This is a genomic window from Geodermatophilus sp. URMC 61, from assembly GCF_052931555.1.
The window spans coordinates 743,547-856,565 of the sequence record NZ_JBRFHZ010000002.1 but is presented as its reverse complement, the minus strand read 5'-3'; the positions used below and the strand labels follow the sequence as shown (position 1 = coordinate 856,565).

The window sequence follows — 113,019 nt, the reverse complement described above, 5'->3', positions numbered from 1 at the left end:
GATCAGCTCGAACGTCGTCGGGTCGTCGCGCGGGATCGCGTCGATGTCGACGGTCTCGCCGTCGACCCGGGCCACCTCGTCGAGGGCGTGCGCGATCGCCGACTGCATCCGGATGCCGAGCAGGTCGAGCTTGAGCAGCCCGAGCTCCTCGACGTCGTCCTTGTCGAACTGGCTCATCGGGTAGCCCAGGTAGCTGTTCTCCACCGGGGTGCGATCGAGCAGCGTGGCGTCGGAGAGCAGCACGCCGCACGGGTGCAGCGCGATGTGCCGGGGCAGCCCGTCGAGCCGGGCGACCAGGTCGAAGAGCAGGTCGAGGTCGCCGGTGCCGCCGCCGCGCCGCGCGCCCAGCCGACTGGCCCGCAGCTCCGGGAGGTCCTTGAGCGCGGCGTGCACCTGGTTGGCCCGGATATGCGGGAAGGCCTTGGCGACCGCGTCCACCTCGGCCGGCGGCAGCCCGAGCGCGGCGCCGACGTCACGGATGGCGTGCCGCACCCGGTAGGTGTCCATCATCGAGATGCAGCTGACCCGGTGGGCGCCGAAGCGGCCGAGGACCGCGTCGTACACCTCCATCCGGCGCGCGGACTCCACGTCGATGTCGACGTCGGGCAGCTGGTGGCGCAGCGGGGAGAGGAAGCGCTCCATCAGCAGGCCGTACCGGATCGGGTCGACGTCGGAGATGCCCAGCAGGTAGGTGACCAGGCTGCCGGCACCCGATCCGCGCGCTGCCGCCCGGACCCTCAGGCTCCTGATGAGGTCGACCACGTCGGCGACGGTGAGGAAGTAGGACGGGTAGCCGAGCGTGTCGATGACCGCCAGCTCGTCGTCCAGCCGCCGGGCCACCTCCGCCGTCCGGGCCATCCCCCGCCGGCCCAGCCCGGCCTCGCAGCGGGCACGCAGCACCGCCGAGGGGCCCATCCCCTGCTCGGCCGGGGTGGTGACCACGTCGAGCTCGGGGTAGCGCACGGTGCCGACGCCGAGGTCGGCCCGGACGTCGACCGTGCACTGCTCGGCCAGCCGGGCGGTGCGCTCCAGCAGCCGGAGCGCCGCATCGCGGTCGGGGCCGACGAGGTCCTCGGCGACCTCGGCCATCTCCTTGCCCGACTTGAGGTAACCCTCGGCGGTGCGCCGGTCGACGTGCCGGGTGTCGAGCGGGACCAGCCGGCGCGCGGCGTCCAGGACGTCGGCGGTGGGCGCGTCGAGCGCCTCGACGTAGCGGACCGCGTTGGTCAGCACCGCCGGGACTCCCTCCGCGGCGGCGAAGCGCAGCAGCGCCTGCGCCCGGGAGCGGTCGCCCCGGCCGCGGTGGTGCACGACCTCGAGCACCAGCGAGCCGGGGCCGAACACCGCGCGCCAGGCGGCCAGCCGGGCGGAGGCCACGTCGGCCCGTCCGGCGGCCAGCGCCCGGCCCACCGGGGAGTCCGGGCCCAGCAGGGCCACCAGCCCGGTCGCGTGCTCGGCGGCGAGCGCCAGCGAGCTCACCGGCTCTCCGCGGGTGCCACGCAGGTGGGTGGCGCTGGTCAGCCGGCACAACGACCGCCAGCCTGCACCGTCCCGCGCGAGGAAGGTGACGCGGGGCAGCCGCGGGTCGACGCTCGACCCACCGCGCGCCGGCGAGCGGCGGCCGGTGCGGCCGGGTGCGTCGTCCGGCGCGCCCGGCCGGCGGCCCCGTGCACGCTGCGCCGAGTGCGCACCACCGACCACGGGGGCCAGGGCCGGTGGGACGGTCGAGTCCACCGAGGACGTCACTGCCAGGTCCACCCCGAACAGTGGCCGCACGTCGGCTGCCCGGCAGGCCAGCGCGAACTTCACCGCGCCGTAGAGCCCGTCGCGGTCGGTGAGCGCCAGGGCCCGCATGCCGTGCTCGGCCGCCCGCTCGACCAGGTCGGCCGGGTGGTTGGCCCCGTACTGCATGGAGTAGCCCGAGGCGACGTGGAGGTGGACGAAGGGGTCGGGTCTCACCTCCCGTGCCGGTGCTCGGACCCGCCGACCACCCGGGGACGCGCGCGCCGGGGCGACTCCGGCGGCGGCGTGCTGCCCAGGGCGTTCTCCACGACGGCGAGGAAGGCGCGCACGTCGCGGACCAGGTCGTCGGCCTCGCGGTCGGTGACGGCGTGGGACAACCCGGCCTCGGCGGCGGCCCGCTTGGCCGCGCCGGCGGCGAAGAAGGTGGCCCACTCCCCCAGCTCGGGCGCCACCTGGCCGAGCAGCACCCAGGCGCTGCGCGGGCGGCGCCGCCCGGACTCCGGCCGGGTGCGGGCGGCCAGCACCGCGGCCGCGGCGCGCAGCGCGCTCAGGTGGGCGGTGGCGTAGCGCTGCCGGGCGTCGGCGCTCGCGGCCGCCTCGGCCAGTGCGCGGGAGGCCTGGTCGAGCAGCTGGCGTGCGGCCGAGGGCAGCGGTGGGGGCAGCGGCAGCTGGTCGGCCATGACGCGGACGGCTCCCATCAGTCGTGCACCCGCACGAGCGACCAGCGGTTGTCCGCCGACTCCCAGCTGAGGTCGAAGACGCCGGCGAAGCTCATCCGCGACCGCCAGGCCCGGACCGCCTCGACCCGCCACACCTCGCGGCTGGCGACCAGCTCGGCGGAGGCGCCACCGGCTCCCGCGGCACCGCGCTGCCACCACGGGGCGGTCTCCACCCACGAGTCGAGCAGCTCGCCCACGACGTAGCGCGACTGCCCGCGCCAGAACTGCGCCGGCCCGAGCGGCCCGCGCTCGACCCGCACCTCCTCGCCGACCCCGCTCAGCACCCGGCTCATGACAGACTCCCCACCCGCTCCGCCGCCCCACCGGCCCCGGCCCGCCGCACCGGGTGGGGAAGGACCCAGGTGCGGCGGGAGGCCGACGCAATTCGAACGCGTGTTCGAACTGCGTCGAGTAGACCCGACGGCACCGACGACGTCAAGCGGAACGCGCGGCCGGGTGCGCCGGGCCCGGCCGGACGGGGGACCGGGCCCGGAGCGGACCGCCCTGGCCGATGGCAGGATCGACGCATGAGCCGACCCGAGCACCCCCGGGTGGCCGCCATCTCCGCCCTCCTGGCCGAGGCCGGCGCGACCGGGCAGGTGCTCGAGCTGAGCGGCAGCGCCCGCACCGCCGCCGAGGCGGCCGGAGAGCTCGGCGTCCCGCTCGGGGCCATCGCCAACAGCCTGCTGTTCGACGCCGACGGCGCGCCGCTGCTGGTCCTCACCAGTGGCGCCCACCGGGTCGACGTCACCAAGGTGGCCGCGCTGCTCGGCGTCCGCGACGTGCGCCCGGCGTCGGCCGACTTCGTGCGCCGGCACACCGGCCAGCCCATCGGCGGCGTCGCCCCGATCGGCCACCCGGAGCCGATCGGCACGCTCGTCGACGTCGAGCTCGCCCGCTACGACCAGGTGTGGGCGGCGGCCGGGCACCCGCACGCGGTCTTCCCCACCAGCTACGAGGAGCTGCTGCGGCTGACCGGCGGTACCCCCGCCGAGGTCGGGAACGGCCCGACCGAGCTGCCGGAGGCGACCGCGTCATGACCGGCACCACCCCCGCGGCGCGGGTCACCGAGCTGCCCACCGACTGGTTGCGCGACCACATGCACGAGGCGCTGGCCATCTACGGCGAGGCGATGGGCTACAGCCCCTCGGTGGTCGCCGGTCGGTACGGCTACGCGATCCAGCACACCGAGCGCCCCGGGTTCCGCGCGGTCGGCGCCTTCGTGGAGACCCCCGACGGGGAGGTCCTCGTCGGGTTCGGCTACGGCTACCTGGTCGCGCCCGGCCAGTGGTGGCACGACCAGGTGCGCGCCGCGCTCGACCGGCGGACGGCGAAGCGCTGGCTGCCCGGCGCCTTCGAGGTCTGCGAGCTGCACGTGCACCCCGACCACCAGAGCCGCGGGCTGGGCCGCCAGCTGCTGCACGCCCTGGTGGCCGGCCTGCCCTACCCGGCGGCGCTGCTGTCGACCCCGGACAACGACACCAAGGCCTTCCGGCTGTACCACGCCGACGGCTTCGTCGACCTGGCCCGCAACCACCGCTTCCCCGGCGACTCGCGCCCCTTCGCCATCCTCGGCGCCCGCCTGCCGCTGCCGCCCCCGGCGCCGCGGCCCGACCGCACGTGAGCGAGCTCGCGAGCCCACGCAGGGGTGCAGCAGGGCTGCCGCGGCCGACGAGCGCCAGCGAGGAGGCCGCGGACGGCGACGCCGCCGTCGACGCCGTCGTCGTCGGCGGCGGGCACAACGGGCTGGTCGCCGCCTGCTACCTGGCCCGCGCCGGGCTGCGGGTGGAGGTCCTCGAGCGCGACGAGGTGCTCGGCGGCGCGGTCTCGACCGTGGAGCGCTGGCCGGGCGTGCGGGTCGACCGCGGCTCCAGCGCGCACGTGATCGTCCGGCAGAGCGGCATCGTCGAGGAGCTCGACCTCGCGGCGCACGGCCTGCGTTACGTCGACTGCGACCCGTGGGGCTTCGCGCCCGCCCCCTCCCCGGGCGGCCCCGGCCCCGACGGCCGGCCACTGGTGTTCTCCGTCGACCTCGACGCCACCTGCGCCTCGATCGCCGACGCCTGCGGGCCCGAGGACGCGGGTGCCTACCGCCGCTTCGTCGAGGTGTGGGCCCCGCGCAGCCGCGCCGTCGTCGGCTCCTTCGCCCGGCGGCCGACGGTGGGCGGGCTGGCCCGCTCCTTCTGGCCGCTGGGCGCCCCCGCCGACGGTCGGCCGCGGACCCCCGGCGGCGACCTCGCCGTCGACTTCCTCGGCTCCGGCGACGCGCTGCTCGACCGCTGGTTCACCAGCGAGCGGCTCAAGGCGGCCCTGGCCTGGTTCGGCGCGCAGTCCGGCCCGCCGATGTCCGAGCCCGGCACCGCGGCGATGGTGGCCTGGGCGACGCTGCTGCACGACGTCCCCCCTGGCCACCCGGTGGGCGGCTCGGGCGGGCTGACCCAGGCGCTGCGCCGCCGGCTGGAGGCCGACGGCGGGCGCGTCGCCCTGGGGGACGCCGCGACCCGGCTGCTGGTCGACGACGGCCGGGTGACCGGCGTCGAGACGGCGTCGGGACGGCGGGTCGCGGCCCCGGTCGTCGTCGCGGCCTGCCACGTGCTGGCCACCCGCGACCTGGCCGGGGAGCACGCCCCGCCGGCGCTGGCCGACGCCGCCCCGCCGGTGGGCAACGGCTTCGGGCTGGTGGTGCGGGCACTGACCGACGCCCCGCCGTCCTACCCGGGGGTCGACCCCGCGGCCGCGCTGGGCGGGCTGCAGCTGCTGTGCACCGACCGCGCGCAACTGGCCGCTGCCCACGGCGACTGGCTGGCCGGCCGGCTGCCGCGGGAGCCGGTGCCGCTGACGATGTGCTTCTCGGCCACCGACGACTCCCTCGCCCCGCCGGGGCAGCACGTGGTCACCGTGTGGGGCCAGTGGTACCCCTACGCGCTGGCCGACGGCGGGGACTGGGACGCGCTCGCCGAGGCCGAGGCGGGCCGGCTGATCGCCGCCGTGGACCGCTTCGCCCCCGGCTTCGCCGCCTCGGTGCGGCGGACGTACGTGCAGACCCCGCTGCTGCTGGAACGGGAACTGTCGCTGCTGCGTGGCAACGTCATGCACGTGGAGATGGGGCTGGCCAGCATGTTCGCCTTCCGTCCGACGCCGGCGCTGTCGGGCTACCGGGTGCCCGGGCTGACCGGCCTCTACCTCGCCGGTGCCTCCACCCACCCCGGCGGCGGGGTGTCGGGCAACTCCGGGCGGACGGCGGCCCGCGTCGTCCTCGGCGACCGGAGCGTGCCCGCCCGCGCACGGGAGGCCCTCCGGCGCGGACTGGCCCGGGTGCGCCGGTGAGCGGTCTGCTCGCCGTGCGGCCGGGCAACCGGCCGGCCGCACTCCCGTGGGCGCCGGCGGTGCTGCTGGTGCTCACCGCGATCGCCTATCCGCTGACCGACGACGGCGGCGCGGTCCGCGACGCGGTCAGCTGGACGATCGTGCTGCTCGGCTCGACGGTGTCCGTGGTGCACGCGACGGTCAGCCGGGGCGCCCGCACCGGGGCCGGTGTCCTGCTGGTCACCGCGGCCACCGCCGTGGCGTTCGAGGCGGTCGGCCTGGCCACCGGGTTCCCGTACGGCGAGTACGCCTACAGCGACGACCTCGGGCCCACGCTGCTCGGTGTCCCGTTCCTCGTGCCGCTGGCCTGGCTGATGATGGCCTGGCCGAGCTGGCTGCTGGCCCGGCGGCTCACCCGCGACGTGCGGGCGGGCCGCCGGCGCCCGGCCCGCGTGGCGGTGGCCGCGGCGGTGTTCGCCGGGTGGGACGTCGTCCTCGACCCGCAGATGGTGCAGGCGGGCTACTGGACCTGGGCGCACCCGCAGCCGGGGCTGCCGGGCATCGACACCGTGCCGCTGACCAACCTGGCCGGCTGGCTGCTGGCCGGTCTCGTGCTCATGGCGCTGCTCGACCTGGTCGTCGCCCGCACCGCGATCGAGCCGCTGCGCACCGGCGACGGCGCGCCGCTGCTGGTGCTGGGCTGGATGACCCTCGGTGGTGCCCTCGCGCACGCCGGCTGGCTCGGGCTGCCGGGGTCGGCGGTGTGGGGTGTGGTGCTCGCCGTCCCCGTGCTGGCCGCCCTGACGGCGCAGGCCCGCCGGACGTCGTGACCGGCCGGCTGCTGCGGGTCCTCTCCGGCGCGGCGGTCGCCGGGGCGCTGCACGCGGCGGTCAACGTGGTGCTGCTGCGCCGTCCCCCGGCGGGGCCGCCGCCGGTGCGCCGGCCGGTCACCGTCGTCCTGCCGGTGCGCGACGAGGAGGAGCAGGTCGGCGACTGCCTGGCCGGGGTGCTCGCCCAGCGGGGCGTGCCGGACCTGCGGGTGGTCGTGGTGGACGACGGCTCGACCGACGGCACCGTCGACGTCGTCCGCGCGGTCCCCGACCCGCGGGTGCGCCTGGTGGCCGCGGCCGACCCGCCGCCGGGCTGGCTGGGCAAGCCGCACGCCTGCGCCACCGGGGCCGCGGCGACCGATGACTCGGACGACGGCGTGCTGGTCTTCCTCGACGCCGACGTCCGGCTCTTCCCCGACGCGGTGACCGGCGCGGTCGCCGTCCTCGACGCGCACGACCTGGACCTGGTCTCCCCCTGGCCGCGGCCGGTGACCGCGACCGTGGCCGAGCGCCTCGTGCAGCCGCTGGGCCCGTGGCTGTGGATCACCACGCTGCCGGTGCGGCTGGCCGAGCGCTCGCGACGGCCGTCGCTGACCGCGGCGAACGGGCAGTTCCTCGTCGTCCGGCGGCCGGCGTACACGCGGGCCGGCGGGCACGGCGCGGTGCGCGGCGAGGTGATCGAGGACGTCGCCCTGGCCCGGGCGGTGAAGCGGGCCGGCGGCCGGGCGGTGCCGGTCGAGGGGTCACGGCTGGCCGCCTGCCGGATGTACGACGGCTGGCCGGCGCTGCGGGCCGGCTACGCCAAGTCGCTGTGGGCCTCGGTCGGCGGGTCGCCGGGAGCCGGCGTCGCCGTGGCGGCCGGGCTGACCGCCGTGTGGGTGCTGCCCGCGCTGGCCGCGTTGCGCGGGTCGCGGGCCGGGCTGGTGGGCTACGCGGCGGGCGTGGCCGGGCGGGCGGTGTCGGCCGCGGCGACCGGCAGTCGGGTCTGGCCGGACTCACTGGCGCACCCGCTGTCCATGCTGCTGTTCGACGTCCTGCTGGCCGGGTCGGTGGCCGGGCGGCGGCGGGGCACGCTGTCGTGGCGCGGTCGCCCGGTCGGCGGGGTCCCGGCGGCCCGGGAGACGATGGCCGGGTGACCAGCCCGAACGCACGCGTGCACTTCGACCCGGCGGCCATGGACGGCGGCGCCTTCTACCGGGTGCTCAACTCGATCGTGGTGCCCCGCCCGATCGCCTGGGTGGCCAGCCGCTCGGCCGAGGGGGTGGTGAACCTGGCGCCGCACTCCTTCTACACGGTGGCGTGCGTGTCCCCGCCGGTCGTGCAGTTCACCTCCGTGGGCCGCAAGGACACGCTGGACAACGTCGAGGCGACCGGAGAGTTCACCGTCAGCATGACCCCGGAGTGGCTGTTCGAGCAGGTCAACGCCACGGGCACCGACTTCCCGCACGGTGTCAGCGAGGCCGAGCAGGTCGGCGTCGCGCTGGAGCCGAGCGAGCGGGTCGGCGTCCCCCGGGTCGCGGAGTCGCCGGTCGCGGTGGAGTGCCGGCTGCACTCGACGGTGCGGCTGGGCGACAGCACGGTGGTGTTCGGCCGGGTCGAGCTGATCACCGTGTGGGAGAGCGCGGTCGAGGACGGGCGGCCGCGCATCGAGCGCCTCCGGCCGCTGGCCCGCCTGGGCGGCAACGAGTGGACGGCGCTCGGCGAGGTGCGCGAGATCAAGCGGATCTCCTACCGCCGCTGGGCCGAGGACCCGACCATCGGCGAGAACCTGCGCGGCCAGTAGCACCCGAGGACGGCACCTGGCCGCGGTGTCGGCCGGTAGGCCGGCCGGGTCACGGCAGGTGCGCGGCGATGTCGTCGGCGGCGTCGCCGCCGAAGGCGTCGGCGAAGCGCTCGAGGAACGGCTCGCGCCGCAGCTCGTACTCCTGGGTGCCGATGACCTCGACGGCCTCCGTCGCGACCGCCGACCCCAGCTGGGTGGCCCGCTCGAGGCCCAGCCCCCACATCCGGCCGGCGATGAACCCGGCGCGCAGCGCGTCGCCGCCGCCCGTGGGCTCGACCGGCTTGGTCTCCGGGACGGCGATGACCTCGATCGGCTCGGCGCCGGCCTGCCGAACGAGCACGCCGTCGGCCGCCCGGGTGGTGATCCAGGTGCCCACCCGGTCGAGCACCTCGGCGTCGCTCCACCCGGTCTTCTGCAGCAGCAGCGCGGCCTCGTACTCGTTGGTGAACAGCAGGTCCGCTCCGTCGACGAGGTCGCGGATCATCTCGCCGTCGGCCCACGCCAGCTGCTGGCTGGGGTCGGCGGCGAAGGCGTAGCCGCGGTCCCGGCACTCCTGGGTGTGCCGCACCATCGCCGTCGGGTCGTTGGGGCCGACGACGACCAGGTCCAGCGGGCCCACTCGGTCGGCGACCGGGGCCAGCTCGATGGACGACGCCTCCGACATCGCACCGGAGTAGAACGACGCGATCTGGTTGTTGGCCACGTCGGTGGTGCAGACGAAGCGGGCCGTGTGCTTGAGCTCCGACCAGTGCACGCTCGCGGTGTCCACGCCGTGCCGGCTGAGCCAGGCCTCGTAGTCGGCGAAGTCGCTGCCCACGGCGCCGACCAGCACCGGCGCGAGGCCGAGGAGCCCCAGGCCGTAGGCCATGTTGGCGCCGGCACCACCGCGGTGCTGCACCAGGTCGTCGACCAGGAACGACAGCGACACATTCTCCATCTGGCCCTCGACGAACTGCTCGGTGAACTTCCCCGGGAAGGTCATCAGGTGGTCGGTGGCGATGGAGCCGGTGACGGCGACGGGCACGGGGCGCTCCCTCGGTGGCGGCGTTCGACGGGACGCCCGGTGGACCGGACGACGACTCCAACACCCTAGGAGCCGCCCGGGTGCCGCGCCGGACGGCGTCGGCTGGCCGGAACCGGTGCCCGCGGGGTCCCTCACGCCGGCACGGTCGCTCCCAGCTGGCGGCCGCTCGGTCGGGGGATGCCGGCGGCGGCGTAGATCTCCGGCTCCTCGAGCGTCTCGTGTTCGAGGAGCTGCTCGACGATGGCCTCGAGCCGGTCCCGGTTCTCCCGCAACAACCTGCGGGCCTCGGCATAGCACTCCTCGCTGATGCGGCGCACCTCCTCGTCGACGGCGTCGAGCAGGGCCTCGGAGACGCCCGCCAGCCGAGGGTCGGCGTCCTTGGGCAGGACGGAGACCGGACCGACGCGCTGTGACATCCCCCACCGGCCGGCCATCGCCCGCGCGATCCGGGTGCTGTTCTCCAGGTCGTTCTCCGCGCCGGTGGTGACCACGCCGAAGACCTCCTCCTCGGCCGCCATGCCACCCAGCGCGCCGATGATGCGCCCGCGCAGGTAGCGCTCGTCGTAGCCGTAGCGGTCGGCCTCCGGGGTGGAGAGGGTGACCCCGAGAGCCCGGCCGCGGGGGATGATCGTGACCTTGCGGACCGGGTCGGCACCGGGCTGCAGCATGCCCAGCAGGGCGTGGCCGGCCTCGTGGTACGCGGTGCGCCGGCGCTCCTCGGGTGGGATCACGACGTCGCGTTCCGCACCGAGCTGGATCCGCTCGAGGGCGTCGGCGAAGTCGCGGGCCGACACGCTGTCCGCACCGCGGCGAGCGGCGCCGATGGCCGCCTGGTTGACCAGGTTGGCCAGGTCGGCACCGGTCATGCCGGGGGTGACGGCGGCGACCTGGTGCAGGTCGACGTCGTCGGCGAGCGGGACGCCGCGGACGTGCACCTGCAGGATCGCGAAGCGACCGTCCAGGTCCGGGGGGTTGACCGTGATGGTGCGGTCGAAGCGGCCGGGACGCAGCAGCGCGGGGTCGAGGACGTCGGGCCGGTTGGTGGCCGCCATGACGACCACCCCCTCGGCGCCGGAGAAACCGTCCATCTCGGTGAGGATCTGGTTGAGCGTCTGCTCGCGCTCGTCGTGCCCGCCGGTGGCGACCGCGCCGCCGCGGGCCCGGCCGATGGTGTCGATCTCGTCGATGAAGACGATCGCCGGGGCCACCTTGCGCGCCTCGGCGAACAGCTCGCGGACCCGCTGGGCCCCGACGCCGACGATCAGCTCGATGAACTCCGACGCGCTGGCCGAGAAGAACGGCACGCCGGCCTCCCCGGCCGTGGCACGGGCCAGCAGCGTCTTGCCGGTCCCGGGTGGGCCGGCGAGCAGGACGCCCTTGGGTGCGCGGGCCCCCAACCGGCGGTACTTCTCCGGGTTGCGCAGGAAGTCCACGACCTCGCTGATCTCGGCCTCGACCTCGTCGATGCCCGCCACGTCGTCGAACGTGACCCGGACGCTCTCCGGGTCGACGGGCTTCCGTCTGCTGCCCCCGCCGAACGGACCGGCGCCCAGCTGGCGCTGCCGCCGGAACAGCCACCAGTAGAAGGCGACCAGCACCAGGATCGGGGCGAAGGAGATCAGCAGGTTCCACAACGCCCCGCGCTGCTCCACCACCGGCTCGGCGCTGACCGTGGCCCCCGCGTCATCGAGGCGGGTGAGCAGGTCGTCCTCGGCGAAGGTCGGGCGCTCGGTGGTGAACTGCCGGTACTCCTCGCCCGAACGACCCGGGACCGGGCGGGCGGCGCGCAGCTCACCCTGGATCGTCGACCCCCGAGCGAAGACCTCCTCCACGTTGCGCGCGTCCACCTGGGCGGAGAACTCGGTGTAGGAGACGGTGACCGGCGCGTCGCCCTGGTCCTGCCAGGTCACCACGGCGAAGAGCAGGACGTAGGCGAGCAGCGCCACGGCGAACGGGCGCAGCCGCCGGAGACGGGAGGGCCGGTCCCCGTCGTCCCGGCCCGGTGGCATGCCCTCGGTGCGCCAGGGGCGTTCGGGCGCCCGGTTCTCCGGCTGGGGGCTGGGCTGGCCGCGACGGGTGGCGCCCGAGGGCCGGCTCGGTCGGTCGTCCATGTGCGGTCTCCCGTGCACTCGACGGCGTTGCCCCCGTCCTACCCCGCCCGGCGCGGGTCGGGCAGTGCCCCCCGACCTGGGGACGTCCTGGAACGGCCACCCTCCCGGGGCCCGCGCCGAGCCTGCGGGGCGTGGGGAGGAGGGTGGTCCTCCCTTCAGTCGGCCAGCGCCCGCCGCAGCGCCGTCCCCAGCTGGGCGACGCCGACGACGCCCAGCAGGCAACCGGCCGCCGTCCCGCAGGTGACCACCACAGCGGACCAGCCGAGGCCCGCCACCACCCCGGCTCCGCCGAGGGTGAAGCCGGTCATCGCGACCCGGGTGGGGCGCTCCCAGACCGACAGCTCCCCTGTCTCGGCGACGCCGGCCTGCCCGGCCCGGGCGCGCAGGTAGTCCGGCAGCCAGCACAGCCCCCCGAACGCCGCGGCCAGCCAGCCGGGGGCGCCGGCCACCCAGAGCGCGGCGGCGAACGCCCCCTCGCTGAGCCGGTCGACGGCCGAGTCGAGGACGAAGCCGCGGCGCGAGGCCCGCCCGGTCCCGATGGCCAGCGCCCCGTCGAGCCCGTCGAGGACGGCGGAGAGCCCGACCAGCACCCCCGCGAGCACCAGCCACGGGCCACCGACCGCGGCGGGGACGACAGCGGCCGCCGCGACGAGCAGCCCCGCGACGGTCACCGCGACCGGTGGCAGCCCGGCGACCCGCCGGGCCAGCGCGTACACCCCGGACAGCCAGCCGTGCACCAGCCGGCTGGCCGCCGGGTCGGCTCCGCCGTGCCACCTCGACCAGGCGGCGAGGTACTCCTCGCGGCTCAGCACGGCGCCCGCTCCACCAGCGCAGTCCACCAGGCGCGGCGGGCCAGGGACAGTGGAGGGGTGCTCGCCGGTCTCTCCCCCGCCCGACGCCGCCTGGTCGTCACGCTCCTGGCCCTCGTGGTCGTCGCCGTGCTGGTCACCGGGGCGGCGCTGCTCCTGGGCCGGACGTCGGGCGCCGCGGGCCGCGAGCCGGTGTCCCAGGGGACGCCCGGCCCGGTGCTGCTCGTGCCCGGCTACGGCGGCTCGACCGCGTCGCTGCAGTCGCTGGCCGACCGGCTGACCGCGGAGGGGCGCGACGCCACGGTGGTCGACGTGCCCGGCGACGGCACCGGTGACCTCGGCGCCGCGGCCGACGCGCTCGCCGAGGCCGCCGACGCGGTCCTGGTGCGCACCGGCGCGGACAGCGTGGACGTCGTCGGCTACTCCGCCGGCGGCGTGATCGCCCGGTTGTGGGCGGCGGACGGCGGCGCGGCCGTCGCCCGGCGGGTGGTCACCCTCGGCGCTCCGCACCACGGCACGACGCTGGCCGACCTGGCCGGGCAGCTGGGACCGGAGCAGTGCCCCGAGGCCTGTCGTCAGCTCGCCACGGCGAGTCCGCTGCTCGCCGGGCTCAACGCCGGCGACGAGACGCCGGAGGGGCCGGCCTGGATCTCGATCTGGACCACGCAGGACCAGACGGTGACCCCGCCGGAGTCCGCCCGGCTGGAGGGCGCGATGGAGCTGCCGGTGCAGTCGGTGTGCCCCGGCGCCCGCGTCGGCCACGGCGACCTGCCGCGCGACCCGCTGGTGCAGGCGATGGTGCTCGAGGAGCTGGGCGCCGCCCCGCCGGCCGCGCTGGGACCGGCGGACTGCGCCCGCCTCGGCGGCTGACGAGGCGGTCCTGCTCCTAGCTGGTGACGTCCTTGGTGGTGAAGTTCGCCCAGGCCGCGGCCAGCAGCACGCCGACGTAGACGCCCTGCAGCGCCAGCCCGCGGACGACGTCCCGCCACAGGATCGGGTCGCGGAACAGGTCGACGAAGGCCAGCCAGTACCGGGTCGGCAGGTAGGGCGCGATCGGGGAGGCGGCGTCCAGCGTGAACAGCAGCGAGGAGGTGACCAGCACCGCCAGCGCGCCGAGCGCGGCGGCCAGCGGCGAGTCGGTGAGCGTGGAGAAGAACAGCCCGAAGGCGGCGACGCCGAGCATGGAGACCGTCACGTAGCCGATGGCCATGAGGCTGCGGCCGGCCAGCTCCTGCTGGGTCAGCGAGGTCCCCGACACCGACGTCGTCGCGCCGGCGGCGACGGGCTGGGCCTCGAACAGCGTCGTCCCGACGACGTAGCCCACCGCGGCGACGACGACCACGGTGACCAGCACGAACGCCATGAGCGCGACCAGCTTGGCCAGGAGCAGCCGGGTGCGGCCGGCCGGCCGGACCAGCAGGTAGCGCAGCGTGCCCGCCTGTGCCTCGCCGGCGACGGCGTCGCCCGCCACGACGGCCACCGCTATGGGCAGGAACAGCGGCAGCACGATGGCCAGCGCCGCCAGCGGGAACAGCGCGCCGTTGGTGAGGACGGCGGAGAGGAACGGCGGGCCCTCCCCGGGCCGCGGCGCCAGGTCGGTCAGCTGCACCAGGACGGCGACCAGCACCGGCAGCGCGTTGAGGACGGCGATCGTCACCCAGGTGCGGGGACGGCGGAACATCTTGCGCAGCTCGACGCCGATCACCGGGCCGCCTCCACCCGGTCGGCGCTCGTGCCGGCCGCGGCGAGCACGACCTCCTCGAGGGTGGGCCGCTGCAGGGCCAGACCGGTGACCGGCACGCCGGCGCCGACGAGCAGCGCGTTGACCTCGGCCGGGTCGGCGCCGCGCACCAGCACGCGCGAGCCCTCGACGGCGAGCACCCGGCCGTCGAGCACCGCCCGCACCCGGTCGGCGGCCGGGGTGTCCACCACCGTCGCGCCGGTGGGCGCGGTCAGCCGGGCCAGCTCGTCCTGCAGCACCAGCCGGCCGCGGTCGAGCACGCCGACGCGGGTGCACAGCTGCTCGACCTCGGCCAGCAGGTGGCTGGAGAGGAACACCGTCGTCCCGCCGCGGTGCAGCTCGAGCAGCAGCTCGCGGATCTCGGTGATGCCCTGCGGGTCCAGCCCGTTGGTCGGCTCGTCCAGCACCAGCAGTTCCGGACGGCGCAGCAGCGCGGCGGCCAGGCCGAGCCGCTGCCGCATGCCGAGGGAGTAGGCGCGCACCGGCCGGCGGTCGATGCCGCCGAGGCCCACCTGCTCGAGCACCTCCCCGATGCGGGCGCGGCGGGTGCGCCGGGAGCCGCCGGGCCCGGCCGCGTCGATCAGCGCGAGGTTGGCCCGGCCGGACAGGTGCCCGTGGTGCGCCGGCCCCTCGACCAGCGCGCCCACCCGGGGCAGCACCCGGCGGCCGGCGCGGGGCATCCGCTCCCCCAGCAGCTCGACCTCGCCGGCGGTCGGCAGCACCAGGCCCAGGAGCATCCGCACCGTCGTCGTCTTGCCCGAGCCGTTGGCGCCGAGGAAGCCGTAGACGTCACCGGCGCGGACGTCGAGGTCGATGCCGTCCACCGCACGCAGCCGGCCGTAGCGCTTGACCAGCCCCCGGGTGCGGATCACCGCGTCCACGAGACGGCTCCCAGCAGGCGGCGGGCGGCGTCGGCGAGCGCGTCGGGAGTGACCGTGCCGGTGAGGACGTAGGACGGCCCGTCCACCGGGTCGACGAGCATGAGGCCGAGCGGGCCGGCGGCGACCCGGGTGCCGAGCTCGTCGGTGACGGCGTCGGGGCTGGCGGTCAGCGTCTCGCGCAGCCCCCCGGCCAGCCGTCCCGGCACCGGCGCGGCCGCCAGCAGCGTGATCCCGCGGCCGTACACCCCGACCGCGTCGGGCACGCCCGCGAAACCCCGCCGCGACAGGCCGGCCAGCTCCCGCGGTAGTGGCACGTCCGGCGCCCGCTCCTCGGCCTGGGCGATCAGCTCCTCGGTGTCCGGCGCGGTGAGCACGGTGGCATCCGGCGGCGGGGCGAACGCCACGACGTCCGCCGGGGGGACGGCGAGGTCGAGGTCGAGGAAGCGGGTGTCCAGTGCCGGGAGGGCGGCCCCCTCGGCGAACACCTCCACCTGCAGCGGCAGCCCGCTGGCGGGGTCGACCCACACGTCGACCCGGCCCACCGACGAGGCGGCGTCGGCCGGCACCACGCGCAGCCCGAGCGCGTCGCGGCCGGCCACCCGGCGGGCGCCGACGCGGGAGAGCTCGTCGTCGGCTGCCTCGGACAGCAGCCGCCGGCCGAGCGCGGCGGGCAGCAGGTCCGGCGGGGTGGGCAGCGCCAGCGACGCCGGGGCGCCGCGGGTGGCGGTCGCGGCCTCGAAGTCCCAGGTCCAGGTGACGCCGGGGGTGCGGTGCACGCCGGTCTCCCCCGCTCCGCTCACCACGTCGACCCGGTGCTCCTCCGGTCCGCGCCACCACACCCGCATGAGCGTGCGGTCGCTGAACAGGTCGGCGACGTCGGTGAGCCGCTCGGACACCGGGAGCGCCAGCCCGCCCGCGGAGACCGCGTAGCCGGAGAAGCCGACGTCCGCACTGGCCAGCACGGCAGCCCGGAGCTCGGTGGCGGGGACCTCGGTGTCGTCGGCGGGCAGGGCCGCGACGACCGACGGCAGGGCGACCAGGGCCGCGACGAGCAGCCCGACGGCAGCCCACCGCCCGAGCGCGCCCCTCCCCCGTGCGGCCATGCGTCCCACGGTACGTGCGCGGGGCCCCGGGCCGGCCTCCTGCCGGCGGAAGGACCCCGTCCTCCTCACGCCTCGTGGAAGGACCCCCTGCCCCCCACCACTCGCGAGCTCGCGGCGGGACCCTGCAGGGGGCCAGCGAGCCCCGGGACGGGGCCGGGGACGGGGTGCTCTCAGTGCGAGCCGGTGTGCGCCTTGCGCCGGTGCACCGTGAGGTTCATGACGAGCACGATCACCGCCCCGACGACGAGCCCGACGACCGCACTGGCGAGGGTGTTGACGAGCCACCCGACGACCCCGCCGAGGGCCCCGGTGGCCTCGTGCGCCAGCTCCTCCAGGTGGTGCACGGCGCCGTACACGGCGTGCAGGCCCAGCTCGTCGGAGCCGACCAGCAGGATGTGACCACCGACCCACAGCATCGCGGCGGTCCCGATCACGGTGATGACGGCCAGCACCCGGGGCATCGCCCTGACCAGCCCGTGGCCGAACCGGGCCACGCCCTTCCCGGGCCGCTGGGACAGGCTCAGGCCGACGTCGTCCATCTTCACGATGAGCCCGACGACGCCGTAGACGAGGACCGTGATGCCGACCGCGACAAGGGCGAGGATCGCCGCCCGGGAGAGGAACGGCTGGTCGACCACCTCGTTCAGCGAGATGACCATGATCTCCGCCGAGAGGATGAAGTCGGTGCGCACCGCCCCGGACACGATGCTGTCCTCGTCCCGCGGCGTCTCCTCGCCCGCGGTGTGGTCGTCGTGGCCGCCGCGGAGCTTGTGCCACACCTTCTCCGCGCCCTCGTAGGAGAGGTAGGCGCCGCCGAGCATGAGGATCGGGGTCAGGAGCCACGGCAGGAACTGGCTGAGCAGCAGCACCGCGGGCAGCAGGATGAGCAGCTTGTTGCGCAGCGAGCCCTTGGCGATGCGCTTGATGATCGGGATCTCGCGCTCCGCGGCCAGGCCGTGCACGTACTGCGGCGTGACGGCGGTGTCGTCGACGACGACACCGGCGGCCTTCGCGCTGGCCTTCCCAGCGGCGAGCCCGATGTCGTCGACGGACGCGGCGGCGGCGCGCGCCAGCGTCGCCACGTCGTCGAACAGGGCTACGAGTCCACCCGCCACGCCGAACTCCTTCCGATGTCCCAGCACCCGTGCGCTGTCCCAGTGATCCTGGTGTGTCCGGCGGTCCTGCGCGCGGCCACCTGCTCAGTGTTCCCTGACGGGCGTACCCGGCCGGGACACGCTGAACGCCCCGTCCGGGGTTCGCGTCCTCCGGCGGCCAGGACGGGCACCCTGGGGCGACGGGCTGGTCACGGAGCGCAGCAGGAGGGCAGGAGAGTGCGGACGGCGGACGGCCAGGGCGCGGCGCTGTGGCGCGACCGGTACCTCACCGAGGGCCGGCTGGTCGTCGTCCGATCACCCCGGCGCGAGCCGTCGTCCCGGCGCGCGCGCCTGCACGAGGCCGCCGCCCGGCTGGACCGGGCCGCCCGCACCCGGCTGGGACTGCCGTCCCCTCCTCCCGAGGCGGCCTCCCCGGCACCCGAGGCGGCCTTCGCGGCCTGGGACACCACGGAGGCGCGCGTCGCCGCGGCCGCCGGGCGGGCGTGGGCGGAGACGGTGCGCGAGCCGTCGTGGTCCTCGCCGCTGCTGGCGGCCAGCCGCTTCGACGGCCAGGCCGAGGTCGACCGCATCGTCGACCTCGCACTGCGCATCCGGTCGGCCCGCGTCTCCCTCGGGGTGCGCCCGGTCGGGACGGCGGCGGAGTACTGGGACCGCCAGTCCGCCGCCCTGGAGGCCGCCGCGCTCCGGCTCGGGTACCGCGCCGACGCGCTGATCCGCTACCGCGACCAGGCCGCGCTGCTCTCGGCGGAGCTGCGTCAGCTGGCCGACCTGGAGCGGCTGGAGCGCAGCGCCGCGGAGGTCGACGGGATCACGGCCGCGACGTCGGCACTGCCCGGCCGGGGGGAGGGCGACCTGCGCGCGGTGACCGACGAGGTCGCCGCGGTGCGCGGCGCGGTGACCGAGCTGGTGGCACTCATGACCCGCACCCGCGCGCCGCTGGCCGAGCCGCCGGACCCGGCCTGACGCCGCGGTGCCGTGCGCTCGAGGCGCATCCCAGGACGGACGGCGCCCCCGACGGACATCGCGCGGGCAAGCCGACGCATGGCTCGGCGGCGACCGCGGGTAGAGCGATCCCATGGCGCCTCCCATCAGTGACGCGGTCGTCGTCGACGTCCTCCGCCGGGTCGACCGGCTGACCGCCCCACTGGTCCGCCGGCTGGGCCGGCCTCCGGAGCTGCCGGCGGCCGAGCGGGAGCAGTGGTGGGCCGACCGGGTCTCCCGGATCGGGGCCGGTGTCAGCGCCGCCCCCCGCCTCGCCGGCAAGCTCGCCGACCTGCTGCCGCTGCAGAACACGGTCGGCTCCGCGGTGCAGGCCGTGGTGGTCGGCGGCGTGGCCACCGAGCACGGGATCGAGGCCCCGGCCGAGCGGGTGTCGCTGCTGGCCCACGTGCTCCTCGACCGTCACCTCCCCGCGCCGCGGGTGGAGCCGCTGCTGCAGCGGGCGCCCGGCACCTATGCCGAGGAGGCGTTCGGCGCGCGGCAGGACCGCGCAGGTCTGTGGGGGAACCTCCGCACGATCTGGCGGGTGGCCCGGCTGCTCAGCCGCATCGACGACACCCTCGACGCCCGCCCCAAGGGCAAGCTGCGTCACCGGTTCCTGGCCAACCTGCCGGTGGTCGGCGTCGTCGGTGGCTACGCCGCCGAGCGGGAGGCGCTGCGCCGGGCCGCGGCGGCGGCCGCGGCGCTCGCGAGCGCGCCGGCACGCGTCAGTGCGTAGGCCCGGGTCACCCCGGAGCGGGCCCCGCGGGTCGACTCCACAGCCAGCTCCGGTGGGGCCGTGCCGGTACCGGCGCCGGATCCGGGAGGTTGGTCAGCGCCGCGTGGAGGGCGGCGGTGAACGGCACGGCCAGCAGGGCACCGGCGAGGCCCGCCACGAGCGCCCCAGCGGTGATCACCACGGCCACCACGAACGGGTGCAGCCGGACGTAGCGCCCGACGAGGAACGGCTGCAGGACGTGCGCCTCGACCTGGTTGTCGACCAGCAGGACGGCGATCAGCACGACCGCCGACACCAGGCCGTGCGTGGCGAAGGCGACCAGTACCGCCAGGCCGCCGGCGAGGACCGCCCCGACGAGCGGGACGAAGCTGCCCAGGAAGACCACGATGGCCAGCGGCGCCACGAGGGGGACCCGGAGCACGAGCAGGGTGACCGTGACCACCAACGCGTGGAAGACCGCGATCACCACGGTGCCCCGCACCCACCCCGAGAGCCGGGACCAGGCCGGCACCCCCGCACGCACGGCCCGGGGCCGCGCAGGCACCGGCAGCCGCGTGACCAGCCAGGTCCACATCCGGTCGCCGTCGGTGAGCAGGATGATCGTCAGCAGCAGCGTGAGGACCACGCCCGTGAGCACCTCGGCTGCGGTCTGCAGGCCGGTGAGCACGCCGGTGGCGAACGACCCGCTGCCGGACTGCAGGTACACCACCAGCTGGTCGCGCAGCCGCAGCAGCGTGTCGTTGCTCAGCGGCAGCTGCCGGACCGCCCGCTCCAGCGCGGCCGACAGCGTGGGCACCTCGGCGACGGCCCGCTGCACCACCCAGGTGAGCACGGCGGCGACGACCAGCACCATCCCCACCACCGCGACCGCGGTGGACGACCCACGGGACAGCCCCCGCCGCCGCAGGGCCGAGACGAGGGGGGAGAGCAGGGCGGTGAGCAGCAGAGCCGCGGCCATCGGCAGGGAGACCAGGTAGAGCGTCTCCGCGGCGCGCAGCAACAGGACCGCCATCAACGCCAGGAGCAGCAGCCGCCACCCCCATCCGGCGAGGTCGACCAGCAGGGGCGGAACGGGCATCCGGGCCGGCCCCCCGACGGCGGGCTCGCCGGCGACCGGTTCTGCCGGCGGCTCGTCCCCCGGGCCAGCGGCGGGAGCCGCCACGGTCGCGTCGACGCCGCGGGGCCCGTCGTCGCCCACGACCGGGCCACCGTCTCGCCCGCCCGCCCGCCGGGATGCGGTCACCTCGCCATGGTCACCCGTGCGGACGGTCCCGACGAGGCCTGCGGTCGCGCCGCGACGGGCCCGGACTCAGTGAGACGTGCCGACCGCCACCAGGTTGGCGTGCACCTCGCGGGTCGCCGTCGACCGGTTCATGGTGATGAAGTGGATGCCCGGGACCCCCTCGTCGAGCAGCGTCCGGCACAGCTCGGTGGCCACCTCGACGCCGTAGGCCCGCACCGCGGCCCTCGCCTCGGGGGTGTCGCCGTCCAGCTCGGCGAAGCGGTCGGCCAGGTGCTCGGGGAAGGCCTGCCCGGACAGCTGCACGATCCGGGTGATCTGCCGGGCGTTGGTCACCGGCATGACCCCGGCGATGATCGGCACCTCGCAGCCGGTGGCGGCCACCCGGTCGCGCATCCGCAGGTAGTCCTCCGGCCGGAAGAACATCTGCGTGATCGCGAAGTCGGCGCCGGCCCGGCACTTGCGCACGAACATCTCGACGTCCGTCTCGAAGTCCGGCGACCGCGGGTGCCGCTCGGGGAAGGCGGCCACGCCGACCGAGAAGTCCCCCATGGAGCGGATCAGCTCGACCAGCTCGGCGGCGTACGTCAGCCCCTCCGGGTGGGCCACCCACTCCGCCTGCGGGTCCGCCCCCGGGGGGTCGCCGCGCAGCGCCAGCAGGTTGCGCACCCCCACCGCGGCGAGCCGGCTGACCACGTTCCGGAGCTCCGCGACGCTGTGGTCGACCGCGGTCAGGTGGGCCAGCGGGGTCATCGTCGTCTCGGTGGCGATGCGCTCCGTCACCGACACGGTGCCCTCGCGGGTCGACCCGCCGGCGCCGTAGGTGACGGACACGAACGACGGGTGCAGCCGCTCGAGCTCGCGCAGCGCCGTCCACAGCTGGGTGGCGCCCTCGGGGTTCTTGGGCGGGAAGAACTCGAAGGACCACGTCGGCCGGCTCTCGGCGAGCAGCTCGCGCACGGTCCGGGTCATGGACAGCGAGGATACGGACCCGCCGCCGACCGGCCCGCGCTGCATCCGCCCGGCACGCCGCCGGAGAAGGTCCTCCGGCACCGCCGCACACCCGGCTCCAGGAGGCAGACCCCGTGGCCCTGACCCACTCCGCCCGGATCCCGGCCGCGCCTGATCGAGTCGCGCGCGATACTCGGTCCGTGACCGCCGGGGCGCAGCAGCGCGAGACACCCGCCCTCCCCCCGGCTCCTCCGCCGACCACCGCCGAGATCGACCGCGTGCGCGCGGCCGTCTGGACGGCGCTCTCGGACTTCCTCGAGGAGCAGCGCGAGACCCTGGCGGCGATGGACCAGTCGCTGCTCCCGGTGATCGACGAGGTCTGCGCCCTGGCCGATGGCGGCAAGCGGCTGCGCCCCCTGTTCGCCTACTGGGGCTGGCGCGGCGTCCGCGGCGAGGGCCCCGGGGAGTCCGACGCGGCGGTGCTGCGGGCGGTCGCCGCGCTGGAGTTCGTGCACGCCAGCGCGCTGGTGCACGACGACGTGATGGACGGCGCGCTGACCCGCCGCGGTCGCCCGGCCACCCACGTCGGCTTCGCCTCCCGCCACGGGGACGGCGCGCTGGCCGGGGACGGCGACGCCTTCGGGGTGGGCGCGGCGATCCTCGTCGGCGACCTCGCGCTGGTGTGGTCCGACGAGCTGCTGCGCTGCTCGGGCATCTCCCCCGCCGCGCTCTCCCGGGCCCGCGAGGTCTGGGACACCATGCGCACCGAGGTGACCGCCGGGCAGTACCTGGACCTGCTGCGCGCCGCGGGCGGCCTGCCCGGCGTGCAGGGCGCGCTCACCGTGGCCCGCTACAAGAGCGCCGGATACACCGTGCAGCGGCCGCTGCAGCTGGGCGCCGCCATCGCCGGCGCCGGCGAGCGCGCCGCCGAGGTCTACACCGCGATCGGCCTCCCCCTCGGCGAGGCGTTCCAGCTGCGCGACGACGTCCTCGGGGTGTTCGGCGACCCGTCGGTCACCGGCAAGTCCGCCGACGACGACCTGCGCGAGGGCAAGCAGACGCTGCTGGTGGCGCTGGCCGAGGAGGCCGCGGACGACGACGGGCGGCGGCTGCTCACCGAGTTCCTCGGCAACCCCGAGGCCGGGCCCGAGGAGTTCGACGCGCTGCGGGCGCTCATCGAGGCCACCAGCGCCCGCGCCCAGGTCGAGCAGCGGATCGCCGAGCGCACGACGCTCGCCCGCACCGCCATCGCCGAGGCCCCGCTGGCCGACGACGCGCGCGCCGCCCTCGACGCGCTCGCCGTCGCCGCGACCACCCGCACCGCCTGATGGTCCGCACCGTCCCCGGGCGCACCGACCGGGTCGTCGTCGTGGGCGCCGGCCTCGCCGGGCTCTCGGCGGCCCTGCGGCTGCGCGGCGCCGGCCGGGAGGTCACCGTCGTCGAGCGCGCCGCGGGCCCCGGCGGGCGCGCCGGGCGGGTCGAGGAGCGCGGCTACGCCCTCGACACCGGCCCGTCGGTGTTCACCGCCCCCCAGCTGGTCGATGACGCCCTCGCCGCGGTCGGCGAGAAGCTCGAGGACCGGCTGCAGATGGTCCCGCTGGAGACCACCTACCGCGCACAGTTCGCCGACGGCTCGCACCTCGACGTGCACGCCGACGTCGACGCGTTCGCCGCCGAGGTGGAGGCGCTGTGCGGGCCGGGCGAGGCGGCGGCGCTGCGCCGCTACCTGGCCGACCTGGCCGCGCTCTACCGGCTGCAGCTGACCACCTTCATCGACCGCAACCTCGACACCCCGCTGGACCTGCTGGGCCCCGAGCTCGTGCAGCTGGCCCGGCGCGGCGGCTTCGGCCGGCTGTCCCGGCACGTCGAGCGGCACTTCACCGACGAGCGGTTGCGCCGGCTGTTCAGCTTCCAGGCCCTCTACGCCGGGGTCTCGCCGTACCGCGCGATCGCCGCCTACGCCGTCATCGCCCAGCTCGACATCGGCGCCGGCGTCTGGCACCCGGTGGGCGGGATCGCCGCCGTCCCCCGCGCGATGGCCGCCGCGGCCGCCGACGCGGGGGTCGGGTTCCACTACGCCACCGGCGTGCGCGAGCTGGAGGTCGGCGGGTCGCGCGTCACCGGCGTGCTGCTGGACGACGGCGAGCGGCTGCCCGCCGACGCCGTCGTCGTCACCGTCGACCGGCCGGAGACGCTGGTGCCCGGGTTCCGGCAGGTGCGACGGCCGGTGTACTCGCCGTCCTGCGTCGCGGTGCACCTGGGCGTGCGCGCCGAGCTGCCCGGCCAGGCGCACCACACGATCAGCTTCGGCGCCGCCTGGCGGGAGGTCTTCCGCGAGCTCACCGTCGAGGGCCGCCCGATGACCGACCCGAGCCTGCTGGTCAGCATGCCGTCGCGCACCGACCGCAGCCTCGCCCCGGAGGGCGGCCAGGTGCTGAGCATCGTCGCGCCGACCCCGAACCTCGACCCGCACAGCGGCGGCAACCCCGACCTGGACTGGACGACGCTGGGCCCCCGCTACCGCGACGAGGTGCTCGGCGTGCTGGAGGTGCGCGGCTGGACGGGGCTGATCGGCGCGATCGAGGTCGAGCACGTCGACACCCCGCTGACCTGGGCGGCGCAGGGCATGGCCGCCGGGACGCCGTTCGCGCTCGCGCACACCTTCGGCCAGACCGGCCCGTTCCGGACCCCGACGCTGCCCCGGCGCGGCCCGGAGAACGTCGTCCTCGCCGGCTCCTCGGTGCAACCCGGCGTCGGCGTGCCCATGGTCGTCATCAGCGGCCGGCTGGCCGCGGAGAGGATCACCGGGTGACCGAGCTGGCGAGGTCACCCGGTGACACACCATCGGCGGGCACGCCAGCGACGAGCGCCAGCGAGGAGCAGACGTGACCCTCACCGACCCGCCGCGCACGCAGGCCGAGCGGCAGGCGCTGCTCGACGCCGCCTACCGGCACTGCGCGGCCATCAACGCCGAGCACGGCAAGAGCTACCACCTGGCCACCCGGCTGCTCACCGCCGACCGTCGGCCGGCGGTCCACGCCCTCTACGCCGCCGCCCGCACCGCCGACGACCTCGTCGACCACCCCGGCCCCGACCCGGCCGGCGACCTCGCCGAGTGGTCCCGCGCGGTGCTCGCCGAGCTGGAGGCCGGCTGGTCCGACGACCCGGTGCGGCTGGCCCTGGTGCACACCTACCGCCGGTACGACATCCCCGTCGAGCACCTGGTCGACTTCCTCGCCGCGATGACCAGCGACCTCGAGGTCACCGGGTACGCCGACATGGACGCCCTCGACCGCTACATGTGGGGCTCGGCGTCGGTCATCGGCCTGCAGGTGCTCCCCGTGCTCGGCACCGCGCCGGGCGTGGCCCGCGAGGAGGCCGCCCCGCACGCCATCGCTCTGGGCGAGGCGTTCCAGCTGACCAACTTCCTGCGCGACGTCGCCGAGGACGTCGACCGCGGCCGGGTCTACCTCCCGGCCGACCTCATGGCCGCGCACGGCGTCACCCGCGAGCAGCTCGCCGACAAGCGGTACGACGGGAACTTCCGCGCGCTGATGCGGGAGATGGTCGCCATCGTGCGCCGCCGCTACGACGACGCCGCCCCGGGGACGCCGATGCTCGCGCCGGAGTCCCGCGACTGCGTGCGCGCGGCCACCGACCTCTACGGCGGCATCCTCACCGAGATCGAGCGGGCCGACTACCGGGTGCTCGACCGCCGGGTGCGGGTCTCCAGGCCGCGGCGCCTGGCGGTGTTCGCCCGCCGGTTGACCGCGGCCCAGCTGGCCAGGGTCAGGGTGACCATGGCGAAGCCGAACAGCAGGTCCTCGACCGGCGCGTAGGCGATCCGCGGGCCCCAGATCGTGTCCGGGTCGTAGGTGACGACCTCGAGCCCGGTCAGCACGCCGTTCATCAGCAGCTGGAACGTGATGATGATCGCGTAGGCCACCCAGAACACCGGCCGGGTGACCATCCGGGTGCGGTAGACGGCCAGGTCCAGCACGAGGACGGCGACCACCGCCAGCACGGCCAGCGTCGAGTAGCTCACCGGCCGGTCCCGGCTTCCTCCGCGGGGTAGCCGGCGTCCCAGCCGGTCACCTTGCGCACGGCCTCCAGCGCCAGCACCGAGCACAGCGGGACGACGAGGAAGAACAGCACCTCCTCGACGGGGATGCCACCGGGCAGCCGGACGCCGAGGGTGAGCTCGTCGGAGTAGTCCCAGTGCCCCTGCGCGATGGCGTAGAGCACCCACACCACGAAGACGACGAACTCCGGGGCCACCGCCACCAGCAGCCGCCGCCAGCGGGCGTACACCCGCACCCGCAGGAACAGCTCGAGCGGTGCGGTGACGACCAGGCAGCCGGCGAGCAGCGCCAGGTACGTCAGGTGCCCCACGCGCGCGCCGTCAGAAGGCCAGGGCCTGCGCCCGGCGGGTGACCTCGGTGTGCCGGTCGCTGCGCAGCGCCTCCACGGGGGTGCCCGGCAGCGTCTCGTCGGCGCGGAACAGCCACTCGAAGGCCTCCTCGTCGCTGAACCCGCCGTCCCTGAGCACGGTGATCAGGCCGGGCAGGTGCTTGAGGACGGCGCCGTCCTGGAGGAAGTCGGCCGGGATCCGGCTGTTGCCGCTGCCGGGGACGGCCATGAGCTTGTGCTCGCGCAGCAGCTGCCGGACCCGGTTCGGCGAGACCCCCAGTACGCCGGCGACCTCAGCGGGGGTGAGCGTCTCCATGACGACCGAGCCTATGACCCCACCGCGGTCCGCCGTGCCCGGGACGCCGACCCGCCGTCCAGCTGCCCCGATACGATGGGCTGGGGCCGTGACTGGCGCTGCTGAGGTGGACCACCACCGGGGAGCGGCCCGCACCACCCCGCCGGGCGCCTGGGCACCCACCCGTCGTCCCCTCGCGCTGGAGCCCCCCATGACCGCCACCACCACCACCTCCGCCGCCGAGATCGCCTCGGCCGCCTACCGCAACGCGCTGCAGGTCATCGGGGCGGTCGAGCCCCGGGTGGCCGACGCGATCGGCGCGGAGCTCGCCGACCAGCGGGCCTCGCTGAAGCTGATCGCCAGCGAGAACTACGCCAGCCCCGCCGTGCTGCTCACCATGGGCAACTGGCTGTCGGACAAGTACGCCGAGGGCACCGTCGGGCACCGCTTCTACGCCGGCTGCCAGAACGTGGACACCGTCGAGGCGCTGGCCGCCGAGCACGCCCGCGAGCTGTTCGGCGCGCCGTACGCCTACGTGCAGCCGCACTCGGGCATCGACGCCAACCTGGTCGCCTTCTGGGCGGTGCTGGCCTCCCGCGTCGAGTCCCCGGCGCTGGAGAAGGCCGGCGTCCGGCACGTCAACGAGCTGAGCGACTCCGACTGGTCGACGCTGCGCCACCAGCTCGGCGACCAGCGGATGCTCGGCATGTCCCTCGACGCCGGCGGCCACCTCACCCACGGCTTCCGCCCGAACATCAGCGGCAAGATGTTCGAGCAGTCCTCCTACGGCACCGACCCCGAGACCGGGCTGCTCGACTACGACGCCGTCCGCGAGCGGGCCCGGGAGTTCCGGCCGTTGATCCTCATGGCCGGGTACTCGGCCTACCCGCGCCGGGTGGACTTCGCCCGGATGCGCGAGATCGCCGACGAGGTGGGCGCCACGCTCGTCGTCGACATGGCCCACTTCGCCGGCCTGGTCGCCGGGAAGGTGTTCACCGGCGACTTCGACCCGGTGCCGCACGCCCACGTCGTCACGACGACGACGCACAAGTCCCTGCGCGGCCCGCGCGGCGGCATGGTGCTGGCCCAGCCCGAGTACGCCGAGGCCGTCGACCGCGGCTGCCCGATGGTGCTCGGCGGCCCGCTGCCGCACGTCATGGCCGCCAAGGCCGTCGCCTTCGCCGAGGCCCGCCAGCCCGCCTTCGCCGGGTACGCGCAGCGCGTCGTCGACAACGCCGTCTCCCTCGCCGAGGGGCTGACCCGCCGCGGCGCGCGGCTGGTCACCGGCGGCACCGACAACCACCTGGTGCTCGTCGACGTGTCCGGTTTCGGCCTCACCGGCCGCCAGGCCGAGTCCGCGCTGCTGGACGCGGGCATCGTGACCAACCGCAACGCCGTCCCGGCCGACCCCAACGGCGCCTGGTACACCTCCGGCATCCGGCTGGGCACCCCGGCGCTGACGACCCGCGGCTTCGGGGCGGACGAGTTCGACCGCACCGCCGAGCTGATCGTCGACGTCCTGTCGAACACGACGCCGACCGCCACCCGCGACGGGTCGCCGTCCAAGGCGAGGTACGCGACCGCCGACGGCCTGGCCGACCGGACCCGCGCCGCGGCCGCCGAGCTGCTGGACCGCCACCCGCTCTACCCCGGCCTGGAACTGGGCGGCGACCTGGCCTGAGCGGGGGCTCCACGCCACCGGGGGACGGCACCCGGCCGCAGGTCCCGCCGAGCGGGGCCGGAGGCTCCCCCGAGGGGGACGGTTGAAGGACCCCGTCCTCCTCACCGCTCGCAGGCTCGCGGCGAGCCTCTGGACGGGGCCGGCGGCGGGTCCCTGCAGGGGGCCGACGCGGCACACCATCACATCGGCGTCCGGAGGACGCCGATGTGGTGGTGGCCGGTGTGACGGGTGAACCCGTCACACCGGCCGGCGCTCCGCGTGTACGGACGGCGCAGCACCGACCCGCTCCTACACTCGGCCGAGTGGACACCGCCGTGACCGACCCCGTGGTCGGCCTCGTCCTCGAGGGGAGATACCTGCTCGAGGAGCGCCTCGCCCGGGGCGGGATGTCCACCGTCTACGCCGCCACCGACCTGCGGCTGCACCGGACGGTCGCGGTCAAGGTCATGGCCGAGCACCTGGCCCACGACCCGACGTTCGTCGACCGCTTCACCCGCGAGGCGCGGGCCGCGGCGATGCTCAGCCACCCCAACGTCGTCTCGGTCAGCGACCAGGGCAGCGACCAGGGCCTGGTGTTCCTGGTGATGGAGCTGGTCCGCGGCCGCACGCTGCGCGACCTGCTGCAGGCCCGCGGCCGGCTCACCGTCGCCGAGGCGTTCGCCGTCCTGGAGCCGGTGCTCGCCGGGCTCACCGCCGCCCACCGCGCCGGGATCGTGCACCGCGACATCAAGCCCGAGAACGTGCTCATCGGCGCCGACGGCGTGGTCAAGGTCGCCGACTTCGGCCTGGCCCGCGCGCTTACCGGCACCGGGCAGACCAGCCACACCGGCGGGGTGCTCATCGGCACCGTCGCCTACCTCTCCCCCGAGCAGCTCGAGCGCGGCAAGGCCGACGCCCGCAGCGACGTCTACGCCGCCGGTGTCGTGCTCTACGAGATGCTCACCGGCCACCCGCCCTACGGCGGCGACACCCCGCTGGCCGTGGCCTACCAGCACGTGCACCACGACATGCCCCGGCCGTCGGAGGAGGTACCCGGCCTGCCGTGGGAGGTCGACGAGCTGGTGGCGCGCACCACCCGACGCGAGCCCGCCGTCCGGCCGCTGGACGCCGGGGCGTTCCTCGCCGACCTCGAGGACGTGCGCAACGACCTCGGCATCGAGCGCGTGCCGGTGCCGACCGGGCGCGTCCCCGCCACCGCCGACACCCTGCGACCGACCAACCGGCCCAGCCGCCCGACGCGGCACCCGAGCGACCCGGCCGCCCCGCGCACCGAGGTGCTGGGCCCGGGCGGCACCCGGCCCGGCCGCGGCGGCCGCACCTCGATGCTGCCCGGCACCGGCCCGGGCACCGACCCGGGGGCGCGGCGGCCCGCGCCCGAGCGCACCCGCCCCGGGGTGCCGGCGCACATCCGCCGCCGCCGCGCCCGGCTCGCCGTCGCCCTCGTGCTGCTCACCGCGATCACCATCGGCGCGGTCGGCTGGTGGCTCGGGTCCGGCCGGTGGACGACGGTGCCGCAGCTGGCCGGCAAGGAGCAGGCGGCCGCCATCGACCTGCTGCAGGAGGCCGGGCTGACCCCCGACTGCTGCGAGGAGCAGTTCAGCGAGGACGTCGGCGAGGGCGTGGTCATCTCCGCCGAGCCCGACGGCGGCGAGGCCATCCGGGGCAGCGACGTCCGGCTGGTCGTCTCCAGGGGCCCGGAGCGGTTCGAGGCCGACCCGGCCCTCGTCCGCAGGCCGCTGGACGAGGTCCGCGCCGCGCTCGAGAACGTCCCGGTGGCCATCCGCGAGGTGCAGGACTACGACAACGAGGTCCCGGTCGGCCACGTGACCGGGTTCGAGCCGGAAGCCGGCACCGAGCTCAAGCGCGACCAGGAGCTGGTGGTCTACGTCAGCCGCGGCCACGAGCCGGTGACGGTGCCCGCCGTCGTCGGGCTCTCGCCGGAGGAGGCGACGGCCAACCTGTCGTCGCTGGGCTTCACCGTCGAGCGCACCGAGGGCCGCACCGCCGACGTCGACCCCAGCGAGGTCATGGCGGTCACCCCGGCCAGCGGCCAGGAGGCGCCCTACCAGAGCACCGTCACCCTGCAGGTCTCGGTCGGGCTGCCGCAGGTGGAGGTGCCCGACGTGGTCGGCCGCAGCCAGCAGGAGGCGACGGCGCTGCTCGAGGAGGCGGGCCTGAAGGTGCAGGTGAGCCAGTTCTTCGGCGACAAGGTCTTCCGGCAGAGCCCGGCCGCCGGGCAGACGGTCGACATCGGCACCTCCGTGACGATCCTGGTGACGTTCGGACAGGACTGAGGACACTGCGCACTGCTGCCGGTGTGCCGCCCATCGGGGCGCACATCCAGATCAAGGGCGGGCTGGCGAAGGGCGGCCTGGCCTACACCGACGCCGTCGGCGCGCGGGCCGTGCAGGTCTTCGTCGGCAACCCGCGCGGCTGGAAGCTGACCGCGGGCCACCCGCGGCAGGACGCGTTGTTCACCGCGGGCTGCGCCGAGCGCGGGGTGCCCTCCTTCATCCACACGCCGTTCCTGGTCAACGTCGGCTCCCCCACCGAGGCCACCGTCGAGCAGTCGATCGCGAGCATCGCGCACAACCTCGCCCGCGGAGCCCAGCTCGGCTGCCAGGGCGTCGTCGTCCACGCCGGCTCCGCCGTCGGCGAGGACCGCTACGAGGACGCGCTGCGCCAGCTGCACGAGCGGCTGCTGCCCGTGCTCGAGGCCGCACCGGACGACGGCCCGCGGCTGCTGGTCGAGCCGACGGCCGGCGGTGGCAGATCGCTGGCCGCCACCGTCGAGGACCTCGGCCCGTACTTCGCCGCGCTGGAGCACCACCCGCTGCTCGGGGTCTGCTTCGACACCTGCCACGCCTGGGCGGCCGGTCACGAGCTCACCACGCCCGGCGGGACGGCCGCGACCCTGGACGCGCTGGAGGCGACCGTGGGTCCCGGGCGGCTGGGCCTGGTGCACGCCAACGACTCGCTCGACCAGTGCGGCTCCAGGCGGGACCGGCACACCACCATCGGCGCCGGCTCGATCGGGGTGGCGCCGTTCGCGGAGCTGCTGGCCCACCCGTCGATGGCCGGCGTCCCGGTCGTCGTGGAGACGCCCAGCGAGAAGGACGGCGTGGCGTCGGCGGGGCATGCGGCCGACATCGCGCTGCTGCGCTCGCTCCGCGACGGCACCGCGGCCGTCGAGGCCCCTGCCGCCTGAAGAAGGACCCCCCTGCCCCCACCACTCGGCAGAGGACCCCGTCCTCCTCACGCCTCGGAGAAGGCCCCCTCCTCCCCACCCCTCGCTCCGCTTGGGCCGGGGACCCGGCACGGGGGCCGGCGAGATCGCGTGATCCCGCCGCTCTGGTGGCTCGGCTGGACACGCCTTCATAACGTTGCGGATCAGCGTGCTTACTTGCGGTGATGGCATGCACCACGTTGGCTGCACCTCGCCGCGGTCACCAGGCCGCGGCGAGCCCGTCCGAGGAGCCGTCCTTTGCCCACTCGTCGCACCCTGACCGTCGGCGTCGTCGCCGCCCTCGCGACCGCCGGTGTCGGCGCCACCGCCGCCCCGGCCGCCGCCGCACCCTCCGACGGTCCGCGCGCCACCTATGTGGTCACCGTCGACCGCTCCACGCTCCCCGCGCGGGCGGCCGAGCGTGCCAGCGGTCTCGGCGGGCGGGTCGACCACGTCTACACCTCGGCACTGACCGGCTTCGCCGTCACGCTGCCGGAGGCCGCCTCGAGCCGGCTGTCGACCATCCCCGGCGTCGTCGCCGTGGAGCGCGACCAGGTGGTCACTGCCGACGGGTCACAGTCGGGCGCGACGTGGGGCCTGGACCGCACCGACCAGCGCGACCTGCCCCTCGACGCGAGCTACGGCTACACCGCGACCGGCGCGGGGGTCACCGCCTACGTCATTGACACGGGCATCGCCGCCGGCCACACCGAGTTCACCGGCCGCGTGGGCGCCGGCTACGACGCGGTCGACGGCGGTGCGCCCGACGACTGCAACGGCCACGGCACGCACGTCGCGGGCACCATCGGCGGGACGACGTACGGGGTCGCGAAGGGCGTGCGGCTGGTCGGCGTCCGGGTGCTCGGCTGCGACGGCAGCGGCACCACCGCCGGCGTGGTCGCCGGCATCGACTGGGTCACCGCGCAGCACGAGGCCGGCGCGCCCGCGGTCGCCAACATGAGCCTCGGCGGCGGGGCCAGCACCGCCATCGACACCGCGGTGCGCAACTCCATCGCCGACGGCGTCAGCTACGCGGTGGCGGCGGGCAACGGCAACTCCGCCGGCGTGGCCCAGGACGCCTGCGCCTCCTCCCCCGCTCGGGTGCCCGGCGCGCTGACCGTCGGCGCGACCGACCGCACCGACCGGGCGGCGTCGTTCAGCAACTACGGCTCCTGCGTCGACCTGTTCGCGCCCGGCGTCGGCATCACCAGCGCCTGGCACACGGGCAGCACCGCGACGAACACGATCAGCGGGACGTCGATGGCCACGCCGCACGTCGCGGGGGTCGCGGCGCTCGAGCTGTCGACCGCACCGTCCGCGTCGCCGGCCACGGTCGCCACGAGGGTGACCGCGGCCGCGACCACCGGCCACGTCGTCCAGTCGAAGACGGCCGCGAGGGCCGGCACCCCGAACCGGCTGCTGTTCAGCAGCTACTGAGCCGCGACACCACGGCGGCCGCCGTCCCCGGTCGGGACGGCGGCCGCCGTGGTTCAGCGGTCGAGAATCCCGGCGAGGACGTCGGCGGCGCGCTCGACGCCGGCCCGGTCGACGCCCAGGTTGGTCACCAGCCGCAGCCGCCGGTCGCTGATCTGGGACACCAGCACGCCCTGCGCCTTGGCCGCCTCGGCCACGACCGGGGCCGGGACGTCGTCCAACCGCACGATGTTGGTCTGCACCGTGGCCGGGTCGACCCCGAGCCGCTTGGCCAGCAGCTGGGCGTGCTCGTGGTCCTCGGCCAGCCGGTCGAGGTGGTGGTCCAGCGCGTACCGCCCGGCCGCGGCGAGCACCCCGACCTGCCGCATCCCGCCCCCGAGCCGCTTACGCCACAGCCGGGCGGCGGCGATGCGCTCGGCCGAGGCGACGAGCACCGAGCCGACCGGGGCGCCCAGCCCCTTGGACAGGCAGACCGAGGCGGTGTCGGCCAGCCCGCCGTAGGTGGCCAGGTCGACGCCGGAGGCGACGTGCGCGTTGAAGATCCGGGCGCCGTCGAGGTGCACGTTGACGCCGGCCCGCCGCGACCAGCCCCACAGCGCCTGCAGCTGGTCCAGCGGCTGCACCAGCCCGCCGCCGCGGTTGTGCGTGTTCTCCACGGCGACGGCCGCGGTCGCCGTGAGGTGCCAGTTGTCCTGCGGGCGCACCTGCTCCACCAGCTGGGCGGTGTCGAGCCGGCCGCCGTCGGACACGACCGTGCGGGTGGAGATGCCGAACAGCACCGCCGCCGCGCCCATCTCGTAGGTGACGATGTGGGCGTCGGCGTCGCAGAGCACCTCCTGGCCCGGCTCGCAGACCAGCCGCAGGCCGATCTGGTTGCCCATCGTCCCGGACGGCACGAACAACCCGGCCTCGTGGCCGAACAGGTCCGCCACCCGCTCCTCGAGCGCGTTGGTCGTCGGGTCCTCGCCGTAGACGTCGTCCCCGACCTCGGCCTCGGCCATCGCCCGGCGCATGCCGGGCGTCGGCTTCGTGACGGTGTCGGATCGGAGGTCGATCAGGTCAGCCACGCAGCATCTCCGCGACGAGGAAGGCGAGCTCCAGCGACTGCCCGGTGTTCAGCCGCGGGTCGCAGGCGGTCTCGTAGCGGCTGTTGAGGTCCTCGTCGCTGATCTCCATGGCCCCGCCGAGGCACTCGGTGACGTCCTCACCGGTGAGCTCGACGTGGATGCCGCCGGGCCAGGTGCCCAGGGCCCGGTGGACGTCGAAGAAGCCGAGCACCTCGTCGACGACGCGGTCGAAGTGCCGGGTCTTGTAGCCGGTGGAGGACTCGTGGGTGTTGCCGTGCATCGGGTCGCACTGCCACACCACCTGGTGGCCGCTGGCGGTGACCTTCTCGACGATCGGTGGCAGCACGTCGCGGATCTTGCCGTTGCCCATCCGGCTGATCAGGGTGAGCCGGCCGGGGACGCCGTCCGGGTCGAGGCGCTCGACGAGCTCGACCGCCTGCTCGGGGGTCGTCGTCGGGCCGATCTTGACGCCGATGGGGTTGGCGATCCGCGACATGAACTCCACGTGCGCGCCGTCGAGCTGGCGGGTGCGCTCGCCGATCCAGACGAAGTGCGCCGAGGCGGCGTAGGCCCGGCCGTCGTGCACCCGCAGCAGCGCCCGCTCGTAGTCCAGGATCAGCGCCTCGTGGCTGTTGTACAGCTCCACGCCGCGCAGCGCGGTGTCGTCGACGCCGCAGGCCTTCATGAACGCCAGCGCCCGGTCGATCTCGCGGGCGATCACCTCGTAGCGCACACCCGCCGGGGAGCTGGCCACGAAGTCCTTGTTCCAGTCGTGCACGGCGTGCAGGTCGGCCAGCCCGCCGCGGGCGTAGGCGCGGATCATGTTCATCGCGGCCGCGGAGTTGGCGTAGGCGCGCACCAGCCGGTTCGGGTCGGGGATGCGCTTCTCGAGCACCGGCTCCAGCGAGTTCACCATGTCGCCGCGGTAGGAGGGCAGGCCGAGGGCGTCGGTGTTCGACGAGCGCGGCTTGGCGTACTGCCCCGCCACCCGGCCCACCTTGACCACCGGCACGCTCGCGCCGTAGGTCAGGACGACGGCCATCTGCAGCAGCGTGCGCGTGGTGCTCTGCAGGTGCGCGTCGGTGTTGAGGTCGAAGGTCTCCGCGCAGTCGCCACCCTGCAGCAGGAACGCCCGGCCCTGCGCCACCTCGGCCAGCCGCGTGCGCAGCTCGTCGACCTCGCTGGGCGCCACGATGGGCGGCACGGAGGAGAGGGTGTCCAGGACGGTGTCCAGGGCGGCGCGGTCGGGCCACTCCGGCTGCTGGGCGGCGGGCAGCTGCCGCCACCGGTCCAGGTCGGGCAGCAGGGCAGCCGGGTCGGGGTGGGTCACGCCATCAGAGGGTACCGGCGGCTCTGCCGCAGCCCTCGGGAACGGCCTCCTGCAGCAGGAGGACCCCCTGGCCCCCACCGCTCGCGAGCTCGCAGCGGGCCCCTGCAGGGGGCCGAGGAGCGGGGGGTCCTTGTTCAGCCGAAGAACACCTCGACCTCCGCGTACCGGTCGACGGGGACCAGCTTCAGCTGCGCGGTGGCCTCGGCGAGGGGCACCAGCACGATGTCGGTGCCGCGCAGCGCCACCATCACCCCGGTCTCGCCGGCGTGCACCGCGGCGAGCGCGGCGAGCCCGAAGCGGGTGGCCAGCACCCTGTCGAACGGCGAGGGGGTGCCGCCGCGCTGGATGTGCCCGAGGACGACGGCCCGCGCCTCCCGGCCGGTGCGCTGCTCGATCAGCGAGGCCAGCGCCGTGCCGATGCCGCCGAGGCGGACGTGGCCGAACGCATCGCGCTCCCCCGTCGCCAGCACCAGCTCGCCGTTCTTGGGCTTGGCGCCCTCGGAGACCACCACGATCGGCGAGTAGCCGGAGTCGAAGCGGCGCTGGCAGTGCGCGACGACGGCGTCGACGTCGAAGGGCTGCTCGGGGATCAGGACGACCGTGGCCCCGCCGGCCATCCCGGCGTGCAGGGCGATCCACCCGGCGTGCCGCCCCATGACCTCGACCACGAGCGTGCGGTGGTGGCTGTCGCCGGTGGTGTGCAGCCGGTCGATGGCCTCGGTGGCCACGCCGAGGGCGGTGTCGAAGCCGAAGGTGTAGTCCGTGGCGTCGAGGTCGTTGTCGATGGTCTTGGGGACGCCGACCACGCGCACGCCGGCCTCGGCGAGCTTGGTGGCCACGCCGAGGGTGTCCTCCCCGCCGATCGGGATCAGCGCGTCGACGGCGAGCCGCTCGAGCGTGGCGAGCACCCGGTCGGCGCCGCCCTCCAGCGCGTAGGGGTTGGTGCGCGAGGTGCCCAGGACGGTGCCGCCGCGAGGCAGGATGCCGCGGACCGCGGCCAGGTCCATCGGCACGGTGTCGCCCTCCAGGACACCGCGCCAGCCGTCGCGGAAGCCGACCACCTCGTCGCCGCACTGGATGCCCTTGCGGACGATGGCGCGGATCACCGCGTTGAGGCCCGGGCAGTCGCCGCCGCCGGTCAGGATGCCGATGCGCATGGGGCCGCCCTTCGGGAAGGTTCGCACGCTGACGGTCGTTGGCGGGGTCGTGCTGCTGGTCAGAGGGCTGATCGTATGCCGAGGGTGATCGCCGTCACAGGGGCGACGGGCGCGCTCGGACGACGTGTCGTGGACCGGCTCGCCGACCGGGAGGACGTCGCGCTGCGGCTGGTCGTGCGCGACGCCGCGCGAGCCCCGCGGGCGCCCGGCGCGGAGGTGGCCGCCGTCCCGGGCGGTTACGCCGACGGACCCGGCCTGACCGCCGCCCTCGCCGGGGCGCACACCCTCTACCTGGTGTCGGCCGCCGAGGCCGAGGACCGGCTGGAGCAGCACCTGACCGCCGTCTCCGCGGCGGCCGCGGCCGGCGTGCAGCGCGTCGTCTACACGTCGTTCCTCGGGGCGGCGCCGGACGCCGTCTTCACCCTGGCCCGCCAGCACGCCGCCACCGAGGAGGCCCTCGCCGCGACCGGGCTGCGGACCACGGTGCTGCGGCACGGCATGTACGCCGACTTCGTGCCGTTCTTCGCCGTCCTCGAGGACGGGCGCGCGGTGATCGCGGCGCCGGCCGACGACGGACGGGCGTCCTTCGCGTCCCGCGACGACCTGGCCGACGTCGCGGCCGCCGTCCTGCTCGACGACTCCCCCGCGCTCGACGGCGCCGTGCTCGACGTGACCGGACCGGAGGCGCTGTCGCTCGACGAGGCGGCCGCCGTCCTCGCCGAGGTGACCGGCCGGCCGGCCCTCTACCGCCGCCAGACGGTCGAGGAGGCGTGGGCCACCCGGCGCCCGTCCGGGCACCCGGACTGGGAGATCGAGGGCTGGGTCACCAGCTACCGCGCGATCGCCGCGGGTGGGATGTCCCGCGTCACCGACGTCGTGCCCACGCTCACCGGGCACCCGGCGCGCACCCTGCCTGCGCACCTGCGTGCCCACCCGGAGGACTGGGCCCACCTGCGCTCTGGGTGAGCTCCACCGGCTCTCGCACGAGCGGACCCGCCTCCTGGGGGCCTTCACCGTGTGAGGAAGGACCCCCTGCTCCCCGCCACTCGTGGAAGGACCCCGTCCTCCTCACCGTGGAAGGACCCCGTCCTCCCCGCCCTTCGCAAGCTCAGGGCGGTGCCCTGGACGGGGCCGCGGCGAGCCACTGAAGGGCGCCGGCGGAACCCTGCAGGGGGCCAGCGATGCTCTGGAGGGGCAACCGCACGACGACGCCCCGTCCGGCCGGTGGGGCGTCGTGCGACGGGCGGCGGGGTTCTGCCCGGGGCCGTCCGGTGCGACGCTCGGGACGTTCCACGGAGACCGCGTCCCGGAGGGAGGACGCCCATGAGCGTCCCGGCCACGCCGTTCACCGACCCTGCGGTCGATCCACACCCGGTGCTCGCCGCCCTCCGGGAGAGCGGACCGGTCCACCGGGTGGACATGCGGCTGGGCGTGCCCGTGTGGGTGGTGACCCGCTACGCCGACGTCCTCGCGGCGCTGTCGGACCCGCGGCTGAGCAACGACCCGCAGTACGCCGCGGACCTCGACGAGCGACTGCGCGGCGACTTCCTCAGCCGCAGCATGATCGGCGCGGACCCGCCGGAGCACACCCGCCTGCGCCGGCTGGTGTCCAAGGCGTTCACCGCCCGCCGGGTCGAGGGGCTGCGACCGCGGGTGCAGGAGATCACCCACACGCTGCTCGACCGGATCACCCCGCGGGGCCGCGCCGAGCTGGTCGGCGAGTTCGCCCTGCCTCTGCCCATCACCGTGATCGGGGAACTGCTCGGCGTCCCCGCGGCCGACCGGGACCGCTTCCGGAGCTGGACCGACGACATGCTCGACCGGCCGTTCGACGCCCGCACCGACCTGGCCGTCGTGGCCGCCGCCCGCGAGCGGATGCACGGCTACCTCGGGGAGCTGGTGGCCGCCAAGCGGCGGCACCCCTCCGACGACCTGCTCACCGACCTGATCGCGGCGACCGACGAGGGCGAGCGCCTCGACGAGCAGGAGCTCCTCGCGATGACCTTCCTGCTGCTCATCGCCGGCTACGTCACGACGGTCAGCCTCATCGGCAACGGCACGCTGGCGCTGCTGCGCGCCCCGGACCAGCTCGACCGGCTGCGCGCCGACCCGTCCCTGGTGCCCCAGGCGGTCGAGGAGCTGCTGCGCTTCGACGGGCCGGTCAACCCCGGGCTCAGCCGCTTCGCCCTCGAGGACCTGGAGATCGGCGGGATGCCGATCCGCCGGGGGGACATGGTGCTGCTCGCCATCGCGGCGGCCGACCGGGACCCGGAGCGCTTCCCCGACCCCGACCGGCTGGACGTCGGCTCCACCGATCCCGGGCACCTGGCCTTCGGGCACGGCGTCCACTACTGCCTGGGCGCGCCACTGGCCCGGATCGAGGCGCAGGTGGCCTTCGCCGCGCTGCTCGAGCGGCTGCCGGACCTCGCCCTGGCCACCGCCGAGGACGAGCTCCGGTGGACCGGCGGCGGGGTGCTGCGTGGACTGCGCGAGCTCCCGGTGACCTTCACCCCCACGCCGGCGCGGACCGGCTGAGCCGGACGGCTCCGGGGCTCAGCGGCGGAAGCCCTCCATCGCCTGCCAGCGGGCCAGGTTGTAGCGGGCGTCGACCAGGGCGTCGTGGGCGCCGCTGGGCCGAGGCGGCAGCGGCGGCTGCCCGAGGTCGTCCCAGCGCTGGCGCAGCTCGCGGGTGAACCGCGGGATCGGCCGCGGCAGCGCCGGCATCGGCCCCCACAGCTGACACAGCGCGACGTGGTCGTACGCGGCGAACCAGGCCCACAGCTCGATCTCCTCGCCCGGGCCGGTGAGGAAGGCCAGCAGGTCGTCCCGGATGCGCTGACGGCTGCGCCAGGCCCGGTCCGACGGCGGGGGCAGCTGGTCGAGCACGTTGCGCCGCACCCAGGAGATCGCCCGGCGCTCGTCGAACTCGGTGCTGACCGCGTAGAACTCCCGGCCGGTCTCGTCCACGACGCCGATGGAGACGAGGTCGATGGTGGTGCCGTCCTCGATGAACTCGGTGTCGTAGAAGAAGCGCCGCACGCCCTCACGGTAGGTGGCCGCCGTCGGCCTGCTCACGACGTGGCCGACCGGCTGCCCGGCCGCTGACCGGCCTCCAGGGCCGGGCCTGCGCGAGGAGGACCCCGGCCCCCTGCAGGGGCCGGGGTCCTCCTTCAGCCGGCCAGGGACTCCGGCGCCCGGTCGGCGGCCTCGTCGGCGGGCGGCTGCATCCGGCTGACGACCTCGGACGCGCTGGCCCCGGTGGCGTCCATCGACGTCTTCACCCGGGCGCCGTAGACGTCGACGTACTCCTGTTCCGACAGCGTCATGATCTCGTACATGATCTCGTCGGTGACCGAGCGCTCGACGAAGCGGTCGCCGGCCAGGCCCTCGTAGCGGGAGAAGTCCAGCGGCGCCCCGAAGCGCACCCGCACCTTCGGCAGGTTCCAGCCGACCAGCGGCAGTCGGCGCTCCCGGTAGGTCATCGAGACCGGCACCACCGGCACCCCGGTCTCCAGCGTCATCCGGGCCACGCCCGTCTTGCCGCGGTAGAGCCGGCCGTCGGGTGAGCGGGTGCCCTCGGGGTAGATGCCCAGCAGCTTGCCCTGCCGCAGGATCCGCAACCCGGTCTGGATCGCGGCCTCGGCGGCCGAGGCGCTGGACCGGTCGATCGGCACCTGGCCGGCGCCGGTGAAGAAGGCCCGCTGCACGAAGCCCTTCACGCCGCTGCCGGTGAAGTACTCCCGCTTGGCCAGGAAGGTCACCCTCCGGCGTAGCGACAGCGGCATGAAGATCCAGTCGGCCGCCGACAGGTGGTTGCTCGCGAGGATCGCCGCCCCGTCGGGGGGCACGTTCTCCACACCCTCTACCTGTGGCCGGAACACCAGCTTCACGACCGGGCCGATGGCCACGAACTTGAGGAACCAGTAGAACAACACGCCTCCCTCTGGGGCTGCCAGACTATTGATCCCGGAGGCGGAAGGACAATGCCACTCCCACAGCCCCCGTGCCCACCGGCTCGCTCGCCGGCTGACGAGGAGGACCCGTGCCCCAGCCCGCCCCGCTGACCGCCGCTCGCGAGTCCGCCCTCCTGCGCCGGGGACGGGCATGAGCACCCGGGGACGCGGCCGCCGGGACAACGGCCTGGACGCCGCCCTGTGGACACCGCTGCGCGACGTCGACCCGCGGGTCGGCGAGCACCTGCTCGACGTGCTCCGCGAGGCCGGGGTGGCCGCCTACCTGGAGCCCTCGGCCGACGTCGAGCCCTACACCCGCACCGTCTCGCTGCCCAGCCCGCCGAGCGACCGGCTCTTCGTCGACCGGTCCCGCAGCCGCGAGGCCCGAGCCCTGGTCGACGAACACGCCGACGACCACGTGGCCGAGCGCACCCGTGCCCGGCAGCCCGCGCGGCGCGACATCGACGAGGACGCCGAGTGGGCGCGCATCGTCGCCGCCTTCGAGGCCGAACACGGCCGCACCGTCGTCGACGAGGACCCCTCCGACGCCCCGCCGCCGCCCCCGGCCGAGCCGTCGGTGCTCGACCGGCCGGAGGAGCACTACGAGCCGCCACCGCCCCCGCCGGTACCCGCCCCCGCACCGGCCTCGCTGTACGCGGTGCTGCTGATCGCCGCCGGCGCCGTCCTCGTGGTGGCCCCGCGGGTGGTGGGCCTGTCCGCCGACCTCGGCCTGGTGCTCGGCGTGGCCGCCGTCGCCGGCGGGGTCGGGGTGCTGCTGTCGCGGATGCGCGAGCGGAGCACCGACGACGGCGACGACGGCGCGGTCGTCTGAGCCGGACGCTGCTCCCGGTCGGGTCGTGAGGAGTGGGCACCGGAGGGGTCCGCGAGGAACGACGGCGCGGCTCGACGCGACAGGGGCACGGCACCTGACCGCGGTGTCGCCCGGTAGGGCGACCGTGTCACCGCGGTGCCGCCCGGAGGACGACAGTGATCACGCCTGTCCCTCGGCGACGGCGCGGCGGACCAGGTCCGCGGCGCCCACCATCCCCGCCTCCGCGCCGAGCCGGGCGGCGACCACCCGCGGGCCGGGGCGGAACCCGCGGCCGGGCAGCGCCCGGTCCAGCCGCTCGCGCGCCGGGCCGAGCACCATCTCGCCGAGCACGCTGACCCCGCCGCCGATGACGACGACCTCGGGGTCGAGGACGGCGGCGAGGTCGGCGATGCCCTGCCCCAGCCACGAACCGACCTCGGTGAGCAGCTCCAGCGCCAGCGGGTCGCCCTCGGCCGCCGCGGTGGCCACGTGCTCGCCGCTGAGCCGGTCCGGGTCGCCGTCCACCCGTTCGAGCAGCATCGCCGCCGCGGCCGGTGAGCTGCGGGCCACCTCGCGCGCGGTCTGGCCCAGCGCCGTGCCGCTGGCGTACTGCTCCCAGCAGCCGCGGTTGCCGCACGCGCACAGCCGCCCGTCGGGGACGACCCGCATGTGGCCCCACTCCCCGGCGACGCCGTGCGAGCCGCGCTGCAGCCGGCCGTCCATGACGATGCCGCCGCCGATGCCGGTGCCCAGGGTGATCATCAGCGCGAGGTCGGCCCCCCGGGCGGCGCCGTAGCGGTACTCGGCCCACGCGGCGGCATCAGCGTCGTTGCCCAGCCACATGGGCCGCTGCAGCCGCGCGGCGAGGTCCTTGCGCAGCGCCGAGTGCCGCCAGGCCAGGTGCGGGCTGAACAGCACGGTGTCGCCGGTGCGGTCGAACCAGCCGGCCGCCCCCACACCGACGCCGACCAGTGGGCCGTCGTGCCCGCGGGCGAGCACCTCTACCACCGCGGCGATCGCGTCCTCGGTCTCCTGCACCGACGAGCCGGGGGTCGCCCGCCGCGCGGTGGCCAGCACCGTGCCGTCCGGGGCGACGACACCTCCGGCCACCTTCGTGCCGCCGATGTCGATGCCCAGGGCGGCCAGGTCGGCGGCGTCGGTTCCGGAGGGAGGGGTGGGGGACGGCACGGCGACTCAGGCGATCTCGATGTGCTGGACCGGCGGGGCGGGCGATGCGGGCGGCGCGGGCTCCTCCGTCTCCGCCTCCGGCGCGGGGGCGGACGCCCGCTCGGAGACGGTGCGCAGGGCCGCCGCGGCGGCGGTGAGGACGTCGGCCAGCGCGTCCGTCACCTCGGGGCGCTCACCGCGCACCACGGCGGCGACCTGGCACACCGGGCACCAGTGGCAGTCGGACGGGTGGGCACCGGCGCCGTCCTCCTCGCGGAGGGCGGCCCCCAGCGTCTGCCCCAGCCCGGCCACCAGCCGGCGGGCCTGCTCGACCCAGTCGGGTGCGTCGTTCACGGCGTGCTCCCCTCGGCGGCCAGCAGGTCGGCCGGCCACAGCTGCGGATCGGGTGTGAAGGTGACCTCGAGTCGCGCCCGGGCGGTCCCGGCGTCGGCGAGGGTGCCGCCGGTGACCACGCACCGGCGCAGCAGCGAGTCCAGCCGGACCGAGCGGCGTGCCCCAGCCACGGTCACGACCAGGTCGTCCTGCCAGCGGGTCAGGTCCAGGCCGGGGCGCTCGGCCCAGGGCAGCGGCAGCACCAGGCGGCGGACGCCGTCGTCCCGGGCGACCGCCGGCGTCAGGGCGGCGACGGGCGGGGCGTCGTCCTCCGGAGGCAGGAGGGCGGGCAGTGCCGAGACGTCCCCCGGCTCCTGCGCGCTCTCCGCCACCCGCCGCAGCGGGGCCAGCTCGGCGAGGGCGGTGAGCGCGGCGTCCTGCTCGGCGGCGCGGCGCGCCCACCACTCCCCTGCCGCGCCGTCGGGCAGCACCCGCGCGAGGACGGCGGCCGGCTGCTGGCCGTGCAGCGCCAGCGCGGTCACCGCCCGGCGCAGCGCCGGGACGGCACCGGCGCGGGGCACGGCGACCAGGCGCACCTCGGTGGACGCCGGGTCGTCCAGCGGCAGCCGGCCCAGCGCTGCCTCGAGGGGCTGCACCGCGTCGAGGACGGCGTCGACCGGTCCGCGCGGCGCCGCACCGGAGCGCACCGCGGCGGTCCGGACGGCGCCCAGCACGCGCAGCCGGGTGGGCAGCGCCTGAGCCAGCCACCAGCGCAGCGCGCCGGGCAGGCCGACCAGCGCCGTACCCGACTCCAGCGGGCCGGCGTCGACGACCACCGTGTCGGCCTCGTCGGCGGCCGCTGCGCGGGCCAGGCGGGCGAGCAGGGCCAGCTCAGCGGACCCCGGCAGGGGCACCACCGAGGTGGGCGGGGGCGGCGTCAGGCCCGGGACGGCGCCGAGCGCGTCCCCGGCCGACGTCCACAGCGCCTCGGCCGCCGCCAGCGGGGAGACCGCCGCGACGGCCAGGCCGGGGACGTCGTTGAGCCCGGCCGGCCGCGGGCCGGGCCGGGTGAGCAACAGCGTGCGGGTGCCGTCAGCGGCGGCGCGGACGGCGGTGGCCGCCGCGAGCGTCGAGGTACCGGCCCCACCGGGGCCGGTGAGGAGGAGCGTGCGCACCGGCCGCCTAGCCCTCCACGCGCTTCTTCAGCTCCTTGAGGGCCGTGTCGAGGATGACCTTCTCGGCCTTGCGCTTGATCATGCCCAGCATCGGGATGGAGAGGTCGATCGCGATCGCATAGGTGACCTCGGTGCTGCCCGGCGCGGTCTCCCTGAGGGTGTAGGAGCCCTCCTGCCGCTTCTGCATCTGGCCCTGCACCAGCTGCCACGAGACCCGCCGGTCGTCGTCCCAGGTGTACTCGAGGACGTAGTCGTCCTTCACCGCGCCGGCGTCCAGGACGAAGTGCACGCGGCGGGCCCGACCGTCCGGCCCGGTTCCCAGGACGTCGACCTGCTTGGCGGCCGCGACCCACTCCGGGTACGACGGGAAGTCGGCGATGACGGCCATGACGTCGGCCGGCGGCGCCGCGACCGTGATCGACTGGGTGGACTGGTCGGCCATGCGGAGCAGGCTAACCGCTCGGCTTCACCCGGGCGGCCTACACCGGCAACTCTCCCTACTCGCGGGTAGGGAACACCGACTAGATTCGCCCGCGACGGCCCGCGACAGGGTCCGGGCGACGGTGCCCGGACCGGGCGGGCAGGAGAGGACGAGGCGTGCGCGAGTTCAGCGTCCCCGCGACCACCGAGGTCGGCACGGACGAGGCCCTGACCGACATGCTGGTCGAGAACGTCACCCGGCACGGCGACGAGACCGGCCTGCGGCGCCGGGTCGACGGCCGGTGGGTCGACGTGACGTGGCGGCAGTTCGGCGAGGAGGTCCGCGGCGTCGCCAAGGGCCTGGTCGCCGCGGGCGTCGCCGCCGGGGACCGGGTCGCCCTGCAGGCCAAGACGCGCTACGAGTGGACGGTCATCGACTACGCGATCTGGACCGCCGGCGGCGTCGTCGTCCCCGTCTACGAGACCTCCAGCCCCGACCAGGTCGCCTGGATCCTGTCCGACTCCGGCGCCACCGCGGCCATCGTGGAGCGCGAGGAGCACGCGGCGGCCGTCGAGTCGGTCCGCGACCGGGCGCCCGACCTCAAGTCCGTGTACGTCATCGACGACGACGCGATCGGCACGCTCACCGTCGCCGGGCAGGACGTGCCCGACAGCGAGCTCGACGCCCGCCGGGCGACGCTGCACGCCGACAGCCTGGCCACGCTCATCTACACCAGCGGCACCACCGGCCGGCCCAAGGGCTGCGAGCTGACGCACCGCAACTTCCTGTTCGAGATCGGCAACGGCATCACGCTGCTCGACCGGTTCATCAACGCCCAGAGCTCGCTGCTGCTGTTCATCCCGCTGGCGCACGTGCTCGCCCGGGTCCTGCAGGTCGGTGCGATCAGGAACCGCACGGTCATCGGCCACACCCCGGACGTGAAGCACCTGGTCGAGGACCTCGGCGAGTTCAAGCCGACCTTCGTGCTCGCCGTCCCCCGGGTGTTCGAGAAGGTCTACAACTCGGCCAAGGCCAAGGCGGAGGGCGACGGCAAGGGCGGGATCTTCGACCGGGCCGCGCAGGTGGCCATCGACTGGTCCCGCGCGCAGGACACCGGCGGCCCCGGCCTGGCGCTGCGCGCCCAGCACGCGCTGTTCGACAGGCTCGTCTACGGCAAGCTGCGCGCCGCCCTCGGTGGCCGCTGCATGGGCGCGATCTCCGGCGGCGCCCCGCTGGGCGAGCGGCTGGGCCACTTCTTCCGCGGCATCGGCGTCACCGTCTTCGAGGGCTACGGCCTGACCGAGACCACCGCCGCCGCGTCGGTCAACCACGACGGCGCGCTGCGCATCGGCACCGTCGGCCGCCCGCTGCCCGGCGTCTCGTTCGCCACCGCCGACGACGGCGAGATCCTCATCCGCGGCGGCATCGTGATGCGCGGCTACTGGCAGAACGAGAAGGCCACCGAGGATGCCATCGACGCCGACGGCTGGTTCCACACCGGTGACCTCGGCGAGATCGACGCCGACGGCTTCGTGACGATCACCGGGCGCAAGAAGGAGATCCTGGTGACGGCGGGGGGCAAGAACGTCGCCCCCGCGGTCCTCGAGGACCGGCTGCGCGCCCACCGCCTGGTCAGCCAGTGCATCGTCGTCGGCGACCAGCGGCCCTTCATCGCCGCGCTGGTCACCCTCGACGAGGAGGCGCTGCCGCAGTGGCTGGCGGCCAAGGGCAAGGACACCGGCCTCCCCGCCGCCCAGCTCACCGAGGACCCCGACGTGCTCGCCGAGATCGGCGCGGCGGTCGAGGACGCCAACAAGGCGGTGTCGCACGCCGAGGCGATCAAGAGGTTCCGAGTGCTCGGCACCGACTTCACCGAGGACAACGGGATGCTCACGCCGAGCCTGAAGCTCAAGCGCTCCGTGGTGCTCAAGGAGTTCGACGCCGAGGTCGAGGAGCTCTACCAGAGGGACCGCGCTGCCGCCCACCCCTCGCAGGCTCGGGGCCGGGCCCTGCAGCAGGGCCGTTAGCCGTCAGCCGTCGGGGTCGAGCAGGGCAGCGAAGGTCCGGGCGATCGTCGTCCACGACCAGCGCTGCTCGACCCACGCCCGGCCGGCCGCGCCCATCCGGCGGGCGCGCTGCGGGTCGTCGAGCAGGCCGGTGAGGACGGCGGCGACCGCCTCCGGCGAGCGGGGGTCGGCCACGACGTGGCCGGTGACGCCCTCCTGCACCGTCTCCGGCGCGCCGCCGGAGGTACCGGCCACCACGGGCCGGCCGCAGGCGGCCGCCTCGAGGTAGACCATGCCCAGCCCCTCGACGTCCAGCCCGCCGCGGCGGGTGCGGCAGGGCATGGCGAACACGTCGCCGACTGCGTAGTGCTCGGGCAGCCGCTCCGACGGCACCGGCCCGGTGAGGACGACGGAACGCTCCAGCCCGCGGGCGGCGACCTCGCGGCACAGGCGGTCCTCCAGCGGGCCGCCGCCGACGAGCAGCAGCCGCGCGTCGGGGTGCCGCGCCAGCACCCGCGGCCACGCCGCGACCAGCACGTCCTGACCCTTGCGCGGCACCAGCCGTGAGACGCAGGTGACGACCGGCGCGCCGCCCAGCCCGTACCGCGCCCGCACCGCCGCCCCGTCGGCGTCCGGGGCGAAGCGGTCGACGTCCACCCCCGGCGAGAGCTGCGCCATCCGGGTGACCCCGCACAGCGCCGGTGCCAGCCGGTCGCGCGTGTAGTCGCTGATGTAGGTCAGCAGGTCGAGGCCGGCGGCGATCCGCCGCATCAGCTGCCGCGCGCCGGGCAGCGCCACCCAGCCGGTCTCGTGGCCGTGCGTGGCGCCGACCAGGTGGCGCACCCCGGCCTCCCGCAGCGCCGGGGCGAGCAGCCCCAGCGGGGCCGCGGCGCCGAAGAAGGCGGTGTCGCAGCCGTGCCGGCGGGCCAGCTCGGCCGCCGCGCGGGCCACGGCGGGCGTGGGCAGCAGCATCCCGGTCGGGTGGCGGACCACCTCGTAGGGCAGCGCGGCGTCGTGGGCCTCCCACCCGGGTGAGCGGGAGGCGAGCACGACCAGGGACTCCGGTGGGCGGCGGGCCAACAGTGCGGCGACGAAGGTCTGGATGCCCCCCTGGCGCGGAGGGAAGTCGTTGGTGACGACCAGCGTCCTCACCCGGCGTCCTCCAGCCGCTGCCAGTCCTCGGCGAAGGCGATCCGCTGCGCGCCGGTCGGGTGCGAACCGAAGAACCACTGCCAGGCCGCGGGCGGGTCGGGGTCGTTGAGGTTGGTGGCGGCGAGCTCGCGCTGCATCGCGGTGAACGCCCCGGCGTCCCCGGTGAGGTCGAGCGCGCGCAGGTCGGCGCGCGCCTCGACCTGCCGCGACACCAGGTTCTGCACCGGGGTGCTCAGCAGCCCGCCCACCGACAGCAGCAGCAGGACCAGGGGGACGACGGCCGGGTCGGCGGGCGACTGCGCGCCCGCGCGGCGCAGCAGCGGCGTCCACGACAGCAGCCAGCCCGACAGCGCCACCGCGGCCGCCGCCCCCAGCGCCCCGACCAGGGTGCCGGTGAGCACGTCGCCGTGGACGACGTGGCCGAGCTCGTGCGCGACGATCGACTCGACCTCGGCGTCGGACAGCTGCTCGAGGGTCGTGTCGTAGAGGACGATGCGGCGGGTCGACCCGAAGCCGGAGACGTAGGCGTTGAGCGCCGTGGTCCGCCGGGAGGCATCGGAGACGAGCACGTCCTGCACCGGGGTGCCGTTCTCCTCCGCCAGGTCGAGCAGCTCGCTGCGCAGCGCACTCGGGGGCAGTGACTCGAAGCGGTTGAACGCCGGCTCGATGACCACCGGGTAGAGGAACGACCCGACGACGACGAAGCCGGCCGCCACCGCCGCGGCCCACGCCCACCACGTGCGCGGCGCGCGCCGGACCAGCCAGAGGAAGGCGGCCAGCGCGAGGGCGGTGAGGACGGCGCTGATGGCGGTCGAGACCGCGACGTCGCGCAGCCACAACCCCCAACTGCGGGTCGAGATGCCGTACCGGTGGCGGACCACCTCCGCGTACGCCGACACCGGCAGCGTGGCCAGCCGGCCGAGGACCACCACGGCCGCCGTGCCGAGCAGCACCTGGGCGACCCGCCCGCCGCCGAGCGGTCGCGCCACGGCCCGCACCAGCCGTGCCCCCAGCGGGGTCAGCCCCAGGACGGCGGAGACGACCAGGCCGAGGAGCAGGGAGGTCAGCGAGGCCGGGCGCAGCGCCCTGGCGAAGGCCTCGGCCCGGGCGAGGAGGTCCGGCGGCAGGACCGACGAGGGGTCGACGGGAGTACGCCCACCCGGTGGCTCGGGCAGCAGCGTCCACGGCGGGACCGTCACGAGGACGACGACGAGCGCGGCGCCGAGGACACCGGCGACCAGGAGCGCGACCCGGCGGGCGCTCGTCCCGCCCGCCCCGCTCACGCGCCGATCCTATGGTCGGGTCCGCGGCGGTCGGGGACGGCACTCGGCGGCGGTGGGCCGGTCACGGGTGCCCGGAGGGACTCCCGACCGGGACACGGGCAGCGGCTCGATCCTGGCCCCGCCCCGGGCCGGCCCCGTCCAGAAGCTCGCCGCGGCCCCGTCCCCGGCCCCGTCCCGAGGCTCGCCACGAGCCTGCGAGCGGTGAGGAGGACGGGGTCCTTCAGGCGACCCGGCGCATCCCGGTGATGCCGCCCATCGAGTCGACGCTCACGACCTTCACCGGCTGACCCGAGGTCGAGGCGTGCACCATCTGGCCGTTGCCGATGTACATCGCCACGTGGCTGACGGGGCTGTGGTAGAAGATCAGGTCGCCCGGCTGCAGCTCGGACCGGGAGACCGCGGAACCCATCGCCGCCTGCATCCGCGACGAGTGCGGCAGGCTGATGCCGGCCGCGGCGTAGGCGTACTGGGTCAGCCCCGAGCAGTCGAAGGCATTCGGCCCGCCGGCGCCCCACACGTACGGGTCCCCCACCTGCGCCAGGGCGGTGTCGACGGCGATCTGCGCGGCGCCGCCGGCCGCGGCGGCCGGCGCGGCGGGGACCGACCGGCCGGCGTGCGCGGCCACGACCTCCTGCTGCTGCGGTGCCGACAGCGCGTCGTACTGCGCCTGGTAGTCGGCGGTGTCCGCCTCGAGCTGCGCCTGGCGGGCGGTGACGTCGTCGAGCGTGCGCTGGGCGGCGGCCTGCGCGGCGTCGGCGTCGGCGCGGGCCCGTTCGGCCGCGGCGGCGGACGCGGCGACCGCACCGAGCACGTCGTCGGTGTGGCCGGCGATGGCGTCGAGGGTGGCCAGCTGCGAGACGAACTCCTCGGCCGACCCGCTGGTCATCAGCAGGTCCAGCTCCGGCATGCCGTCGCCGGCGGTGAAGGCGGTGCGGGCGACCTGGCGGATCCGGCCGTCGAGCGCGTCGAGCTGCGTCTGGGCGGCGGCGACTGCCTGGCCGGCGCTCCGGACGGCGTCCTGCTGCTGCGCCAGCGTCTCGCGGGCCTCGTTGACCTGCTCGGTCAGGACCTCGAGTTCGTGCGCGGCCCGGGCGACCAGCTGCGCGGCCTGTGCGGCGCTCGTGGCGTCCTCCGGCTCCGCGACGGCGGTGCCCGGCAGCAGTGTGAGGGCGAGGGTGGCGGTGGCTCCCAGGACCAGTCCGCGGGCGATGCCGCGGGACAGGGTCGGGCGGCGGAACGCGACCGGGAGGTCGGGGTGGAACTGATCGACGGCATGCCTCTGGGCAGGGCGGGGGGTCGCCACGGTCGGCGGCTCTCCGTTTCTTCCTCAGCGACCGCCTACCGAGTTAGCTGACGGGTTCGGGCTGGGAAGAAGGCGCCCTATCTCTGCGCCCCGGCGGACCGGCGCGCGGGAGAACTCACCCCAGTGCTGCGGTGGGTCCCCGGTTCCCCCTCGGCGCCGGTGTGGCGCCTCGGGCGATTCGGCGGTGACCGGCCGAGGTCACCCGTCTGCAGGTGACGACCACCCGGCCGGACCGGCTCACCGTACGGGGGTTGTTGAAGAAGTGACGATCGGGGGTGCCGGGGACTGTGGGATCGGTGTTCCTGCTGGTCGGCGACACGCCGTCCGTCGGACCCGGCTCGCACGGAGACGGGCGCGCCCCGCTCACCCGGTGCGCCGCTGCGACCCCTGACCGCCGGCCCGCCGCTGCGGCGCGGCCCGTCGTGCCGGGGCCGGACGCGTGGCGTGCTCGTGCCGCAGCGGCGGCACCAGCCCGGCGTCGGCCAGCACCCGCACGGCGCGCCGCTCCACCTCGTCGAACTCCACGACCACCCCCGGCGGCAGCACGACGACGTCCTCGGCGGACAGCTGGCCGTCCCGCCGGCCGGTCATCGGCACCACCGTCGGGTCGGTGCTCTGCCAGCCCGGCGGCGCCCCCAGCAGGACGGTGACGACGCAGTCGCCGCAGCCGGTGCCGCGGGCGGTGCAGGTGTCGCAGTCGATGTGCACGGTCCACTCCTCTGCTCGCCGACCCTCGTCGCAGGAGGCCGTCCGCGGCCCCGGTCGATCCGGGCAGGACGCTAGGAGCGGGCACCGACAGTTCCGGCTCAGGCGCCGACGTACTCCCAGTGCCAGGGTTCCTCGCGGCCGTTGCCGGGGTCGGCCCACCGCGGGTGGACGAAGCCGAAGCGACCGGCGTTGGCGACCATCCAGGCGTACTGCGCCGTCCCGAACCGCTCGACGCCCCCGCACAGGTCGACCGCGAGGCCCCAGCCGTGGTTGCTGGTGCCGGGCACCGCGGCCAGCTCCGGCTTCTCCCCGTACAGCCGCACCTGAGCGGCGTAGGTCCGGTAGGAGTCGGTGGTGCACAACGGCGTCCCGAAGGCATCGGCGAAGGCACTGCTCATCCCCCGGTGGGCCGCCGCCGCGTCGCAGCGCAGCAGGTGGCCGGCGACCTCCAGCGGACACATCGCGCTGGGCGGGATCAACCCGTTCGGGAAGCCGCCCCACGCCGACCCCCCGGACGTCTCGGGCGGGTACCGCACGGCGCCGCACCCCACCGGCAGCGCCCCGCCGGACGGTCCGGGCGCCCGGACGGCCGTGCGCGGCCCGAGGCTCGGCCGCGCGACACCCAGCACCCGGTCGGCCGCCGGGCGGCCGACCACCACGGCACCGGCGCGGGCGTCGGCCGCCAGCACGGTCCGCCGGTCGAGCGCGATGCCCACGTTGCCCAGACCGGAGCGGCCGGCGCCGAGGAACACCAGGTCCCCCGGGAGGACGTCGGCCGGGTCGACCGGCGTGGTCACCGAGAAGAGCCCCGCCTGGTCATCGGGGAGGTCGATCCCCACCGAGGCGTAGACGGCGTGCACCAGCGATCCGCAGGCCCACGCGTCCGGCCCCGCCGCCCCCGGGACGTAGGGCAGCTCCAGAGCGTCCACCGCGGCGCTGACCGCGCCGACCGCCTCGGCGGACGGGACGACCAGCGGATCCGACGCGCCGGGCAACGCGGCCGCCCCCGCCTGCGCGCCGCCGTCGGACGCCGGCACCGGCGCCAGCCCGTCGGGCAGGCCTGCCGCCGGGTCGCGCAGCGCCGCGGCCGGCGGCGGGACGATGCCGGCCGCGGCCAGCTGGTCGAGGTGCCTGCGCCAGTCGGCCGCCGCCTGCCGGCCGGACGCCCGCTGCTCCTCCCGCTGCCGGCCCAGCTGCCGGTCGACGGCGGCGACGGCGACCTCCAGGTCCCGGCTCGCCGCGGCCGCGGCCGCCTCCAGCTCAGCGGTCTCGGTGGCGAGCTGCGCCGCTCGGGCACGGGCGGCCTCCCGTGTCCTCTCCGCCTCCGCCCGCCGCGCCGCGGCCTCCTGCCGTCGACGCTCCGCGGCGGCGACCACCGCGGCCGCGTGCCGCTCGGCGGCGTCGAGCAGGCCCCCCGCGGCGACGACGTCCCCGGGACCACCACCGGACAGCAGCACGGACAGCGGCGTGACCTCACCCGCGTCCCGGTACACCGCCGAGGCGTGCCGGGCCACCTCGGCCCGGGCCCGAGCGAGCTCGGCGTCCGCCGCGACGATGTCGGCCTCCGCCTGCGCCGCGGCCGCCTCGGCGGCGGTGAGGGCCTCCCGAGCCGCGACGACCCGGGACTGCCGCTCCTGCAGGTCGGCCTGCACCTCGTCGGCGCGTCGCTGCAGATCGTCGAGCTCGGGGCTGTCCAGGAGGCTGGCGGTCGCGCCGGCCCGGCCCGTCGGGTCGGCCACCGCGGGGGTCGCCGACGACAGCACGGCGGCGAGCGCGACGACGCCTGCGGACAGGGACGCCACCGCGCGGCGGCCGGGGCGCCACCGGGAGAGCGAGTACACGGACCACCTCTGCGAATCGGGACCGCAGCGGTCCTCGACGAGATGGTGTAGGGGGCCGCGCGGGCGCGCCAGGGGACGGCGCACCGCTCCCCCCCCGGACGGGCGACGTCCTCCCCCACCCTCCCCGTTGCCCGGCGCGCGTCCCCGGGACTGTCACCACCCCGACCTACCGTCCGCCCCGTGCGCTCCTCCCCCGCCCGGCCGGTGTCGCTCTCCCCCGCTCGCCTCGCCGGGACGGCGGCCCGCGCCGCCGCCGGCCTGCCCCGCTACGAGCAGGCCACGATCGACGAGCTCGGCACCCCGCTGGCGGAGGTCACCTTCGTCGTGGTCGACCTGGAGACCACCGGTGGCTCGCCGAAGGACAGCGCGATCACCGAGATCGGGGCGGTCAAGGTGCGCGGCGGGGAGGTGCTCGGCGAGTTCCAGACCCTCGTCGACCCCGGTTGCGAGATCCCGCCCTACATCAGCGTGCTCACCGGGATCACCTCGACGATGGTCGCCGCGGCCCCGCGCATCGGCGCCGTCCTGCCGCACTTCCTCGAGTTCGCCCGCGGCGCGGTGCTGGTCGCCCACAACGCGCCGTTCGACCTCGGCTTCCTCCGGGCCGCCTGCGCGGAGAGCGGCATCCCCTGGCCGGCCGCGGCCTCGGTCGACACCGCCGTCCTCGCCCGCCGTCTGCTCACCCGCGACGAGGTCCCCAACTGCAAGCTGGCCACCCTCGCGCCCTACTTCCGCACCAGCACCGAGCCCTGCCACCGGGCGCTGGCCGACGCCCGCGCCACCGTCGACGTCCTGCACGGGCTGTTCGAGCGCCTGGGCCCGCTGGGCATCACCAGCCTGGAGGAGCTGACCGGCCTCACCCGGCAGGTCGACCCGGAGCGGCTGCGCAAGCGGCACCTGGCCGACGGCGTGCCGCACGGCCCGGGCGTCTACCTCTTCCGCGGTCCCCGCGACGAGCCCCTGTACGTCGGCACGTCGACCGACCTGCGCAGCCGGGTGCGCAGCTACTTCACCGCCGGCGAGCAGCGCAGCCGGATGACCGAGATGGTGGCGCTGGCGCAGCGGGTCGACGCGATCCCATGCGCGCACGACCTCGAGGCCGCCGTCCGCGAGCTGCGGCTGATCGCCGAGCACAAACCGCGCTACAACCGTCGCTCGCGGTTCCCCGAGCGGGCGCTGTGGGTGCGGCTCACCGAGGAGCCCTTCCCGCGGCTGTCGGTGGTGCGCCGGGTGCGCCCGGACGCCAGGGTGTTCCTCGGCCCCTTCCCCGACCGGCGCGCGGCCGACGCCGCGGTGGCCGCCGTCCACGAGTCGCTGCCGCTGCGCCAGTGCACCGGCCGGCTCTCGGTGCGGGTGCTCGGCACCGCCTGCGCACTGGCCGGCATGGGCCGCTGCGGCGCACCGTGCACCGGCGCCCAGTCCGTCGAGGAGTACGGCGAGATCGCCGCCGTCCTCCGCACCGCGGTGGCCGCCGACCCGCGCCCGTTGCTGGCGCCGCTGCTGGCGCGGGTGGAGCGGCTGGCCGCCCAGGAGCGCTACGAGGACGCCGCCGTCCTGCGCGACCGCGTCGCCACCCTCGTGCGCGCGGTGCGGCGGCGGCAGCGGCTGGAGTCCCTGGCCGCGGTGCCCGAGCTGGTGCTGGCCCGTCCGGACGGCGAGGGCGGCTGGCAGCTGTCCGTCGTCCGCCGGGGCCGGTTGGTGGCCGCCGGGTGCGCCGCCCGCGGCAGCTCGGTGCGGACCACCCTCGAGGGGCTGCTGGCGACGGCGGAGACACCCCTGGGCCCCGACGGCGAGCTGGCGGCCTCGGTCGACGAGACCGAGCTGGTGCTGCGCTGGATGGAGAGGCCCGGCACCCGGCTGGTGCAGGTCGACGGCACGCTGGCCTGCCCGGTTCCGGGCACGGGCGGCTACACCGACTTCCTCGACCGGGTGGAGGCCGGCCGTGCCGGGCGCGACCCGTTCGCCGACAGCCGTTCGCTGGGTACCCGGGCCCGGCCCGAGCGGGTCTCCGGCGCAGCCGCCGGCGTCCCGGGCGCCCGGCTAGCATCCCCGGCGTGATCACCGCCATCGTCATGATCGACGCGGCCACCGACGCGATCCCCGAGGTGGCCGAGGCCGTCGCCGACCTCGAGGGGGTCAGCGAGGTCTACTCGACCGCCGGCGAGGTCGACCTCATCGCGGTCGTCCGGGTCCGCGAGTTCGACCAGGTGGCCGAGGTGATCGCCGGGCGCATCAACAAGGTGCCGGGCGTGCTGGAGACCGAGACCCACATCGCGTTCCGCGCCTACTCCCGGCACGACCTCGAGGCCGCGTTCTCCCTCGGCCTGGAATAGGGACCCCGTCGCGGGCCCGTCCGGCCCCTGCAGGGTCCCGCCGGCCTCGTCCCGAGGCTCGCGCTGAGCCTGCGAGGCGTGAGGAGGAGGGGGTCCTCCTGCTGAGCCTGCGAAGGGCGGGGAGGACGGGTCCTTCCACGGTGAGGAGGACAGGGTCCTCCTTCAGCCGCGCAGCGCCCGGCTGGTGTCCACCCAGTGCGCCAGCCGGGCCTCCGCCCGCCCGTCGTCCACGGCGGCCGCCGCCTGCTCCAGGCCGACGGCCAGCGCGTCGTGCAGCCGCGCGGATCGCTCGGCGAAGGCGGCGAGTGCGGCGGCGGCGTTGAGCAGCACCGCGTCGCGCACCGGGCCCGGCTCGCCGGCCAGCACCCGCCGGAACACGTCGGCGTTGAACGCCGGGTCGCCTCCCCGCAGCGCGTCGGTCGGCGGCTGCGCGATGCCCAGCGCCGAGGGGTCGACCCGGTCGGGCTCCACCTCGCCGCCACGGACCACCCACACCGACGACGTCGTCGCGGTGGTCAGCTCGTCGAGGCCGTCGTCCCCCCGGAACACCAGCGCCCGCATGCCGCGGGCGGCGAGCACCTCCGCCACCACCGGGGCCATGCGCGGGTCGGCGACCCCGATGGCGGCCGCGGCCGGGCGTGCGGGGTTGGTGAGCGGGCCGAGGAAGTTGAAGACCGTCGCGATGCCCATCTCCCGCCGCGGGACGGCGGCGTGCCGCATGCCCGGGTGGAACACCGGCGCGAAGAAGAAACCGATCCCGGCCTCCTCGACGCAGCGCGCCACCGCCGGCGCCGGCAGGTCGATGACCACACCCAGCGCCTCGAGCACGTCGGCGGCTCCGGAGGACGACGACGCCGCGCGCCCGCCGTGCTTGGCGACCGGCACCCCGGCGGCGGCCGTGACGACCGCGGCCATCGTGGAGATGTTGACCGTGTGCGCGCCGTCGCCCCCGGTGCCGACGATGTCCACCGAGGCAAGCGGCAGCTCGACCGGCGTCGCCTGCGCCAGCATCTCGGCGGCCAGCCCGCCGAGTTCCTGCGGCGCCACGCCCTTGGCGCGCAGCGCGACGGCGAAGGCGGCGATCTGCACGGGGGTGGCCTCGCCGGTCATCACCTCGCGCATGGCCCACGCCGTCTCGTCGGCGGAGAGGTCCTCGCGCGCCAGCAGGCGGTTGAGCAGGGCCGCCCAGGTCGGTCGGGCGCTCACCGGGCGACCGGGCGCCGTCCCACCCGGTCGCGCAGCAGGTCGGCGACGACAGCGGGAGCGGTCAGCGGGTCGACCGGGAGGGGCAGGGTGGCCTCGGCCCGCGACCAGTGCGCCAGCCACCGGTCGGGCTGCCGGGCGATGAGCACGCACAGCGCCGGGCGGTCGGCGACCTCCACGGTCAGCTGGCGGGCCAACGCCAGGCCACCGGTGGGCTGGGCCTCGCCGTCGAGGATGCAGAGGTCCACGCCACCGGCGTCCACGGTCTCGACGACCTCCTCGCCCGTGGCGCACTCGACCCACGTCAGCGGCCCCACGTCGGCGGCCGGGCGGCGACCCACCGCGGTGCGCACGGCGGCCCGCACGTCGGGCCGGGAGCTGTAGACCAGGACGGTGGCCGGGGCGGCGTTGCTCACGGCGCCGAGCGTAGTGGCAGCGAGCCCGCTGACCAGGCGGCACGGGATCTCGGTATCGAGGAGGTCACGGCGTCGCCACGCCATCCCACCCGCGGTCGTGACCTTGCCAGGAGCGATGCCATGATGGGCCTCGTGACAACGGCTCCCGTGGCGAGCGGCACCTTCGACACCTCCCGGGTGCACTCCCTGACCCGACCGAACCTGGTGAGCGTCGGCACGATCATCTGGCTCTCCAGCGAGCTGATGTTCTTCGCCGGCCTGTTCGCCATGTACTTCACGGCGCGCGCCAGGTCCCTCGAGGGGTGGCCACCGGAGCCGACGCACCTCAACATCCCGTACGCGCTGGTGGTCACGCTGGTGCTGATCAGCTCGTCGGTGACCTGCCAGCTCGGGGTCTTCGCCGCCGAGCAGGGGAACGTCTACGGCCTGCGCCGCTGGTTCACCATCACCTTCGTGATGGGGCTGATCTTCGTCCTCGGCCAGGGCTACGAGTACATCCAGCTGGTCGAGGAGGGCACCACCATCTCCTCGAGCACCTACGGCTCGGTCTTCTACCTGACGACCGGCTTCCACGGCCTGCACGTCATCGGGGGACTCGTCGCCTTCGTCTACCTGCTCATCCGGTCCACCATGGGCCGCTTCACGCCGGCACAGGCGACCGCGGCGATCGTGGTCTCCTACTACTGGCACTTCGTCGACGTCGTGTGGATCGGGCTGTTCACCACGATCTACTTCATCCGCTAGGGGAACGGTGTCTTCTCTGAATCCGCAGTCCGACGCCCCGTCCGACGACACGACGCCCTGCGGCCGACGCCGCTGGTCCCGCCGTCCCGCCATCGGGTCCCCCGCCGCCGCAGCCCGTGCCCGGCGCCGCTCCAAGCAGCGCCGCCGCGTCGCCAACGTAGCCGGCCTCATGGCCGCGCTGGTGCTCACCGGCACTCTCTACTCGGCGCTCGCCCCCGCGCAGGCGACCGAGGAGAGCACCGCCAGCGAGTCCTCCGCCGAGGCCGCCGGCCGCGAGCTCTACGAGCGCAGCTGCATCACCTGCCACGGCGAGAACCTCGAGGGCGTGCCCAACCGCGGGCCCTCGCTCATCGGCGTCGGCGAGGCGGCCGTCTACTTCCAGGTGCACACCGGCCGCATGCCACTGGTCCGCCAGGAGGCCCAGGCCCCGGACAAGCCCGCGGTCTTCTCCGACGAGGAGATCGACCAGCTCATGGCCTACGTCCAGGCCAACGGCGGCGGCCCCACGCTGCCCTCCGGTGACCTGCGCGACGGTGACCTGGCCCAAGGCGGCGAGCTGTTCCGCCTCAACTGCGCCTCGTGCCACAACTTCGTCGGCCAGGGCGGTGCACTCTCCTCCGGCAAGCGTGCCCCGAGTCTCGAGGACGCCAACGACCTCGAGATCTACACCGCGATGCTGACCGGCCCCGAGAACATGCCCGTCTTCGGGGACAACCAGCTCACGCCCGAGGAGAAGCGCTCCATCATCAACTACGTCCAGACGATCAACAGCCAGGCCGACCCGGGTGGCTTCGGCGTCGGACGCATCGGCCCGGTCGCCGAGGGCGTCGTCATCTGGGTCGTCGGTGTGGCCGCGCTGCTGTTCGGCATCTTCTGGATGGGCAGCAAGGCGTGAGCACGCGGACCCTCTCCCCCACGGCACCACGAGCGCTGACCACGGGCGTCGGCGAGGAGGCAGCGTGACCACGCGCGAGAGCGCCCCCGGCTCGGCCGGCGGCGCGGACGTCCCCGGCCCCCTGCACGGCGGTCCGGACGACGACTACACCCCCGAGCAGCTCGCGACGATGTCGCGCGAGGAGCTCGACCTGCTGGGCGCCCGGTACGACAGCGTGCAGGTCCTGCACGTCGACCCGGGCCCCGAGCCGGGCTCCCCGGTGGAAAGGCGGGCCGTCCGCCAGGTCGGCCTGACCTTCGGCCTGTCCGGCTTGGCCGCGTTCGCGGCCTTCGTCATCTACGTCGGCTCCGGCTGGTTCCTCCCCGACTGGCAGTGGACGATCACCGAGGGCGGCTGGAGCGCGTTCTTCACCCCGCTGATCGGAGGGCTCGGGGGGCTCTCCCTGATCCTGGTCGGCGTCGGCATGGTGCTCTTCACCAAGAAGCTGCTCCCGCACGAGACCGCGGTGCAGGACAAGCACGACGGCTCGCACTTCGACCGGGTGACCACCGGCGCCACTCTCGTCGGCGGCCTGCACAACACCGGCCTGGCCCGCCGGAAGCTCATCACCCGCTCGCTGGTCTTCATGGGCAGCGGGGTCGGGCTCATGCTGCTCATGCCGCTGGGCGGCCTCATCCGCAACCCGAACACCGGCGACCCGCTGGGCACCACGAGCTGGGCCGAGGGTGTCCGTCTCGTCCGCGACGACGGCAGCCCCATCCGACCCGGCGACCAGCAGCCCGGCTCGCTGGAGACGGTCTTCCCGGCGGTCCCCGGCGGCAACCGGGAGTCCGACGCCGCGACGATGCTCATCCGGCTCCGCCCGGAGCAGGTGGCCATCGACCGTCCCCGGAACGGCCAGGACGACTTCGGCTACGGCGACTACGTGGCCTACTCCAAGATCTGCACCCACGCCGGCTGCCCGGTGTCGCTCTACGAGCAGGAGACCAGCCGCATCCTGTGCCCATGCCACCAGTCGCAGTTCGACGTGACGCAGGGCGCCAAGCCGGTCTTCGGCCCGGCCACCCGTCCCCTGCCACAGCTGCCGATCACTGTCGACGACGAGGGCTACTTCGTTGCCCGTAGTGACTACATTGAGGCTGTTGGCCCCACCTACTGGAACCGGGAGCGCATCTGATGGCTCGCACCGCCACAGCGCCGGGTGTCCCGACCACGCAACTGGGCAAGGCTGCGCTGGAGGTCGACGACCGTCTGATCGTCGCCGGGCCGCTGCGCCGCACCCTGAACAAGGTCTTCCCCGACCACTGGTCGTTCCTGCTCGGCGAGATCGCGCTCTACTCGTTCGTCGTCCTGCTGCTGTCCGGCACGTACCTGACCTTCTTCTTCGACGCCTCCATGCGCGAGGTCGTCTACGAGGGCACGTACGCCCCGCTGCGGGGCGCCGAGATGTCGGCCGCCTACGAGTCGACGCTGTACCTCTCGTTCGACGTCCGTGGCGGCCTCTTCGTGCGGCAGCTGCACCACTGGACGGCGCTGCTGTTCGTGGCGTCGATCGTCGTCCACCTGCTGCGGATCTTCTTCACCGGCGCCTTCCGACGTCCGCGTGAGACGAACTGGCTGATCGGCGTCGCGCTGCTCGTCCTGTCGTTCGCCATGGGCTTCACCGGTTACTCGATGCCGGACGACCTGCTCTCCGGCACCGGGCTGCGGATCGTCTCGGCGATCATCCTGGCGATCCCCGTGGTCGGCACCTGGGTGCACTGGGCGGTCTTCAACGGCGACTACGTGGGCGAGTTCATCGTCGGCCGGATGTACATCGTGCACGTGCTGATCGTCCCGGCGATCATGGTCGCCCTGATCGCGCTGCACCTGCTGATCCTGGTCAAGCAGAAGCACACCCAGTTCCCGGGCCCGGGGCGGACGGAGCACAACGTGGTCGGCAACCGGCTCTTCCCGGCCTTCGCCGGCAAGGCCGGTGGCCTGTTCTTCATCGTGTTCGGCGTCTGCGCCGCGCTCGGTGGCCTGGTGCAGATCAACCCGGTGTGGCTGTGGGGTCCGTACAACCCGGCACAGGTCTCGGCCGCGTCCCAGCCCGACTGGTACGTCATGTTCCTCGACGGTTCGACGCGTCTGTTCCCTGCCTGGGACCTCAACCTGCCCGGCAACTACCAGATCCCGGCGCTGTTCTGGCCGACCGTGGTGCTCCCGGGCATCCTCTTCACGCTCCTGGCGCTGTACCCCATGATCGAGCGGAAGCTGACCCGGGACACGGCCTCCCACCACCTGCTGCAGCGTCCGCGCGACGTGCCGGTGCGCACATCGCTGGGGGTGATGGCGCTCACCTTCTACGTGGTCCTGCTGATCTCCGGCGGGAACGACGTCGTCGCCGAGAAGTTCGACATCAGCCTCAACGCGATGACGTGGGTGGGCCGCATCGGTCTGGTCATCCTGCCGCCGATCGCCTACGTGTTCACCTACCGGATCTGCCTCGGTCTGCAGAAGCACGACCGGGAGGTCCTCGAGCACGGCCTGGAGACCGGTGTCATCCGGCGGCTGCCGCACGGTGAGTTCATCGAGGTGCACCAGCCCCTGGGCCCGGTCGACGCGCACGGCCACGGCCAGCTGGCCTACGGTGGCGCTCCGGTGCCCAAGAAGATGAACCAGGTCGGCGGTGCCCGCCGGGCGATCCGCGGGTTCTTCCGCCCGATCGAGGAGCCGGCGCAGGTCGAGCTCGAGCAGCGCCAGGACGAGCACGGCCTGGCGGCCGCGGAGGCCGACCGCGAGCTGACCGCCTCCGGCCGTCCCTCTGACGGTGGCCGGCCGCAGGAGCCGCGCGACTGAGCACCCGCACCACGCAGCAGGGCCCCGACGGGATCCCGTCGGGGCCCTGCTGCGTTCCGGGGGCGCCGCCGACGGACCCCTGCCGGGAGTGACCGTCTCCCCCGCCCCCGCGAGCCGCGGACCGCTCGGCGACCCCTCGTCGCCCCACGACGGCTCGCGTCGGGGCCCGGGGAAACCAGAGCAGGCGCTCGCGCGGCCGAGGGACCGGCGCGCCGCCGACGGACCCGAGGGCGCGTCCTCCCCTCCCGTGCACCCACCGTCGGCGTCCGCCGCACAGCCCCGTGCAGCCGGCCGGCGGACGTCCGAGGTGGAACGGGCATCCAGCCACGGGAGACCGCCGCGCTCCCCGCCGCGTCGAGGATGCATCGCACGCCCGCCATCGTCGTCCTGGGGCCACCGGGCGCGACGTCCAGCGCACGAGTCGTGGACCACGGCGGTGAGGACGGCGGTCCGCGGGCGTCGGACGCGGTTCCCGGCCGCCACATGCCCCAGGACTGATGCGGCCGGTCACGCCACCAGGGTGGGCACACGCTCACTCCACCGGCCTCACGGCCGCCAGGGCGCCGAGCGCGACCACCGCCGTCCTGCTGCGAGCCGGTGCGCCCGCCCTCCGTCCCCCCGGGACGACGTCCACGGTCCCGCAGCAATGCCGTCCACCACCGGCGCACGGGCCGACGTCCCATGACGAGGGCCCCTTCCCGCCGCAGCGGGAAGGGGCCCTCGAGGTGGCGGGAGATCAGCCCTGGGCGTTCTGCCCCACGTAGTACTCGAACAGCAGGCCGCCGATGGTGATCAGCAGGGCCGCGCCGGCCAGGATGATCATCCAGGGGTAGTAGAACGCCAGCGCCAGGCCCATGAGGGCCGCCGACAGAGCGATTCCGAAGGGCCAGTAGCTACCCGGACTGAAGAAGCCCAGCTCGCCGGCGCCGTCGGCGATGTCGGCGTCCTTGCGGTCCTCCGGGCGGGCGTCGATGCGCCGCGAGATGAACCAGAAGAACCCGCCGATGAGGAACGTCAGCCCACCGGAGAGGACCAGGGCCGTCGTCCCGATCGGTTCACGGGCCCAGAGCCCGTAGACGGCGGCCATGAGCAAGCAGAAGACGCCGATGACGTTGAAGATGAGCGCTTCGACCTTCACGGCCGTCCCTCCTGCGTGGTGTGCGGTGCGCGGGTGGCGGGCACCTCAGCCGTCCGCCCGCTGCGCGTCGTCGACCAGGTCCCACGGCGAGGTGCTCGTCGCCGCGCCCGGCTGACCGATGCTCTCCAGCGCGTCGTAGGTGCTGAGGCCCGACTCCCGTGCGGCCAGGTAGGCGTCGTAGTCAGCCGGCGAGACCGCGCGCACCTCGAAGTTCATGTACGCGTGGTAGGTGCCGCAGAGCTCGGCGCAGCGTCCGACGAACGCGCCCGGTTCACGGACGGTGACCTCGAAGACGTTGTCGCGGCCGTTCTCGTTGCCCGGGATCACGTCGAGCTTGAAGAGGAACTCCGGCACCCAGAACGAGTGGATCACGTCGGCGGAGGCCACCTCGAAGCGGATGGTCTGGTCGACCGGCAGGACGAGGATCGGGATCTCGTCGCTGTTGCCGACCGTGTTCACCGGCTCGCCATCGGCCCCGGTGGTCTCCGGGTAGACGAACTGCCAGTTCCACTTGAAGGCGTTGACGGCGACGGTGACGTCGGGGTCGGCACTGCGCTCCTGGACCCGGTTCTGCGTGACCACCGTGAAGAAGAACAGCCCGGCGATGATGAGGAACGGGATGATCGTGTAGACGATCTCGAGCGGCAGGTTGTACGCCGTCTGCTTGGGCAGTTCGTCCCCGCGCTTCTTGTAGCGCATGGAGGCGAAGATGATCAGGCCCCACACGAGCGTGCCCACCACCATCGCGGCGATGATCGACCCGATCCACAGGTGGCGCATCGACTCGGCCTCGTCGGTGATGCCGTTGGGCCAGCCGATCAGCCAGAACTGCTCCCAGTTCATCGCGCGCTCCCGCCCGTACGGTCGACCGGGAGACCGAGCGCGGCCAGCCGCGCGGGCCTGCTGCCTCGAGCCACTGCTCGTTGCCTCCTCGTCCTCCGTCCGGGCCGACCGGACGGTCCTCCGGCGGGGCGTCCGCCGGCTCCCGGCGGACGGCATCCTCCGCCGACCTCAGTGTGGGCCGAGACTATCCGACCCCGCAGCGCGGCCGACCACCGGAGATGCCCCACCGGCGGGTCGGGCATCGGCGGTCGCAGCGCGGCTCGGTGCCGCGCCGGACCGCGACCGGGCGTGACCGCGGCACGGTGAGACCTCTCACCGGCGTCCCCTGCCAGGGGGCACCGCCGGTTACAGTCGGGGCCGTGTTCTCCCGGCTGCTGACCCCCAAGTGGGTGCTCCTGCACCTGGTGGTGGCCGCCCTCTTCGTGACCACCTTCTTCCTGGGGTACTGGCAGCTGTCCAAGGCCGAGGCCGGAGGCGGCGCGGTGAACTGGAGCTACGCGCTGCAGTGGCCGCTGTACGGGTTCATGGGCCTGTGGTTCTACGTGCGGATGTGCCGCGAGGAGCTCAACCGCGACCCCGACGAGGACGAGCCGGGCACCGACGTGGTCCTCTACCAGCGGCCGCGCATCGACACCTCCGGCGACCCGGAGCTGGCCGCCTACAACGCCTACCTCGCCGAGCTCAACGAGCGGGCGCTGCAGCAGCGGGCCGAGCATGGCCGCTGAGCCGACGACCGCCTCCCGGCTGCCCCGCGCCCTCGCGCGCCGGGTCGGCCGCGACGTCCCCGCCGCACTGACCCGCTACCGCGTGATGGCCTGGATCGTCGGTCTGCTGCTCATCGCGCTGATCCTCGTCGCGGTGCCGCTCAAGTACCTCGCCGGGATCGACGGTCCGGTCTCGGTGATCGGCACCGCGCACGGCTGGCTCTACTTCGTCTTCTTCCTGACGGCCTGCGACCTCGCCCTGCGCGCCTCCTGGACGTTGCGCGGCACGGTTCTCACCCTGGTGGCAGGCACCGTTCCGATCCTGTCCTTCGTGGCCGAGCGCAACGCCACGCGCAAGACACGCGCCGGCGCTCGCGTCTGACCCTGCCGCGGCCACTCCGCCGGCACACCACGACCCTCGGAGAACCACGCCCATGTGCGGCCTGCTCGCCTACCTGTCCACCGACGCCGATCGCGTCGACGACACCCGCGTGAAGGAGGTGCGCGAGGCGCTGCACTGCCTGCGGCACCGCGGCCCCGACGAGACCCAGGTCTGGAACGACGCACGGGTCGCCTTCGGCTTCAACCGGCTGGCCTTCATCGACATCGAGCACAGCCACCAGCCGATGCCCTACGCCGACGGCCGCTACCGGATCGTCTTCAACGGCGAGATCTACAACTACGTGGAGCTGCGCCAGGAGCTCGCGGCCCTCGGCGCCCGCTTCGCCACCGAGGGGGACACCGAGGCGATCGTCGCCGGCTACCACTACTGGGGTCAGGACGTCGTCCGGCGGCTGCGCGGCATGTTCGCCTTCATCATCTGGGACACCCGGACCGGGACGGCGTTCGGCGCCCGCGACCCCTTCGGCATCAAGCCGCTGTTCACCGCCCGACTGGCCGACGGCGCACTGGTCTTCAGCTCCGAGAAGAAGGCGCTGCTGGAGCTGCTCGGCGGCAGCGACGCCGCCGGCGGTGTGGACTCCGCCTCGCTGCAGCACTACCTGACGCTGCAGTACGTCCCCGAGCCGGCGACGCTGCACCGCGGCATCCGGAGGATCGAGAGCGGCACGAGCTTCACCGTGGTGGACGGCGAGCTGCACACCAGCCGCTACTTCCACCCGACCTTCCCCGTCCGGCCGGTCGCCGCGGACGAGCAGCAGGGCCTCTACGACCGCATCGCCGCGGTGCTCGACGACTCGGTGCGCGTGCACATGCGCGCCGACGTCACCGTCGGTTCGTTCCTCTCCGGCGGCATCGACTCGACCGCGATCGCCGCGCTGGCCAAGCGGTACAACCCCGACCTGATGACCTTCACGGTCGGCTTCGAGCGGGAGGGCTACTCGGAGATCGACGTCGCTGCGGAGTCGGCGGCCGCGATCGGCGTCGAGCACGTGACGAAGGTGGTGACGCCCGAGGAGTTCGCCGAGTCGATCCCGCTGGTCGTCTGGTACCTCGACGACCCGGTCGCCGACCCCGCGCTCGTGCCGCTGTACTTCGTCGCCCGCGAGGCCCGCAAGCACGTGAAGGTGGTGCTCTCCGGTGAGGGCGCCGACGAGCTCTTCGGCGGCTACAACATCTACCGGGAGCCGCTGTCGCTGGCGGCGTTCGACAAGCTGCCCGGCGGCATCCGCCGGGCGCTCGGCGCGCTGTCGGCGAGGCTGCCCGACGGCATGCGCGGCAAGGACCTGCTGCGTCGCGGCTCCATCCCGCTCGAGCAGCGCTACTACGGCAACGCGCGCATCTTCCGGGACGACGAGCTCGGCTTCCTCGAGCGTCGTGACCCCGACCTGTCGCACGTCGCCGTCACCCGCGAGCTCTACGAGCGCACCCGGGCAGCGGGCTACGACGACGTGACCGCCATGCAGTACGTGGACCTGTTCACCTGGCTGCGCGGCGACATCCTGGTCAAGGCCGACAAGATGACCATGGCCAACTCGCTCGAGCTGCGGGTGCCCTTCCTCGACCCGGAGGTCTTCGCGGTCGCCGGCACGCTGCCGGTCGACCAGCGGGTGACGAAGGAGACGACGAAGTACGCGCTGCGCAAGGCGCTCGAGCAGATCGTGCCGCCGCACGTGCTCCACCGCCGCAAGCTCGGCTTCCCCGTCCCGACCCGGCACTGGCTGGCCGAGGACCTGCACGACTGGGCGCGGCAGATCGTCGAGGAGAGCCAGACCGACGAGTGGCTCGACCGGCGGCAGATCCTCTGGATGCTCGACGCCCACCGCGACAACCACCGGTCCGGCTCGCCGGTCGACCTCTCCCGCAAGCTGTGGACGCTGCTGGTCTTCATGGTGTGGCACGGCGTCTTCGTCGAGCAGCGCATCAAGGTCGACGTCCCCGAGACCGTCTACCCGGTCCGGCTGTAGTCCCGACGCGACGGAGGCCCGGTCCCTCCCGCGGGAGGGACCGGGCCTCCGTCGCGTCGGCGGTGCCGCGGTGCGGTCCGGAGGACCGCGGTGTCAGTGACTCAGCTGAAGGAGTCGCCGCAGGCGCAGGAGCCGGTGGCGTTCGGGTTGTCGATCGTGAAGCCCTGCTTCTCGATCGTGTCCACGAAGTCGATCACGGCGCCGCCGAGGTAGGGACCGCTCATCCGGTCGACGATGACCTCGACCCCACCGAACTCGTAGGTCTGGTCGCCGTCGAGGAACCGCTCGTCGAAGAAGAGCTGGTAGCGCAGGCCCGAGCAGCCGCCGGGCTGGACGGCGATGCGCAGGCGGAGGTCGTCGCGACCCTCCTGGTCCAGCAGCGCCTTGACCTTGGCGGCAGCGGGGTCGCTGAGGATGACGCCGGTGGCCGTGGTGTCCTGCACCGTCATGTTGGATGTCCTCCCACGTTCGAGGGTGCCTGCTGCGGCACGTCCTGCAGCAGGCCAACACCGCCGGAGCGGAGCCTCTTCCCACTGTACGGCGTGGGGTGCCGTGCGGACCGGGATCGACCGAGGTCACACGTAGACTCGGAGCCGTGAAGCTCCGCCTGCCCGGGCGCCGCGACCGCACCGAGGCCGCGCCCGACCCCGCCGCCGACCCGACCTCGCAGCTGGTGAAGACGGGCGGCAAGGGCCGGCCCACGCCCAAGCGCCACGAGGCCCAGGGACGTCGTCCCGGTCCTCCCCCGCCGCCTCCGCAGACCCGCAAGGAGGCCTACAAGCGGATGCGCGAGCAGCAGGCGGCCAACCGCGGGGCCGCCCGCGCCGGCGCGGCGCGTGGCGACGAGGCCTACCTGCCGGCCCGCGACCGCGGCCCGGTCCGCAAGCTGGTCCGCGACGTCGTCGACGCCCGCCGCAACGCCGGCAGCTTCTTCCTCCTCGTCGCCGGGCTGGTGCTCATCGGCAACTTCGTGCCCAACGAGCAGGTGCGCAGCTACACCGTCTCCATCTGGCTGGTCTTCTTCCTGCTGATCATCGCCGACTCGATCGTCCTGGGCCGGCGGATCAAGAAGAGGGTGCTCGAGCGCTTCCCGAACCAGGACCACAGGATGAAGGGGCTGGTCTGGTACGGGATCAGCCGCGCCACCATGGTCCGCCGCTGGCGCTTCCCGAAGCCCGAGGTCCCGTTGGGCGCCCAGGTCTGACGAAGGACCCCGCGTCCCTCGCCCGCTCGGGACGGGGCCCTGACGCGGGGCCGTTCCAGCACGTCACCACGCTCGCGACGGGACCCTGCAGGGGGGCCGTTCCGGCACGTCAACGGGCCCGGGACGCCCCGGCGCGCCCGCGGGGCTAGCGTCGGTCGGCGTGGAATCCCGACGACTGGGCCGCTCCGGCCTCACCATCTCCGCGATCGCCTACGGCAACTGGCTGACCCATGGCGGCCAGGTCGAGGAGGACGCGGCGCACGCCTGCGTCCGCGCCGCCCTCGACGCCGGCATCACCACCTTCGACACCGCCGACGTCTACGCCGGCACCCGGGCCGAGGCGGTGCTCGGCCGCGCGCTGGCCGGCCAGCGCCGCGAGGGGCTCGAGGTCTTCACCAAGGTCTACTGGCCGACCGGCCCGGGCCACAACGACCGCGGCCTGTCCCGCAAGCACATCACCGAGAGCTGCCACGCCTCGCTGCGGCGGCTGCAGACCGACTACGTCGACCTCTACCAGGCGCACCGCTACGACCCGACGGTGCCGCTGGAGGAGACGATGACCGCCTTCGCCGACCTCGTCCGGGCCGGCAAGGTGCTCTACATCGGCGTCTCGGAGTGGAACGCCGACGAGATCGCCGCCGGCGCCGCCCTCGCCCGCGACCTCGGCATCCAGCTGATCAGCAACCAGCCGCAGTACTCGATGCTGTGGCGGGTCATCGAGGACGAGGTCGTGCCCACCTCCGAGAAGGAGGGGATCTCGCAGATCGTGTGGTCCCCGCTGGCGCAGGGCGTGCTCACCGGCAAGTACCTGCCCGGTCAGCAGCCGCCGGCCGACAGCCGCGGCGGGCACGCCGAGGCGGGCGGGTCGATGCGGCGGTTCCTGCGGGACGACGTCCTCACCGCGGTGCAGGGGCTGCGGCCGGTCGCCGAGGACCTCGGCCTCTCCATGGCGCAGCTGGCCATCGCGTGGGTGCTGCAGAACCCCAACGTCGCGGCCGCGATCATCGGCGCGAGCCGGCCCGAGCAGGTGCAGGACAACGTGGCGGCAGCCGGGGTGGTCCTCGACGCCGACGTCCTGGCGCGCATCGACGAGGTCCTGGGGGACGTCGTCGAGCGTGACCCCGCCAAGACCGCCCGCGGTTAGGAGGAGGGCCCGGTCCTCCCCACCCTCCGGAGGAGGACCCCTGCTCACCGCCACTCGTAGCAGGCCCTCCGCCCGCAGGCTCGCGGGCCAGCCTCTGGACGGGGCCGGCGGGGCCACTTGGGTCCTCCTGGGCCCGCCCGGCTCTACTCGGGCGGGCTCAGGTGGGGGCGAGGCCCATGGGGCCGTAGACCTCCTGCCCGCCGTCGAGGAGGGTCACGGTCGCCACCCCGCGCTCGAGCAGGTCGCGCCAGTTCTCCCCCAGCCAGGACTCCGCGTCGCCCTGGTTGTCCGCACGCGGCACCTCGACCCCGATCGCGGCGGGGTCGAGCTCCGCGCCCGAGGGGTCCTCCAGGCGCCAGTACCAGCTCATGCGCCGCAGGCTATAGACCCGCCGGGCCGGCCGTGCCCGGAGTGTGACCCGCGACTGGTTACCCCGGCGATCATCGGGGGCATCTGAGGACATCGACACACTCCCGCTCGGAGGACCGATGACCGACCCCACTACGGGTGCCAGCCGCGCACCCACCCCGCCCCCCGCTCCCGAGGACGCCTCGACCGGCCAGCTCGTCGGTCAGCTGACCGAGCAGATCAGCCGGCTCGTGCGTGACGAGGCCCGGCTCGCGCAGGCCGAGGTCACCCAGAAGGCCAAGCGGCTCGGCATCGGCGCCGGCCTGTTCGGCGGCGCCGGCCTGCTCGCCTTCTTCGGCACGGCCGTGCTCATCGCCGCCGCCGTCCTCGCCCTCGCCCTCGTGCTGCCCGGTTGGTTGGCCGCGCTCATCGTGGCGGTCGTGCTCCTCGCCGTCGCCGGCGTGCTCGCTCTGGTCGGCAAGAAGGACGTCGAGAAGGGCACGCCCCCCGTGCCGACCGAGGCCATCGCCAGTACCAAGGCCGACATCCAGACGGTGAAGGAGAGTGCGCGCCGGTGAGCACACCAGCCAGCCAGGGCCCGGGCGGGACGACGAACAACCAGCCGCCGGCGAACGACCCGGACGCCATCAAGGCCGAGATCGAGGCCACCCGCGAGCAGCTCGGTCGCACCGTCGACGAGCTCTCGCACCGCCTCGACGTCCCCGAGCGGGCGCGGGAGAGCGCCTACCGGGCCCGCGACACCGCGGTGGAGACCTACCGCGAGAGCCCACCCACGGTCATCGGCGCCGGCGCCGGCGTGGCCGCGCTGCTCGGCCTGCTGGTGTGGCGGCGCCGGACGAAGGACCGCCGGGTCGCCCGGCGCGCGGCCAAGCGCGCGGCCAAGCGCGAGGCGAAGGCGGCCGCCGCCCGACGTGCCGCCGCGCAGAAGGCGGCCCGCAAGGCGGCGAGGAAGACCGCGAAGAGGACGGCGAAGAGGGCGGCGAAGAGGGCGAAGGCCCGCCGGGCCGTGAGGAGGACGAAGTGACCAGCAGCAAGGGAGCCAAGCTGGCCTACCGGCCGATCGGCCTGCTGGGCGGCGTCCTGGCCGGTGTGGTGTCCGGCGCGGTGTTCAAGCAGGTCTGGAAGCGCGTGGCGAACGCGGAGGACGCGCCCGACGCGCTGCAGAGCGAGTACTCGATGAAGGAGGTCCTCCTCGCTGCCGCTCTGCAGGGCGCCATCTTCGCTGCGACGAAGGCGGCGATCGACCGCGCCGGTGCGCGCGGCTTCACGAAGCTGACCGGCAGCTGGCCGGGCGACTGACGTGGCCGGCACCCGACACCGCGACAGCGCCGTCGACCGCATCCGCCAGCGGGTCGAGGAGAAGGCGGCACGACGGGCAGCCGCGCGGGCTGCGGAGACCCGCGGGCCGGACCCGCAGGCCGACCGGTTGCCGCCGGGGGCGCCGGACGAGCAGCAGCTGCCCGGCATCACCGCGGACAAGCCGACCGAGATCCCCTGGCGGGGCTGGAAGCAGATCGTGCGACGGGCGTGGGCAGAGAACAACGCCGACAACATGCCGATCATCGGTGGCGGCGTGGCGTTCTTCGGCTTCCTGGCGATCTTCCCCGCGTTGATCGCGATGCTGAACATCTACGGGCTGGTGGCCTCCCCGGAGTCGGTCGCTCAGCAGGTCGAGGACCTCTCGGCACAGCTGCCGGAGAGCGCCGCCGACCTGATCGGGAACCAGCTCAACAGCATCGTGACCAACAGCGGCGGGGCGCTCAGCTTCGGGCTGATCGCCTCTGTGCTCGGTGCGCTGTGGAGCGCCTCGGGTGGCGTCGGGAACCTGGTGACCGCGGTCAACCTGGCCTACGACGAGGTGGAGACCCGCGGCTTCGTCAAGCGCAAGGCGATCTCCCTGGGGCTGACGCTCGGCGCGATCCTCTTCGTGCTGATCACCTTCGCCCTCGTCGCGGTGGTCCCCAACCTCCTGGACCTGCTGCCGCTCGGCCCGTTCGCCACCGTGCTCGCGCAGGTGGTCCGATGGGTCCTGCTGCTCGGCATCTTCGCCGGGTCGTTGGCGGTGCTGTACCGGGTCGCCCCGGACCGGGACGCCCCGCAGCTGCGCTGGGTGAGTCTCGGCGCCGTCGTCGTCACCGTCATCTGGGCGCTGGTGAGCCTCGGCTTCAGCATCTACGTCGACAACTTCGGGTCCTACGACAAGACCTACGGGACGATCGCCGGCGTCATCGTGCTGATGCTGTGGCTGTACCTGACCTGCTACCTGATCCTGCTCGGCGCGGAGATCAACTCCGAGGCCGAGCACCAGACGGCGGAGGACACGACCCAGGGCCCGCCCCAGCCGATGGGCGAGCGCGACGCCACGATGGCCGACTCGCTGCCCGACCCGCCGGTGCCGACCAAGGAGTCACACCAGCGCAGCTGAACAAGGACCCCTGCCTCCCACCGCTCGCAGCTCGCGGCGGGACCCTGCAGGGGGCCTCAGCGCACGTGCGAGGGGACGAAGGGCGGCCGCACGACCTGCACGGTCTGCGGCCGCCCGCGCACGTCCACGGCCAGCTCGCTGCCCTCGCCGACGCCGGAGGCGGTGTCCAGGAGGGCCAGGGCGATGCCGGTGCGCAGGGACGGCGAGAACGTGCCGCTGGTGACCTCGCCGACCCGGGCGCCGTCGGCGTCCATCACCGCCATGCCCGGACGCGGGATGCCCCGCCCGGCCGCCCGGAGCCCCCACAGCAGCCGCGCCGGACCGGCCTCCTTCTCCGCGAGCAGCGCCTCGCGGCCCCAGAACGCCGGCTTGCGCCAGCCCACCGCCCAGCCGGCGCGGGCCTGCACCGGCGTGATGTCGGTCGAGAGCTCGTGGCCGTGCAGCGGGTACCCCATCTCGGTGCGCAGCGTGTCGCGAGCGCCCAGCCCGCACAGCCGCAGGCCCTCGTCCTGACCGGTCTCCACCAGGACGTCCCACAGCTCGCCGGCGCGGTCGGCGGCCACCAGCAGCTCGTAGCCGTGCTCGCCGGTGTAGCCGGTGCGGCAGACGGTGACCTCTGCGGAGCCGCCGCCCACACCGGTCACGAAGGACATGTACGGCAGCTCGCCGGGCAGCCCGAGGAACGCCAGCAGCTGCGGTGACCGGGGCCCCTGCACGGCCAGGACGGCGACCTCGGTGTGCCGGTCGGTGACCGTCACTCCGGCCGGTGCGGCGTCGGTGAGCCGGGCCACCACCTCGGCGGCGTTGGCGGCGTTGGGCACGAGCAGGACGTCGTCCGGGCCGTGCAGGTAGACGATCAGGTCGTCGACCACTCCCCCGGCACGCGGGTCGCCGTCGGGCAGGCAGCACATCGTGTACTGCGCCTGGCCCGGTCCGATGCGGGACAGGTCGTTGGTCAGGCAGCTGTCGACGAAGGCCGCCGCCCCCGGGCCGCGCACCGTCGCGGTGCCCAGGTGCGAGACGTCGAACAGGCCCACACGCGTGCGGACGGCCTCGTGCTCGGCCAGCACCCCGCCCCCGGCGTACTCGATCGGCATCGACCAGCCGCCGAAGTCGGCCAGCTTGGCACCGGCCGCGACGTGCCGGTCGTGCAGGGGGGAGGTCAGCGGGGTCACGGACGGCACGCTATCGGTGCCGGCGGTGACCGGTGGGCCCGCCCGCAGGCACACCTGCAGGCACAAGGGCCCCTCACTCCCACCGTTCGCGGTGCCCGGGAGGGGGTCACCGCGGAGGTGGGGGCAGGGCGGCCCCGTCCCGGGTCCGGCCCGAGGCTGGGGAGGCCGGGGAGGACGGGTGGCCCCTCTGCAGGGGCCACCCGTGAGCTGGCGAACGGTGGGGGCAGAGGGGTCCTTCTAGGATCGAGCGGTGCCGCCGACGATCTCCGCCACCGACCGCCCGCTCGAGAAGCTCTCCGCCGACGCCGTCGTCGTCGGCATCGGGAAGGGGCCCGACGGCCCGCTCCCCACGCCCGGCGCGGAGGCCGTCGACCGGCTGCTGGGCGGTCGCCTGCTGCCCGCCCTCGCCGACCTGGCCGCCCGCGGTGCGGAGGACGAGGTCACCCGGGTCGCCGCGCTCGGTCAGGGCCCGTTCCCCGTCGTCGCCGCCGTCGGCCTCGGCGCACCTCAGACCGGAGGCGGGTACGCCCCCGACGCGGTCCGCCGGGCCGCCGGTGCCGCCAGCCGGGCGCTGTCGGGCCGCGGCTCGGTCGTCACCCTGCTGGCCGCGGTCGGCGGGACACCCGACGAGCTGCGGCTGCACGCCGTCGGCGAGGGCAGCCTGCTGGGTGCCTACGAGTTCACCGCCTACAAGTCCGACACCGCCGGCCGGCCCGTCCCGCCGCGCGAGTTCACCGTGGTCGTCCCCGACGCCGGGGCCGCGAAGGGGCCGCTGGAGCGCGTCCGCGCCGTCGCCGACGCCGTCGCGCTGGTGCGCGACCTGGTCAACACCCCGCCCAACGACCTCTTCCCGGCCGAGCTGGCGGCGCGGGGCGCCGCGGCGGGCAAGCGCGCCGGGCTGGACGTCGAGGTGCTCGACGAGGCGGCCCTGGCCGCCGGCGGCTACGGCGGCGTCCTCGCCGTCGGCGGCGGCTCGACGCGTGGACCCCGCGTGCTCCGGCTGACCTACCGCGGGAAGAGGGCGCGCAAGAAGGTCGCGCTGGTCGGCAAGGGCATCACCTTCGACAGCGGCGGCCTGTCGATCAAGCCGGCCGCCAACATGCACCACATGACCAGCGACATGGCGGGGGCGGCCGCCGTGATCGCCACCGTCTGCCTGGTCGCCCAGCTCGGTCTGCCCGTCGAGGTCACCGCCACCGTACCGATGGCCGAGAACCTGCCCAGCGGCTCGGCCTACCGCCCCGCCGACGTGGTGACCTTCCGCAACGGCAAGAAGGCCGAGATCACCAACACCGACGCCGAGGGCCGCGTGATCCTGGCCGACGCCCTGGCGCGGGCCGCCGAGGACTCCCCCGACGCGATCCTGGAGACCTCCACGCTGACCGGCGCGCAGCTGGTCGCCCTGGGCTCGCGCACCGCCGGCGTGATGGGCAGCGACGACCTGCGCGACGCCGTCGTGGCCGCCTCCGCCCGCAGCGGCGAGGCGATGTGGGCGATGCCGATGCCGGCCGAGCTGCGCCGCGGGCTGGACTCGCCCGTCGCGGACTTCGTCAACGCCAACGCCGACCGGATGGGCGGGATGCTCGTCGGGGCGCACTTCCTCGCCGAGTTCGTGCCCGACGGGCTGCCGTGGGCGCACATCGACATCGCCGGCCCGAGCTACAACACCGGCGCGCCGTGGGGGTACACGCCCAAGGGCGGGACCGGCGTGCCGGTGCGCACGCTGCTGGCGACCATCGAGGACCTCATCGCCGATCAGTGACGTGAGGGAACGGCCACAGGCAGGGGCCCGCCGCCAGCGTCAGCGAGTGGCGGGCCCCTGCCTGTGGTCCTTCGACCAGTCCCGCATCCGCTGCGGGTAGCCGGTCACCTGCGCGTCGTAGACGGGGATGCCGAGCTCGCGGGAGAGCCGCCGGGCGGTGTCCGGGCCGTCGATCCGTCGCCGGGTCCACTCCCCGTCCGCGGCGACCAGGACGATCGTGGTCTCGGTGACCGCCGTCCGGGGCTCGACGTACCCCTCGACGCCACGCCGGCTCGCGACGAACTGCTCGAGGTGGGTGACGTCGGCCCGCCCGGAACCCCGGTCGAGCGTGCCGCGGCCGGGCGCCCGCCCCCGCAGCCGGCCCCACAGCCCCATGTCCGCTCCCGTCCCGCCGAGGACGCGCTCGCGCGCGACGTCCGCGCTGGCAACGGTGCAGCCCGCGGGCGCGTTCCCGGAGTGGCAGGATGGGCGCGGACCATCCCCGCCCGCGTGAACGCAGACGGGACCCCGGCACCCGAGGAGAACTCGTGAGCTCACCCACCTCCCCCGCCGACCTGGTCATCCTCGGTGGTGGCTCGGGTGGCTACGCCGCCGCGCTGCGTGCTGCCGAACTCGGCATGTCCGTCGTCCTCGTCGAGAGGGACAAGGTCGGCGGCACCTGCCTGCACCGCGGCTGCATCCCCACCAAGGCCCTGCTGCACGCAGGCGAGGTCGCCGACCTGGCCCGGGAGGGCGAGCAGTTCGGCGTCAAGACGTCGCTGGCCGGCATCGACATGGACGGCGTCAACAGCTACAAGGACGGCGTCGTCTCCCGGCTCTACAAGGGCCTGCAGGGCCTGATCAAGAGCCGCAAGATCCAGTACGTCGAGGGCGAGGGCCGGCTGGTCTCCCCCACCGCGGTCGAGGTGAACGGCCAGCGCTACGAGGGCCGCCACGTCCTGCTGGCGACCGGCTCCTACGCCCGCTCGCTGCCCGGTCTCGAGATCGACGGCACCCGGGTCATCACCAGCGACCATGCGCTGAAGATGGACCGGGTGCCGGCCTCGGCGATCATCCTCGGTGGCGGCGTGATCGGCTGCGAGTTCGCCAGTGCCTGGAAGTCCTTCGGCGTCGACGTCACCATCATCGAGGCCCTGCCGCACCTGGTGCCCCTCGAGGACGAGTCGTCCTCCAAGCTCCTGGAGCGCGCCTTCCGCCGCCGCAAGATCGGCTTCGAGCTCGGGAGCCGCTTCTCGGGCGTGCAGCACACCGAGAACGGCGTCAAGGTGTCGCTCGAGAACGGCAAGGAGTTCGAGGCCGAGCTGCTGCTCGTGGCCGTGGGCCGCGGACCGGTCAGCCAGGGCCTGGGCTACGAGGAGGCCGGCGTCGCCATGGAGCGCGGCTTCGTGCTCGTCGACGAGTACCTGCGCACCAACGTGCCCACCATCTCCGCCGTCGGCGACCTGATCCCGACCCTGCAGCTGGCCCACGTCGGCTTCGCCGAGGGGATCCTCGTCGCCGAGCGGCTGGCCGGCCTCGAGCCCGCCCCGATCGACTACGCCGGGGTCCCGCGGATCACCTACTCCGACCCGGAGGTCGCCTCGGTCGGTCTCACCGAGGCGCAGGCCAAGGAGCGCTTCGGCGAGGTCAAGGTCCTCACCTACGACCTCGGCGGCAACGGCCGCAGCCAGATCCTCAAGACCGCCGGCGCGGTCAAGCTCGTGCAGGCCGTCGACGGCCCCGTGGTCGGCGTGCACATGGTCGGCAGCCGGGTCGGCGAGCTGATCGCCGAGGCCCAGCTGATCTACAACTGGGAGGCCGAGGCCGACGACGTCGCCGCCCTCATCCACCCGCACCCGACGCAGAGCGAGGCCCTGGGCGAGGCCCACCTCGCGCTCGCCGGCAAGCCGCTGCACGTGCACGGCTGACCTCCGCACCACCTCCCCACCCACCAGCGCCAGCCAGAAGGAGCCCTGCCCCGATGCCGACCTCCGTCACCATGCCCGCCCTGGGCGAGAGCGTCACCGAGGGCACGGTCACCCGATGGCTCAAGCAGGAGGGTGAGCAGGTCGAGGTCGACGAGCCCCTCCTCGAGGTCTCGACCGACAAGGTGGACACCGAGATCCCCTCGCCGGCGGCCGGCGTGCTGACCAGGATCCTCGTCGCCGAGGACGAGACGGTGGAGGTCGGCGCGGAGCTCGCGGTCATCGGCGGGGACGGCGACGGCAGCGCGCCCGCAGGCCCCGCATCGGCCGAGGACACCGACACCACCCCGCAGACCCCGGCCGACCAGGTCGAGGACGCCGGTCCCGGTCCGTCGGACGCGCCGCAGCCGGCCGCGGCCGCCCCGGCCTCCGGCGACGGCGGCCAGGGCGGTGGTCAGGGCGGCGGCGAGGGGACGCCGGTGACCATGCCGGCGCTCGGCGAGAGCGTCACCGAGGGCACCGTCACCCGCTGGCTGAAGTCCGTCGGCGACGAGGTGACCGCCGACGAGCCGCTGCTCGAGGTCTCCACCGACAAGGTCGACACCGAGATCCCCGCGCCGGTGTCGGGAACGCTCCTGTCGATCTCGGTGAACGAGGACGAGACGGTCGAGGTCGGCGCCGAGCTGGCCGTCATCGGCTCCGGGTCCGCCGGCGGGGGCGCCGCGGCGCAGGCCCCGGCCCCCTCGGCCCCGGCCGAGCAGGAGCCGCAGTCGCAGGAGGCCCCGCGTGAGCCGGCGCCCCCTGCGCAGGCGACGCGTCCGACCCCGCAGGCCGACCCGACGCCGCAGCGGGCAGAGCCGTCCTCGGAGCAGCCCGGTGCCGACTACGGCTCCGGCGGCGTGCTGCCGAGCACGTCTCCCACCGACGCGCCCTCACCGGCCCAGGCGGTCGCCCCCCAGGCGCCCGAGGCACCGAAGACCCCGGCTCCGGCACCCGCCGGTGACGGGGGCGGGCAGTACGTCACCCCGCTGGTGCGCCGGCTGGCCGCCGAGCGCGGCGTCGACCTGTCCTCGGTGACCGGTACCGGCGTCGGCGGGCGGATCCGCAAGCAGGACGTCCTCGCCGCCGCCGAGAAGGCGTCCGCCCCCGCGGAGGCCCCGGCCCCGGCTGCCGCCCCCGGCCGGCCGGCACCGAGCCCGTCACCGGCGGCCCAGCCCGACACCTCGCTGCGCGGGCGCACCGAGAAGCTCTCCCGGCTGCGCACGGTCATCGCCCGCCGGATGGTGGAGTCGCTGGCGGTCAGCGCGCAGCTGACGACGGTCGTCGAGGCCGACGTCACCGCCATCGCCCGGCTGCGGGACCGTGCCAAGAGGGACTTCGAGGCCCGTGAGGGCGTCAAGCTGTCGTTCCTGCCGTTCTTCGCCAAGGCGGCCGTCGAGGCGCTCAAGGCCCACCCGGCCGTGAACTCCTCGATCGACCTCGAGGCCGGCACGGTGACCTACCACGACGCCGAGAACCTGGGCATCGCGGTCGACACCGAGCGCGGTCTGCTGGTCCCGGTCATCAGGGAGGCCGGCGACCTGAGCATCGGCGGGCTGGCCCGCAAGATCGCCGACCTGGCCGAGCGGACCCGCACCAACAAGGTCACCCCGGACGAGCTCGGTGGCGGCACCTTCACGCTGACCAACACCGGCAGTCGCGGGGCGCTGTTCGACACGCCGATCATCAACCAGCCGCAGGTGGCGATCCTCGGCGTGGGCACCGTGGTCAAGCGCCCGGTCGTCGTCCAGGACCCCGACCTCGGCGAGGTGATCGCGGTCCGGTCGATGGTCTACCTGGCGCTGACCTACGACCACCGGATCGTCGACGGCGCCGACGCCGCCCGCTTCCTCGGGACGGTGAAGGAGCGGCTGGAGGGCGCTCAGTTCCACGGCGAGCTCGGCCTCTCCTGAACAAGGACCCCTGCCCCCATCGTGGAAGGACCCCGTCCTCCTCACCCCTCGCAAGCCGGGGCGAGCCTCGGGACGGGGCCGGCGACGGGGCCCTGCAGCGGGCCATCGATCGGGGCCCCGGCAGCAGCCGGGGTCCCGATCGCGTCCCGCACTGTGGAGGAGACAGATGAAGGTCGCGGTCACCGGCTCCTCCGGGCTGATCGGGACGCGCCTGGTGACCGCCCTGCGGGCCGACGGTCACGAGGTGCTGCGGCTGGTGCGCCGCACGCCGCGGACGGCCGACGAGCACCGGTGGGACCCCCAGCACCGGCGGATCGACCCGGCCCTGCTGTCCGACGTCGACGCCGTGGTGAACCTGGCCGGCACGCCCATCCGGCCGCGGCCCTTCACGGCCGGCTACAAGGAGCAGTTGCGCTCCAGCCGGCTCGACAGCACGGTCACGGTGAGCGAGGCGCTGGCCGGGGCAGCCGCGGCCGCCCCGGGACGCCGTCGGGTGTTGCTCTCCGCCTCGGCCGTGGGCTACTACGGCGACACCGGCGACCGGCCGGTGCAGGAGGACGCACCGCCCGGCAGTGACTTCCTGGCCCGGCTGTGCGCCGACTGGGAGGCGGCCACCCGCCCTGCCGAGGACGCGGGTGTGCGCGTGGTGCACCTGCGCACCGGCCTGGTCGTCGGCCGCGACGCCATGCTGATGCGCATCCTGGGCACGGTCTTCCGGGCCGGCCTCGGCGGGCGGATGGGCTCGGGACGGCAGTACTGGCCGTGGATCAGCCTGGACGACGAGGTCGACGCGATCCGGTTCCTGCTGTCCGCCGACGTCTCCGGACCGGTCAACCTCACCGGCCCCCGCCCAGTAACCAATGCCGAGTTCGTCCGGCGCCTCGCCGCTGCGGTGCACCGGCCGGCGGTCCTCCCGGTCCCCGGCCCCGTGCTGTCGCTGGCCCTCGGTGAGTTCGGTCGCTCCAGCGTGCTGGTCGGTCAGCGCGCCGTTCCCGCGGTCCTCGAGCGGTCCGGCTACCGGTGGACGCACCCCGAGCTCGACGACGCGCTGCGCGCGGCGTTGCAGCGCGGCTGACCCCACCTCACCCCAGCCGCTCGGCCGACGAGATCCGCCACCCCTCAGCGGTGGCCTCGATCGTCATGCGCACCTCCGCCTCGCCCCGTTCGTCGACCCTGCGCAGCGGCGGGCCCCCGGGATCGGCCGCTCGCACCACCTCGTAGGCCGGCCAGCGGTCCACCACGCGCAGGGTCACCGGGCCCGCGCCGGGCGTGCCGTCGACCAGGGTCGCGCTGACCACCTGCGGCGCGAAGCCGCGCAGCGCCTCTCCGGCGGCGACCAGGGCGGCCACGCTGTCCCGGTCGGCCGTGAGGAGGGTGCTGCCGGGGACGTACACGTCGTCGAGCAGCGGCACGGACGCGGTGGCCAGTGCCTCCGCCCGGCGCTGGTACAGGTGGGTGAGGCGATCGCGCCAGTCCTCCTCGGGCGGGGCAGCCGCCTCGGGCGCAGCGGGCTCCGGTGCAGGGGCCGGCGGCGGGTCAGCCGAGGTCCCGGGCGCAGGGATCGACGGTGGTGGGGCCGCGGGGCTCGAGGCAGCCGACGTCGGCGCGGCTGCGGGCGGGTCGGGCACCGGCTGCGGCGTGCGCGGTGTGCCGGCGGCGCGGTCGGTCAGGGCGGTCGGCTCCGGCGCCGGAGCGCTGCCCCACCGGTCGCCGAGCTGCAGTCCGAGGACGACGACGGCGACCGTGCCGGCCAGGACCGCACCCCGGCGCAGCAGCGGCCCGGACGCCGCGAGCCGGCCGCGCAGGCCGGTGCGGTCGGGCGGCGCCTCGTCGGCGACCGGTCGGTGCCGTCCGGGGACCTGGTGGGTCAGCTCGGTGCGCGGACCACGGCCGGTGCGGGCGAGCTCCTCGTCGGGCACTCCCGCCTGCGGCAGCCGCACCGGCTCGGGACGGCAGGCGTGCCGCAGGTCCAGGGCGAAGGCGGCGGCCGACCCGCGGTCGTGCGGGTCGGCCGAGAGACCGCGGGCGATCACGGCGAGCAGGTCCGGCGGGGCGCCGGGTGCGAGTTCCGCGAGGTCGGGCAGGACGCCCTCGGCGGCCACCCGGAGCGTGTCGGCGGGCGTCGCGGCGTTCCACGGCGCGACCCCGGTCAGCGCGTGGAAGGCCGCGGCGGCGACGCCGAAGACGTCCGAGGCCGGGCCGGGCGCTCCGCCGCGGGCCACGGTGGGGTCGACGTAGGCCGGCGTGACCTCACGGGCCGCCTCCTCACCCAGCACCCGCGCCACCCCGAGGTCGGTGAGCACCGGGCGGCCCTCGGCGGTGAACACGACGTTGCCGGGTGAGAGGTCGCCGTGCACGACCCCGCGTTCGTGCGCGTGCGCCAGAGCGGCGGCCACCGGGGCGAGGGCGGTGACCACCTCCCCGGGACGCAACCGGCCGCGGCGGGCCAGCAGCGCGGCCAGGCTGCCGCCGGCCAGCAGGTCCACGACGAGGGCCACCCGCGGCTGACCGCCGCGACGTGGCTCGTGCACCACCTCGTGCAACCGGACCAGGTGCGGGTGGTCGAGCTCCCCGAGCAGCGCAGCCTCGCGGGCCTGCCGCTCGGCGTCCCCGGCCACCAGCAGCTTGACGGCGACCGCAGGACCGCCGGACCGGGGCACCGCACGCCACACCTCGCCGGAGCCGCCCCGACCGAGCAGCTCCTCGAGCCGGTAGCCGGGGACCACGGGCGCTGGAGAGGACGCGGGCATGGCGGGCACCGTAAGCGGACCGGCGGCCATCCCGCTGACGCCGTCCACAGGCACCGGCCGCGTCCACGGACCCCGCCCCGGACGGACGGGACGGCTCCCGGCGTCCTAGGTTCGGGCCATGCCGCTGCCCGTCCGCGCCCACGTCGGCCGGGCCGGGCCGGCCGGCTGGTCGGTTCCCGTCCCGCCGCTGCGCCTGCGGCGACCGGTCGACCTCGGCCGCGGGCTGCTCGTGGCCGCCGACCCCCACGACACCCCGTCCATCCGGGGCGCCACGGCCGGTGGGGCGTGGGTCCCCCGCGCCGTCCTGCGCGCCCTGGGCCCCGACCAGCGAGGAGCTGCCTGACCGTGCCCGCCACCGCCCCGACCATCCTGGCCACGAGCATCGGCTTCGACTCCCGAGGTCGCGGTCCCTACGACTGGGCACCGGGTCCCGTCTTCGACCTCGCCTTCGAGCTGGCGGGTGCGCCCGAGCGGCCGCGCCTGTGCTACCTCGGCACCGCCACCGGCGACGACCCGGTGCGGGTGGCCGGCGTGTACGGCGCCTTCGCCGGCAGTGGGGTGCAGGTCAGCCACCTGAGCCTCTTCCCGATGCCCACCGTGCCCGACGTCCGCGCCCACCTGCTGGCCCAGGACGTCGTCTGGGTCGGCGGCGGCAGCGTGGCCAACCTGCTCGCGGTGTGGCGGGTGCACGGGCTGGACGAGGTGTTCCGCGAGGTGTGGGAGGCCGGTGTCGTCCTGGGCGGGGTGTCGGCCGGGTCGCTGTGCTGGCACGTCGGCGGTACCACCGACTCCTACGGCCCCGACCTGCGCCCGGTGACCAACGGGCTGGGGCTCATCCCCACGTCCAACGGGGTGCACTACGACTCCGAGGAGCAGCGCCGTCCGCTGTACCACCGGCTCGTCGCCGACGGCACGCTGCCCGGGGGGCACGCCACCGACGACGGGGTGGGGCTGGTCTACCGCGGCACCGAGCTGGTGGAGGCGGTCGCCGACCGGCCGGACAGGGCCGCCTACCGGGTGGAGCGGGGTCCCGACGGCACCGCGGTCGAGACCCGCATCGCAGCCCGGCGGCTGCGCTAGGACGGCCCCGTACCGGGAGGCCCCGTCCAGAGGTTCGCCGCGGCCCCGTCCAGGGCACCGCCGCCCCCTGCAGGGTCCCGCCGCGGCCCCGTCCACAGGCTCGCCGCGAGCGCTTGCGAGCGGTGAGGAGGACGGGGTCCTCCTACGAAGGGTGGGGATCACGGGTCCTTGCACGGCGAGGAGGACGGGGCCTTCTACGCGGTGCGGGGCAGGCCGGTCCTTTCACTACGCTGGACGCGTGACTGAGCTGCAGGTGATCCGGGCGGGCAGGGTCCCTTACGAGGAGGCCTGGGAGCGCCAGCGCGAGCTGCACGCCGCCCGGGTGGCCGGCGAGGGTCCCGACACGCTGCTCCTCCTCGAGCACCCGTCGGTCTACACCGCCGGCAAGCGGACCGAGCCGCACGAGCGGCCCCAGGACGGCACGCCCGTGGTCGACGTCGACCGCGGCGGGAAGATCACCTGGCACGGCCCGGGCCAGCTGGTCGGCTACCCGATCGTCGCGCTGCCCGACCCGGTCGACGTGGTCGCCTACGTCCGCCGGCTGGAGGGCGCGCTCATCGAGGTCTGCGCCGGCTTCGGCGTCGAGGCCGGGCGGGTCGAGGGGCGCAGCGGCGTCTGGCTGCCCGCCGACGAGCCCGGCCCGGGCAGCCGGTGGCGGCCCGAGCGCAAGATCGCCGCGATCGGCATCCGGGTGGCCCGCGGCGTGACGATGCACGGCTTCGCACTCAACTGCGACCCCGACCTCGGCGCCTTCGGTGCGATCGTCCCGTGCGGCATCGTCGACGCCGGCGTCACCTCGCTGTCGGCCGAGCTGGGCCGCGACGTGACGATCGACGAGGCCCTCGAGCCGGTCGAGAAGGCGATGCGCGCGGTCCTGACCGGGTGACCGCTGCCGCGCCGAGTGGACCCGGAGGGGTCCGCGCAGGCGCGACAGCGGCGGCTCGTCCGACAGGGGACGGCACCAGGACCCCGGCGTCCGGGGGGACGACGGTGTCCGGGCCCGGCGGAGGCGTCCGGCAGGACGACGGTGCCGCTACCCCAGGACGAAGTTGACCAGCCGGCCGGGGACGGCGACGACGCGGCGCACCGTCTTCCCGTCCAGGTGCGCCGCGACCTTCTCGTCGGCCCGGGCGGCGGCCTCCAGCGCGGCGGCGTCGGCGTCCGCCGGCACGGTCACCTGGGCGCGCACCTTGCCGTTGACCTGGACGGCGACCTGCACCGTGTCCTCGACCAGCCAGCGCTCGTCGGCCTCGGGGAACGGGTGCCAGGCCAGCGAGTGCTCGTGGCCCAGCCGCGCCCACAGCTCCTCGGCGATGTGCGGGGCCAGCGGCGCGACCAGCAGCACCAGCGGCTCGGCCACCGACCGCGGCACCGCGGAGTCGCCGCCGTACGCCTGCGTCAGGTGGTTGGTCAGCTCGGTGATCCGGGCGATGGCGATGTTGAAGCGCAGCGTCGCCATGCCGTCGCGGACCCCGGCGATCGCCCGGTGCAGCGCCCGCAGCGTCTCCTCGGCCGGCTCCACGTCGTCCGCCGTCCGGACCGCGCCGGTCTCCTCGTCGACGACGACACGCCAGATCCGCTGGAGCAGCCGCTGCGAGCCGACGACGGCCTTCGTCTCCCACGGCCGGGACTGCTCCAGCGGGCCGGTCGACATCTCGTAGACCCGGAGCGTGTCGGCGCCGTACGCGGCGATCATCTCGTCCGGCGTCACCATGTTCTTCAGGCTCTTGCCCATCTTCCCGTACTCACGGTTGACGGGCCTGCCCTCGTGGGTGAACCGGCCGTCCTCCTCGACCACCTCGGCTGCGGGCACGTAGAAGCCGCGTTCGTCGGTGTAGGCGTAGGCGGAGATGTAGCCCTGGTTGACCAGCCGGCGGAACGGCTCCTGGCTGGAGACGTAGCCCAGGTCGTGCAGCACCTTGTGCCAGAAGCGCGCGTACAGCAGGTGCAGCACGGCGTGCTCCATGCCGCCGACGTACAGGTCGACGCCGCCGACGTCGCCGGGCTCGCGTGGGCCCAGCCAGTAGCGCTCCAGCTCCGGGTCGACCATGCGGGTGTCGTCGGAGGGGTCCAGGTAGCGCAGGTAGTACCAGCACGAGCCGGCCCAGTTGGGCATCGTGTTGGTCTCGCGCCGGTATTTCTTCGGCCCGTCGCCGAGGTCCAGCTCCACCGTCGTCCAGTCGGTGACGCGCGACAGCGGCGGCTCGGGCAGGGAGTCGGCGTCGTCGTCGGCGTACGTCTTGGGCGAGTAGTCGTCGACCTCGGGCAGCAGCACCGGCAGCATCGAGTCCGGGACGGCGACGGGCAGGTCGTTCTCGTCGTAGACGATCGGGAAGGGCTCGCCCCAGTAGCGCTGTCGGCTGAACAGCCAGTCGCGCAGCTTGTAGGTGGTGGTCGCCTCGCCGTGGCCGTGCTCGACCAGCCAGTCGGTGATCCGCGCGATGGCCGTCGCCTTGTCCAGGCCGTTCAGCGAGATCTCGTCGTTGGCCGAGTTGATCATCGGGCCGGCGCCGGTGTAGGCGCCGCCCTCGAAGTCCTCCGGCGGCTGCACCGTGCGGACGACGGGCAGCCCGAAGACCTGCGCGAACTCGTAGTCGCGGGTGTCCTCACCGGGGACGGCCATGATGGCTCCGGTGCCGTACCCGGTCAGCACGTAGTCGGCGATGAACACCGGCAGCTCGCGGCCGTTGACCGGGTTCACCGCGGTGACGCCCAGCCAGACGCCGGTCCTCTCCCGGGCGGTGTCCTGCCGGTCCAGCTCCGAGCGGCGGGACGCCTGCAGCTGGTATGCCTTCACCGCCTCGCGCGGGGTCGCCGCTCCCCCGGTCCACCGCGGGTCGGTGCCGTCCGGCCACGCGGCGGCGGTCAGCGCCTCGACCAGGGGGTGCTCGGGCGCCAGCACCATGTAGGTGGCACCGAACAGCGTGTCGGGCCGGGTGGTGAAGACCTCGATGCTCGGGTCACCCGCGGCGAAGCGGATCTTCGCGCCCACCGAGCGGCCGATCCAGTTGCGCTGCATCAGCTTCACCGAGTCCGACCAGTCCAGCCGGTCCAGGTCGTCCAGCAGCCGGTCGGCGTAGGCGGTGATCCGCATCATCCACTGGGTCAGCGGACGCCGGAACACCGGGAAGTTGCCGCGCTCGGAGCGCCCGTCGGGCGTGACCTCCTCGTTGGACAGCACCGTGCCCAGGCCCGGGCACCAGTTGACCGGCGCCTGGTGCAGGTAGGCCAGCCGGTGCGCGTCGACGATCCGCCGCCGCTCGACGTCGTCCAGCTCGGCCCACGGCCGGCCGGTGTCGTTCGTCCCCGGGGCGGGCTCGCGCGTGCCGGCGTCCAGCTCGGCGACCAGCTCGTCGATCCGGCGCGCCTTCCCGGCCTCCTCGTCGAACCACGAGCCGAAGACCTGCAGGAAGATCCACTGGGTCCACTTGTAGTAGCCCGGGTCGATCGTCGCGAAGGTGCGGCGCTCGTCGTGGTCGACGCCCAGCCGGCGCAGCTGGGCCTTGATGGCCGCGATGTTGGCCTCGGTGGTGATCCGCGGGTGCTGCCCGGTCTGGACGGCGTACTGCTCGGCGGGCAGGCCGAAGGCGTCGTAGCCCATGGGGTGAAGCACGTTGGCGCCGTCCATGCGGCGGAACCGGCTGGTGGCGTCGGTGCCCAGGTACCCCAGCGGGTGGCCGACGTGCAGGCCGGCGCCCGAGGGGTACGGGAACATGTCCATCACGAAGTACTTGGGCCGGTCGGCGACCCGCTCGAAGCCCTCGGACAGCCGGCCCGTCGGGTTCGGGGTGTGGAACGTCCCCTCGGCCGCCCAGCGGTCCTGCCAGGCGAGCTCGATGCGCTGCGCCAGGGCGGGCGTGTAGCGGTGCGGCGGGACGTCCCCCGCCTGCTCGACACTCGGCTGGTCGGCCGTCTGGCTCATCGTCGTGCTCCTGGTCCTCGGGGTGCTCGTACCGGCGGCGGACAGCAAAAGACCCCTCACGCAGGAGGGGTCGCCGTGCTGACTGGGGATCTCAGGTCAGCACGGCCGCGCGAGGAGGAGCCGCCTGGTCACGCCCTCGATGCTACCGCGCAGCTCCCTCGCGCCGCGGCACCGGCGCAGACCCTCGACCTCGAGGAGAGCTGTAGGGTGCTCGGGCCGTGCCCCACCTGAGCGGCGCGACAGCCCCTGAGGAGTGAGGCGTGCCGACCGCTCCCTCCACCTGCGCGGGCTGAGGGCCGATGCCCTCGTGTGAGGACGACCCAGCTGCCGGAACGGGGACGACTGCTGCCGCGGGCAGCGCTCATCGCGGTGCTCGTCTGCGCCGCCGCCTTCGCGACCGGAGTCGGGAGTGCGCCCCACTCCGGCGGCACCGCGATCGTCTACGACCTGCTGTTGTTCAACGCGGTCCCCGTCGCGGCGGCCGTGTTCTGTCTGCGCGCCGCAAAGCGGGTCCCCGAGGATCGCGTGGCGTGGCGAGGAGCCGCCGTCGCGTTCTCCTTGAGCGTGGCCGGCAACGTGCTCTTCGCCCTCACCGCGGCACCTCTCCCCGAGGCGCCGTTCCCCTCGATCGCCGACGTCCCCTGGCTGGCGACCTATCCGGCGCTCTACGTCGTCGCCGTTGCGCTGGTGGCTGCCCGGGTCCGGGACCTGCGGCCGAGCACCTGGCTCGACGGGCTCATCGGGGCGCTGGGCATCACGTCGGTCGCGGCGACGCTCTTCATCGCGCCGGCGGTCCAGGCGCACGACCTGGATGGGCTGGCCACCGCCGCCACCTACGCCTACCCCGTGGCCGACGTGCTGCTGCTGGCCCTGCTCGGAGCGGTACTGAGCGTCCTGGGTCTGCGTGTGGACAGGGTCATCGTGCTGCTCTGCGCCGTCCTGGCCTCCAAGCTGCTCGGGGACCTGCTCCTCGCCGCGGCCCAGGCCGGTGACGGCTACGTCCCCGGTGGCCCCCTGGACCTCACATGGATGGCGAATGCCGTCGTCACATGTCTGGCCGCCCATGCCGCCCGCCCCCGGGACACTGCTGCGCAGTCACCCGCCGCGACGTCACGGACCGGATGGCGTGTCGTCACCATCCCGCTCGCCTGCAACGTCGCCAGCCTGGCGGTGCTGGCGCCCGAGTGGGGTGAGGGCACGCTCAGCGTGGGAGGGGCCTGCGCGCTCGGCTGCGTCCTGGCGTCCCTGGCCCGTACCGCGGCGACCGTCCGGGAGACGCGCGCGCTGGACGAGGTGACCCGGCAGGCCAGCACCGACGAGCTGACCGGCCTGCCGAACCGGCGGGCCCTGCTGACCGCGGCCGAGCAGCACCTCGCGCGATCGGGTCCGGCGGCCCTGCTGCTGCTCGACCTCGACGGCTTCAAGGCGGTGAACGACGGCCTCGGGCACGCCGCCGGCGACGAACTGCTCCGCCGCATCGGCCAGGTCGCCCGGCCGGCGCTGCGTCCGGGCGACCTCCTGGCGCGCCTGGGCGGGGACGAGTTCGCCGTCCTGCTCCCGGACACCGACGCCGCCGCGGCCGAGGAGTGCGCCCGTCGCCTGCACACCGTGGTGTGTCAGCCGCTGACGGTCGCCGGGACCCCGGTCCGGGTCGGCGTCAGCATCGGCGTGGCGACCGCCGCCGGCTCCGGGCGCACGGTCGCCGACCTGCTCCGGCAGGCCGACGCCGGCATGTACGCCGCGAAGGCCCAGCTCGGCGGCGTCAGGGTCCACGCGGCCGACAGCGACCGGGACCGTCCGGCCGTCCCGGCCGTGCCCGACAGCCCCGACACGCCCACTCCCCCGGTGCGATTCCGGGTCGTGCCCGGCCGGGACGGAGGACCGACCTTCGTCGAGGCGGTGCTGCCGCCCGCCGGGTGCACGACCGCGCCGGACCTCCTCGAGGAGGTCCTCCGGGCGGTCACCGGGTGGTGGCCCGACACCCCCGTCCCCGTCCAGGTGCCGCTCGGCGCGGCCGACCTGGGCGATCCCCGACTGCCCGATCGGCTCGGTGCCGCCCTGCTGCGGCACGGGCTCCCACCCCGGTCCCTCGAGCTGCGAGTGGACCAGGGGGCGCTGCAGGCCCCCGCGGAGACGGTCGAGCTGTTGCACGCCGTCCGGGACCGGGGCATCAGGACCGCGGTCCACGCCCCCGGCGCCGGGCTCCTCACCCTCGCCGCGATCCGCGACCTGCCGGCCGACCGCATCCACCTCGACAGCAGCCTGACCGGCGACGTGGACACGGAACCACGCGCCCTCCTGGTGGTGGAGCACACCGTCGCCCTGGCGCGCGCCCTCGGTCACAGCGTCGTAGCGGAGGCGAGGACCGGTGGGCCCGCCGTCGCGCTCGCCAGGCTGGGGTGCGACGTCCTGCCCGACCGGAGGACCTCACCCGCCGTCCTCGCGCTGGAGGTCCCCGCCCGGCTGCGCGCGGGCGCGGCGCGGGTGCCGGCGCCCGCCTGACCCCGCCTGGCCCAGCTGGGGGCCCACCTCCGCGGCCACCAGGTCCAGGTGGTCGAGGTCGGCGAGGTCGAGGAGCTGCAGGTAGACCCGGCTCGCCCCCGCCTCCCGGTAGGCCCGAGGACGTCGACCACCTCGGCCGGGGTGCCCGCGGCGCCGTGCGCCCGCAGGTCGTCGACGTCCCGGCCGATCGCCTCGGCCCGCCGCGCCAGCTCGGCCTCGTCCCGGCCCGCGCAGAGCACCAGCGCGGTGCTGAACACGATGGACGCCGGATCGCGGCCGGCGTCCGCGCAGGCCTGCCGCACCCGCTCGAAGAGCTCGGCGTTCTCCGCCACGGAGGCGAAGGGCACGTTGAACTCGGCTGCGTAACGGGCCGCCAGCGCCGGCGTGCGCCGCTTGCCGCGCCCGCCCACGATGACCGGCACGCCGCCGGCCTGCACCGGCTTGGGCAGCGCCGGGGAGCCCTCGAGCCGGTGGTGCCGCCCGGCGAAGTCGTAGGTCCGCCCGACCGGCGTCGACCACAGGCCGGTGACGATCTCCAGCTGCTCCTCGTAGCGGTCGAACCGCTCCCCCAGTGACGGGAACGGGATGCCGTAGGCGGTGTGCTCGGCCTCGTACCACCCCGAGCCGAGGCCGAGCTCGACCCGCCCGCCGCTCATCTGGTCGACCTGCGCCACCGAGATCGCCAGCGGCCCGGGCAGCCGGAAGGTCGCCGCAGACATGAGCGTGCCCAGCCGGATGCGGCTGGTCTCGCGGGCCAGACCGCCCAGGGTCACCCACGCGTCGGTCGGCCCGGGCAGGCCGTCCCCGCCCATCGCCAGGTAGTGGTCGGAGCGGAAGAAGGCGTCGAAGCCGGCCTCCTCGGTCCGCCGCGCGACGGCGAGCAGGTCGTCGTAGGTGGCGCCCTGCTGCGGTTCGGTGAAGACGCGTAGCTGCACGCCGCGACGCTATCGAGGCCTCGTCGCACCGGCCGTCCCGGAGATCGCACCCGGGGTGTGCCGTCCCCGACGACCGGGCAGGATGGCCGCCGACACGATCAACCGGAGGTGCATCCCGTGTTCCGCAAGAAGACGCACGGCCAGATCATCGGCGAGGAGCTGCAGGAGGGCCTCGCCCACATCGGCACGGCGGTGGCGGAGGCCCGGCGGGCAGCGACGGAGCAGCTGGCACCGCGCGTGGAGGCCGCCCGCGAGGTGAGCGGTCCGGCGCTGGACGCCGCCATGGGCGCGGTGGCGCCCAAGGTGGCCGCCGCGGTGGCCGTCGCCGCGCCCGCCGTCGAGGCTGCCCGTGACGCGCTGAGCCCGCGGGTGGAGGCCGCCCTCGACGCGCTCACGCCGCGCGTGGAGGCCGCCCGTGAGGCCCTCGGCCCCCGCGTCGAGGCCGCCCGCGACGCCGCCGTCCCCCACCTGACCGCCGCGGTGACCGCCGCCCAGGCCGCGGCCACCAAGGCCGCCGCCGACCTCACCCCGCGCGTCGAGGCCGCCCGCGGCGCGGCGCAGAAGACGCTGACGGAGGACGTCGTCCCCAGGCTGACCGCCGCCCAGGCCGCCACGCTGGCCTACGCCGCACCCCGGGTGCTGGCCGCCCGCGAGGCGGTGACCCCGGTGCTGGAGAACACCCGCGAGTCGCTCAGCTCGGGGCTGGGCAGCGCCCGCGACGAGCTCGAGCTGCGCCGCCTGGAGTTGGCCGCCGCCACCGCCAGGGCCGCGAAGAAGCGCGGTGAGCTGGAGAGGACGGCGGCGAAGAAACGCCGGGAACTGGAGAGGAAGGCCGCGAAGGCGGGTAAGGGGATGAGGCGGAAGGTCGGGATCGAGCCCCGGCCGCGGCGCTGGCCGTGGCTGCTCGCCGTCCTCGGCATCGCCGCCGCCGTGGCGGTGGTGCTGCGCCGCCGCCGCGGCTCCGACGACCTGTGGACCCCCGCCCCCACCGGCGACGGGCCCGTGCCGAGCTACCGAGAGGACCCCGTGCCCAGCTCCCCGAGCAACTCCGGCAAGACCGTCTCCACCGCGCAGACCACCGCGGGGGACGCCACCCCGCCCGACACCGACGCGGGCTCGTGGGCGCAGCAGTCGCGCCCCGCCGAGGCCCCCGCGCCCGACGTCCCGGGAACCGCGACGACCAGTCCGGACGACGCGGCCCTGGACACCGCGACCGCCTCACCGAACGACCAGCCGCAGACCGCCTCCGGCGGCATCGGCTCCGACTCGGAGGACCCACGCAACCCGGCGACCTGACCCCACCCCGCTCCTGAGCAGCAACGCCCGCCTCGGTCGAGGCGGGCGTTGCCGTCTCCGGGAGTACCGTGGTCGATCATGAGCGAGACGGTGGCCCCGACCCCCTCCACCGACAGCCCCCTGGCGCCCTCCGGCCGCAAGCTGCTGCGCCTCGAGGTCCGCAACAGCCAGGTCCCGATCGAGCGCAAGCCGGAGTGGATCAAGACCCGGCTGAAGACCGGCCCGGAGTACACCGAGCTGAAGTCGCTGGTCCGCCGTGAGGGTTTGCACACCGTCTGCGAGGAGGCCGGCTGCCCCAACATCTACGAGTGCTGGGAGGACCGGGAGGCCACCTTCCTCATCGGTGGGGACCAGTGCACCCGGCGGTGCGACTTCTGCCAGATCGACACGGGCAAGCCCGCCGAGTTCGACGCCGACGAGCCGCGCCGGGTCGCCGAGAGCGTCGCCACGATGCAGCTCAAGTACGCCACGGTCACCGGCGTCGCCCGTGACGACCTGCCCGACGGCGGCGCCTGGCTCTACGCCGAGACGGTCCGCCAGATCCACGCCGCCGTCCCGGGCTGCGGTGTCGAGCTGCTCATCCCCGACTTCAACGCCGACCCCGACCAGCTCGCCGAGGTCTTCTCCTCCCGACCCGAGGTCCTGGCGCACAACGTCGAGACCGTGCCGCGGATCTTCAAGCGGATCCGCCCCGGCTTCCGGTTCGAGCGCTCGCTGGCCGTCCTCACCGCCGCCCGCGAGGCCGGGCTGGTCACCAAGTCCAACCTCATCCTGGGCATGGGCGAGGAGCCCGACGAGGTCGTCGAGGCGATGCGGGCCCTGCACGAGGCCGGCTGCGACCTGCTGACCATCACCCAGTACCTGCGGCCCTCGCCGCGGCACCACCCCGTCGTCCGCTGGGTCAAGCCCGACGAGTTCGTCGGCTTCCAGAAGACGGCGGAGGAGATCGGCTTCCCCGGCGTGCTCGCCGGGCCGCTGGTGCGCAGCTCCTACCGGGCCGGCCGGCTGTACCAGCAGGCCGTCGAGGCGCGCGGGCTGACCCGCTCGATCTGAGGACGTCGCGGCCGGTCCACCGGGGCCGGCCGACGGCCCTCCTGCACGGTCCCGGCGCCGGCCCCGTCCAGGGCACCGCCCTGAGCTCGCGAAGGGCGGGGGGACGGGATCCTTCCTCGGTGGGGGGCAGGAGGGTCCTTGTCTCTATCCTGGGGGCATGGCACGCAGCAGGCCCACCGACTCCTCCGCGCCCCCCGGCACCGGCAAGGCCGCCACCGGACCCGGCTCCCGAGGCCGCGGCAAGGGGGCGACGAAGGTCGGCAAGGACGGCCAGCCGAAGGTCGGCCGCCTCAAGAAGGTCGGCGCCCAGGTCCGCATGATGAAGCAGGCCTACACGCTGACCCGCAAGAACGACCCGAAGCTGCCCTGGGTCATGCTCATCGCCTTCGTGGCGGTGGCCGCCGTCATCGAGCTGATCGCCATCCTGTTCGGGGCGCCGTTCCTCTTCCTGCCCATCGCGATCCTCTTCGGCCTGCTGGCCGCGCTCATCGTCTTCGGTCGCCGCGCGCAGGGCTCGGCCTACCGCCAGGTGGAGGGCCAGCCCGGCGCGGCCGCGTGGGTCCTCGAGGGCATGCGCGGCGACTGGCAGGTCTCCTCGGGCGTCGCGGGCACCACACAGCTCGACGCCGTCCACCGGGTGCTGGGCCGGCCCGGCGTGATCCTGGTCGGCGAGGGCGCGCCGTCGCGGATCCGCCCGCTGCTGGCCCAGGAGAAGAAGCGACTCGCCCGGATCGCCGGGGACGCCCCGATCTATGACGTCCTCGTCGGCGACGAGGAGGGCCAGGTGCCGCTGCGCAAGCTGAGCGCGCACGTCATGAAGCTGCCGCGCAACCTCTCCGGCGGCGAGCTCAACGCGCTCCGGAAGCGGGTCGCGGCGCTCGGCGGCACGCGGATGCCGGTCCCCGGTGGCCCCCTGCCCGGCGGCCGGCAGATGACCGTCAGCCAGCGCCAGGTCCGCCGCAGGTAACAGCCCCCCGGGTCGTCCCGCTGCGGGGGCCGGAGGCCTCCCGGCGGGTCGGCCCGCAGGAGCTCCACGCGAGCCGGGACGGCACCTGGCCCCGGTGTCGTCCGGTAGGACGACGAGGTACATCGCCCCCGTGCCGTGCGGCACGGGGGCTCGGCGTGTACGTGGCCTCAGAGCCGGCGGAAGGGCTCCGCGTACCGGAACGTCCCCTCGGCACTCCGGTCGCTGAGCCAGCGGGCCTGGAAGTGCTCGCCCCACGCCGGGTCCGGCGCGGCGACCCCCACGGTGGCGGCCGCGACGAAGCCGAACCGCCGGTAGTAGGCCGGCGCCCCGAGCAGCGCGACCAGCCGCTCGTCGGCCGCCTCCGCGACGGCCAGCAGCGCGTGCACCAGCACGGTGCCCACGCCCCTGCCCTGCGCCGTGGGCAGCACCCCGAGCGGGCCCAGTCCGAGCGCCGGGACGCCGAGCGGTTCCAGCCGGCCGCGCGTGGCGATCACGTGGCCGACCACCGCGCCGCCGTCCGTGGCGACGAGGGACAGGTGCGGCAGGAAGCCGGCGTCCTCGCGCAGCTCGTCCACCAGTCGGGCCTCGACGACGTCAGCGTCGGGCCGCGCGCCGGGTGGCCGGAAGGCCGCGGCGTGCAGGGCGTGGACGGCGGCGTGGTCGGCCGGCCGCTCCCGGCGGACGATCACGCGTCGCGGACCACGGCGGTGTCAGTGAGCCGGTCGTGCAGCCCGCGGCCGTCGGCGTCCACCACGAGCGCGGGCACCAGCACCATGAGCAGCGCCGTCCGGACGACGGCCCGCCACAGCGCCGGCCGCTGCCCCTCCCGGGGGTGCGCCAGCCGCAGGCCGAACAGCCGCATCCCCGGCGTCTGCCCGAAGGCGACGAGCGTGACCACGGTGATCAGCCCGAACGGCAGCAGGCTCCAGTTGCCGGGCAGCGAGGGCGCGGTGAACAGGCCCGCGACCAGCGCCGAGGCCACCGCGTCGACGAGGAAGGCGCCGATCCGGCTGCCGAAGGACGCCAGCGAGCCGGGCCCTTCGGCGGGCAGTCCCAGCGCGGCGCCGCGCGGGCGCTCTTGAGAGGGTGGCTGCGCGTCCCGGACCATGGCCCTCAGCGTAGGACGCGCGCACAGACCGTCCGCCTGACCGGCGGCGACGGGTCCGGCGACACGCCACGGGCGTTGTTACCGGCCCGAAACACCCGAGACACCCGAGGGCAACCGCTCGCTCGTACGTTCGCCATCGGCTGTCCGCCCCAACCCGGAGGATCGATGTTCACCAGTCCCGACGAGGTCGCCGCCTACATCCGCGACAACGACGTCGAGTTCGTCGACGTCCGCTTCTGCGACCTGCCCGGCGTCATGCAGCACTTCACGATCCCCGCGTCGACCTTCGGCGAGGACACGTTCTCCGAGGGTCTCGGGTTCGACGGCTCCTCGATCCGCGGCTTCCAGGCGATCAACGAGTCGGACATGCTCCTGCTGCCCGACGCCAACAGCGCCTTCGTGGACCCGTTCCGCAAGCACAAGACGCTGAACATCAACTTCTTCATCCACGACCCGATCACCCGGGAGGCCTACAGCCGCGACCCGCGGAACGTGGCGAAGAAGGCCGAGGCGTACCTCGCCAGCAGCGGCATCGCCGACACCGCCTACTTCGGTCCCGAGGCCGAGTTCTACGTCTTCGACTCGATCCGGCACTCGACCGGCATCAACGAGGGCTACTACCACATCGACGCGGTCGAGGGCTCCTGGAACTCCGGCGCGCTGACCGGTGAGAACGGCGGCCCGAACCTGGGCTACAAGACCCGGCCCAAGGGCGGCTACTTCCCGGTCGAGCCCTACGACCACCAGAGCGATCTGCGCGCCGACATGATGCTCAACCTGACGCGGGCGGGCCTCCAGCTCGAGCGGGGCCACCACGAGGTGGGCACCGGTGGCCAGGCCGAGATCAACTACAAGTTCGACACGCTGCTGGCCGCCGCGGACAGCCTGATGCTGTTCAAGTACATCATCAAGAACACCGCCTGGGCCGCCGGCAAGACTGCGACCTTCATGCCCAAGCCGCTGTTCGGCGACAACGGTTCGGGCATGCACTGCCACCAGTCGCTCTGGAAGGACGGCGAGCCGCTCTTCCACGCCGAGACCGGCTACGCGGGCCTGTCCGACACCGCCCGCCACTACATCGGCGGCCTGCTCGCCCACGCCCCGTCGTTGCTGGCCTTCACCAACCCGACGGTGAACAGCTACCACCGCCTGGTGCCCGGTTACGAGGCCCCGATCAACCTGGTCTACTCGGCCCGCAACCGCTCGGCCTGCTGCCGCATCCCGATCTCCGGCGACAGCCCCAAGGCCAAGCGCATCGAGTTCCGCGTGCCCGACCCGTCGGCCAACCCCTACCTCGCCTTCTCGGCGATGCTGATGGCCGGCCTCGACGGCATCAAGAACAAGATCGAGCCTCCGGCGCCGGTCGACAAGGACCTCTACGAGCTGCCGCCCGAGGAGGCCCTGGGCATCGAGAAGGTGCCGGCCTCGCTGGACGCCGTCCTCGACCGGCTCGAGGTCGACCACGAGTACCTCGTCGACGGTGGGGTGTTCACCCCCGACCTGATCGAGACGTGGATCGAGTTCAAGCGGGAGAACGAGATCGACCCGATCCGCCTCCGCCCGCACCCGCACGAGTTCGCGATGTACTACGACATCTAGGTCTTACACCGCGCTGACCTGCAGGTTTATTGCGGCGAGGCGCTGCCAGTCCCCAACGAGTCCCCAGCACGGGCCGCCAGGACCGCACCGACGGCGGCCCGTGCTGACTCGTCGCTGTCCGGCCAGAGGTGCCCGTAGGTGTCCAGCGTCGTCTTGGCGCTGCCGTGCCGGAGCCGGTGCTGCACGACCTTGACGTCCAGGCCGCTGCCGATCAGCAGCGACGCGAGGTAGTGCCGCAGGTCGTGGAAGCGGAACGCCTCGGGCAGCCCGGCGACCTTCGGCCGGGCCGAGCGGACGGCCCGCTCGATCGCCCACGTCGAGGTCTGCCGGCCGGTGCCGTCGGTGACCACGTGGTCCCCACCCCACCGCGCCACCGCAGCGGACAGGTGCAGCGACAGCTCCTGCGGGATGGGAAGCGGCGTCCGCGACGTCTCGCTCTTGAGCGGTTCCCCGTTGCCCTGCTGCACCGGCCGGACGACGCCGCGCATGAAGTCGACGTCCCAGGCCCGCAGTCCGACCACCTCGGCGGTCCGCAGTCCGACGAAGGCCCCGAGCAGGATCGCCGGGCGCAGGTGCTCAGCGATGGTGTCGTGCAGCGCCCACACCTGCTCGGTCGTGGCGACGTAGGGGCGTTGACCGCCTGTCCCTGGTGAGGTGCGCCGCGAACAGGGATTGCGCGCGAGCAGCCCGTCGTGCACGGCGTCGCTCATGACCTGGGACAGGCGCGAGTGCAGCGCATAGACGTAGCTGTCGGCCAGGCCGCCGGCCTTCAGCTCCACCGTCCACGTCCGCACCGCTGACGGCCGTACCGCCGAGAGCGGCATCGGACCGAACGCGGCCTCGATCTGGGCGATGTGGACCTGCGCCTGTCGCACGGTCCGGGGGCGTCGGGTGGCATAGCCGGCCAGCCACGTCTCGCACCACTGGGCGACCGTGGTCCCGGCGGTCTTCGGGTCGACATAGGTCCCGGTCACCTGACTGGTCGTGACCTCGTCGAGCCATCGCTGTGCCTTCGACTTCTCCTTGTCGGGAAACGCGCGGGTGACCTCCTTGCCCGCGGCGTCCTTGAAGCGCGCCCGGTAGCGCATCCCCTGCCCGTAGCGGGGACTCCGCACGCGTTTTCCCGTCGCCGGGTCGGTGACGTACCACCGATCCTGGATGCTGCGAAAGGCCACGAGCCTCTCGTGTCTGTGGCGCAGGCACAGGGCGGTTGTCGTTCTGCGTGAGGAGGTCTACAGCTCCGTGGCGACTCGGGCCTCGAGTGCCTCGCGAGCGAGCTGGGAGACGGTCTTGCCCTCCCGGGCGGCGACCTGGGCTGCGCGGTCGCGGACACCGGGAGTGACGCGGAAGGCGATGCGCGGTGAGGCGGCGGCTTCTCCGGTGAGGGAGGGCCGGCCGCCGCGGCGGCGGACCTCATCGACGATCTCGGCGGCGCGCTGCTCGGTCAGCCGGGTCCCGTCGGCGAGCCGGACGTCCTCGGCGTCGAGGTCGACGTCCGGGCCGATCGGCGAGTCGGGGGTGACGGCGGGCCGGTGCTCGTCGCTCATGAGCGGTCTCCTCGGAGCTGGGTCGGCATGACGTGGAGGACCAGCAGGTAGGACTGCCCGCCGTCGGCCGGGTGCACCTCGAGGGCGATGATCTCTAGTTCCCGCCCCCGTTCGTCGGGTCCGACGTAGAGCCAGGCGTCGGCACCGCTGGTCGTGGTGACCGCGGTCGCCTCGGCGGTGGCCAGGACGTGCCGGGCGGAGGCCCGGCCGATGCGGTGCTTGCGCGCCGACTGGGTGAACCGGATCTCCAGAGGACCAGTATTGTCGGACACAATATTCCTCGTCAAGACCGGCCGGCGCTGTCCGCATCATGCCGGGCGTCGATCCATGCACGCAGGTCGTCGCGGCGATAGAGGACGCGGCGGCCGAGCCGGAAGGAGTGCGGGCCGGTGCCCAGGTGGCGCCAGTACCGCAGGGTGGCGACCGGGGCGCGCAGCAGCTGGGCGGCTTCGCCGATGGTGAGCAGCTCAGACGTGGGCGCGGCGGTGTGGTCGCGGCCGGGGATCTGGTCGGGCATGGCGGTCTCCGGGGCTCGGCGGACATGGGCGGGGTACCACCTGTAGAAGGCGCGATTTCGTGGCCATTGGTGACAGCCCACAGCCAACTTCTCCGGTCAGGCTCCTGTCCTCCTCCGGTTCGGCTCCTGTCGCCGGTGGTCCAGGAGGTGGGAGCGCCTGAGGTCTTCGCTCGGCGCCGGGGCCAGAGCCAGGTGATGGCGTCCGGAAGAAGGCCGGCTCCGGTGGTGGCGCGCGCCGTAGGCCGGCAGGCTCCAGTTCCCCTCCGGTCCCCTCCCCCGTGGCGCGGTGGCGGCCGAGTGAGGGGCGACCCGCTCACCGCCCCAGGCCCGGGGCGGCACCAGGCGTGGCCCGCGGCCCGTGGCGCTCGGACTCGGGTTGTGGGACACCCGACGGGTAGTCGGCCAGCCCCGGCGTGACAGCTGGGCGCTGGTGATGCTCGGTGTCGCGGCGTGCGCGTCGGGTGACGTCCCCGCTGGTGGTGTAAGTCCAGGTCACCGCTCGCGTGGGTGATCACGCGAGGGGGCCATCGTGTGATGGTCAGCGAGACCACGCCAATGGTTCTCGCGGAAGGACACAGCACACGATGGCCCTGGACCAGTCTGCCCTGCTCGAGGTGCTCGACGCACTGAAGGCCGCCGAAGTCGACGACCGGATCCGGTCGGCGGCCACCACCATCTACCAGGCCCTGATCGAGGCCGAGCTCACCGCGGTGATCGGCGCCGCCCCGCACGAGCGCACCGACGCCCGCACCGCCCAGCGCAACGGCTCCCGCCCGCGGGTGCTCAGCACCACGGCCGGGGATCTGGAGCTGCGCATCCCCAAGCTGCGCGCCGGCTCGTTCTTCCCCTCGCTGCTGGAGCGCCGGCGGCGGATCGACCAGGCCCTGTTCGCGGTGGTGATGGAGGCCTATCTGCACGGCGTCTCCACCCGCAAGGTCGACGATCTGGTGAAGGCGCTGGGCGCCGATTCGGGCATCTCCAAGTCCGAGGTCAGCCGGATCTGCGGCGATCTGGACGAGGAGGTCGCTGCCTTTCGCGACCGCTCACTGGCCGAGCAGGCGTTCCCCTACGTGTTCCTGGACGCGACCTACTGCAAGGCCCGGGTCCACCGCAGAGTCGTCTCGCAGGCCGTCGTCATCGCCACCGGGGTGGCCGCCGACGGGCACCGCGAGGTGCTCGGCTTCGCCGTCGGCGACTCCGAGGACGGGGCGTTCTGGACCGCGTTCCTGCGCTCGCTGAAGGCCCGCGGCCTGGCCGGCACCCAGCTGGTCATCTCCGACGCCCACACCGGGCTCAAGGCCGCCATCAGTGCAGTCCTGCTGGGTGCGGCGTGGCAGAGGTGCCGGGTGCACTTCATGCGCAACGTCCTGGCGCGGGTACCGAAGGGCAACGCCGAGATGGTCGCCGCGGCCATCCGCACGATCTTCGCTCAGCCCGACGCCGAGCACGTGCGCGCCCAGCTCGACGTCATCGCCGGCATGCTCGGCCGGCAGTCCCCTCAGGTCGAAGCCATGCTGCGGGAAGCCAAGGACGACTTGCTGGCCTTCACCGGCTTTCCCGTCGGCCACTGGAAGAAGATCTGGTCGACCAATCCGCTGGAGCGGCTGAACAAGGAGATCAAGCGGCGCACCGACGTCGTCGGCGTCTTTCCCAACCCCGAAGCGCTGCTGCGGCTGGCCGGCGCGGTCCTGGTCGAGGCGCACGACGAGTGGCAGGTCTCCGACCGCCGCTACCTCTCCGAAGGCTCCATGACCCAACTCAACCAACCCACCCCGGCCGAGGAGGTGGCGCAGCCGGCCCTGATCGCGTCATAGTCCAACCCGCAGAACCTCCTCACGGCCGCGAGCTACACCACCGGGCGGGACGTCACCGACGTCCAGCGGTACAGGTGGCCCCCCGGAGTGCCAGGCCGCGGTCTCCTCAGTGTCGGGCTTGGTCGGCGGAGGAGCGTGGGGGTGGCACGGGCGGACCTGCGGCGCTGAGCATGTCGAGCAGCTCGGTCGGTGCCTGCCGGTTGGCACGGTCGGTGGCCGCCGGGAAGGCACGCTCTGCGGCGGCCGCCGTCGTGTCCGGGGGACCATGAGGAAGTCCAGCCGACCGCGGCTCAACTCACCGGTCATGTTGAGCACTTGCCGGTCGAGGTTCGGGGCCAGCCGAGGCGGATGGTTCGGCCGTCCGCGGCCAGCTGCCGCAGCGCGGGCCCCGGTGGTGGGGGTTGAAAGCCACCCGCGTGACCCTGATCGCCCGACGATGCAGCTCCTCGACCAGTGCAGGCAACTCCTGGGTCAGATCCCGCGTTCGGGGCCACACGCGCCGTCCAACGTGGTACGTGCGGCGGATGGGTCGATCAGAGCGAGGCGGATCGAGCTCCCCTCGGCGCCATCGGCCGGAGCGGGAGCTGACCGCGGCGCTGTGTTCTCGACGCCCGCCGAGGGAATCCGCGGTCGGCGGGTGACTCGGATGGTCGTCACGACCGGACCATTGCGAGTCGGGGAGACGTCTTCGTTCTGGTGAGCCCCATCAGAGGGACCGCCGATCTCCCTCCGGTAGCGGAGGGGCATGACGCCAAAGTGGCGTCACTCGTCAACCTACGCTCATCGGGGTCCCCCTGACCGGCCGAGCTGCCGTCCGTTCATCCGCCATGGGCATGAGGACCCTTTCCAGGCGGACGGATGGTCCGCCGTGATGCGGTGCGTCGGCTCTGCGGCGGATCGTCGAAGCTCGGCACGGCGCTCGTCACCATCGGACCACCGAGCGACTGCGGAGGCTGGGTGAAGCCGGGGCAGACAGATCGGGCGGCGCACGGTGCCGGCATCGGGGGTGCGCCGCGCCGGTCGGGTGGCTCATCCGGATCCGCGAGTGATGTGCTGAGAGGCATGGCACAGGTGCTGAGGACGGCCGGGACGGACCTCGTGTGGGAACTGGACGACTCCGTCGATCTCGCAAGTCGCGTCAAGGAGATCGCGACCGCCCGCGCGAGCAATCAGTTCGTGACGCTCATGGCACGGCTGCCAGGCCAGAGTGAGTTCGCCTACCTGACCCTGGCACCCGGACAGCTCGCCTGGTGGTCACTCGGCGAGGAGAGCAACCCGAGCGCGATGGGGTGGGGCCAGAGTTCCTGAGAGTCCGAACGCCGGCTCGACGAGGACCCTGTCGAGGCGTCCCAGGACAGGCAGGTCCAGGCGGTGACGCGGGACCTGACGGTAGGACTCCACTCGTCCCGTCTCCACGTAGCGGACCCTGCTTGGCGGAGACGTCGGTGACCAGTTGTTCCTTCTACGCGCAGACCGGGTGAACTTCTCGGCCTGCGGGCTCCCCTGGCCCTCCGTGGCGTCCAACTGCACCTACTGCGCCCCTTGGAGGATCCGTAGCCGTCGGCGTCATCGCTGTCCTGGGTGGTGCACCCGGAGCCCCGCCCCGTACTGGACGGTGTCGCCCGGCGAGTGCCAGTACGGGGCGCCGCGGACCGGCACGGCTCTCACCGGATCGCGACACGCTGCGTTCAGTCCCGGCGGGCTGACGGCGCAGGGCGCTCCACCGTGTAGGCGAGTTGCTCGAGCACCGCGGCCGCGGCTTCCGGGTCGTCGCGCACCGTCCGGCGCAGCTCCGGCGTCCCGGGCCCGGACTTCGCGAGCCTGCCGCGGCGGTCACGCAGCGGAACTGGCCACAGGGCCTGGATGGCGGCGTTCAACTGTGCGCCCAAGATGATCGCGAGCGCGATGAAGAAGGTGGCCAGAAGGAACGCGATGGGCGCGGCCAGCGCGCCGTAGGTGTATCCGCTACCGGTCAACCAGTCGAGGTAGAGCCGCAGTCCGGTCGACCCTGTGAGGAAGACCAGTGCGGCGAGCAGCGCCCCGGGGAGTCCGCGGTACCACGGGGGCTTGAGCGGCAGCGCGATCCTGTAGAGGGTCGTGAGTGCGAGCATCAGCACGAGGCCGAGCACCGGGTAGTAGACCGTGTCGAGGGCCGTGCCCGCGCCGCGTTGCCAGGAGTCGGGCAGCAGTGGCAGGACCCGCTCCGGTCCGAGCGCGAGGAGCGGCAGGACGAGGATTCCGGTGACGAGACCGACCAGATACAGGAGCATCGACAGGATCCGTTGCCAGACGAGGTTGCGGACTTCGTACTGGTCGTAGGCGCGGGTGATGGCGTCGACGAACGAGGCCATCGCGGACGAGCCCGACCAGAACGACAGGACGAACCCGACCGAGATCACCTCCGCACGGGCGGTGCTGAGGACGTCGGCGACGGTCGGGACGATGATGTCTTCCAGGGCGTTGCGGCTGAACACCCCGGCGGTGAGGTCGATGATCCACTGTTGCACCGCCGCGATGGTGTCGGGTCCGAACGCGCCGCCGACGTAGCCGAGGATGCCGAAGAGGCCGAGTAGCAGCGGCGGCAGTGAGAGCGTCTGCCAGAACGCCGCGGCCGCCGACTCGGTGAAGATGTCGTCGTTCCAGGCGTTGCCCAACGTGCGCCTGACCAACCGGTGGGCGGCGCTGCGCCGTGACGCGGGCGCTGGCGGTGGCGCTGGAATCGTGGCCTCGGCTCCGGTACGTGTCCCGTCGCTGCGCTCGGCCGGCATCGTCCCAGCATGCGCGCGCGGCCGGCAGTCGTCCCCCCACCGCTCGCCGGTCACGACTGCGGGCAGTGCTCATCCGCCAAACCACCACGATGGCCGCTCGGCGGAACACCTGACTCCGTCGAACCCGGGGCACACCAGAGCCTCCACTGACCCGGGGCGGTTCGGACCGAGGTGCTCCGGCAGCAGGCGGAGGCGGGTGTTGGCCGACACCCGGACGCTGAGATGTACCTGAGCCAGCCCGGGCTCGGGCCGGTTCCGGGCGCTCGGGTGCTCGCCGAGTTCGGCGACGACCGGCACTGCTACGCCGGCCCCAAGGCCCGCAAGAACCACTCCGGCACAGCCCCCAGTCACTCGGGCCCCGGCCACCCGGCGGATCGTCCTGGCCCGCTATGCCCCTAACCGACGGCTCGCCGACGCGCTCAACCACCAGGCCTTCACCGCACTGGGCGTCTCACCCGGAGCCCGGGTTTACTACGACCGACAACGCGCCCGCAGCGCCACCCAACATCGGGCCCTCCGCACCCTGGTCAACCGACTGATCGGCATCCTGGACGGCTGCCTGCGCCACCACAGTCGCTACGACGAGGCCACCGCGTGGCACAGCGGAGTCGACGAAGTCGCCGCTTGACGGGTCAGCACCGTGGGATGTTCGAGTGGGCCGTTCAGGGACACAAGGCGGCCTCGAGGACGCGCTGCTGGGGCCGTCCGAACACCGAGGAGTCGCCCTGTGCGCCTTCTCCCCGAACCTGTTGAGCGCTACGGCAGGTCGACGAGCGCCGCTCAGAGCACTGCCCGCCGCCCGCAGGCCGGACAGCCCTCCACCGCCGTCGCAGGTGTACGGATTGCGCCGACGATGGCGCCGTCCTGACCCCGTTGCCAGGCACCGGGGTTGTCCACAGCGAGCCAGCGCTGTCCTGTGCCGGCCGCTGCCACACCCGCCGCGGCTTCGCCGTCGCGCCACTCGCCTGATCGGATGCCACGGAAGCGATCATGGGGCTGGACTGTGAGGGCAGGGTGTGAACGGAGATCAGGAGCTGCGGGGCCGAGGTCGATGCGTCCTCAGCTGGGCTCGGACCCCCTCGGGGCATCCGGTCCCTCCTGGATCTGCGGCGTCACCGAGTTCCGGTCATCCTGCAGCTCCCGGTAGGGGGCCAGGCTCGCATGACCGAGGTCCCACAGGCACTCGTTGAGGGCCTGGGCGAGGGCGTTGTGCTTGGCGGCGCTCCAGTCAGCGGTGCCGGCGAGGTACCCGTCGAGCGCGGCGCGCGGTCGGCTCCCGCCCAGCGCGGTGTAGTCAGCCCACAGGTCGCGGGCGGGAACGGCGCTCAACCGCCAGGCGATGAGGGTGAGTGGGCAGATGGCAGCGGAGGCGGGCACCGAGGTCCCTTCACGGGGGGAGCGGTCGGTCGGAGCCGTGGCTGGGCTCGACGACGGAAACGAAGCGGGGGCGGCAATGGCGGCCCAGCACCCTGCTGACGCGCTCCGGCGCCCGGGAAAGACGATCTCTGATACCCCGCTGGGGCGTGTCCGAAACGTGACGACGGTCTCCGGGACGTCAGCGACCGAGCGTGCGCTGACGGATGCGCGCCCGGACGCGCGTAGGGTCACGGGCAGCACGTCGGTCCCACGATCACGGCGAGTCGGCACCGTCCCGAGGACCGGCGGACGGCGAGCCTGTAGCAGCGGGGCCTCCCGCTCCCATCCCGACCTCTCTCTCGTGCGCGGTCGGCGACGCCGCTCTTCGGACTGTCGCGAGGTTCGACACCGCAGTCCTCCCTCGAATCGAGAACTGCCGTGTCCACCCCCGATGCCGGCGGCGCCGAGCCGCCGCGCGACCCCCCGCGCTTCCTTCGCCGAGCTGAGCAGGATCATGCTCGGTGAGCAGCCGCTGTCCGCGACGCTGGCCCGGGTGGCCGAGCTGGCGAAGCAGACCATCCCCGGCGCCGCTGAGGTGTCGGTGACCCTCATGGCGGACGGCGAGGTGGAGAGCGTGGCCTTCACCGGGCCGCTGGCCTCCCAGCTCGACGAACGCCAGTACCAGGCCGGGTTCGGCCCGTGCATGGACGCCGCGATCTCCGGCGGCATCATCCCCATCGACGACACCGCCCACAGCGCCGCCTATCCCGACTTCGCCCGCACGGCGCGGCGCCAGGGCATCACGCACACGCTATCGGTGGGCCTGCCCGCGCGGCGCCAGATCATCGGGGGGCTCAACATCTACGGCACCGAGGACGGCGCCTTCGCGAGCAGACGCGGGAGCTGGCGACCACGTTCGCCAGCTACGCCGCGGTCGCCGTCGCCAACGCCGGCCTCTACGCGCGCTGGAGTCCCGCGCGGTCATCGACCAGGCGAAGGGCATCCTCATGGGCCGCCACGGCATCTCCGGCGATGCCGCGTTCGACCTGCTGGCCAAGCAGTCCCAGCTGGCGAACCGCAAGCTGCGTGACATCGCCGCAGATCTCGTCGACGAGGTCCAGCGCGGCCGGGACTGACCTCGGCGCGGGCGCCGCGCCTTCGTCGCCGGCACTGCAGGCGACAGCCATCGGGACCCGAGGGCTCTCGACCTGGGGGCACGCCGCGGGCGCCTCTGGATACACGTTCAGCGGGCGACCGTACCGCCGGGCACTCCCGAAGTGCCGCCAGCAGAACCGGTTCTCCTCACGCAGAGTCGATCACCGGTTGGAGGTCGTCATCCAGCGCGCCGGTCACGACGGCCTCGGCGACGGTGGTCAGCGGTTCACCGGTCCGCCGGGCGTGGGTCCGCATCCGGGTGAACGCCTCGCCCACGCTGATCGCGGCCCGCGCCGACAGCACGCCTTTGGCCTGCTCGATCACGATCCGGCTGTGCAGCGCGGTCTGCAACTGTTCGGCCAGCACGACCTGGTCGCGCAGGGCCCGCTCGTGCAGCAGGCCGATGGTGGCGATGTCGGCCATGCCCTGGGCGACGGCGAGGTGGTCGCCGGTGAGCGCTCGCCGCTCGACGGTGAACAGGTTCAGCGCGCCCACCACCTGCCGCCGCAGGCGCAGCGGCAGGGCGTGGCTGTAGGCGAAGCCGGACTCCAGCGCCGCCTCGGTGAACACCGGCCACCGACTCCGCGAGGCGGTCAGGTCGACGTTGGCGATGACCTGACCGGTGGCGAAGCAGTCCAGGCAGGGGCCCTCCGCCTTCTGCAGCTCGAACAGCTCGAGCAGCCGGGTGGACTCGTCGGTGTAGGCGATCACCCGGAGGTTGCCGCGCTGGTCGTCGAGCATCAGCCCGGCGGCGTCGGTGTCGACCAGTTCGACGCAGCGCTCGGTCAGGGTCTGCAGGAAGTCCACCACGTCGAACTCCTCGACCAGGGTGTCGGCGAGCTCGACGAAGACCGCCGCGAGGCGTTGTTCCCGCACCATCCATGCCCTCCCGCCCCGGTCGACCGGGTCCGATCCTGTGTCCGGCCACCGCGCCGTGCCGTCAACCACTGTCGCTGACCTCCCGGAAGTCCACCGTCCCAGCGAGGACCTTCCGCGCCAGGTCCCCGAGAGGCTGCGGGTCGGCGAAGGCCCGCGCACGGAGCAGGACCAGAGCCTCGGCCAGGCCGACCGCGGCCTGCACGGAGACCACGCCCGTCGCCTGGTGCACCTCGGCCCGGTCGTCGAGGACCGGGACCGGCACCAACACCGGAGACCCGGCTTGGGCGTCCAGCAGAACCAGCGTCGCCGCGTCGGCGAACGACAGGGCCTCGGTGAGCTCGTCGGCGGACAGCGGTCCGGCCCGGTCCCGGTAGAGGTCCAGCACGCCGACCCGGATGGCGCCGACCCGGAGCGGGAACGCGAAGACGGCGCGGACGCCGGCCTCCAGCGCTCCTCCGGCGAAGGCCGGCCAGCGCAGCGGCGCCGTCGCCGCGAGGTCCGGCTGCAGCACCGGACGCCCGGTCCCGGAGGCGTCCACGCACGGGCCCTCGCCCAGGGTGAACTGCAGCTCCTCCAGCTCCCTCGCGGCACCGTCGGTTGCGGCGACGATCCCCGCCGGGCCGTCATCGGTCATCAGCGCCAGACCCACCCCGGTCACCGAGAGGGATCGGACGCAGGCGGCTGCCAGGCTCGCCGGCAGGCCGGTGCCGTCGGGGGACCCCGCCCAGGCCGCGCGGAGGATCTCGGCCACCCGTGTCGACGCCATGCCCACCCCCTCACCTGCCTCGTCGCCGGGCTCTCCGCCGACGGCGGGGCTCTCCGGTCAGCCGGAGGACCTCGGACGGTTGCGCAGGACCACCGTCGTGCCCCCTGGCCCGACGGTGAGCGTCGCCTCTGCCAGGACGCCCATCAGGTACAGGCCGCGGCCGCGGCCGCCCCCCTGGGCAGGGGCACGCCAGCGACCGTGGTCCTGGATCACGATGCGGGCCCCGGCGTCACCGACCTCGATGAGGACGTCGAAGCACGGCGGGGCGGGCAGGCGGGCGTGCTCGACGGCGTTGGTGGCGGCCTCACCGGCGGCCAAGATGAGGTCCTGGAGCTCGCCGTCGGGCAGGCCGGTCAGGTCCAACAGCGGGCGCAGCTCCAACCGCATCGCCCGCACCGAGGTGAGGACCGACGGCCAGCGCCACTGCCGGCGCTGCCACCACGGCGGTCCGGCCGAGGACGTGGACACCGGCGGCCAGGGCCCGACGGGGGTGGCCGGGTAGGCGGGGCGGCCGTCGTAGCCGGCGTGGAGATCCAGCCCGGCATCAACGGGAAGGGATCCGGGTGTCGCGCCGTTCACCCGCCGAGGCCCGTTGCCGGCCGCCGCCGGCGTCCCCGCCTCGGCCGGCGCCAGCGCGAAGCTCGCGACCCTGCCCCCGTCGCCGTCCCCGTTCGGCGGCACCAGGGCGCCGTCGTGCAGGCGTGCGTAGTACCGGTCGAGCTCCTCCACCTGCCGCGGGTCGAGGCGCAAGGCGGACCCGTCCGCGCGAGGAGCGCCGCACACGTCGGCCGCGCTGTAGGGCACGTGGACGCACCCGCTGAGCAACCGTGCCCGCGTGAGCGGGACGACCGCGACCCCGTCGCACAGAGCGCAGGCGACGATCACGTAACCAGGCTCGACCGTCCGCACATCCAGGTGCACGTGCACGATGCGGCCCACGGGGTGACCGGCGCCGTCGACCACCTGCCCCCCGTCGGCCAACACGGCGCGGACCTGCCGTCGGGTGATCACCGTGTCCTCCCGGCGCCGCCGGTCCGCGCGACGCCGTGGGCGTCCAGCCGGTGGGCGCGCAGGGGCCCGGGTGGTGCCTGCCACCGGGTGCCGCGATCTCGTGGCGACGACGGACGGCGGGTCCCGCCGCGAATCGGTGGACCTGACGCAGGGCTCACGACGGTGGAGGCAACGGAGGCGCGCACGGAACTCTCCCCAGAAAACCGGTGAGGTCGCCGGGTCCGGGGCCACCCATGAGCGGCTGCAGCCGCTCCCAGGATGAAGCCTACGCGTCAGGTGACCTCCCGGCACCCGGCGTCACGGTAGGTACGGCAGGGCTGAGCAGCGGGGGCCGGGCACAGCGCATCACCGGGATCGTGCCGGCACTGCACCAACCCCCATCCAGCGTGGCTCGCGCCGTCACATCACAGGGCGTCGGGCGCCGCCACCGCGGCTCGCATGAGGAGGTCATCACACGGAAGACGGCCTCGATGGCCGTGCAGCCCGTCGTGCGGACTCGGGGGTGGTGGAGGCGTAGGCGGTCCCGTGCCCCGGGTCGGTCGCAGGCGCAGCGCAGAAACTCCGCCTCGGCCACCTGGGCCAGAGCGAGCAACCGTCGGTCTCCGGTGAGCTGGGCGCCGGCGACCGCCCATCAACAGCAGCCGCCCATCAGGGTCGGTGAGGACCAGCGCCTTCACCGCGTTAGCCCCCGGCCTTCCCGGAGACGAACCGATGGCGACCGGGTCGATGGGCCGCCGGGCGGCGCACCCGGACCTCGGTGGTATCGAGCAAGCCGACCCGCCCGCTGGCGCCCAAATGGGCGACGAGCGCTATGGAGTTGACCCGCTTCGGTGGACACCCTGAGCTTGGGCTGCAAGCCCGAGGAAGGGGTCCTGATGGGCCGACCGAGCAAGTACTCACCGGAGTTCCGGGAGCAGGCCGTGGAGCTGGTCCGGGCGACCGGCAAGACGGTCGCTGAGGTCGCTCGTGACCTGCAGATGAACGACACGACGCTGGGCAACTGGGTGAGAGCCGACCGCGCCGATCGGGGTGAGCCCGACAGCGGTGGGCTGCTGCCGTTGACCGCCGAGGAACGCGCCGAGCTGACCCGGCTGCGCCGGGAGAACGCCAGGCTCAGGAACGAGCGCGAGATCTTGAAAAAAGCGGCGGCCTTCAACGTGTGAGGAGTCGACGAGGTGACGCGGTTCGCCTTCATCGATCGGGAGAAGGCCCACCACGACGTCGCCGCGCTGTGCCGGCTGCTGAGGGTCAGCCGCTCGGGCTTCTACGCCTGGCTGCGCCGACCGCCCTCGGCCAGAGCGGTCGCCGACGAGGTACTGACCACCCAGATCCGCACCGCCTTCGATGAGAACCGGCAGGTCTACGGCGCGCCGCGGATCCACGCCGAGCTCGCCGAGGCCGGCGTGCGCATGGGCCGCAAACGCGTCGCCCGGCTGATGCGCCAGGCCGAGATCGTCGGCTGTCACCGGCGCAAGCGACCGTTCTCCGCCACCCGGTCCGACCCGAGGGCCGAGGCGGCGCCGGACCGGGTCGACCGCAAGTTCGTCGCGACGGCCCCGAATCAGCTGTGGGTGGCCGATGTCACCTATGTGCCGACCGTGCCGGGCTGGCTCTACCTGGCCTGCGTCACCGACGTGTTCAGCCGGATGGTGATCGGCTGGTCGATGGCCTCTGACCGCAAGACCGACCTGGTCGTTGACGCCGTGGCCATGGCGGCGCACCGCCGCGGCGGCCGGGTGCCCGGCGTGATCCACCACAGCGACCGCGGCGGCGAGGGCGGACTCAATCGGTCGTCGCAACACCCCGTGATCACGGAGGTGTTCGATGGTGCGACGTCAGCAGCAAGCGGATCGGGCTTTGCGGCCCGCGATGCGCTCACCGGGCCGGCCGATGCCGGCCCGGCATGTGGAGCGCGCGTTCTGGCGCTTGATCGCGCAGGGCAAGCGCACCGAGGACGCCGGGCTCGAGGTCGGCGTGTCCACGCCCGTCGCGTCGCGCTGGTTTCGTCACGCTGGCGGCATGCCGCCGCTGAGCCTGGCCGAGCCCACCGGCCGCTACCTGTCGTTTCACGAGCGTGAGAACCTCGCTCTGCTGAACGCGAAGGGTCTCGGAGTCCGGGCGATCGCTCGTAAGCTCAAGCGCGATCCCGGCACGATCTCGCGCGAGCTGCGACGCAACGCCGCGACCCGCAGCGGCCGAATCGAGTACCGGGCGACGGTCGCGCAGTGGAAGGCGCAGACCGCTGCTCGGCGCCCCAAAACGGCGAAGCTGGCGAGCGATCCGCGGCTGCAGGAGTACGTCCAGACCCGGCTCAGTGGGCAGTTGCAGCGGCCCGACGGGACGGTCGCCGCGGGCCCGCCGACGACCTGGAAGGGCTTGAACAAGCCCCATCGTGCCGACCGTCGCTGGGCGACGGCCTGGAGCCCGGAGCAGATCAGCCGACGGCTCGTCATCGACTTCCCCGACGATGCGGACATGCGCATCAGCCACGAGGCGATCTACCAGGCGCTCTACATCGAAGGGCGCGGCGCGCTCAAGCGCGAGCTGGTGGCCTGCCTGCGGACCGGGCGGGCGCTGCGCAAGCCCCGCGAGCGCTCACGCAACAGGCCGCAGGGTCACGTCACCGCCGAGGTCGTGCTCAGCGAGCGGCCGGCCGAGGCCGAGGACCGCGCGGTCCCCGGGCACTGGGAGGGCGACCTGATCATCGGGCTGAACCGGTCGGCGATCGGCACCGTGGTCGAGCGCACCAGCCGCTACACGCTGCTGGTTCACCTGCCGCGTCTGGAGGGCTACGGCACCGTCCCACCGGTCAAGAACGGACCTGCCCTCGGCGGCTACGGCGCCGTCGCGATGAAGGACGCGTTGCAGGCGACGATGGCCACGATGCCCGCCGAGCTGCTGCGCTCACTGACCTGGGACCGCGGCAAGGAGCTCTCCGCGCACGCACAGTTCACGGTCGACACCGGCATCGCCGTCTACTTCGCCGACCCGCACTCGCCCTGGCAGCGCGGCACGAACGAGAACACCAACGGCCTGCTGCGCCAGTACTTCCCCAAGGGCACCGACCTCTCCCGCTGGGACCTCGAGGACCTGCTCGCCGTGCAGGCCGCGGTCAACAGCAGGCCCCGGAAGGTCCTCGACTGGAAGACCCCGGCCGAGGTCCTAGACGAGCAACTACGGTTGCTCCACCAAGCGGGTGTTGTAACGACCGGTTGAGCCCAGGGAGTACAGCTCCCACGCCCTCGAGCGGGAGCTGCGCCGCCACGGTGCGCTGGCCAGCATGGGCAGCGTCGCTGATTGCTTCGACGACGCCCTGGCCGAGAGCGTGTTCGCCACGCTGGAGTGCGAGCTGTTCGACCGGCAGCCCGGCGGCCGGTTCGCCACTCGACGCGAGGCCAAGCTCGCGGTCTTCGACTACCTGGAGACGTTCTACAACCCGCGTCGACGGCATTCGGCTCTCGGCCACCTGGCCCCGGCGGCGTTCGAAGCGCGGCACACTCGCACCACCGCGGCCTGAGCCTCAGACCGCAGCAACGAGGTGTCCACGCAGGCGGGTCAACTCCACGTCGCGACTCCGCGCCACACCTAGGCCTGCTCGGCGCCCCAGCGTGCGAGCGCGACGATCGCCTCGCGTAAGGCAAGCCCGCGATCGGTCAGCGCGTAGGCCCGAGTGTTGTGCCGGAGCGGCAGACGGGTCAGTACGCCGGCCGCTTCGAGCTCGCGCAGGCGGGTCGCGAGCATGTTCGTGGGCACTCCGAGGTCGCGCTGCAGATCGCCGTATCGCTGCGGCCCGTCAAGCAGCCGCTCCACGATGAGCAGGGCCCACCGGGCTCCGACAATCTCGAGGGCCGCGGCGAGGTCGCTCACGCGGTCGGATCGGCGTCCGGCTTCATCCAGAACGGCGAGTAGTGGTAGCCGTCGAGGTCGTCGAACTGGCGCTGGTACATGAAGGGGTAGTCGTCGGTGTCACCGATCCGCCCGCCGGCGGCGCCGGCGCGCTCGGTGAGCTCGTCGACCGCCTCCCGGCTGCCCAGATCGAACGAGACCGTGACCTTGGAGGGCGTGTGGGGTCCGCCGACCAGCTCCTCGACGCCGCCGACGCTCGCGTACATCTCGCGGCTGCCGAGCATGACGTACTGCTCGGGCGCGATCGCGAAGCAGGACACGTTGTGATCGGACATCTCGGCGTTGAGGGTCCAGCCGAGGGCGGTGTAGAAGGCGGTCGCGCGCTCGACGCTCTCGACCGGGCAGGTGATGAAGAGGCTCATGCGGGCGACACTTGCAAAATGCAAGTGCGATGTCAAGTTCGGGCCGCGCGCTCAGGTTGGGTCGTGTTCATAGGGAGCCACCAGGCTCGTCAGCCCGGCAGGTGCGCCCGGAGCCAGCCGATGACGTCGGCGGTGACCTCGTCGCGGATGGTCTCGTTGACCAGTTCGTGCCGGGCGTCGGGGTAGAGAGTGGCCGTGACGTCGGTGAGCCCGGCCGAGCGGTAGCGGTCGGCCAGTGCCATGACATTGCTCCCGCCCGGGCCGCCGACCGGGTCCCGGTCGCCGGAGATCAGCAGGAGCGGCAGGTCCGGTCGGATCTGTGACGGCTCGGCGGTGTGCTCGGCCTGCCCCAGGACGCCGCCGATGATCGCGTCCTCGGTGGGGAACCCGCACAGCGGGTCGGCCACGTAAGCGTCGACCTCTGCGGGGTCGCGGCTGAGCCATTCGAAGCCGGTGCGCGGCTCGAAGCCGGCGTTGAACGCCGCCAGCCCCGGCTGGTCGGCGGGTAGGCCGGCGAGGACGCCGCCGAGGCCGTCGAGGGTCGTCGAGCCGCTGAGCACCACGCCGCCGTAGCGGACCGGCTCGGCCAGGAGTGCGATCTGCATGCCCATCGAGCCGAGCGAGTGGGCGAAGGCGAACAGCGGCACGTCCGGATGCTGCGAGGCCAGCAGGCGCGCGTGCGCGCCGATGTCGGCCACGAAGCCCTCGACCCCGGCCGCGCCGAAGCTGCCCAGCGAGACATCCTCGGACACCGACGCTCCGTGGCCACGGTTGTCGGCGGCCGACACCAGGAACCCGGCCGCGTTCAAGGCCCGGGCGAACCGGTCGTAGCGGGGCCCGTGCTCGGCCAACCCGTGCACCAGCTGGACCACCCCGACGGGGCCGCCCGTGACGTCGTCCCATTCGTACGTGGCGATGGCGAGCCCGTCGGCCGGGGACGGGAAGCTGGCGGTGGTCGGCATGCAGGCATCATCCGAGGGGTGGGCGCTGCTCGCATCCGTCGTGTCACAGATCCTCCGCTCGCGAGAGCGTCGGAGAGCACGGCGTCGCCCGCCTCGTCGGCGGTCTCGCGAGCCACACGTCGACCACTGCGACGGCTGGCTCGTCTCGGCCTACGAGGAGGACTGGGACCTCCGCCTGCCGCAGTAACCGGGGCGTCCTTGAGCGGCCCACTCAGGGACACCTCAGAGCCCGGAAGGCCGCCCACGGGAGTAGCGTCAGCCATGACGCCGGACCGCTCGGCGTCGATGACACGTCACACAGCCGGCGTCTCATGCACGGCCCCCAGATCGAGGGCCGCGGCCGAGGTCACCACCTTCGGTATGAACAGACCGGGGGCCCGCCGTGGCCAGTGACCAGACCTCCTCACCCACTTCCGCCGTGCAGGCGCTCGAGCGCCTCGGGTCGCTGTCCCTGCGCACGGTGTCGATGGAGGAGTTGCTGCAGCTGATCGCCGACTCGACCAAGACGGTGATGCCCGGCAACCCGGAGTCCTCGGTGTCGCTGCTCGTCGAGAGACAGCCGACGACGGTGGCCTCCACCGGGCAGCTGGCCACCGACCTGGACGAGACCCAGTACGACCGCGACCACGGCCCGTGCCTGCACGCCGCCCGCACCGGCGAGCTGACCGAAGTCGCCGACACCCGCACCGACGGGCGCTGGCCGGACTACATGCCACGGGCCGTCGAGCACGGCGCCCTCAGCTCCCTGTCCGTGCCGCTGGCCATCGACGCCGACGACGTCACCGGCGCGCTGAACATCTACGCCCGCCGGCCGAACGCCTTCGACGAGGACAGCCGGACCGCGGCCACACGGTTCGCCCCCTACGCCGCGGTCGCCGCCGGCAACCTGCACACCTACCACGCCGCCCGCAAAGAGATCACCAACCTGCAGGCGGCGCTGGAGACCCGGGGGATCATCGATCAGGCCAAAGGCATCCTGATGGACCGCCACAAGCTCACCGCCAACCAGGCGTTCCAGGTCCTGGCGCAGATGTCGATGAAGACCAACCGCAAGCTGCGGACGGTCGCCGACGACCTGGTGCACACCGGCGAGCTGCCCCCGGGGAACTGGTTCTCCGGGACGCGCTGACGTCGTCCACCACTCACCGAGTCGCCCAGAGCCGGAGGCCTGCGGAGACACGAGCAGCCGCAGCGGATTCCGCGGGGTCCGTTGCGGTCAGGCCCCGCCGCTCCAGAACAGGGGCGGCGGGGCCGCCCTCCTGGTGTCCTTGAAGTCCTGGGTCTCCCCTCCCGGGGAGCGCCGGTCCGGCCTGAAAATGATCTGCGGCCGCCCGTTGACGTCGTGGTGGCTTGGTCCTGCGAGGCCGTCCTGAAGTCGGGCGCCGGGAGCTGTGCTGTGGGCCGATACGTGTGCTTCGAGCACGAGGACTAGATTCGCCGTTCCCCTGCAGCCCCCACGGGTGGCCGCCTCGAAGTCCGTTCGAGGTGTGGAGGCAAGAGCGATGCGGGTCGAGACCGAC

At 74.3% G+C, this 113,019-nt stretch carries 108 protein-coding genes, 3 pseudogenes and 2 riboswitches (2 of these 113 running past the window's edge); of the genes and pseudogenes, 56 read left to right on the top strand and 55 right to left on the bottom strand.

Annotated features, from left to right (window positions below):
- The 3 genes in view from ACU610_RS04050 to ACU610_RS04040 are tightly spaced (each overlapping or abutting the next) and all read right to left on the bottom strand, a layout consistent with a single transcriptional unit that may run on beyond the window.
- Positions 1-1,959: the 5' portion of a DNA polymerase III subunit alpha gene (locus ACU610_RS04050; RefSeq protein ID WP_446766432.1), read on the bottom strand. Its footprint begins 1,848 nt before the window's first position; 1,959 of the gene's 3,807 nt are visible here — the first part of the coding sequence; the start codon lies at positions 1,957-1,959; the stop codon falls past the left edge of the window.
- The gene (locus ACU610_RS04045; protein ID WP_446766431.1) at positions 1,956-2,441 is read right to left on the bottom strand and encodes an SAV_6107 family HEPN domain-containing protein; all 486 of its coding nucleotides are present in this window, start codon (positions 2,439-2,441) and stop codon (positions 1,956-1,958) included. Before ACU610_RS04045 ends, ACU610_RS04050 begins: the two co-directional genes overlap by 4 nt.
- Positions 2,441-2,755, bottom strand: a complete 315-nt coding sequence (locus tag ACU610_RS04040; protein WP_446766430.1) for a DUF6504 family protein — start codon at positions 2,753-2,755, stop codon at positions 2,441-2,443. Before ACU610_RS04040 ends, ACU610_RS04045 begins: the two co-directional genes overlap by 1 nt.
- Before the next feature lie 234 nt (positions 2,756-2,989).
- Between ACU610_RS04040 and ACU610_RS04035 the strand changes: the two genes are divergently transcribed.
- From ACU610_RS04035 to ACU610_RS04010, 6 genes are read left to right on the top strand one after another with little or no spacing between them, the layout of a single operon-like run.
- A complete protein-coding gene (locus ACU610_RS04035) occupies positions 2,990-3,502 on the top strand; it encodes a YbaK/EbsC family protein (RefSeq protein ID WP_446766429.1) in 513 nt (170 codons plus the stop codon).
- Positions 3,499-4,086 carry a GNAT family N-acetyltransferase gene (locus ACU610_RS04030; protein WP_446766428.1) on the top strand — a complete coding sequence of 196 codons (588 nt, stop codon included), beginning with the start codon at positions 3,499-3,501 and terminating at the stop codon, positions 4,084-4,086. The genes ACU610_RS04035 and ACU610_RS04030 overlap by 4 nt, the downstream gene beginning before the upstream one ends.
- Entirely contained in the window at positions 4,083-5,789 is a 1,707-nt protein-coding gene (locus ACU610_RS04025; RefSeq protein ID WP_446766427.1) for a phytoene desaturase family protein, read from the top strand. The genes ACU610_RS04030 and ACU610_RS04025 overlap by 4 nt, the downstream gene beginning before the upstream one ends.
- Complete coding sequence (locus ACU610_RS04020) at positions 5,786-6,598, top strand: carotenoid biosynthesis protein (protein WP_446766426.1); 813 nt, start codon at positions 5,786-5,788, stop codon at positions 6,596-6,598. Before ACU610_RS04025 ends, ACU610_RS04020 begins: the two co-directional genes overlap by 4 nt.
- The gene (locus tag ACU610_RS04015; protein WP_446766425.1) at positions 6,595-7,734 is read left to right on the top strand and encodes a glycosyltransferase; all 1,140 of its coding nucleotides are present in this window, start codon (positions 6,595-6,597) and stop codon (positions 7,732-7,734) included. The genes ACU610_RS04020 and ACU610_RS04015 overlap by 4 nt, the downstream gene beginning before the upstream one ends.
- On the top strand, positions 7,731-8,381 hold the full coding sequence (locus tag ACU610_RS04010; RefSeq protein ID WP_446766424.1) for a flavin reductase family protein: 651 nt from the start codon (positions 7,731-7,733) through the stop codon (positions 8,379-8,381). The genes ACU610_RS04015 and ACU610_RS04010 overlap by 4 nt, the downstream gene beginning before the upstream one ends.
- A gap of 49 nt (positions 8,382-8,430) precedes the next feature.
- Here the strand turns inward: ACU610_RS04010 and ACU610_RS04005 are convergent, their stop codons facing one another.
- From ACU610_RS04005 to ACU610_RS03995, 3 genes are all read right to left on the bottom strand, one after another.
- The gene (locus ACU610_RS04005) at positions 8,431-9,405 is read right to left on the bottom strand and encodes a carbohydrate kinase family protein (protein WP_446766423.1); all 975 of its coding nucleotides are present in this window, start codon (positions 9,403-9,405) and stop codon (positions 8,431-8,433) included.
- A gap of 131 nt (positions 9,406-9,536) precedes the next feature.
- Positions 9,537-11,516, bottom strand: coding sequence for an ATP-dependent zinc metalloprotease FtsH (ftsH, locus tag ACU610_RS04000; protein ID WP_446766422.1), 1,980 nt, complete (start codon positions 11,514-11,516; stop codon positions 9,537-9,539).
- 155 nt (positions 11,517-11,671) lie between these two features.
- Positions 11,672-12,328: a CDP-alcohol phosphatidyltransferase family protein gene (locus ACU610_RS03995; RefSeq protein ID WP_446766421.1), complete on the bottom strand. Its 657-nt coding sequence runs from the start codon at positions 12,326-12,328 to the stop codon at positions 11,672-11,674.
- 57 nt (positions 12,329-12,385) lie between these two features.
- Here ACU610_RS03995 and ACU610_RS03990 point away from each other — a divergent pair, with 57 nt between their 5' ends.
- Positions 12,386-13,195, top strand: a complete 810-nt coding sequence (locus ACU610_RS03990) for a lipase family alpha/beta hydrolase (RefSeq protein ID WP_446766420.1) — start codon at positions 12,386-12,388, stop codon at positions 13,193-13,195.
- 16 nt (positions 13,196-13,211) lie between these two features.
- On the opposite strand, the gene ACU610_RS03985 is transcribed toward ACU610_RS03990, so the two are convergent.
- The 4 genes from ACU610_RS03985 to ACU610_RS03970 all read right to left on the bottom strand — a co-directional run bounded on the left by ACU610_RS03985 (position 13,212) and on the right by ACU610_RS03970 (position 17,165).
- The gene (locus ACU610_RS03985) at positions 13,212-14,030 is read right to left on the bottom strand and encodes an ABC transporter permease subunit (RefSeq protein WP_446766419.1); all 819 of its coding nucleotides are present in this window, start codon (positions 14,028-14,030) and stop codon (positions 13,212-13,214) included.
- Positions 14,027-14,947, bottom strand: coding sequence for an ABC transporter ATP-binding protein (locus tag ACU610_RS03980; RefSeq protein WP_446766418.1), 921 nt, complete (start codon positions 14,945-14,947; stop codon positions 14,027-14,029). The genes ACU610_RS03985 and ACU610_RS03980 overlap by 4 nt, the downstream gene beginning before the upstream one ends.
- Complete coding sequence (locus ACU610_RS03975; RefSeq protein WP_446766417.1) at positions 14,935-16,050, bottom strand: sigma-E factor regulatory protein RseB domain-containing protein; 1,116 nt, start codon at positions 16,048-16,050, stop codon at positions 14,935-14,937. The genes ACU610_RS03980 and ACU610_RS03975 overlap by 13 nt, the downstream gene beginning before the upstream one ends.
- 170 nt (positions 16,051-16,220) lie before the next feature.
- Positions 16,221-17,165, bottom strand: coding sequence for a DUF808 domain-containing protein (locus ACU610_RS03970; protein ID WP_446766416.1), 945 nt, complete (start codon positions 17,163-17,165; stop codon positions 16,221-16,223).
- A gap of 216 nt (positions 17,166-17,381) precedes the next feature.
- Between ACU610_RS03970 and ACU610_RS03965 the strand changes: the two genes are divergently transcribed.
- On the top strand, positions 17,382-18,128 hold the full coding sequence (locus tag ACU610_RS03965; RefSeq protein ID WP_446766415.1) for a hypothetical protein: 747 nt from the start codon (positions 17,382-17,384) through the stop codon (positions 18,126-18,128).
- A gap of 112 nt (positions 18,129-18,240) precedes the next feature.
- Positions 18,241-18,882, top strand: coding sequence for a hypothetical protein (locus ACU610_RS03960; RefSeq protein WP_446766414.1), 642 nt, complete (start codon positions 18,241-18,243; stop codon positions 18,880-18,882).
- A gap of 7 nt (positions 18,883-18,889) precedes the next feature.
- On the opposite strand, the gene ACU610_RS03955 is transcribed toward ACU610_RS03960, so the two are convergent.
- Together ACU610_RS03955 and metF are read right to left on the bottom strand one after the other, a co-directional pair.
- Positions 18,890-20,125: an AI-2E family transporter gene (locus tag ACU610_RS03955; protein ID WP_446766413.1), complete on the bottom strand. Its 1,236-nt coding sequence runs from the start codon at positions 20,123-20,125 to the stop codon at positions 18,890-18,892.
- 66 nt (positions 20,126-20,191) lie between these two features.
- Positions 20,192-21,094, bottom strand: coding sequence for a methylenetetrahydrofolate reductase [NAD(P)H] (gene metF, locus ACU610_RS03950; protein WP_446766412.1), 903 nt, complete (start codon positions 21,092-21,094; stop codon positions 20,192-20,194).
- Between the two features lie 179 nt (positions 21,095-21,273).
- On the opposite strand from metF, the gene ACU610_RS03945 reads away from it, so the two are divergent.
- The 3 genes from ACU610_RS03945 (at position 21,274) to ACU610_RS03935 (ending at position 24,912) form a co-directional block, all read left to right on the top strand.
- Positions 21,274-22,401 (top strand): polyprenyl synthetase family protein, encoded by a 1,128-nt coding sequence (locus ACU610_RS03945; RefSeq protein ID WP_446766411.1) that lies wholly within the window; start codon positions 21,274-21,276, stop codon positions 22,399-22,401.
- Positions 22,401-23,885 (top strand): phytoene desaturase family protein, encoded by a 1,485-nt coding sequence (gene crtI / locus ACU610_RS03940; protein ID WP_446766410.1) that lies wholly within the window; start codon positions 22,401-22,403, stop codon positions 23,883-23,885. The genes ACU610_RS03945 and crtI overlap by 1 nt, the downstream gene beginning before the upstream one ends.
- A 73-nt stretch (positions 23,886-23,958) precedes the next feature.
- A complete protein-coding gene (locus tag ACU610_RS03935; RefSeq protein WP_446766409.1) occupies positions 23,959-24,912 on the top strand; it encodes a phytoene/squalene synthase family protein in 954 nt (317 codons plus the stop codon).
- Here the strand turns inward: ACU610_RS03935 and ACU610_RS03930 are convergent.
- The 3 genes and pseudogenes from ACU610_RS03930 to ACU610_RS03920 all read right to left on the bottom strand — a co-directional run.
- A pseudogene (locus ACU610_RS03930) lies at positions 24,909-25,073 on the bottom strand (lycopene cyclase domain-containing protein); the annotation flags it as partial. The gene ACU610_RS03935 and the pseudogene ACU610_RS03930 overlap by 4 nt on opposite strands.
- Before the next feature lie 41 nt (positions 25,074-25,114).
- Positions 25,115-25,465: a lycopene cyclase domain-containing protein gene (locus ACU610_RS03925; protein ID WP_446766408.1), complete on the bottom strand. Its 351-nt coding sequence runs from the start codon at positions 25,463-25,465 to the stop codon at positions 25,115-25,117.
- Positions 25,466-25,475: 10 nt separating this feature from the next.
- Positions 25,476-25,799, bottom strand: coding sequence for an Rv2175c family DNA-binding protein (locus ACU610_RS03920; RefSeq protein ID WP_446766407.1), 324 nt, complete (start codon positions 25,797-25,799; stop codon positions 25,476-25,478).
- A gap of 78 nt (positions 25,800-25,877) precedes the next feature.
- Positions 25,878-25,962, top strand: a riboswitch (ZMP/ZTP riboswitch).
- 27 nt (positions 25,963-25,989) lie between these two features.
- On the opposite strand from ACU610_RS03920, the gene ACU610_RS03915 reads away from it, so the two are divergent.
- From ACU610_RS03915 to ACU610_RS03900, 4 genes are all read left to right on the top strand, one after another.
- Complete coding sequence (locus ACU610_RS03915) at positions 25,990-27,459, top strand: glycine hydroxymethyltransferase (protein ID WP_446766406.1); 1,470 nt, start codon at positions 25,990-25,992, stop codon at positions 27,457-27,459.
- 302 nt (positions 27,460-27,761) lie between these two features.
- Entirely contained in the window at positions 27,762-29,753 is a 1,992-nt protein-coding gene (gene pknB, locus ACU610_RS03910) for a Stk1 family PASTA domain-containing Ser/Thr kinase (RefSeq protein WP_446766405.1), read from the top strand.
- Between the two features lie 23 nt (positions 29,754-29,776).
- Positions 29,777-30,667: a deoxyribonuclease IV gene (locus ACU610_RS03905; protein ID WP_446766404.1), complete on the top strand. Its 891-nt coding sequence runs from the start codon at positions 29,777-29,779 to the stop codon at positions 30,665-30,667.
- Positions 30,668-30,943: 276 nt separating this feature from the next.
- Positions 30,944-32,122 (top strand): S8 family peptidase, encoded by a 1,179-nt coding sequence (locus ACU610_RS03900; protein WP_446766403.1) that lies wholly within the window; start codon positions 30,944-30,946, stop codon positions 32,120-32,122.
- A 53-nt stretch (positions 32,123-32,175) separates the two neighbouring features.
- On the opposite strand, the gene ACU610_RS03895 is transcribed toward ACU610_RS03900, so the two are convergent.
- From ACU610_RS03895 to ACU610_RS03885, 3 genes are all read right to left on the bottom strand, one after another.
- Positions 32,176-33,186, bottom strand: a complete 1,011-nt coding sequence (locus ACU610_RS03895; RefSeq protein WP_446766402.1) for a threonine aldolase family protein — start codon at positions 33,184-33,186, stop codon at positions 32,176-32,178.
- Positions 33,179-34,516 carry a class II 3-deoxy-7-phosphoheptulonate synthase gene (locus ACU610_RS03890; RefSeq protein WP_446766401.1) on the bottom strand — a complete coding sequence of 446 codons (1,338 nt, stop codon included), beginning with the start codon at positions 34,514-34,516 and terminating at the stop codon, positions 33,179-33,181. The genes ACU610_RS03895 and ACU610_RS03890 overlap by 8 nt, the downstream gene beginning before the upstream one ends.
- Positions 34,517-34,650: 134 nt before the next feature.
- Positions 34,651-35,700: a 6-phosphofructokinase gene (locus ACU610_RS03885; RefSeq protein WP_446766400.1), complete on the bottom strand. Its 1,050-nt coding sequence runs from the start codon at positions 35,698-35,700 to the stop codon at positions 34,651-34,653.
- 48 nt (positions 35,701-35,748) lie between these two features.
- Between ACU610_RS03885 and ACU610_RS03880 the strand changes: the two genes are divergently transcribed.
- Both ACU610_RS03880 and ACU610_RS03875 read left to right on the top strand, forming a co-directional pair.
- Positions 35,749-36,639: an NmrA family NAD(P)-binding protein gene (locus tag ACU610_RS03880; RefSeq protein WP_446766399.1), complete on the top strand. Its 891-nt coding sequence runs from the start codon at positions 35,749-35,751 to the stop codon at positions 36,637-36,639.
- Between the two features lie 357 nt (positions 36,640-36,996).
- Positions 36,997-38,208, top strand: a complete 1,212-nt coding sequence (locus ACU610_RS03875; RefSeq protein ID WP_446766398.1) for a cytochrome P450 family protein — start codon at positions 36,997-36,999, stop codon at positions 38,206-38,208.
- Positions 38,209-38,226: 18 nt separating this feature from the next.
- Here ACU610_RS03875 and ACU610_RS03870 read toward each other — a convergent pair whose 3' ends face one another.
- Positions 38,227-38,712 carry a polyadenylate-specific 3'-exoribonuclease AS gene (locus tag ACU610_RS03870; protein WP_446766397.1) on the bottom strand — a complete coding sequence of 162 codons (486 nt, stop codon included), beginning with the start codon at positions 38,710-38,712 and terminating at the stop codon, positions 38,227-38,229.
- 131 nt (positions 38,713-38,843) lie between these two features.
- Positions 38,844-39,608: a lysophospholipid acyltransferase family protein gene (locus ACU610_RS03865; RefSeq protein ID WP_446766396.1), complete on the bottom strand. Its 765-nt coding sequence runs from the start codon at positions 39,606-39,608 to the stop codon at positions 38,844-38,846.
- A 169-nt stretch (positions 39,609-39,777) separates the two neighbouring features.
- Here ACU610_RS03865 and ACU610_RS03860 point away from each other — a divergent pair, with 169 nt between their 5' ends.
- Complete coding sequence (locus ACU610_RS03860) at positions 39,778-40,458, top strand: hypothetical protein (protein WP_446766395.1); 681 nt, start codon at positions 39,778-39,780, stop codon at positions 40,456-40,458.
- A 159-nt stretch (positions 40,459-40,617) separates the two neighbouring features.
- On the opposite strand, the gene ACU610_RS03855 is transcribed toward ACU610_RS03860, so the two are convergent.
- Genes ACU610_RS03855 through ACU610_RS03840 form a run of 4 tightly spaced genes read right to left on the bottom strand, consistent with a single transcriptional unit; the run spans position 40,618 to position 43,554 of the window.
- On the bottom strand, positions 40,618-41,625 hold the full coding sequence (locus tag ACU610_RS03855) for an ROK family glucokinase (RefSeq protein ID WP_446766394.1): 1,008 nt from the start codon (positions 41,623-41,625) through the stop codon (positions 40,618-40,620).
- A gap of 6 nt (positions 41,626-41,631) precedes the next feature.
- Positions 41,632-41,958, bottom strand: coding sequence for a hypothetical protein (locus tag ACU610_RS03850; protein ID WP_446766393.1), 327 nt, complete (start codon positions 41,956-41,958; stop codon positions 41,632-41,634).
- The gene (locus tag ACU610_RS03845; RefSeq protein WP_446766392.1) at positions 41,955-43,112 is read right to left on the bottom strand and encodes an ArsA-related P-loop ATPase; all 1,158 of its coding nucleotides are present in this window, start codon (positions 43,110-43,112) and stop codon (positions 41,955-41,957) included. Before ACU610_RS03845 ends, ACU610_RS03850 begins: the two co-directional genes overlap by 4 nt.
- Before the next feature lie 7 nt (positions 43,113-43,119).
- Complete coding sequence (locus ACU610_RS03840) at positions 43,120-43,554, bottom strand: SRPBCC family protein (RefSeq protein WP_446766391.1); 435 nt, start codon at positions 43,552-43,554, stop codon at positions 43,120-43,122.
- A gap of 155 nt (positions 43,555-43,709) precedes the next feature.
- Here ACU610_RS03840 and ACU610_RS03835 point away from each other — a divergent pair, with 155 nt between their 5' ends.
- On the top strand, positions 43,710-45,560 hold the full coding sequence (locus ACU610_RS03835; RefSeq protein WP_446766390.1) for an AMP-dependent synthetase/ligase: 1,851 nt from the start codon (positions 43,710-43,712) through the stop codon (positions 45,558-45,560).
- A gap of 3 nt (positions 45,561-45,563) precedes the next feature.
- On the opposite strand, the gene ACU610_RS03830 is transcribed toward ACU610_RS03835, so the two are convergent.
- The 5 genes from ACU610_RS03830 to ACU610_RS03810 all read right to left on the bottom strand — a co-directional run bounded on the left by ACU610_RS03830 (position 45,564) and on the right by ACU610_RS03810 (position 51,826).
- Entirely contained in the window at positions 45,564-46,691 is a 1,128-nt protein-coding gene (locus tag ACU610_RS03830) for a glycosyltransferase family 4 protein (RefSeq protein ID WP_446766389.1), read from the bottom strand.
- Positions 46,688-47,974 carry a M48 family metallopeptidase gene (locus tag ACU610_RS03825; protein ID WP_446766388.1) on the bottom strand — a complete coding sequence of 429 codons (1,287 nt, stop codon included), beginning with the start codon at positions 47,972-47,974 and terminating at the stop codon, positions 46,688-46,690. Before ACU610_RS03825 ends, ACU610_RS03830 begins: the two co-directional genes overlap by 4 nt.
- A 220-nt stretch (positions 47,975-48,194) precedes the next feature.
- Entirely contained in the window at positions 48,195-49,277 is a 1,083-nt protein-coding gene (locus ACU610_RS03820; RefSeq protein WP_446766387.1) for an NlpC/P60 family protein, read from the bottom strand.
- Between the two features lie 16 nt (positions 49,278-49,293).
- Positions 49,294-49,443: riboswitch (cyclic di-AMP (ydaO/yuaA leader) on the bottom strand.
- A 197-nt stretch (positions 49,444-49,640) separates the two neighbouring features.
- Positions 49,641-49,985, bottom strand: coding sequence for a hypothetical protein (locus ACU610_RS03815; RefSeq protein WP_446766386.1), 345 nt, complete (start codon positions 49,983-49,985; stop codon positions 49,641-49,643).
- A gap of 98 nt (positions 49,986-50,083) precedes the next feature.
- Entirely contained in the window at positions 50,084-51,826 is a 1,743-nt protein-coding gene (locus tag ACU610_RS03810; protein WP_446766385.1) for a D-alanyl-D-alanine carboxypeptidase family protein, read from the bottom strand.
- A 180-nt stretch (positions 51,827-52,006) separates the two neighbouring features.
- Here ACU610_RS03810 and ACU610_RS03805 point away from each other — a divergent pair, with 180 nt between their 5' ends.
- Positions 52,007-53,884 (top strand): DEDD exonuclease domain-containing protein, encoded by a 1,878-nt coding sequence (locus ACU610_RS03805; RefSeq protein ID WP_446766384.1) that lies wholly within the window; start codon positions 52,007-52,009, stop codon positions 53,882-53,884.
- Positions 53,881-54,159, top strand: a complete 279-nt coding sequence (locus ACU610_RS03800) for an Lrp/AsnC family transcriptional regulator (protein WP_446766383.1) — start codon at positions 53,881-53,883, stop codon at positions 54,157-54,159. The genes ACU610_RS03805 and ACU610_RS03800 overlap by 4 nt, the downstream gene beginning before the upstream one ends.
- A 162-nt stretch (positions 54,160-54,321) precedes the next feature.
- Here the strand turns inward: ACU610_RS03800 and trpD are convergent, their stop codons facing one another.
- Together trpD and ACU610_RS03790 are read right to left on the bottom strand one after the other, a co-directional pair.
- Entirely contained in the window at positions 54,322-55,365 is a 1,044-nt protein-coding gene (trpD, locus tag ACU610_RS03795; protein WP_446766382.1) for an anthranilate phosphoribosyltransferase, read from the bottom strand.
- The gene (locus ACU610_RS03790) at positions 55,362-55,778 is read right to left on the bottom strand and encodes a hypothetical protein (protein WP_446766381.1); all 417 of its coding nucleotides are present in this window, start codon (positions 55,776-55,778) and stop codon (positions 55,362-55,364) included. Before ACU610_RS03790 ends, trpD begins: the two co-directional genes overlap by 4 nt.
- A gap of 132 nt (positions 55,779-55,910) precedes the next feature.
- Here ACU610_RS03790 and ctaE point away from each other — a divergent pair, with 132 nt between their 5' ends.
- From ctaE to qcrB, 4 genes are all read left to right on the top strand, one after another.
- Positions 55,911-56,522, top strand: a complete 612-nt coding sequence (gene ctaE / locus ACU610_RS03785) for an aa3-type cytochrome oxidase subunit III (RefSeq protein ID WP_446766380.1) — start codon at positions 55,911-55,913, stop codon at positions 56,520-56,522.
- 7 nt (positions 56,523-56,529) lie between these two features.
- Positions 56,530-57,417, top strand: a complete 888-nt coding sequence (gene qcrC, locus ACU610_RS03780; protein WP_446766379.1) for a cytochrome bc1 complex diheme cytochrome c subunit — start codon at positions 56,530-56,532, stop codon at positions 57,415-57,417.
- A 64-nt stretch (positions 57,418-57,481) separates the two neighbouring features.
- The gene (qcrA, locus tag ACU610_RS03775) at positions 57,482-58,594 is read left to right on the top strand and encodes a cytochrome bc1 complex Rieske iron-sulfur subunit (protein WP_446766378.1); all 1,113 of its coding nucleotides are present in this window, start codon (positions 57,482-57,484) and stop codon (positions 58,592-58,594) included.
- A complete protein-coding gene (qcrB, locus tag ACU610_RS03770; RefSeq protein WP_446766377.1) occupies positions 58,594-60,258 on the top strand; it encodes a cytochrome bc1 complex cytochrome b subunit in 1,665 nt (554 codons plus the stop codon). Before qcrA ends, qcrB begins: the two co-directional genes overlap by 1 nt.
- 736 nt (positions 60,259-60,994) lie before the next feature.
- On the opposite strand, the gene ACU610_RS03765 is transcribed toward qcrB, so the two are convergent.
- Both ACU610_RS03765 and ctaC read right to left on the bottom strand, forming a co-directional pair.
- A complete protein-coding gene (locus tag ACU610_RS03765) occupies positions 60,995-61,396 on the bottom strand; it encodes a cytochrome c oxidase subunit 4 (protein WP_446766376.1) in 402 nt (133 codons plus the stop codon).
- A 45-nt stretch (positions 61,397-61,441) separates the two neighbouring features.
- Positions 61,442-62,239 (bottom strand): aa3-type cytochrome oxidase subunit II, encoded by a 798-nt coding sequence (gene ctaC / locus ACU610_RS03760; protein ID WP_446766375.1) that lies wholly within the window; start codon positions 62,237-62,239, stop codon positions 61,442-61,444.
- A 359-nt stretch (positions 62,240-62,598) separates the two neighbouring features.
- On the opposite strand from ctaC, the gene ACU610_RS03755 reads away from it, so the two are divergent.
- Genes ACU610_RS03755 through asnB form a run of 3 tightly spaced genes read left to right on the top strand, consistent with a single transcriptional unit; the run spans position 62,599 to position 65,309 of the window.
- Complete coding sequence (locus ACU610_RS03755) at positions 62,599-62,964, top strand: metalloprotease (protein WP_446766374.1); 366 nt, start codon at positions 62,599-62,601, stop codon at positions 62,962-62,964.
- A complete protein-coding gene (locus tag ACU610_RS03750; RefSeq protein WP_446766373.1) occupies positions 62,954-63,325 on the top strand; it encodes a DUF3817 domain-containing protein in 372 nt (123 codons plus the stop codon). Before ACU610_RS03755 ends, ACU610_RS03750 begins: the two co-directional genes overlap by 11 nt.
- 52 nt (positions 63,326-63,377) lie before the next feature.
- On the top strand, positions 63,378-65,309 hold the full coding sequence (gene asnB / locus ACU610_RS03745; protein WP_446766372.1) for an asparagine synthase (glutamine-hydrolyzing): 1,932 nt from the start codon (positions 63,378-63,380) through the stop codon (positions 65,307-65,309).
- 101 nt (positions 65,310-65,410) lie between these two features.
- Here the strand turns inward: asnB and ACU610_RS03740 are convergent, their stop codons facing one another.
- On the bottom strand, positions 65,411-65,758 hold the full coding sequence (locus ACU610_RS03740; RefSeq protein WP_091155242.1) for a HesB/IscA family protein: 348 nt from the start codon (positions 65,756-65,758) through the stop codon (positions 65,411-65,413).
- 146 nt (positions 65,759-65,904) lie between these two features.
- Here ACU610_RS03740 and ACU610_RS03735 point away from each other — a divergent pair, with 146 nt between their 5' ends.
- Both ACU610_RS03735 and ACU610_RS03730 read left to right on the top strand, forming a co-directional pair.
- Positions 65,905-66,513 (top strand): DUF3043 domain-containing protein, encoded by a 609-nt coding sequence (locus ACU610_RS03735; protein ID WP_446766371.1) that lies wholly within the window; start codon positions 65,905-65,907, stop codon positions 66,511-66,513.
- Between the two features lie 160 nt (positions 66,514-66,673).
- A complete protein-coding gene (locus ACU610_RS03730) occupies positions 66,674-67,657 on the top strand; it encodes an aldo/keto reductase family protein (protein WP_446766370.1) in 984 nt (327 codons plus the stop codon).
- Positions 67,658-67,814: 157 nt separating this feature from the next.
- On the opposite strand, the gene ACU610_RS03725 is transcribed toward ACU610_RS03730, so the two are convergent.
- Complete coding sequence (locus ACU610_RS03725) at positions 67,815-68,027, bottom strand: hypothetical protein (RefSeq protein ID WP_446766369.1); 213 nt, start codon at positions 68,025-68,027, stop codon at positions 67,815-67,817.
- 118 nt (positions 68,028-68,145) lie between these two features.
- Between ACU610_RS03725 and ACU610_RS03720 the strand changes: the two genes are divergently transcribed.
- From ACU610_RS03720 to ACU610_RS03705, 4 genes are read left to right on the top strand one after another with little or no spacing between them, the layout of a single operon-like run.
- Positions 68,146-68,583: a phage holin family protein gene (locus ACU610_RS03720; protein WP_446766368.1), complete on the top strand. Its 438-nt coding sequence runs from the start codon at positions 68,146-68,148 to the stop codon at positions 68,581-68,583.
- The gene (locus ACU610_RS03715; protein WP_446766367.1) at positions 68,580-69,050 is read left to right on the top strand and encodes a DUF3618 domain-containing protein; all 471 of its coding nucleotides are present in this window, start codon (positions 68,580-68,582) and stop codon (positions 69,048-69,050) included. Before ACU610_RS03720 ends, ACU610_RS03715 begins: the two co-directional genes overlap by 4 nt.
- Positions 69,047-69,325 (top strand): DUF4235 domain-containing protein, encoded by a 279-nt coding sequence (locus ACU610_RS03710; protein WP_446766366.1) that lies wholly within the window; start codon positions 69,047-69,049, stop codon positions 69,323-69,325. The genes ACU610_RS03715 and ACU610_RS03710 overlap by 4 nt, the downstream gene beginning before the upstream one ends.
- Position 69,326: 1 nt before the next feature.
- Entirely contained in the window at positions 69,327-70,451 is a 1,125-nt protein-coding gene (locus tag ACU610_RS03705; RefSeq protein WP_446766365.1) for a YihY/virulence factor BrkB family protein, read from the top strand.
- Positions 70,452-70,507: 56 nt separating this feature from the next.
- On the opposite strand, the gene gcvT is transcribed toward ACU610_RS03705, so the two are convergent.
- The gene (gene gcvT / locus ACU610_RS03700) at positions 70,508-71,626 is read right to left on the bottom strand and encodes a glycine cleavage system aminomethyltransferase GcvT (protein ID WP_446766364.1); all 1,119 of its coding nucleotides are present in this window, start codon (positions 71,624-71,626) and stop codon (positions 70,508-70,510) included.
- A gap of 250 nt (positions 71,627-71,876) precedes the next feature.
- Here gcvT and ACU610_RS03695 point away from each other — a divergent pair, with 250 nt between their 5' ends.
- Positions 71,877-73,388, top strand: a complete 1,512-nt coding sequence (locus tag ACU610_RS03695) for a leucyl aminopeptidase (protein ID WP_446766363.1) — start codon at positions 71,877-71,879, stop codon at positions 73,386-73,388.
- A gap of 39 nt (positions 73,389-73,427) precedes the next feature.
- Here the strand turns inward: ACU610_RS03695 and ACU610_RS03690 are convergent, their stop codons facing one another.
- Positions 73,428-73,763, bottom strand: coding sequence for an oxidoreductase (locus tag ACU610_RS03690; protein WP_446766362.1), 336 nt, complete (start codon positions 73,761-73,763; stop codon positions 73,428-73,430).
- Positions 73,764-73,915: 152 nt separating this feature from the next.
- Here ACU610_RS03690 and lpdA point away from each other — a divergent pair, with 152 nt between their 5' ends.
- The 3 genes from lpdA (at position 73,916) to ACU610_RS03675 (ending at position 78,319) form a co-directional block, all read left to right on the top strand.
- Complete coding sequence (gene lpdA, locus ACU610_RS03685) at positions 73,916-75,295, top strand: dihydrolipoyl dehydrogenase (protein WP_446766361.1); 1,380 nt, start codon at positions 73,916-73,918, stop codon at positions 75,293-75,295.
- 53 nt (positions 75,296-75,348) lie between these two features.
- Complete coding sequence (sucB, locus tag ACU610_RS03680; RefSeq protein ID WP_446766360.1) at positions 75,349-77,244, top strand: 2-oxoglutarate dehydrogenase, E2 component, dihydrolipoamide succinyltransferase; 1,896 nt, start codon at positions 75,349-75,351, stop codon at positions 77,242-77,244.
- A 166-nt stretch (positions 77,245-77,410) separates the two neighbouring features.
- A complete protein-coding gene (locus ACU610_RS03675; protein ID WP_446766359.1) occupies positions 77,411-78,319 on the top strand; it encodes a TIGR01777 family oxidoreductase in 909 nt (302 codons plus the stop codon).
- Between the two features lie 7 nt (positions 78,320-78,326).
- Here the strand turns inward: ACU610_RS03675 and ACU610_RS03670 are convergent, their stop codons facing one another.
- A complete protein-coding gene (locus tag ACU610_RS03670) occupies positions 78,327-79,994 on the bottom strand; it encodes a protein kinase domain-containing protein (RefSeq protein ID WP_446766358.1) in 1,668 nt (555 codons plus the stop codon).
- Positions 79,995-80,112: 118 nt separating this feature from the next.
- Between ACU610_RS03670 and ACU610_RS03665 the strand changes: the two genes are divergently transcribed.
- The 3 genes from ACU610_RS03665 (at position 80,113) to lipB (ending at position 81,960) form a co-directional block, all read left to right on the top strand.
- Positions 80,113-80,337 (top strand): hypothetical protein, encoded by a 225-nt coding sequence (locus ACU610_RS03665; protein ID WP_446766357.1) that lies wholly within the window; start codon positions 80,113-80,115, stop codon positions 80,335-80,337.
- Between the two features lie 2 nt (positions 80,338-80,339).
- Positions 80,340-81,074 (top strand): Type 1 glutamine amidotransferase-like domain-containing protein, encoded by a 735-nt coding sequence (locus ACU610_RS03660; RefSeq protein ID WP_446766356.1) that lies wholly within the window; start codon positions 80,340-80,342, stop codon positions 81,072-81,074.
- 238 nt (positions 81,075-81,312) lie between these two features.
- Complete coding sequence (gene lipB, locus ACU610_RS03655) at positions 81,313-81,960, top strand: lipoyl(octanoyl) transferase LipB (protein ID WP_446766355.1); 648 nt, start codon at positions 81,313-81,315, stop codon at positions 81,958-81,960.
- A 147-nt stretch (positions 81,961-82,107) separates the two neighbouring features.
- Here lipB and leuS read toward each other — a convergent pair whose 3' ends face one another.
- Entirely contained in the window at positions 82,108-84,996 is a 2,889-nt protein-coding gene (gene leuS / locus ACU610_RS03650) for a leucine--tRNA ligase (RefSeq protein ID WP_446766354.1), read from the bottom strand.
- 1,029 nt (positions 84,997-86,025) lie between these two features.
- On the opposite strand from leuS, the pseudogene ACU610_RS03645 reads away from it, so the two are divergent.
- Positions 86,026-87,297: pseudogene (locus ACU610_RS03645) on the top strand (diguanylate cyclase domain-containing protein); the annotation flags it as partial.
- Positions 87,298-87,335: 38 nt separating this feature from the next.
- Here the strand turns inward: ACU610_RS03645 and ACU610_RS03640 are convergent.
- The gene (locus ACU610_RS03640) at positions 87,336-88,433 is read right to left on the bottom strand and encodes an LLM class F420-dependent oxidoreductase (protein WP_446766353.1); all 1,098 of its coding nucleotides are present in this window, start codon (positions 88,431-88,433) and stop codon (positions 87,336-87,338) included.
- A gap of 117 nt (positions 88,434-88,550) precedes the next feature.
- Between ACU610_RS03640 and ACU610_RS03635 the strand changes: the two genes are divergently transcribed.
- The 3 genes from ACU610_RS03635 to ACU610_RS03625 all read left to right on the top strand — a co-directional run bounded on the left by ACU610_RS03635 (position 88,551) and on the right by ACU610_RS03625 (position 91,749).
- Entirely contained in the window at positions 88,551-89,729 is a 1,179-nt protein-coding gene (locus ACU610_RS03635) for a hypothetical protein (RefSeq protein WP_446766352.1), read from the top strand.
- Positions 89,730-89,807: 78 nt separating this feature from the next.
- Positions 89,808-90,782: a lipoyl synthase gene (gene lipA, locus ACU610_RS03630; protein WP_446766351.1), complete on the top strand. Its 975-nt coding sequence runs from the start codon at positions 89,808-89,810 to the stop codon at positions 90,780-90,782.
- A 157-nt stretch (positions 90,783-90,939) separates the two neighbouring features.
- Positions 90,940-91,749 carry a DUF4191 domain-containing protein gene (locus tag ACU610_RS03625; protein WP_446766350.1) on the top strand — a complete coding sequence of 270 codons (810 nt, stop codon included), beginning with the start codon at positions 90,940-90,942 and terminating at the stop codon, positions 91,747-91,749.
- A gap of 167 nt (positions 91,750-91,916) precedes the next feature.
- On the opposite strand, the gene ACU610_RS03620 is transcribed toward ACU610_RS03625, so the two are convergent.
- The gene (locus tag ACU610_RS03620) at positions 91,917-92,438 is read right to left on the bottom strand and encodes a GNAT family N-acetyltransferase (RefSeq protein WP_446766349.1); all 522 of its coding nucleotides are present in this window, start codon (positions 92,436-92,438) and stop codon (positions 91,917-91,919) included.
- Positions 92,435-92,857, bottom strand: coding sequence for an RDD family protein (locus ACU610_RS03615; RefSeq protein WP_446766348.1), 423 nt, complete (start codon positions 92,855-92,857; stop codon positions 92,435-92,437). Before ACU610_RS03615 ends, ACU610_RS03620 begins: the two co-directional genes overlap by 4 nt.
- A 165-nt stretch (positions 92,858-93,022) precedes the next feature.
- Here ACU610_RS03615 and glnA point away from each other — a divergent pair, with 165 nt between their 5' ends.
- Positions 93,023-94,456, top strand: coding sequence for a type I glutamate--ammonia ligase (gene glnA / locus ACU610_RS03610; RefSeq protein WP_446766347.1), 1,434 nt, complete (start codon positions 93,023-93,025; stop codon positions 94,454-94,456).
- Between the two features lie 26 nt (positions 94,457-94,482).
- On the opposite strand, the gene ACU610_RS03605 is transcribed toward glnA, so the two are convergent.
- From ACU610_RS03605 to ACU610_RS03590, 4 genes are all read right to left on the bottom strand, one after another.
- On the bottom strand, positions 94,483-95,571 hold the full coding sequence (locus ACU610_RS03605) for a site-specific integrase (RefSeq protein WP_446766346.1): 1,089 nt from the start codon (positions 95,569-95,571) through the stop codon (positions 94,483-94,485).
- 117 nt (positions 95,572-95,688) lie between these two features.
- On the bottom strand, positions 95,689-96,003 hold the full coding sequence (locus tag ACU610_RS03600; RefSeq protein WP_446766345.1) for a hypothetical protein: 315 nt from the start codon (positions 96,001-96,003) through the stop codon (positions 95,689-95,691).
- Positions 96,000-96,275, bottom strand: coding sequence for a hypothetical protein (locus tag ACU610_RS03595; protein WP_446766344.1), 276 nt, complete (start codon positions 96,273-96,275; stop codon positions 96,000-96,002). The genes ACU610_RS03600 and ACU610_RS03595 overlap by 4 nt, the downstream gene beginning before the upstream one ends.
- A gap of 11 nt (positions 96,276-96,286) precedes the next feature.
- The gene (locus ACU610_RS03590) at positions 96,287-96,520 is read right to left on the bottom strand and encodes a helix-turn-helix transcriptional regulator (protein ID WP_446766343.1); all 234 of its coding nucleotides are present in this window, start codon (positions 96,518-96,520) and stop codon (positions 96,287-96,289) included.
- A 584-nt stretch (positions 96,521-97,104) separates the two neighbouring features.
- On the opposite strand from ACU610_RS03590, the gene ACU610_RS03585 reads away from it, so the two are divergent.
- A complete protein-coding gene (locus tag ACU610_RS03585; RefSeq protein ID WP_446766342.1) occupies positions 97,105-98,334 on the top strand; it encodes an IS256 family transposase in 1,230 nt (409 codons plus the stop codon).
- A 295-nt stretch (positions 98,335-98,629) separates the two neighbouring features.
- Here ACU610_RS03585 and ACU610_RS03580 read toward each other — a convergent pair whose 3' ends face one another.
- On the bottom strand, positions 98,630-98,830 hold the full coding sequence (locus ACU610_RS03580) for a DUF5994 family protein (protein ID WP_446766341.1): 201 nt from the start codon (positions 98,828-98,830) through the stop codon (positions 98,630-98,632).
- Positions 98,831-99,396: 566 nt separating this feature from the next.
- Between ACU610_RS03580 and ACU610_RS03575 the strand changes: the two genes are divergently transcribed.
- The gene (locus tag ACU610_RS03575) at positions 99,397-99,642 is read left to right on the top strand and encodes a hypothetical protein (RefSeq protein WP_446766340.1); all 246 of its coding nucleotides are present in this window, start codon (positions 99,397-99,399) and stop codon (positions 99,640-99,642) included.
- 380 nt (positions 99,643-100,022) lie between these two features.
- Here the strand turns inward: ACU610_RS03575 and ACU610_RS03570 are convergent, their stop codons facing one another.
- Together ACU610_RS03570 and ACU610_RS03565 are read right to left on the bottom strand one after the other, a co-directional pair.
- Positions 100,023-101,102, bottom strand: coding sequence for a YihY/virulence factor BrkB family protein (locus tag ACU610_RS03570; protein ID WP_446766339.1), 1,080 nt, complete (start codon positions 101,100-101,102; stop codon positions 100,023-100,025).
- Positions 101,103-102,161: 1,059 nt separating this feature from the next.
- Positions 102,162-102,479, bottom strand: coding sequence for a hypothetical protein (locus ACU610_RS03565; protein ID WP_446766338.1), 318 nt, complete (start codon positions 102,477-102,479; stop codon positions 102,162-102,164).
- Between the two features lie 743 nt (positions 102,480-103,222).
- On the opposite strand from ACU610_RS03565, the gene ACU610_RS03560 reads away from it, so the two are divergent.
- The gene (locus ACU610_RS03560; RefSeq protein ID WP_446770690.1) at positions 103,223-103,594 is read left to right on the top strand and encodes an ANTAR domain-containing protein; all 372 of its coding nucleotides are present in this window, start codon (positions 103,223-103,225) and stop codon (positions 103,592-103,594) included.
- 166 nt (positions 103,595-103,760) lie between these two features.
- Here ACU610_RS03560 and ACU610_RS03555 read toward each other — a convergent pair whose 3' ends face one another.
- The 3 genes from ACU610_RS03555 to ACU610_RS03545 all read right to left on the bottom strand — a co-directional run bounded on the left by ACU610_RS03555 (position 103,761) and on the right by ACU610_RS03545 (position 106,269).
- The gene (locus ACU610_RS03555) at positions 103,761-104,492 is read right to left on the bottom strand and encodes a GAF and ANTAR domain-containing protein (protein WP_446766337.1); all 732 of its coding nucleotides are present in this window, start codon (positions 104,490-104,492) and stop codon (positions 103,761-103,763) included.
- Positions 104,493-104,553: 61 nt separating this feature from the next.
- Complete coding sequence (locus ACU610_RS03550; RefSeq protein WP_446766336.1) at positions 104,554-105,258, bottom strand: GAF and ANTAR domain-containing protein; 705 nt, start codon at positions 105,256-105,258, stop codon at positions 104,554-104,556.
- A 57-nt stretch (positions 105,259-105,315) separates the two neighbouring features.
- Positions 105,316-106,269 carry an ATP-binding protein gene (locus ACU610_RS03545; RefSeq protein ID WP_446766335.1) on the bottom strand — a complete coding sequence of 318 codons (954 nt, stop codon included), beginning with the start codon at positions 106,267-106,269 and terminating at the stop codon, positions 105,316-105,318.
- An 875-nt stretch (positions 106,270-107,144) separates the two neighbouring features.
- Between ACU610_RS03545 and ACU610_RS03540 the strand changes: the two genes are divergently transcribed.
- The 4 genes and pseudogenes from ACU610_RS03540 (at position 107,145) to ACU610_RS03525 (ending at position 109,786) form a co-directional block, all read left to right on the top strand.
- Positions 107,145-107,432 (top strand): transposase, encoded by a 288-nt coding sequence (locus tag ACU610_RS03540; RefSeq protein ID WP_446766334.1) that lies wholly within the window; start codon positions 107,145-107,147, stop codon positions 107,430-107,432.
- A 12-nt stretch (positions 107,433-107,444) separates the two neighbouring features.
- Positions 107,445-108,032, top strand: a pseudogene (locus ACU610_RS03535) (IS3 family transposase); the annotation flags it as partial.
- Between the two features lie 61 nt (positions 108,033-108,093).
- The gene (locus ACU610_RS03530; RefSeq protein ID WP_446765689.1) at positions 108,094-109,485 is read left to right on the top strand and encodes an IS30 family transposase; all 1,392 of its coding nucleotides are present in this window, start codon (positions 108,094-108,096) and stop codon (positions 109,483-109,485) included.
- 64 nt (positions 109,486-109,549) lie between these two features.
- Positions 109,550-109,786 (top strand): IS3 family transposase, encoded by a 237-nt coding sequence (locus ACU610_RS03525; protein WP_446766333.1) that lies wholly within the window; start codon positions 109,550-109,552, stop codon positions 109,784-109,786.
- A 68-nt stretch (positions 109,787-109,854) separates the two neighbouring features.
- On the opposite strand, the gene ACU610_RS03520 is transcribed toward ACU610_RS03525, so the two are convergent.
- From ACU610_RS03520 to ACU610_RS03510, 3 genes are all read right to left on the bottom strand, one after another.
- The gene (locus ACU610_RS03520) at positions 109,855-110,136 is read right to left on the bottom strand and encodes a winged helix-turn-helix transcriptional regulator (RefSeq protein WP_446766332.1); all 282 of its coding nucleotides are present in this window, start codon (positions 110,134-110,136) and stop codon (positions 109,855-109,857) included.
- Positions 110,133-110,537 carry a VOC family protein gene (locus ACU610_RS03515; protein ID WP_446766331.1) on the bottom strand — a complete coding sequence of 135 codons (405 nt, stop codon included), beginning with the start codon at positions 110,535-110,537 and terminating at the stop codon, positions 110,133-110,135. The genes ACU610_RS03520 and ACU610_RS03515 overlap by 4 nt, the downstream gene beginning before the upstream one ends.
- Before the next feature lie 89 nt (positions 110,538-110,626).
- Positions 110,627-111,499, bottom strand: coding sequence for an alpha/beta fold hydrolase (locus ACU610_RS03510; protein ID WP_446766330.1), 873 nt, complete (start codon positions 111,497-111,499; stop codon positions 110,627-110,629).
- Between the two features lie 382 nt (positions 111,500-111,881).
- Between ACU610_RS03510 and ACU610_RS03505 the strand changes: the two genes are divergently transcribed.
- Positions 111,882-112,628 (top strand): ANTAR domain-containing protein, encoded by a 747-nt coding sequence (locus tag ACU610_RS03505; RefSeq protein ID WP_446766329.1) that lies wholly within the window; start codon positions 111,882-111,884, stop codon positions 112,626-112,628.
- 373 nt (positions 112,629-113,001) lie between these two features.
- Positions 113,002-113,019: the beginning of a hypothetical protein gene (locus ACU610_RS03500; RefSeq protein WP_446766328.1), read on the top strand. The gene runs 171 nt beyond the window's last position; the window shows 18 of its 189 coding nt (coding positions 1-18); it begins with the start codon at positions 113,002-113,004; its stop codon lies off the right edge, out of view.

Excerpts from the sequence above, each read along its gene's own strand:
- ACU610_RS03675 (WP_446766359.1), top strand. The coding sequence starts at position 77,411 with ATGAAGGTCGCGGTCACCGGCTCCTCCGGGCTGATCGGGACGCGCCTG.
- ACU610_RS03875 (WP_446766398.1), top strand. The coding sequence starts at position 36,997 with ATGAGCGTCCCGGCCACGCCGTTCACCGACCCTGCGGTCGATCCACAC.
- lipA (WP_446766351.1), top strand. The coding sequence starts at position 89,808 with ATGAGCGAGACGGTGGCCCCGACCCCCTCCACCGACAGCCCCCTGGCG.
- ACU610_RS03540 (WP_446766334.1), top strand. The coding sequence starts at position 107,145 with ATGGGCCGACCGAGCAAGTACTCACCGGAGTTCCGGGAGCAGGCCGTG.
- ACU610_RS03555 (WP_446766337.1), bottom strand. The coding sequence starts at position 104,492 with ATGGTGCGGGAACAACGCCTCGCGGCGGTCTTCGTCGAGCTCGCCGAC.
- ACU610_RS03690 (WP_446766362.1), bottom strand. The coding sequence starts at position 73,763 with ATGGGGCTGTGGGGCCGGCTGCGGGGGCGGGCGCCCGGCCGCGGCACG.
- ACU610_RS03530 (WP_446765689.1), top strand. The coding sequence starts at position 108,094 with ATGGTGCGACGTCAGCAGCAAGCGGATCGGGCTTTGCGGCCCGCGATG.
- ftsH (WP_446766422.1), bottom strand. The coding sequence starts at position 11,516 with ATGGACGACCGACCGAGCCGGCCCTCGGGCGCCACCCGTCGCGGCCAG.
- ACU610_RS03625 (WP_446766350.1), top strand. The coding sequence starts at position 90,940 with ATGGCACGCAGCAGGCCCACCGACTCCTCCGCGCCCCCCGGCACCGGC.
- ACU610_RS04045 (WP_446766431.1), bottom strand. The coding sequence starts at position 2,441 with ATGGGAGCCGTCCGCGTCATGGCCGACCAGCTGCCGCTGCCCCCACCG.
- ACU610_RS03570 (WP_446766339.1), bottom strand. The coding sequence starts at position 101,102 with ATGCCGGCCGAGCGCAGCGACGGGACACGTACCGGAGCCGAGGCCACG.
- ACU610_RS03575 (WP_446766340.1), top strand. The coding sequence starts at position 99,397 with ATGGCACAGGTGCTGAGGACGGCCGGGACGGACCTCGTGTGGGAACTG.
- ACU610_RS04035 (WP_446766429.1), top strand. The coding sequence starts at position 2,990 with ATGAGCCGACCCGAGCACCCCCGGGTGGCCGCCATCTCCGCCCTCCTG.
- ACU610_RS03860 (WP_446766395.1), top strand. The coding sequence starts at position 39,778 with ATGAGCACCCGGGGACGCGGCCGCCGGGACAACGGCCTGGACGCCGCC.
- crtI (WP_446766410.1), top strand. The coding sequence starts at position 22,401 with ATGGTCCGCACCGTCCCCGGGCGCACCGACCGGGTCGTCGTCGTGGGC.
- ACU610_RS03510 (WP_446766330.1), bottom strand. The coding sequence starts at position 111,499 with ATGCCGACCACCGCCAGCTTCCCGTCCCCGGCCGACGGGCTCGCCATC.
- sucB (WP_446766360.1), top strand. The coding sequence starts at position 75,349 with ATGCCGACCTCCGTCACCATGCCCGCCCTGGGCGAGAGCGTCACCGAG.
- glnA (WP_446766347.1), top strand. The coding sequence starts at position 93,023 with ATGTTCACCAGTCCCGACGAGGTCGCCGCCTACATCCGCGACAACGAC.
- ACU610_RS03720 (WP_446766368.1), top strand. The coding sequence starts at position 68,146 with ATGACCGACCCCACTACGGGTGCCAGCCGCGCACCCACCCCGCCCCCC.
- ACU610_RS04040 (WP_446766430.1), bottom strand. The coding sequence starts at position 2,755 with ATGAGCCGGGTGCTGAGCGGGGTCGGCGAGGAGGTGCGGGTCGAGCGC.
- ACU610_RS03600 (WP_446766345.1), bottom strand. The coding sequence starts at position 96,003 with ATGAGCGACGAGCACCGGCCCGCCGTCACCCCCGACTCGCCGATCGGC.
- ACU610_RS03590 (WP_446766343.1), bottom strand. The coding sequence starts at position 96,520 with ATGCCCGACCAGATCCCCGGCCGCGACCACACCGCCGCGCCCACGTCT.
- ACU610_RS03740 (WP_091155242.1), bottom strand. The coding sequence starts at position 65,758 with ATGACGGTGCAGGACACCACGGCCACCGGCGTCATCCTCAGCGACCCC.
- ACU610_RS03920 (WP_446766407.1), bottom strand. The coding sequence starts at position 25,799 with ATGGAGACGCTCACCCCCGCTGAGGTCGCCGGCGTACTGGGGGTCTCG.
- ACU610_RS03525 (WP_446766333.1), top strand. The coding sequence starts at position 109,550 with ATGGGCAGCGTCGCTGATTGCTTCGACGACGCCCTGGCCGAGAGCGTG.
- ACU610_RS03585 (WP_446766342.1), top strand. The coding sequence starts at position 97,105 with ATGGCCCTGGACCAGTCTGCCCTGCTCGAGGTGCTCGACGCACTGAAG.
- ACU610_RS03665 (WP_446766357.1), top strand. The coding sequence starts at position 80,113 with ATGCCGCTGCCCGTCCGCGCCCACGTCGGCCGGGCCGGGCCGGCCGGC.
- leuS (WP_446766354.1), bottom strand. The coding sequence starts at position 84,996 with ATGAGCCAGACGGCCGACCAGCCGAGTGTCGAGCAGGCGGGGGACGTC.
- ACU610_RS03725 (WP_446766369.1), bottom strand. The coding sequence starts at position 68,027 with ATGAGCTGGTACTGGCGCCTGGAGGACCCCTCGGGCGCGGAGCTCGAC.
- ACU610_RS03615 (WP_446766348.1), bottom strand. The coding sequence starts at position 92,857 with ATGGTCCGGGACGCGCAGCCACCCTCTCAAGAGCGCCCGCGCGGCGCC.
- asnB (WP_446766372.1), top strand. The coding sequence starts at position 63,378 with ATGTGCGGCCTGCTCGCCTACCTGTCCACCGACGCCGATCGCGTCGAC.
- ACU610_RS03750 (WP_446766373.1), top strand. The coding sequence starts at position 62,954 with ATGGCCGCTGAGCCGACGACCGCCTCCCGGCTGCCCCGCGCCCTCGCG.
- ACU610_RS03515 (WP_446766331.1), bottom strand. The coding sequence starts at position 110,537 with ATGAGCCTCTTCATCACCTGCCCGGTCGAGAGCGTCGAGCGCGCGACC.
- ACU610_RS03670 (WP_446766358.1), bottom strand. The coding sequence starts at position 79,994 with ATGCCCGCGTCCTCTCCAGCGCCCGTGGTCCCCGGCTACCGGCTCGAG.
- ACU610_RS03960 (WP_446766414.1), top strand. The coding sequence starts at position 18,241 with ATGGCGCCTCCCATCAGTGACGCGGTCGTCGTCGACGTCCTCCGCCGG.
- ACU610_RS04030 (WP_446766428.1), top strand. The coding sequence starts at position 3,499 with ATGACCGGCACCACCCCCGCGGCGCGGGTCACCGAGCTGCCCACCGAC.
- ACU610_RS03840 (WP_446766391.1), bottom strand. The coding sequence starts at position 43,554 with ATGGCCGACCAGTCCACCCAGTCGATCACGGTCGCGGCGCCGCCGGCC.
- metF (WP_446766412.1), bottom strand. The coding sequence starts at position 21,094 with ATGACCCGGACCGTGCGCGAGCTGCTCGCCGAGAGCCGGCCGACGTGG.
- ACU610_RS03550 (WP_446766336.1), bottom strand. The coding sequence starts at position 105,258 with ATGGCGTCGACACGGGTGGCCGAGATCCTCCGCGCGGCCTGGGCGGGG.
- ctaC (WP_446766375.1), bottom strand. The coding sequence starts at position 62,239 with ATGAACTGGGAGCAGTTCTGGCTGATCGGCTGGCCCAACGGCATCACC.
- ACU610_RS03880 (WP_446766399.1), top strand. The coding sequence starts at position 35,749 with ATGCCGAGGGTGATCGCCGTCACAGGGGCGACGGGCGCGCTCGGACGA.
- ACU610_RS03915 (WP_446766406.1), top strand. The coding sequence starts at position 25,990 with ATGACCGCCACCACCACCACCTCCGCCGCCGAGATCGCCTCGGCCGCC.
- ACU610_RS03975 (WP_446766417.1), bottom strand. The coding sequence starts at position 16,050 with ATGGCCGCACGGGGGAGGGGCGCGCTCGGGCGGTGGGCTGCCGTCGGG.
- qcrB (WP_446766377.1), top strand. The coding sequence starts at position 58,594 with ATGGCTCGCACCGCCACAGCGCCGGGTGTCCCGACCACGCAACTGGGC.